Source organism: Pseudoalteromonas apostichopi, assembly GCF_030297135.1.
GTDB lineage: Bacteria > Pseudomonadota > Gammaproteobacteria > Enterobacterales > Alteromonadaceae > Pseudoalteromonas > Pseudoalteromonas apostichopi.
On record NZ_AP028065.1, the window covers coordinates 3,362,417 to 3,477,759 of the forward strand.

General features: G+C 39.3%; 106 protein-coding genes and 3 tRNA genes (2 of these 109 running past the window's edge). 68 read left to right on the forward strand and 41 right to left on the reverse strand.

Annotated features, from left to right (window positions below; all coding sequences use genetic code 11):
* A protein-coding gene (gene acnD, locus QUE86_RS15225; RefSeq protein ID WP_286258224.1) for a Fe/S-dependent 2-methylisocitrate dehydratase AcnD crosses the window boundary here: on the forward strand, positions 1-1,116 show its end. 1,476 nt of this gene lie to the left of the window's left edge; 1,116 of the gene's 2,592 nt are visible here — the last part of the coding sequence; the start codon falls outside the window, past its left edge; its stop codon occupies positions 1,114-1,116.
* A 3-nt stretch (positions 1,117-1,119) separates the two neighbouring features.
* Positions 1,120-2,289 carry a 2-methylaconitate cis-trans isomerase PrpF gene (prpF, locus tag QUE86_RS15230; RefSeq protein WP_286258226.1) on the forward strand — a complete coding sequence of 390 codons (1,170 nt, stop codon included), beginning with the start codon at positions 1,120-1,122 and terminating at the stop codon, positions 2,287-2,289.
* A gap of 29 nt (positions 2,290-2,318) precedes the next feature.
* Here prpF and QUE86_RS15235 read toward each other — a convergent pair whose 3' ends face one another.
* Positions 2,319-3,227: a substrate-binding periplasmic protein gene (locus tag QUE86_RS15235; protein WP_130051599.1), complete on the reverse strand. Its 909-nt coding sequence runs from the start codon at positions 3,225-3,227 to the stop codon at positions 2,319-2,321.
* 195 nt (positions 3,228-3,422) lie between these two features.
* On the opposite strand from QUE86_RS15235, the gene QUE86_RS15240 reads away from it, so the two are divergent.
* Positions 3,423-5,369, forward strand: a complete 1,947-nt coding sequence (locus QUE86_RS15240; RefSeq protein WP_286258227.1) for a glycoside hydrolase family 97 protein — start codon at positions 3,423-3,425, stop codon at positions 5,367-5,369.
* 490 nt (positions 5,370-5,859) lie between these two features.
* Here the strand turns inward: QUE86_RS15240 and QUE86_RS15245 are convergent.
* The 4 genes from QUE86_RS15245 to QUE86_RS15260 all read right to left on the reverse strand — a co-directional run bounded on the left by QUE86_RS15245 (position 5,860) and on the right by QUE86_RS15260 (position 8,587).
* Positions 5,860-5,936: transfer RNA gene (locus QUE86_RS15245), tRNA-Val, on the reverse strand.
* A gap of 108 nt (positions 5,937-6,044) precedes the next feature.
* Positions 6,045-6,121, reverse strand: a tRNA-Val gene (locus QUE86_RS15250).
* Between the two features lie 113 nt (positions 6,122-6,234).
* Positions 6,235-7,128: a DUF3080 family protein gene (locus QUE86_RS15255; protein WP_286258229.1), complete on the reverse strand. Its 894-nt coding sequence runs from the start codon at positions 7,126-7,128 to the stop codon at positions 6,235-6,237.
* Between the two features lie 100 nt (positions 7,129-7,228).
* On the reverse strand, positions 7,229-8,587 hold the full coding sequence (locus QUE86_RS15260; protein ID WP_167657732.1) for an MATE family efflux transporter: 1,359 nt from the start codon (positions 8,585-8,587) through the stop codon (positions 7,229-7,231).
* Positions 8,588-8,681: 94 nt separating this feature from the next.
* On the opposite strand from QUE86_RS15260, the gene QUE86_RS15265 reads away from it, so the two are divergent.
* A complete protein-coding gene (locus QUE86_RS15265) occupies positions 8,682-9,308 on the forward strand; it encodes a riboflavin synthase subunit alpha (protein WP_286258232.1) in 627 nt (208 codons plus the stop codon).
* Between the two features lie 24 nt (positions 9,309-9,332).
* Here the strand turns inward: QUE86_RS15265 and QUE86_RS15270 are convergent, their stop codons facing one another.
* Both QUE86_RS15270 and QUE86_RS15275 read right to left on the reverse strand, forming a co-directional pair.
* Positions 9,333-9,536 (reverse strand): CPXCG motif-containing cysteine-rich protein, encoded by a 204-nt coding sequence (locus QUE86_RS15270; protein ID WP_130051594.1) that lies wholly within the window; start codon positions 9,534-9,536, stop codon positions 9,333-9,335.
* A gap of 230 nt (positions 9,537-9,766) precedes the next feature.
* Positions 9,767-10,633 carry a fructosamine kinase family protein gene (locus QUE86_RS15275; protein ID WP_286258234.1) on the reverse strand — a complete coding sequence of 289 codons (867 nt, stop codon included), beginning with the start codon at positions 10,631-10,633 and terminating at the stop codon, positions 9,767-9,769.
* 112 nt (positions 10,634-10,745) lie between these two features.
* On the opposite strand from QUE86_RS15275, the gene QUE86_RS15280 reads away from it, so the two are divergent.
* Positions 10,746-11,441, forward strand: a complete 696-nt coding sequence (locus QUE86_RS15280) for a DUF445 domain-containing protein (protein WP_167657729.1) — start codon at positions 10,746-10,748, stop codon at positions 11,439-11,441.
* Between the two features lie 50 nt (positions 11,442-11,491).
* On the opposite strand, the gene QUE86_RS15285 is transcribed toward QUE86_RS15280, so the two are convergent.
* Positions 11,492-11,854: a DUF3718 domain-containing protein gene (locus QUE86_RS15285; RefSeq protein WP_286258237.1), complete on the reverse strand. Its 363-nt coding sequence runs from the start codon at positions 11,852-11,854 to the stop codon at positions 11,492-11,494.
* 358 nt (positions 11,855-12,212) lie between these two features.
* Here QUE86_RS15285 and QUE86_RS15290 point away from each other — a divergent pair, with 358 nt between their 5' ends.
* The 3 genes from QUE86_RS15290 (at position 12,213) to QUE86_RS15300 (ending at position 15,731) form a co-directional block, all read left to right on the forward strand.
* Positions 12,213-12,998 carry a hypothetical protein gene (locus QUE86_RS15290; protein WP_167657727.1) on the forward strand — a complete coding sequence of 262 codons (786 nt, stop codon included), beginning with the start codon at positions 12,213-12,215 and terminating at the stop codon, positions 12,996-12,998.
* A 112-nt stretch (positions 12,999-13,110) separates the two neighbouring features.
* Entirely contained in the window at positions 13,111-14,493 is a 1,383-nt protein-coding gene (locus QUE86_RS15295; protein WP_130051589.1) for an amidohydrolase, read from the forward strand.
* An 11-nt stretch (positions 14,494-14,504) separates the two neighbouring features.
* Positions 14,505-15,731: an amidohydrolase family protein gene (locus tag QUE86_RS15300; protein WP_239977258.1), complete on the forward strand. Its 1,227-nt coding sequence runs from the start codon at positions 14,505-14,507 to the stop codon at positions 15,729-15,731.
* A 67-nt stretch (positions 15,732-15,798) separates the two neighbouring features.
* Here QUE86_RS15300 and QUE86_RS15305 read toward each other — a convergent pair whose 3' ends face one another.
* Complete coding sequence (locus tag QUE86_RS15305) at positions 15,799-16,998, reverse strand: Nramp family divalent metal transporter (protein WP_130051587.1); 1,200 nt, start codon at positions 16,996-16,998, stop codon at positions 15,799-15,801.
* Positions 16,999-17,302: 304 nt separating this feature from the next.
* On the opposite strand from QUE86_RS15305, the gene QUE86_RS15310 reads away from it, so the two are divergent.
* Positions 17,303-17,719 carry an MAPEG family protein gene (locus tag QUE86_RS15310; protein ID WP_178926916.1) on the forward strand — a complete coding sequence of 139 codons (417 nt, stop codon included), beginning with the start codon at positions 17,303-17,305 and terminating at the stop codon, positions 17,717-17,719.
* 61 nt (positions 17,720-17,780) lie between these two features.
* Here QUE86_RS15310 and QUE86_RS15315 read toward each other — a convergent pair whose 3' ends face one another.
* From QUE86_RS15315 to QUE86_RS15325, 3 genes are all read right to left on the reverse strand, one after another.
* Complete coding sequence (locus QUE86_RS15315) at positions 17,781-19,073, reverse strand: Ig-like domain-containing protein (RefSeq protein WP_130051585.1); 1,293 nt, start codon at positions 19,071-19,073, stop codon at positions 17,781-17,783.
* Positions 19,074-19,095: 22 nt separating this feature from the next.
* The gene (locus QUE86_RS15320; protein ID WP_135924377.1) at positions 19,096-19,608 is read right to left on the reverse strand and encodes a porin family protein; all 513 of its coding nucleotides are present in this window, start codon (positions 19,606-19,608) and stop codon (positions 19,096-19,098) included.
* 171 nt (positions 19,609-19,779) lie between these two features.
* Positions 19,780-21,627 (reverse strand): ABC transporter ATP-binding protein, encoded by a 1,848-nt coding sequence (locus QUE86_RS15325; RefSeq protein ID WP_286258244.1) that lies wholly within the window; start codon positions 21,625-21,627, stop codon positions 19,780-19,782.
* A gap of 157 nt (positions 21,628-21,784) precedes the next feature.
* Here QUE86_RS15325 and QUE86_RS15330 point away from each other — a divergent pair, with 157 nt between their 5' ends.
* From QUE86_RS15330 to QUE86_RS15345, 4 genes are all read left to right on the forward strand, one after another.
* Entirely contained in the window at positions 21,785-22,615 is an 831-nt protein-coding gene (locus QUE86_RS15330; RefSeq protein ID WP_256854441.1) for an alpha/beta hydrolase, read from the forward strand.
* A gap of 3 nt (positions 22,616-22,618) precedes the next feature.
* The gene (locus QUE86_RS15335; RefSeq protein WP_256854440.1) at positions 22,619-23,014 is read left to right on the forward strand and encodes a VanZ family protein; all 396 of its coding nucleotides are present in this window, start codon (positions 22,619-22,621) and stop codon (positions 23,012-23,014) included.
* A 61-nt stretch (positions 23,015-23,075) separates the two neighbouring features.
* Positions 23,076-23,984, forward strand: coding sequence for a diguanylate cyclase domain-containing protein (locus tag QUE86_RS15340; RefSeq protein ID WP_130051580.1), 909 nt, complete (start codon positions 23,076-23,078; stop codon positions 23,982-23,984).
* A 119-nt stretch (positions 23,985-24,103) separates the two neighbouring features.
* The gene (locus QUE86_RS15345) at positions 24,104-25,489 is read left to right on the forward strand and encodes a M28 family peptidase (RefSeq protein WP_130051579.1); all 1,386 of its coding nucleotides are present in this window, start codon (positions 24,104-24,106) and stop codon (positions 25,487-25,489) included.
* Here QUE86_RS15345 and QUE86_RS15350 read toward each other — a convergent pair whose 3' ends face one another.
* Positions 25,490-27,646, reverse strand: a complete 2,157-nt coding sequence (locus tag QUE86_RS15350) for an ATP-binding protein (RefSeq protein ID WP_286258253.1) — start codon at positions 27,644-27,646, stop codon at positions 25,490-25,492.
* A gap of 222 nt (positions 27,647-27,868) precedes the next feature.
* On the opposite strand from QUE86_RS15350, the gene QUE86_RS15355 reads away from it, so the two are divergent.
* The 3 genes from QUE86_RS15355 (at position 27,869) to gdhA (ending at position 31,965) form a co-directional block, all read left to right on the forward strand.
* Complete coding sequence (locus QUE86_RS15355; protein ID WP_286258255.1) at positions 27,869-30,055, forward strand: LruC domain-containing protein; 2,187 nt, start codon at positions 27,869-27,871, stop codon at positions 30,053-30,055.
* A 2-nt stretch (positions 30,056-30,057) separates the two neighbouring features.
* Positions 30,058-30,531, forward strand: coding sequence for a hypothetical protein (locus tag QUE86_RS15360; RefSeq protein ID WP_178926924.1), 474 nt, complete (start codon positions 30,058-30,060; stop codon positions 30,529-30,531).
* 81 nt (positions 30,532-30,612) lie between these two features.
* Positions 30,613-31,965, forward strand: coding sequence for an NADP-specific glutamate dehydrogenase (gene gdhA, locus QUE86_RS15365; protein ID WP_286258259.1), 1,353 nt, complete (start codon positions 30,613-30,615; stop codon positions 31,963-31,965).
* A gap of 256 nt (positions 31,966-32,221) precedes the next feature.
* On the opposite strand, the gene QUE86_RS15370 is transcribed toward gdhA, so the two are convergent.
* The 4 genes from QUE86_RS15370 to QUE86_RS15385 all read right to left on the reverse strand — a co-directional run bounded on the left by QUE86_RS15370 (position 32,222) and on the right by QUE86_RS15385 (position 36,950).
* Positions 32,222-33,196, reverse strand: coding sequence for a transposase (locus QUE86_RS15370; protein ID WP_286258261.1), 975 nt, complete (start codon positions 33,194-33,196; stop codon positions 32,222-32,224).
* Positions 33,197-33,488: 292 nt separating this feature from the next.
* Positions 33,489-35,204, reverse strand: coding sequence for an AMP-binding protein (locus QUE86_RS15375; RefSeq protein ID WP_250661963.1), 1,716 nt, complete (start codon positions 35,202-35,204; stop codon positions 33,489-33,491).
* Positions 35,205-35,425: 221 nt separating this feature from the next.
* Complete coding sequence (locus QUE86_RS15380; protein ID WP_130052294.1) at positions 35,426-35,872, reverse strand: DUF3010 family protein; 447 nt, start codon at positions 35,870-35,872, stop codon at positions 35,426-35,428.
* 64 nt (positions 35,873-35,936) lie between these two features.
* Positions 35,937-36,950, reverse strand: coding sequence for an endonuclease/exonuclease/phosphatase family protein (locus QUE86_RS15385; protein ID WP_178926928.1), 1,014 nt, complete (start codon positions 36,948-36,950; stop codon positions 35,937-35,939).
* Positions 36,951-37,199: 249 nt separating this feature from the next.
* On the opposite strand from QUE86_RS15385, the gene thrS reads away from it, so the two are divergent.
* The 10 genes from thrS to QUE86_RS15435 all read left to right on the forward strand — a co-directional run bounded on the left by thrS (position 37,200) and on the right by QUE86_RS15435 (position 47,668).
* On the forward strand, positions 37,200-39,110 hold the full coding sequence (gene thrS, locus QUE86_RS15390) for a threonine--tRNA ligase (protein WP_130051571.1): 1,911 nt from the start codon (positions 37,200-37,202) through the stop codon (positions 39,108-39,110).
* A 57-nt stretch (positions 39,111-39,167) separates the two neighbouring features.
* Positions 39,168-39,731: a translation initiation factor IF-3 gene (gene infC, locus QUE86_RS15395; RefSeq protein ID WP_130051570.1), complete on the forward strand. Its 564-nt coding sequence runs from the start codon at positions 39,168-39,170 to the stop codon at positions 39,729-39,731.
* 206 nt (positions 39,732-39,937) lie between these two features.
* Entirely contained in the window at positions 39,938-40,138 is a 201-nt protein-coding gene (rpmI, locus tag QUE86_RS15400) for a 50S ribosomal protein L35 (RefSeq protein WP_054554888.1), read from the forward strand.
* A gap of 15 nt (positions 40,139-40,153) precedes the next feature.
* Positions 40,154-40,513, forward strand: coding sequence for a 50S ribosomal protein L20 (gene rplT / locus QUE86_RS15405; protein WP_036968189.1), 360 nt, complete (start codon positions 40,154-40,156; stop codon positions 40,511-40,513).
* Between the two features lie 359 nt (positions 40,514-40,872).
* Positions 40,873-42,669: a M14 family metallopeptidase gene (locus QUE86_RS15410; protein WP_130051569.1), complete on the forward strand. Its 1,797-nt coding sequence runs from the start codon at positions 40,873-40,875 to the stop codon at positions 42,667-42,669.
* A 1-nt stretch (position 42,670) separates the two neighbouring features.
* Positions 42,671-43,312, forward strand: coding sequence for an MBL fold metallo-hydrolase (locus QUE86_RS15415; protein ID WP_130051568.1), 642 nt, complete (start codon positions 42,671-42,673; stop codon positions 43,310-43,312).
* 146 nt (positions 43,313-43,458) lie between these two features.
* A complete protein-coding gene (locus QUE86_RS15420) occupies positions 43,459-43,917 on the forward strand; it encodes an Lrp/AsnC family transcriptional regulator (RefSeq protein WP_036968198.1) in 459 nt (152 codons plus the stop codon).
* A gap of 144 nt (positions 43,918-44,061) precedes the next feature.
* Positions 44,062-45,618 carry a SulP family inorganic anion transporter gene (locus tag QUE86_RS15425; RefSeq protein WP_286258268.1) on the forward strand — a complete coding sequence of 519 codons (1,557 nt, stop codon included), beginning with the start codon at positions 44,062-44,064 and terminating at the stop codon, positions 45,616-45,618.
* 155 nt (positions 45,619-45,773) lie between these two features.
* Positions 45,774-46,847: a sensor histidine kinase gene (locus QUE86_RS15430; protein ID WP_130051566.1), complete on the forward strand. Its 1,074-nt coding sequence runs from the start codon at positions 45,774-45,776 to the stop codon at positions 46,845-46,847.
* Complete coding sequence (locus QUE86_RS15435) at positions 46,844-47,668, forward strand: LytR/AlgR family response regulator transcription factor (RefSeq protein ID WP_130051565.1); 825 nt, start codon at positions 46,844-46,846, stop codon at positions 47,666-47,668. Before QUE86_RS15430 ends, QUE86_RS15435 begins: the two co-directional genes overlap by 4 nt.
* A 63-nt stretch (positions 47,669-47,731) precedes the next feature.
* Here QUE86_RS15435 and pyk read toward each other — a convergent pair whose 3' ends face one another.
* Positions 47,732-49,165 carry a pyruvate kinase gene (pyk, locus tag QUE86_RS15440; protein ID WP_130051564.1) on the reverse strand — a complete coding sequence of 478 codons (1,434 nt, stop codon included), beginning with the start codon at positions 49,163-49,165 and terminating at the stop codon, positions 47,732-47,734.
* A gap of 423 nt (positions 49,166-49,588) precedes the next feature.
* Between pyk and gnd the strand changes: the two genes are divergently transcribed.
* Positions 49,589-50,962, forward strand: a complete 1,374-nt coding sequence (gene gnd, locus QUE86_RS15445) for an NADP-dependent phosphogluconate dehydrogenase (RefSeq protein ID WP_130051563.1) — start codon at positions 49,589-49,591, stop codon at positions 50,960-50,962.
* Between the two features lie 60 nt (positions 50,963-51,022).
* On the opposite strand, the gene ansA is transcribed toward gnd, so the two are convergent.
* Positions 51,023-52,033, reverse strand: a complete 1,011-nt coding sequence (gene ansA, locus QUE86_RS15450; protein WP_054561413.1) for an asparaginase — start codon at positions 52,031-52,033, stop codon at positions 51,023-51,025.
* Positions 52,034-52,092: 59 nt separating this feature from the next.
* Positions 52,093-53,958: a signal peptide peptidase SppA gene (sppA, locus tag QUE86_RS15455; protein WP_286258273.1), complete on the reverse strand. Its 1,866-nt coding sequence runs from the start codon at positions 53,956-53,958 to the stop codon at positions 52,093-52,095.
* A gap of 199 nt (positions 53,959-54,157) precedes the next feature.
* On the opposite strand from sppA, the gene QUE86_RS15460 reads away from it, so the two are divergent.
* From QUE86_RS15460 to bamJ, 7 genes are all read left to right on the forward strand, one after another.
* Positions 54,158-56,119 carry an oxidoreductase gene (locus QUE86_RS15460; protein ID WP_256854433.1) on the forward strand — a complete coding sequence of 654 codons (1,962 nt, stop codon included), beginning with the start codon at positions 54,158-54,160 and terminating at the stop codon, positions 56,117-56,119.
* Between the two features lie 64 nt (positions 56,120-56,183).
* Complete coding sequence (locus QUE86_RS15465; RefSeq protein WP_372799654.1) at positions 56,184-56,891, forward strand: HvfX family Cu-binding RiPP maturation protein; 708 nt, start codon at positions 56,184-56,186, stop codon at positions 56,889-56,891.
* 63 nt (positions 56,892-56,954) lie between these two features.
* A complete protein-coding gene (locus QUE86_RS15470) occupies positions 56,955-57,503 on the forward strand; it encodes an NAD(P)H nitroreductase (protein WP_286258276.1) in 549 nt (182 codons plus the stop codon).
* A 199-nt stretch (positions 57,504-57,702) separates the two neighbouring features.
* Positions 57,703-58,080, forward strand: coding sequence for a hypothetical protein (locus tag QUE86_RS15475; protein WP_250661967.1), 378 nt, complete (start codon positions 57,703-57,705; stop codon positions 58,078-58,080).
* Positions 58,081-58,163: 83 nt separating this feature from the next.
* A tRNA-Ser gene (locus QUE86_RS15480) sits at positions 58,164-58,254 on the forward strand.
* 52 nt (positions 58,255-58,306) lie between these two features.
* The gene (locus QUE86_RS15485; RefSeq protein ID WP_130051557.1) at positions 58,307-58,708 is read left to right on the forward strand and encodes a hypothetical protein; all 402 of its coding nucleotides are present in this window, start codon (positions 58,307-58,309) and stop codon (positions 58,706-58,708) included.
* 73 nt (positions 58,709-58,781) lie between these two features.
* Entirely contained in the window at positions 58,782-59,399 is a 618-nt protein-coding gene (bamJ, locus tag QUE86_RS15490) for a BamJ family beta-barrel-assembly machinery protein (RefSeq protein ID WP_130051556.1), read from the forward strand.
* 226 nt (positions 59,400-59,625) lie between these two features.
* On the opposite strand, the gene fur is transcribed toward bamJ, so the two are convergent.
* From fur to QUE86_RS15515, 5 genes are all read right to left on the reverse strand, one after another.
* Complete coding sequence (gene fur / locus QUE86_RS15495; protein WP_130051555.1) at positions 59,626-60,069, reverse strand: ferric iron uptake transcriptional regulator; 444 nt, start codon at positions 60,067-60,069, stop codon at positions 59,626-59,628.
* Between the two features lie 190 nt (positions 60,070-60,259).
* A complete protein-coding gene (gene fldA, locus QUE86_RS15500; protein ID WP_130051554.1) occupies positions 60,260-60,787 on the reverse strand; it encodes a flavodoxin FldA in 528 nt (175 codons plus the stop codon).
* 14 nt (positions 60,788-60,801) lie between these two features.
* A complete protein-coding gene (gene ybfE, locus QUE86_RS15505) occupies positions 60,802-61,080 on the reverse strand; it encodes a LexA regulated protein (protein WP_004586673.1) in 279 nt (92 codons plus the stop codon).
* A 2-nt stretch (positions 61,081-61,082) separates the two neighbouring features.
* Positions 61,083-61,304 (reverse strand): DUF2788 domain-containing protein, encoded by a 222-nt coding sequence (locus tag QUE86_RS15510; protein ID WP_036968243.1) that lies wholly within the window; start codon positions 61,302-61,304, stop codon positions 61,083-61,085.
* A 99-nt stretch (positions 61,305-61,403) separates the two neighbouring features.
* Complete coding sequence (locus tag QUE86_RS15515) at positions 61,404-62,168, reverse strand: alpha/beta fold hydrolase (RefSeq protein ID WP_130051553.1); 765 nt, start codon at positions 62,166-62,168, stop codon at positions 61,404-61,406.
* 131 nt (positions 62,169-62,299) lie between these two features.
* Here QUE86_RS15515 and seqA point away from each other — a divergent pair, with 131 nt between their 5' ends.
* The 6 genes from seqA to QUE86_RS15545 all read left to right on the forward strand — a co-directional run bounded on the left by seqA (position 62,300) and on the right by QUE86_RS15545 (position 69,732).
* On the forward strand, positions 62,300-62,902 hold the full coding sequence (gene seqA / locus QUE86_RS15520; protein ID WP_286258280.1) for a replication initiation negative regulator SeqA: 603 nt from the start codon (positions 62,300-62,302) through the stop codon (positions 62,900-62,902).
* Between the two features lie 16 nt (positions 62,903-62,918).
* Positions 62,919-64,556 carry a phosphoglucomutase (alpha-D-glucose-1,6-bisphosphate-dependent) gene (gene pgm, locus QUE86_RS15525; protein WP_239978062.1) on the forward strand — a complete coding sequence of 546 codons (1,638 nt, stop codon included), beginning with the start codon at positions 62,919-62,921 and terminating at the stop codon, positions 64,554-64,556.
* A gap of 79 nt (positions 64,557-64,635) precedes the next feature.
* Entirely contained in the window at positions 64,636-65,691 is a 1,056-nt protein-coding gene (gene astE, locus QUE86_RS15530; protein WP_167657705.1) for a succinylglutamate desuccinylase, read from the forward strand.
* 269 nt (positions 65,692-65,960) lie between these two features.
* A complete protein-coding gene (locus QUE86_RS15535; RefSeq protein ID WP_239978104.1) occupies positions 65,961-67,175 on the forward strand; it encodes a thiamine pyrophosphate-dependent dehydrogenase E1 component subunit alpha in 1,215 nt (404 codons plus the stop codon).
* Positions 67,175-68,152, forward strand: coding sequence for an alpha-ketoacid dehydrogenase subunit beta (locus QUE86_RS15540; RefSeq protein WP_130051548.1), 978 nt, complete (start codon positions 67,175-67,177; stop codon positions 68,150-68,152). The genes QUE86_RS15535 and QUE86_RS15540 overlap by 1 nt, the downstream gene beginning before the upstream one ends.
* Before the next feature lie 8 nt (positions 68,153-68,160).
* Positions 68,161-69,732 (forward strand): dihydrolipoyllysine-residue acetyltransferase, encoded by a 1,572-nt coding sequence (locus QUE86_RS15545; RefSeq protein ID WP_256854430.1) that lies wholly within the window; start codon positions 68,161-68,163, stop codon positions 69,730-69,732.
* Between the two features lie 61 nt (positions 69,733-69,793).
* On the opposite strand, the gene QUE86_RS15550 is transcribed toward QUE86_RS15545, so the two are convergent.
* Positions 69,794-70,966 (reverse strand): putative manganese transporter, encoded by a 1,173-nt coding sequence (locus QUE86_RS15550; protein ID WP_250661969.1) that lies wholly within the window; start codon positions 70,964-70,966, stop codon positions 69,794-69,796.
* Between the two features lie 71 nt (positions 70,967-71,037).
* Entirely contained in the window at positions 71,038-72,663 is a 1,626-nt protein-coding gene (locus QUE86_RS15555; RefSeq protein ID WP_286258288.1) for a M28 family metallopeptidase, read from the reverse strand.
* A gap of 110 nt (positions 72,664-72,773) precedes the next feature.
* Between QUE86_RS15555 and QUE86_RS15560 the strand changes: the two genes are divergently transcribed.
* The 4 genes from QUE86_RS15560 (at position 72,774) to QUE86_RS15575 (ending at position 78,778) form a co-directional block, all read left to right on the forward strand.
* Complete coding sequence (locus QUE86_RS15560) at positions 72,774-73,586, forward strand: DUF3025 domain-containing protein (RefSeq protein WP_286258290.1); 813 nt, start codon at positions 72,774-72,776, stop codon at positions 73,584-73,586.
* Positions 73,583-74,371: an ABC transporter ATP-binding protein gene (locus QUE86_RS15565; protein ID WP_130051543.1), complete on the forward strand. Its 789-nt coding sequence runs from the start codon at positions 73,583-73,585 to the stop codon at positions 74,369-74,371. The genes QUE86_RS15560 and QUE86_RS15565 overlap by 4 nt, the downstream gene beginning before the upstream one ends.
* A complete protein-coding gene (locus tag QUE86_RS15570; RefSeq protein WP_130051542.1) occupies positions 74,364-75,572 on the forward strand; it encodes an ABC transporter permease subunit in 1,209 nt (402 codons plus the stop codon). Before QUE86_RS15565 ends, QUE86_RS15570 begins: the two co-directional genes overlap by 8 nt.
* Before the next feature lie 173 nt (positions 75,573-75,745).
* On the forward strand, positions 75,746-78,778 hold the full coding sequence (locus tag QUE86_RS15575) for an ATP-binding protein (protein ID WP_286258294.1): 3,033 nt from the start codon (positions 75,746-75,748) through the stop codon (positions 78,776-78,778).
* Here the strand turns inward: QUE86_RS15575 and QUE86_RS15580 are convergent.
* The 6 genes from QUE86_RS15580 to QUE86_RS15605 form a co-directional block, all read right to left on the reverse strand.
* Positions 78,775-79,608, reverse strand: a complete 834-nt coding sequence (locus QUE86_RS15580; protein WP_286258295.1) for a UDP-2,3-diacylglucosamine diphosphatase — start codon at positions 79,606-79,608, stop codon at positions 78,775-78,777. The genes QUE86_RS15575 and QUE86_RS15580 overlap by 4 nt on opposite strands.
* A 182-nt stretch (positions 79,609-79,790) precedes the next feature.
* Positions 79,791-81,515 (reverse strand): proline--tRNA ligase, encoded by a 1,725-nt coding sequence (locus QUE86_RS15585; protein WP_130051540.1) that lies wholly within the window; start codon positions 81,513-81,515, stop codon positions 79,791-79,793.
* A gap of 126 nt (positions 81,516-81,641) precedes the next feature.
* A complete protein-coding gene (gene tsaA / locus QUE86_RS15590; RefSeq protein ID WP_286258297.1) occupies positions 81,642-82,346 on the reverse strand; it encodes a tRNA (N6-threonylcarbamoyladenosine(37)-N6)-methyltransferase TrmO in 705 nt (234 codons plus the stop codon).
* Positions 82,347-82,445: 99 nt separating this feature from the next.
* Positions 82,446-83,018, reverse strand: coding sequence for an outer membrane beta-barrel protein (locus QUE86_RS15595; protein WP_286258300.1), 573 nt, complete (start codon positions 83,016-83,018; stop codon positions 82,446-82,448).
* Between the two features lie 239 nt (positions 83,019-83,257).
* A complete protein-coding gene (locus tag QUE86_RS15600; RefSeq protein ID WP_054561436.1) occupies positions 83,258-83,722 on the reverse strand; it encodes an acyl-CoA thioesterase in 465 nt (154 codons plus the stop codon).
* Between the two features lie 109 nt (positions 83,723-83,831).
* The gene (locus tag QUE86_RS15605; RefSeq protein ID WP_167657699.1) at positions 83,832-85,478 is read right to left on the reverse strand and encodes an electron transfer flavoprotein-ubiquinone oxidoreductase; all 1,647 of its coding nucleotides are present in this window, start codon (positions 85,476-85,478) and stop codon (positions 83,832-83,834) included.
* Between the two features lie 193 nt (positions 85,479-85,671).
* Between QUE86_RS15605 and QUE86_RS15610 the strand changes: the two genes are divergently transcribed.
* Both QUE86_RS15610 and QUE86_RS15615 read left to right on the forward strand, forming a co-directional pair.
* Positions 85,672-86,421, forward strand: a complete 750-nt coding sequence (locus QUE86_RS15610; RefSeq protein ID WP_286258303.1) for an electron transfer flavoprotein subunit beta/FixA family protein — start codon at positions 85,672-85,674, stop codon at positions 86,419-86,421.
* Complete coding sequence (locus tag QUE86_RS15615) at positions 86,422-87,348, forward strand: FAD-binding protein (protein ID WP_286258305.1); 927 nt, start codon at positions 86,422-86,424, stop codon at positions 87,346-87,348.
* 73 nt (positions 87,349-87,421) lie between these two features.
* On the opposite strand, the gene QUE86_RS15620 is transcribed toward QUE86_RS15615, so the two are convergent.
* Positions 87,422-88,354 carry a substrate-binding domain-containing protein gene (locus QUE86_RS15620; RefSeq protein WP_239977799.1) on the reverse strand — a complete coding sequence of 311 codons (933 nt, stop codon included), beginning with the start codon at positions 88,352-88,354 and terminating at the stop codon, positions 87,422-87,424.
* Positions 88,355-88,509: 155 nt separating this feature from the next.
* Positions 88,510-89,907, reverse strand: a complete 1,398-nt coding sequence (gene asnS / locus QUE86_RS15625) for an asparagine--tRNA ligase (RefSeq protein ID WP_130051533.1) — start codon at positions 89,905-89,907, stop codon at positions 88,510-88,512.
* 271 nt (positions 89,908-90,178) lie between these two features.
* Between asnS and QUE86_RS15630 the strand changes: the two genes are divergently transcribed.
* Positions 90,179-90,613 carry an AAA family ATPase gene (locus QUE86_RS15630; protein WP_130051532.1) on the forward strand — a complete coding sequence of 145 codons (435 nt, stop codon included), beginning with the start codon at positions 90,179-90,181 and terminating at the stop codon, positions 90,611-90,613.
* A 43-nt stretch (positions 90,614-90,656) separates the two neighbouring features.
* Here the strand turns inward: QUE86_RS15630 and bioA are convergent, their stop codons facing one another.
* Positions 90,657-91,949 carry an adenosylmethionine--8-amino-7-oxononanoate transaminase gene (bioA, locus tag QUE86_RS15635; protein WP_256854423.1) on the reverse strand — a complete coding sequence of 431 codons (1,293 nt, stop codon included), beginning with the start codon at positions 91,947-91,949 and terminating at the stop codon, positions 90,657-90,659.
* 97 nt (positions 91,950-92,046) lie between these two features.
* Between bioA and bioB the strand changes: the two genes are divergently transcribed.
* The 5 genes from bioB (at position 92,047) to htpX (ending at position 96,745) form a co-directional block, all read left to right on the forward strand.
* Positions 92,047-93,087, forward strand: coding sequence for a biotin synthase BioB (gene bioB, locus QUE86_RS15640; RefSeq protein WP_054553903.1), 1,041 nt, complete (start codon positions 92,047-92,049; stop codon positions 93,085-93,087).
* Positions 93,088-93,094: 7 nt separating this feature from the next.
* On the forward strand, positions 93,095-94,228 hold the full coding sequence (locus QUE86_RS15645) for an aminotransferase class I/II-fold pyridoxal phosphate-dependent enzyme (RefSeq protein ID WP_286258312.1): 1,134 nt from the start codon (positions 93,095-93,097) through the stop codon (positions 94,226-94,228).
* Positions 94,225-95,013, forward strand: coding sequence for a methyltransferase domain-containing protein (locus QUE86_RS15650; protein ID WP_286258314.1), 789 nt, complete (start codon positions 94,225-94,227; stop codon positions 95,011-95,013). The genes QUE86_RS15645 and QUE86_RS15650 overlap by 4 nt, the downstream gene beginning before the upstream one ends.
* Positions 95,014-95,026: 13 nt before the next feature.
* Positions 95,027-95,710, forward strand: coding sequence for a dethiobiotin synthase (gene bioD / locus QUE86_RS15655; protein ID WP_286258316.1), 684 nt, complete (start codon positions 95,027-95,029; stop codon positions 95,708-95,710).
* A gap of 174 nt (positions 95,711-95,884) precedes the next feature.
* Positions 95,885-96,745 (forward strand): protease HtpX, encoded by an 861-nt coding sequence (gene htpX, locus QUE86_RS15660; protein ID WP_167657693.1) that lies wholly within the window; start codon positions 95,885-95,887, stop codon positions 96,743-96,745.
* Positions 96,746-96,783: 38 nt separating this feature from the next.
* Here htpX and QUE86_RS15665 read toward each other — a convergent pair whose 3' ends face one another.
* Positions 96,784-96,987: a hypothetical protein gene (locus QUE86_RS15665; protein WP_054561447.1), complete on the reverse strand. Its 204-nt coding sequence runs from the start codon at positions 96,985-96,987 to the stop codon at positions 96,784-96,786.
* An 80-nt stretch (positions 96,988-97,067) separates the two neighbouring features.
* On the opposite strand from QUE86_RS15665, the gene QUE86_RS15670 reads away from it, so the two are divergent.
* The 8 genes from QUE86_RS15670 to QUE86_RS15705 all read left to right on the forward strand — a co-directional run bounded on the left by QUE86_RS15670 (position 97,068) and on the right by QUE86_RS15705 (position 101,500).
* The gene (locus QUE86_RS15670) at positions 97,068-97,547 is read left to right on the forward strand and encodes a GNAT family N-acetyltransferase (RefSeq protein WP_256854418.1); all 480 of its coding nucleotides are present in this window, start codon (positions 97,068-97,070) and stop codon (positions 97,545-97,547) included.
* Positions 97,548-97,628: 81 nt separating this feature from the next.
* Positions 97,629-98,060 (forward strand): DUF3859 domain-containing protein, encoded by a 432-nt coding sequence (locus QUE86_RS15675; protein ID WP_286258323.1) that lies wholly within the window; start codon positions 97,629-97,631, stop codon positions 98,058-98,060.
* A gap of 20 nt (positions 98,061-98,080) precedes the next feature.
* Positions 98,081-98,491 carry a GFA family protein gene (locus QUE86_RS15680; RefSeq protein WP_256854417.1) on the forward strand — a complete coding sequence of 137 codons (411 nt, stop codon included), beginning with the start codon at positions 98,081-98,083 and terminating at the stop codon, positions 98,489-98,491.
* A 5-nt stretch (positions 98,492-98,496) separates the two neighbouring features.
* A complete protein-coding gene (locus QUE86_RS15685; RefSeq protein ID WP_286258328.1) occupies positions 98,497-98,808 on the forward strand; it encodes an antibiotic biosynthesis monooxygenase family protein in 312 nt (103 codons plus the stop codon).
* Between the two features lie 283 nt (positions 98,809-99,091).
* The gene (locus QUE86_RS15690) at positions 99,092-99,451 is read left to right on the forward strand and encodes a group I truncated hemoglobin (protein ID WP_286258330.1); all 360 of its coding nucleotides are present in this window, start codon (positions 99,092-99,094) and stop codon (positions 99,449-99,451) included.
* Entirely contained in the window at positions 99,442-100,326 is an 885-nt protein-coding gene (locus tag QUE86_RS15695) for a GGDEF domain-containing protein (RefSeq protein ID WP_286258332.1), read from the forward strand. The genes QUE86_RS15690 and QUE86_RS15695 overlap by 10 nt, the downstream gene beginning before the upstream one ends.
* 66 nt (positions 100,327-100,392) lie before the next feature.
* Positions 100,393-100,821: a hypothetical protein gene (locus QUE86_RS15700; RefSeq protein ID WP_286258334.1), complete on the forward strand. Its 429-nt coding sequence runs from the start codon at positions 100,393-100,395 to the stop codon at positions 100,819-100,821.
* Positions 100,822-100,891: 70 nt separating this feature from the next.
* Positions 100,892-101,500, forward strand: coding sequence for a HEAT repeat domain-containing protein (locus QUE86_RS15705; RefSeq protein WP_167657687.1), 609 nt, complete (start codon positions 100,892-100,894; stop codon positions 101,498-101,500).
* Positions 101,501-102,038: 538 nt separating this feature from the next.
* Here the strand turns inward: QUE86_RS15705 and QUE86_RS15710 are convergent.
* On the reverse strand, positions 102,039-103,247 hold the full coding sequence (locus QUE86_RS15710) for a porin (RefSeq protein ID WP_286258337.1): 1,209 nt from the start codon (positions 103,245-103,247) through the stop codon (positions 102,039-102,041).
* Between the two features lie 171 nt (positions 103,248-103,418).
* The gene (locus QUE86_RS15715; protein WP_286258338.1) at positions 103,419-103,940 is read right to left on the reverse strand and encodes a TetR/AcrR family transcriptional regulator; all 522 of its coding nucleotides are present in this window, start codon (positions 103,938-103,940) and stop codon (positions 103,419-103,421) included.
* Between the two features lie 207 nt (positions 103,941-104,147).
* On the opposite strand from QUE86_RS15715, the gene QUE86_RS15720 reads away from it, so the two are divergent.
* From QUE86_RS15720 to QUE86_RS15750, 7 genes are all read left to right on the forward strand, one after another.
* Positions 104,148-105,734: an ABC-F family ATPase gene (locus QUE86_RS15720; RefSeq protein WP_286260411.1), complete on the forward strand. Its 1,587-nt coding sequence runs from the start codon at positions 104,148-104,150 to the stop codon at positions 105,732-105,734.
* A gap of 148 nt (positions 105,735-105,882) precedes the next feature.
* Positions 105,883-106,365: a 5-(carboxyamino)imidazole ribonucleotide mutase gene (purE, locus tag QUE86_RS15725; protein WP_054553887.1), complete on the forward strand. Its 483-nt coding sequence runs from the start codon at positions 105,883-105,885 to the stop codon at positions 106,363-106,365.
* Position 106,366: 1 nt separating this feature from the next.
* Positions 106,367-107,515 carry a 5-(carboxyamino)imidazole ribonucleotide synthase gene (locus QUE86_RS15730; RefSeq protein ID WP_286258339.1) on the forward strand — a complete coding sequence of 383 codons (1,149 nt, stop codon included), beginning with the start codon at positions 106,367-106,369 and terminating at the stop codon, positions 107,513-107,515.
* A gap of 370 nt (positions 107,516-107,885) precedes the next feature.
* A complete protein-coding gene (locus QUE86_RS15735) occupies positions 107,886-108,062 on the forward strand; it encodes a DUF2798 domain-containing protein (RefSeq protein ID WP_286258340.1) in 177 nt (58 codons plus the stop codon).
* Positions 108,059-108,991, forward strand: a complete 933-nt coding sequence (locus QUE86_RS15740) for a YeiH family protein (protein ID WP_256854414.1) — start codon at positions 108,059-108,061, stop codon at positions 108,989-108,991. The genes QUE86_RS15735 and QUE86_RS15740 overlap by 4 nt, the downstream gene beginning before the upstream one ends.
* Complete coding sequence (locus QUE86_RS15745) at positions 108,988-110,151, forward strand: endonuclease/exonuclease/phosphatase family protein (RefSeq protein ID WP_250661980.1); 1,164 nt, start codon at positions 108,988-108,990, stop codon at positions 110,149-110,151. The genes QUE86_RS15740 and QUE86_RS15745 overlap by 4 nt, the downstream gene beginning before the upstream one ends.
* Before the next feature lie 105 nt (positions 110,152-110,256).
* The gene (locus QUE86_RS15750; protein WP_286258345.1) at positions 110,257-112,749 is read left to right on the forward strand and encodes a prolyl oligopeptidase family serine peptidase; all 2,493 of its coding nucleotides are present in this window, start codon (positions 110,257-110,259) and stop codon (positions 112,747-112,749) included.
* A gap of 73 nt (positions 112,750-112,822) precedes the next feature.
* On the opposite strand, the gene QUE86_RS15755 is transcribed toward QUE86_RS15750, so the two are convergent.
* Both QUE86_RS15755 and rrtA read right to left on the reverse strand, forming a co-directional pair.
* Positions 112,823-113,416, reverse strand: a complete 594-nt coding sequence (locus QUE86_RS15755; RefSeq protein ID WP_286258348.1) for a hypothetical protein — start codon at positions 113,414-113,416, stop codon at positions 112,823-112,825.
* Between the two features lie 53 nt (positions 113,417-113,469).
* Entirely contained in the window at positions 113,470-114,054 is a 585-nt protein-coding gene (gene rrtA / locus QUE86_RS15760; protein ID WP_286258352.1) for a rhombosortase, read from the reverse strand.
* Positions 114,055-114,139: 85 nt separating this feature from the next.
* Here rrtA and ggt point away from each other — a divergent pair, with 85 nt between their 5' ends.
* Positions 114,140-115,343 carry the 5' portion of a gamma-glutamyltransferase gene (gene ggt / locus QUE86_RS15765; protein WP_286258353.1) on the forward strand. The gene runs 554 nt beyond the window's last position, so the window shows 1,204 of its 1,758 coding nt (coding positions 1-1,204); its start codon is at positions 114,140-114,142; its stop codon lies off the right edge, out of view.

The window sequence follows — 115,343 nt, forward strand, 5'->3', positions numbered from 1 at the left end:
CGTGATTTATACGCAACAGCTGTACTTTCGGGTAACCGTAATTTTGATGGTCGTATTCATCCATATGCAAAACAAGCATTCTTAGCTTCACCGCCACTGGTTGTTGCTTATGCCATTGCTGGTACTATTCGTTTTGATATCGAAAAAGATGTATTAGGGCATGATCAGGAAGGTAACGAAATTCGCCTAATGGATTTATGGCCAAGCGATGAAGAAATTGATGCAGTGATCAAACAAAGTGTTAAACCTGAGCAGTTTAAAAAGGTTTATGAGCCAATGTTCGACTTAAGTGTTGATTATGGCGAAGACAACGATCCGCTTTATCAATGGCGTCCACAAAGTACTTATATTCGTCGACCACCATATTGGGAGGGGGCGTTAGCAGGTGAGCGTTCTCTTACTGATATGCGTGCATTAGCCGTACTAGGCGACAACATCACCACTGACCACTTATCGCCTTCAAATGCGATTTTAGCGTCAAGTGCTGCTGGTGAGTACCTAGCTAAAATGGGCCTTCCTGAAGAAGATTTTAACTCGTATGCTACTCACCGAGGCGACCATTTAACAGCGCAACGCGCTACATTCGCCAACCCTAAGTTACTGAATGAAATGGTTAAAGAGAATGGTGAAGTAAAGCAAGGTTCATACGCTCGCATTGAACCAGAAGGTAAAGTGACTCGTATGTGGGAAGCAATCGAAACCTACATGCAGCGTAAACAACCGCTTATCATTGTGGCAGGTGCCGATTATGGCCAAGGCTCATCACGTGACTGGGCAGCTAAAGGTGTACGCCTTGCAGGTGTTCAAGTTATTGCAGCCGAAGGTTTTGAACGTATTCACCGCACTAACCTGATTGGTATGGGCGTATTACCGCTAGAATTTAAAGCCGGCACGACACGAACTACATTAGGTATTGATGGTAGTGAGACCTTTAGCGTGAAAGGTGAGCCAACACCTGGAGCTACGCTTACACTTGTTATTACACGTGCTAACGGTGAAACCGTAGAAGTACCTATGACTTGTCGTTTAGATACCGCTGAAGAAGTATCAATCTATTCAGCAGGGGGCGTGCTGCAACGTTTCGCGCAGGATTTCTTAGAATCTGAGGAGCACTAAACTATGACGTTTAAACCACAAATAAAGGTGCCAGCAACCTATATGCGTGGCGGTACCAGTAAAGGGGTGTTCTTTAACTTAACTGATTTACCTGAGCCTGCCCAAGTGGCAGGTGAAGCACGCGACAACTTGTTATTACGTGTGATTGGTAGCCCTGATCCTTACCAAAAACAAACTGACGGTATGGGTGGTGCAACCTCAAGTACGAGCAAAACTGTAATTTTATCGAAAAGTGATAAACCTAACCACGATGTTGATTATTTATTTGGTCAAGTTGCTATCGATAAAGCGTTCGTTGATTGGAGCGGTAACTGCGGTAATTTAACCTCAGCAGTAGGGGCTTTTGCAGTATCTAATGGTCTTGTAGATGCCAGTAAAATTCCTGAAAATGGCATTGTTGAAGTTAAAGTATGGCAAGTCAATATAAGTAAAACCATAATAGTACATGTGCCAATTACCAATGGCGAAGTGCAAGAAACCGGTGATTTTGAGCTTGATGGCGTGACATTTCCTGCTGCAGAAGTAAAACTTGAATTTATGGACCCAGCAGATGGTGAAGGCGCATTATTTCCAACAGGTAATTTAGTTGATGAACTTGAAGTTCCGGGTATTGGTATGTTGTCTGCGACGATGATCAATGCGGGTATCCCAACTGTGTTCATAAACGCCAGCGAAATTGGTTATGATGGAACTGAGCTTCAAGAGGCAATAAACGCTGATGCATCAGCACTTGATAAATTAGAAACTATTCGCGCCTACGGGGCGTTGAAAATGGGGCTAATTTCTCATCTTGATGAAGCTAAAGCTCGCCAACATACACCAAAAGTAGCATGGGTTGCACCGGCAAAAACCTATCATGCATCAAGCGGTAAAGTTGTCAGTGATACTGATATTGATTTAGTGGTACGCGCTATGTCGATGGGTAAATTGCACCATGCCATGATGGGCACGGCTGCTGTTGCAATAGGTACCGCTGCTGCCATTCCTGGTACCTTGGTGAACCTTGCTGCAGGTGGTGGTGAGCGTCAGGAGGTAAACTTTGGTCACCCTTCTGGCACATTAAAAGTGGGTGCTGCTGCAACACTTGTTGATGGTAATTGGCAAGTCACAAAAGCAAGTATGAGTCGAAGTGCTCGAGTGCTTATGGAAGGGTGGGTTAGAGTGCCGCAATAGAGCACAATACTTTCAAAATAAAGCGGCGTTTACGCCGCTTTATCGTTTGCGTAGCATTGTTGTTTCATACCTTGTATAAACTCGTCAAACTTGCCGCTGGCTTGCATCAACTCAATTTCATCATTTAAGTCTTTTAAAACCTTTTGCCAGTGTGGTGTTGATTTACTGACAGAATAATACAGTGGTTTGTATTCAAGTTTAGGTTCTAGCGCTACGAGTGATTCTAGCATTTGCTGTTTACCATTCATTGATAATTCAGACTTATATATGCTTGCTTTTAGTACCTCAAGGTCTGCCACAATCAAGCTGACTCGATTACTTAGTAAGAGGTGGATTAACTGGTATTCATTATTTGCGACGATTGTATCGATCTCTTTATTATCAATCATGGCATCTAATTCTTTGGTGTTTTTATATGAACGGACCACACCAATAGGTAGGTCTTTTACTGAGTTTAAGTCACCATTAAATGGAATTTGATTTCCTTTTAATGCAACGAATGATAAATCACCTCCAGGAATAGCATGACTCAAAGCGAGTAAATCGTTGCGGGTTTTGTTGAGAAAATTATCAGATACCACATTGTCTTCGATGAAGTATTCCGGAAAGAGAATGTCAGCTCGGCCTAATTCAGCCTCTCTAACAGCACGTGCCCAAGGGTAAAAACTAATATGTACGCCATAGCCTTTCTCTAATAGGGAGCCCACTGTGAATTGGAATAACCAACCTTTGTTACATAGGTTTTCATCAATATAGGGAGGCCAATCTAAGGTTACTAGTTTTAAAACATGATTTGCATCTAGGTTATAACCATAACCACCGTTAAAACGAACAGCTTCTTCAGTCGCTATTTCGCCATTTTTTTGAAAGCTGACAGCCGTTAGGCCTGCAAAGGCTTGAAATGAAGCAAATAATAAAAACACGGTCAGTAGTTTCATAAATTGTCTAAGTTTTTGTTATTTAAATAAAGCTTAGTCTTTTGTAGTAAATATACAACCAATTAACTGTAACATTATTTACTAGGCTAGTGCGTTTTTCGATCACTGCACACATAAATGGGCTAGAATAACAAAACAATCAATTTGTATTATGATATTATTTAGCGGGTTTTTTGCAGCTTAAGGACAACAATAATGATAAAATCAAGTATCTATATTTCACTGCTAGTAAGCTCTTTGCTTGCTCACGCACAACTACCGCTTAGTCTTACAAGTCCTGATGGACAATTAACAGTCAAGCTTGAAGAACAGCAAAACCAAATTGTTTATAGTGTAACTTATGGCAAGCAAGTATTTTTGGAACCATCTCAGCTTGGTTTAAATACTAACCTTGGCGACCTTTCACAAAGTTTAAAATATAAGAGCCATAAAACGGCTTCTATAAAAGAGAGTTATAAGCTGCATAATGCAAAGGCGAGTGAAATAAACTACACCGCGAACACCTTAAAAGTACAGTTTGAAAACAAAGATGGTAGAGTGCTTGGTGTGCAGTTTAATGTTTCTGATCACGATGTTGCATTTCGTTACCAAGTCACGGGTGTTGAAACAGATACCCGAATCAAGGTGCTATCTGAATATAGTGCTTTTAATTTACCCGACGATGCAACTACATTTATTAGCCCGCAAGCCTTACCTGAAACAGGCTGGATGCAAACAAAACCAAGTTACGAAGAGCCTTACACCTTTAATGAAGCTCTTGGCACACCGTCAGCGAATGGCGTGGGGTATACCTTTCCTGCTTTATTTAAAAATAGCGATAAAGGTTGGCTTTTAATTTCTGAAACTGGTGTAGATAGCCATTATGTAGGCTCAAAATTGAGCGAAGGCACGAAAGACGGTATTTATCGAGTTTCATTTCCTCAAGCCGGTGAGAATAATGGTATTGGAGCAACCTACGCAGCTATGTCTATGCCTGCAATGACTCCTTGGCGTACTATTACTTTAGGGACCAGTTTAAAGCCTATTGTTGAGTCAACAGTCGCATTTGATCTGGTTAAACCGCTTTATCAAGCAAATCAAGAATATACTATGGGGCGCTCAACATGGAGCTGGATCGTATGGCAAGATCCAAGTATTAACTATGACGACCAAGTAAAATTTATAGATCTCGCTGCATCTCTAAATTTTGAATATGTATTAATCGATAGTGGTTGGGATCAAAACATTGGTCGTGACAGAATGGCTAAATTAGTCGAATACGCCAATAGTAAAGGCGTTGATGTTATATTGTGGTACAACTCAAATGGCTGGTGGAATGATGCACCACAAACACCAAAGAATAGAATGAATACCGCGCCTATAAGAAGAAATGAAATGGCTTGGCTACAAAGCATTGGCGTTAAAGGCCTGAAAGTTGACTTTTTTGGTGGCGACAAACAAGAAACTATCAAACTTTATGAAAATATTTTAACGGATGCTAATCAGTACGGTTTAGTGATCACTTTTCACGGCAGTACCATTCCGCGTGGTTGGGAAAGAATGTATCCTAACTTCGTCACATCTGAAGCGGTTCTAGCATCGGAGAACCTTGTTTTTCATCAAAATTCGTTAGATTTACATGCCTATAACGCGACAATTTTACCGTTCACCCGTAATGCTATTGGCGCTATGGATTTTGCCCCAGTGTTTTTAAACAAACGCTTATCTCAAGATCAAACAGTCGGCACTATTCGTAAAACCACAGATACATTTGAACTGGCAACAGGTGTGCTTTATCAATCACCTGTGCAACATTTTGGCCTGACGCCAAATAACCTTGCAGAACAACCTCAATTTGTTATTGATACTTTAAAGGCGATGCCAACGGTATGGGATGAAACACGTTATATCGCTGGCCAGCCAGGTCAAGATGCAACTATCGCAAGGCGTCATCAGCAAACATGGTGGGTAGCAGCTATTAATGGTGAAAATAAAGCCAAAACATTAGATATCGATTTGCCTATGTTAGCGGGCAAAAAAATCACCCTGTTGTTTGATAAAAAAGATGGCAGTGCTGGTATCAAGAAAGTAAAAGTGAGTAACAGTGGTAAGTTGAGCTTAAACTTATTAGCCCAAGGTGGCGCACTGATAATTGGTCGCTAAATGTAAGTTTATAGGTGATGAAAAAAGCCAAGTATAGAAAAGCGAGCAGGTTGCTCGCTTTTTTATACCTCTATTTGCCTTGTTAAATTAGATGTGGGTCAGAGAGAGCTGGGATGCGCTAATAAACTGAGCTACAGGATATTTTAAATAAGAAAAAATAGAATTGGTACTACCGAGTAGATTTGAACTACTGACCTTTGGACCGGGTCATAGAGAGTGGTAGTGCTCTAATCAACTGAGCTACGGGATATTTTAAATAAGGAAAAATAGAATTGGTACGACCGAGTGGATTCGAACCACCGAATTTGGAGCGGGTCGTAGAGAGCGGTAGTGCGCTAACCAACTGAGCTACAGGATATTTTAAATAAGAAAAAAAAGAATTGGTACGACCGAGTAGATTTGAACTACTGACCTTTGGACCGGGTCATAGAGAGTGGTAGTGCGCTAACCAACTGAGCTACGGGATATTTTAAATAAGGAAAAATAGAATTGGTACGACCGAGTGGATTCGAACCACCGACCTCTACCATGTCAAGGTAGCGCTCTAACCAACTGAGCTACGGTCGTACTGAAATAAAAATCAAGATTGGTACAACCGAGTGTATTTGAACTACCGACCTTTGGACCGGGCCATTAAGTGTAGTAGTGCTCTTTCCTTTAGTTATACCTAAATCATGGTACAACCGAGTGGATTCGAACCACCGACCCCTACCATGTCAAGGTAGTGCTCTAACCAACTGAGCTACGGTTGTATTTTGATTTGAATAGTTGTTAGCGTGGCTAAACAACGGAGGCTAATATATAGCGACTAGTTGTGTGAATCAAGCAGCTTTAGCTATTTTTGTGCTAAGTGCTGGTTTTTTATTCATAACGGACTAATTTCGCACGCTCGATAGAAATCTTGCCACCAAGAAACATGGCTTTTAGCAGACTGTTTAAGGCGGTGTAAAATTGCGTCATTACTTTCGCTATCCACAAAATGGTCCATTTCAGTGTCACGCCATATTTGATGATAAAGCGGTTGTAGGGTTTCTAATCTACCCACCAAGAATGATTGATAAGGTTGTAATTGCTCTAAATAGAATTTTTTAAATACATTACTTAGCGTTTGTGCCTTTTGTTTATTCTTATTGGCAGGGCAGAGATCATCTTTTGAGTACTGCATAAGTTGTTGTGTTAATTGCTGATTGTAATGTGTTTGCGCGCGTGCCGCCGATATTAACAACTTGTTATATTTAAAACGGTTTAACACTTCTAATTGGCTAATGATTTGCTCTGGGTCTATATCGTTTATTCTACCGGTATTAATTTTATTGTTTAATTTAGCAATCTGCTCCATCGCGCTCACGGTTTCACTAAAACCTGCTGAGTTTTCATCGATGTATGTCGAACTTAGCTGCCAGCTTTGTTTAAATTCGCTTTCGTTTAGCAGCATAGCTTTAAAGTAGTTAGGAAGGTTTGCTTGTTTTTGTGCGGCAGTAAGTTTTATTTTTTCAAACAATTCATCTTGTTTTTCAAAGCTTTCTAAACACTCATTTGCGCTTTGTAAAAATTTAATCTGATAACTTAGAATATTAGCGGGTGTTGCCGTTTTACCAAGCTGGTTATTATGCTCAGCGATGAGTGTAGATAGCTTACACTGTCGTAACTGTGCAAGCTCGAGCATGCCAATAGTTGCTTTTTCATCGTTATCATAAGCGAAATGCTTAACGTTCAGTGTACTCGGTTTAGATAGCTTAAAACTATCAGTTTTGAGCACGTTTTCTAATCTTTGTGCGTAGGTGTGATTTACATCGCCCGAAGAGGGCGTGCAGGCAATAAGTGCCGTGCACGCTATTGCGATAATAGAATTTACAAGGCTATTGGTTTTGCAAAAAAGGTGCATGTTTAAATCGCCTATGAACAGTGAACATCAACATAATTGCAGCGGCACTTAAACCCACAATAATACCTATCCAAAAGCCATGAGGGCCCATCGCTGGAACAATTAAATCTGTACGAGCAAGTACGAAGCCAAGCGCAAAGCCGATCAACCAATACGATACAAAGGTGATATAACCAATTGGTGCCGTGTATTTTAACCCTCGTAAAATACCATTGGCAGAAACTTGCAATGCATCAGGTAATTGATAGATGCAAGCTAACACCATTATTGAAGAAGCAAGAGCCAATACTTCAGGGTTGTCAGAATACAATTGGCTAATAATATCTCGCGCAAAGAAGGTCACACTTGCCAGCATAAAAGCGATTATCGCCGCTAAAATATAACTGGTATTAACAGCATTTCTTAACTGTTGATAATGTTGTTGGCCAAATAGGTTACCTATTCGTATGCTAATTGCAATTGATAGGCTCAACGGCATCATAAACAGTAATGTAGTAACACTTGCTGCAATTTGATGACCCGCAACGGCAACTGCTCCCAGATGCGCTATAAACAGCGGAATACAAGCGAATAAGGTTACTTCAAAAAACGTGGCCAAAGAAATTGGGATACCTACTTTGGTGATGGTCCATAATGTCGCAGGTTTAGGTCCGGTAAAATTTGCTAACAATGCTTTGGCATCAACCTTTTTACTAAAGTGACAATAAACAACCTGAGTTAGCGCCATTGCTGTAAATACTAGTGCGGTGGCAATACCACAGCCAGCGCCACCATAGGCTTGAAAACCTAACTTACCATGTATAAACACGTAATTTGCTGGAATATTTACCGCTAAACCAATTAAGCTAATGTAAAAAGCAGGTTTGGTCATACCCATACCTTCAGTAATATTGCGATATACACTGAAAAGTAAAAAACCGAAAATCCCCCATTTAACAAAATGAATATATTGCTCGGCTAAATGGGTAATAGACTGTGAGGTATCAAGTTGAACAAGCACGGTATCAGCAAGGCTTGCTAGCCCTAAACCAATAATAGCGAGTATTAGGGCAAGATATAATCCTTGTTGAAAGTAGTGGCTAATACCTTGTTTATCATTTGAGCCAGCAAACTGCGCAATAATGCCAGTTAAAGCCAATAAAATGCCCTGCAGTGCGAGCATTAACGGATTCCAAATACCCGTTGCAATAGAGAGCGCCGCCAAGTCCGTTGCACTTACTTGGCCAGCCATCACGGTATCAACAACCGTCATTAAAATAAGCGTTACTTGTGCCAAAAATACTGGAATGGCTAACGAAATTAACCTTTTGGCTTCCCAACTACAAAAAGACATAATTTACACGACTAAATAAACAGGCAGCCATTGTAATCTATTCATAGATCAATAAAAATCGCAGTTATCTATTTAATGAAGAAAAGAGAAAGCGATGTTCACTGGAATTGTGCAAACGCAAGCTGTTGTGGTTAAGGCTAATAATCAAGGTGGTGTGCTAAGGCTATCATTAAAAGTAGGGCAGCAATTTGCTGAAAATCTGAATATTGGTGCAAGCATTGCCGTTAATGGCTGCTGTTTAACCGTCGTTAAGTTTGACTCTGACTCCCTTGGTAGCTGTGTTATTGATTTTGATGTGATTGATGAAACATTAAAGTTGACCAACCTAGGTATGTTAACTTTAAATGATACGGTGAATTTTGAGCGCTCAGTGACCTTTGGTACTGAACTGGGAGGCCATATCGTGTCGGGCCACATTCATTGTATGGCCGAAATACTGTCAATTAACCACCTTCAAGATAACTGTAAAATGCAATTATCATTAGCAAAAGAGTTGCAAAAATACGTGTTGTATAAGGGATTTGTGAGTGTTAACGGTGCAAGCCTCACCGTAGGTGAAGTAGATGAGCTGGGCTTTTGGCTGCACTTGATCCCAGAAACACTGGCTATTACCAATCTAGATAACTATTGCGAAGGCGATAAGTTAAATATTGAAGTCGATCAGCAAACTTATACCATTATTAATACGGTCGAAAATTATCTAGAGCAACAAGCAAAATAAGTATAGATATATAAAACGAGCAAATTAAAAAATTTGCTCGTCATCGCTATCGACATGTAACTCAAGTTTATTGTGTGCGTAATCTATATGCATATTCAAATGGATAGGGTTGCAGCATGCACTGCAATCTTCATAATAGTCTTGGTCGCCGTCGCTAGCATCAAGTGCCACATGAATGTGGTGACCACAATGAGGGCATGAAATCCGTTGTGTGTAATGGTCTTTCATCAGCTTTTACCTTAATCAGGCATGCCTGAGTTCGTTAAATTGCAATCTGAATTAAACTCTAAAACATAAAAAATGAATGTAGATTTAATCAGATTGGTATAACTCACTAACCGAATTGTTTATAAGCGTAGTGCTACAACAAACGGCTAGCATCTTTGTTTATACGCCTTATAAGATAAATATAGTCACGTTTAGTAGTTTATGACATCCATTTTACAGTGATTTCGCGGTTATTTTAGTAGCTGCTGAATATGTTGTTTTGCTTCAGTAAGATAGTGCCCGGCAAATATGTTGGCATTATTGAGCATTGGGTATAGTTGGTAAATAGCTCTACGATGCTCGTAACCTACCTGCAGTGGGTAGATATCGTTATAGGCATCATAAAAGCTATCGGGGAGTGGGGCATAAAGCTCGCTCGTTGCAATATCGCATTCCCGATCACCATAATAACAAGCAGGGTCAAACACACTAGGTACATTATTATAAAAGCCCATATTCCGGCGCCAAAAATCACCGTGTAATAATGAAGGCTCAACAACATGGCTATGCAGAGCATCTTTAACAAAGGCAATAAAGGTATCTTGATCGACAAGCTCTATGCCTTTTTCTTGTAATAGCTGTAATTGCCAACCTATTCGTTCTTCAGCAAAAAATACATCCCATTTTTTGTGCCAGCGATTAGGTTGTAGAGTTGAGCCAAGAAAGTTGTCGTTATCGAAGCCGAACATGGCTTGAGTATGTTTTTGGTGCAAATTGGCAAGATACTCACCCATTTCATGCCAATTAGTATTATTATGAGGCTGTTTATCAAGCTCTAACCATTCAAGCACCATAAATGAAAACTCTATGTTGCAACCTGTTGTTATGCAATCTGGGATCATAAATAGGCTTTCTTGAGTTAAAAGCTTAAGGTTCAAGGCTTCGCATTCTAAGCGCTCAAGATCACTCAAATGAGATACTTTCACAAAGAAGTGATGTAAATCATCACCAATTTGGAAGTATCTGTCGTTATTTGGCGATTTTAATTGGCGTTTAAAGGTATGCTTAAAATCAAAATGCATCGCTTGGCTAATCTGTTCATTCACTGAATTCCACATAATTTTGTTCGCCTTTTAACCATATAGTTAAACTATGGCAAAAAGACGATGAATTAACAAACCCATAGCGTTAATATTATTAAAGTTTATCGAAGTATTTATGAGGGGTCAGATGAATAAAAGTCTCATTACTAATTTAGTGGCGTTTGCATTAGTATTAGTCGGGTTTTTATTTGAACAAGCAATAGTACTTTCTGTTGGTTTATTTGCGTTATCGGGCGCAGTAACAAACTGGCTTGCTATACACATGCTATTCGAAAAAGTACCATTTTTATATGGCTCAGGGGTCATAACATTAAAGTTTGCCTCTTTTAAAGTCGCTATCCGCAACTTGGTGATGACAGAATTCTTCGCTGAAGAGAAAATCGATCAGGTGATGGCTTTAGCAAAACCAAACATTGATTTAGAGCCTGTGATTAGTGAAGTTAACCTCAGTCCGGCTTATGATTCTTTAATTGAGGTCATCGAAAACTCACAATTTGGCGGCATGCTTTCAATGTTCGGTGGGCGTGATGCGCTAGAGCCAATGCGTGAACCTTTCATTGATAAAATGAAAGCAGCGGTGATTGATATTTCAAAAAGCGACGAATTTAAAATGATTCTTGATGAAAAGCTATTTGCCAACTCTCATCTTGGTGGCTCTTTACATAGTACAGTTGAGCGTTTAGTTGATGAGCGTTTGAATGAGCTTACGCCAACAATGGTAAAAGATATCATTCAAACCATGATCAAAGAACATTTAGGTTGGTTAGTGATTTGGGGTGGGGTGTTTGGTGGCTTATTTGGCCTAATCGCTGCGCTAGTATAATGAAGAAGCTTGTAGCAGGCCTTTAAAGACCTGCTACAGTGAATTAATCATTATTTTGAACCAGCAACAACAATCACTGTGTCATCAGATACTTTAGCGATATCCTGGATAGTTGTTTTTGTAGCTGTTTCAAAATTTAAGTATTTTGCTGAGTTATGAAAACCATAAGTGCTTGCAAACTTATCTGTCGACATATCATTGCAAAGTAGCTTTTCTGTCATTACGCGTTTGCTCAAGCGTAGATCGCGCATTGTGCTTGATACGTTTAATGTTTTGTTAGAGGCAATGGCCATACAGGCTTGCGTGCCAACTGAGTCATCTGCGGCGACAAATTGTGCTGCACTTGCATCAGTTGCTGCTAGTGAAGAACCTAAAATTAATGCTGTACCTAGTGCTGTAGTTAACGTATTCATCTTTCTCTCCAGTTGTTGTCCGTATTACGTTTAGTATGTGCAACCTCGCTTTTATGGATACTTCACACTTCCTGTTTGCTGGGCACGTTTAAAGTATTACGCTAAACAAGAACAATTGCTGTTAATGAAAATCGACAAGATGTAAGTAAGTATGTAGATGTGAACAAGCAAAACTAACCGCTTGATAAGTGCTATTTTAAAGTGTGAATTTTGACACAAATAGGCTGAAATCTTTTTCATTTATTTTATTAAAACGTGTTTTAGCTCGTATTAAAGGCTTAATTTTTACGTGGCTGTTACATTTAAGTATTAACTCTACCTTTTCTTAAAAAGGCAAATCAGAGTATAAGGAGCATGAGTGACCACAAAATTAGCAGGCTATTATCAACAAGCCTATGCATCTGAATCAAAACACTTTAATCAATGTTTTTATTGTGGTTGTGAAGCAACTGAGCGAGATTTTTGTCCGCCACTACATATGCTGCAAAGCATTATAGATTTGGGCGAAGAGGCTGAATTTATATCAATTCCAACTTGTTATGAATGCTTTGCATTACTGCATAACGAGCGTGTATTGACCATTGATGGGCGAGTTACAAAACTAAAAAAGAAACTTTCAGCAAAATACGCTAAAGCATTAAGAATTTATCACATGTGGCATGAAAGCGAACTTCACGATATGAGTGATGAATTTGTGCACAGCATAAAAGCTGGTATGAAGTTAGGCGCTGAGGCTGCAGAGCGAATTGCATTCCAAGGTTATAGTTATGCAACCGAAGATGCCAACGTAACAATTCGCGAAAAGCGTGCTGAATTTGATGTGCAAGGCAAAGTCTTTTATGACTTTAAAGACGCGCTCAATTATTGCATTAATGATTTGAATGTAGATCGTACTGAATTTTATAAGCTAGTGGTTGAGGATTATAATGGTGATTTTAATCGTGCTTTAAGCCAATACCGGCATAGGCACGAAAAGGTTACAGCAGCTAATGACGCTGATTCTCTAATCAAAAGCTTTGCGAAGCAGCATAAACAAAACTCTGACTTCGTAACTCGGACTGTGAAACATTTTATCAACAAAGATCCTAGTTTAACTACTGAAGGTGCGTTAGAGCAGCTATATAACAACTACATAAAGAAATAGTGTCCTGTGAGGCTGGTTATTCGTCTTGAATATTGGTGACTGGCCTCGTTTAGTCGCATTAAAGTTAACAATTAGTTAAAGTAATCTAATAATAAAAAAGAGGAACGTAAGAATGCAAAAATTTGCACCATCCTTGTTGGTTATGGCGCTTGGTGTCGCTTTAGCGGGCTGCCAAGACAATGGCCCACAAGATCCAAAAGTCTCAATTAATAAAAATCCATACCCTAGCACCTATCAGCCACTTGCATCACAAAGTACTTTAATCACTAATGCAACTGTTTTAACAGGCACTGGTGAACGTTTAGATAACGCAGATGTTTTCTTTGTTGATGGCAAAGTACAGCAAGTAGGCAAAGACCTTTCTGTACAAGCTGACAAAACGATTGATGCAGAAGGCAAATGGGTAACACCTGGAATCATTGATGTGCACTCACATTTAGGTGCATACCCAACCCCATCAGTGGCATCTCACCAAGACGGCAACGAAATGACCAGCCCAGTTACTGCAGAAGTATGGGTTGAGCATTCAGTATGGCCACAAGATCCTGGTTTCAACCGTGCTCGTGAAGGTGGTATTACGTCATTACAAATTCTACCTGGCTCAGCTAACCTAATTGGTGGTCGTGGTGTAACACTTAAAAATATTCCTTCGCACACAATGCAAGGTATGAAATTCCCTGATGCACCATATGGTTTAAAAATGGCGTGTGGTGAAAACCCGAAACGTGTTTATGGTCGTAAAGGCGTTTTACCATCAACCCGTATGGGTAACATGGCGGGTTATCGCACAGCGTGGATTGAAGCAACAGAGTACAAACGCGAGTGGGATAAGTACGAAAGTGATTATGCCGCAGGTAAAAACCCTGCAGCACCTCATCGCGACATTAAGCTAGATACTTTAGCTGGTGTGTTAGAAGGTGACATTTTAATTCATAACCACTGTTATAAAGCAGAAGAAATGGCCATGATGATCGACCTTGGTAAAGAGTTCGGTTATCACTCAGGCACTTTCCATCACGGTGTTGAAGCATACAAAATTGCTGATTTACTTGCTGAAAATGGTAACTGTGCGGCACTTTGGCCAGATTGGTGGGGCTTTAAAATGGAAGCCTACGACATGGTTCAAGAGAACGTAGCAATTGTTGATGCAGTTAAAAATTCATGTGCAGTGGTTCACTCAGACTCAGATACAACAATCCAACGTTTAAACCAAGAAGCTGGTAAAGTTATGTACCGTGCGAATGATGTTGGTTATGACATCTCTGAGCAACATGCAATCAAATGGATCACCTCAAACGCGGCTAAATCGCTGGGTATTGATGATAAGACTGGTTCACTTGAGGCAGGTAAGCAAGCTGATGTGGTTATTTGGAACCAAAATCCTTTCAGTGTTTATGCTAAAGCAGAGCAAGTATTTATCGATGGTGCCAAAGTTTATGATCGTAATGATGATAAATACCAAGCACAAAGTGATTTCATGCTAGGTCAAAAATAGGAGTAACATTGATGACAAAATTAACTAAATCATTAAAGCTGTCACTTGTTGCTGCTGGCTTATTTTCTGCGACAGCAAGTGCTGCATCGGTAGCGATTGTAAATGCAACACTACACACTTCAACAGAGCAAGGTGTGTTAGAAGGCGCAAGTGTTGTTATTGAAGATGGCAAAATTGTTGCTATTAACCCGGCATCTATCAACGCTGATACAACCATTGATGCAAAAGGCCAAATCGTGACTGCTGGCTTTATCGGCACTATGAACCAATTAGGTCTAGTAGAAGTGGGTGCTGTTGCAGGTTCACGTGATGGTGGTGACGACAAAGCAGGTATCGATTTTGATCCAAGCCTTGCATTCAACCCACGTAGTAGCTTGATCCCTTATGCACGCAAAGGCGGCATTACTCAAGATGTGATTGTACCAAACGGCGGTGACAGTATCTTTGCGGGTCTTGCATCTGTAGTTGATTTATCTGGTAGCTTTGAAAGTGTAAATAAAAAACAAGTTGCACTTGTTGTTCACCTAGGCGAAAAGAGCAAAGGCTCACGTGCTATGTCGATGAAAACACTTATCGACAAGCTTGAAGGCGAAAAGTCAGCTAAAAAAGATGACAAAAAAGAGCCATCAACAGAGCAAAAAGTCCTAGCATCTGTACTTGCTGGTGATATGCCTCTGATTGCGAGTGTTCAGCGTGCATCCGACATTTATGAGCTTGTTAAATTAAAAGAAAACTATGGCATTAACTTAGTGATTCATGGTGGTGACGATGCTGTCGTGGTTGCTGATACGCTAGCAAAAGCTGATGTACCTGTGATTATTAGCTCAATGGCAAACTTACCGGGTAGCTTTGATTCATTACATGCAAACCTTGCTAACGCAGGTAAGCTTGAAAAAGCGGGTGTAAAAGTCATTATTGGTGTTGCCGGTGACTCAAGCCATAATGTTTACCAATTACGTTTTGATGCGGGTAATGCAGTGTCTTATGGTATGAGCCAACAAGGAGCACTTAGTGCAGTAACCAGCAACATTGCTGATGTTTTTGGTTTAAACTCAGGCGCAATTGCTAAAGGTAAACGTGCAAATCTAGTTATGTGGTCGGCAGATCCATTTGAGCTTAACTCACACGTAAGCAAAATGTGGATCAACGGTGAAGAGGTTTCAACAGAAGCGCGTCAAGATAAACTACGCGATCGTTATACAACTGACTCAGCGATGCCACGCGCTTACACAAAATAAGCGCTTTAGATATCAAAAAGGCCGCACATTTGCGGCCTTTTTAATGCATATGTCTTAATAGTAAAATTTAAAAAATTAGATTGCTGAGTTTATAAAGGCTAAGGCCAAATATAAGTAGTAGTACCGGGGCGACTACAAGGTTAACAAGCAAGGAGTTGGTGTGTTCTTTCATGATAGATTTTTGATTAACTAACCAAACAAGGTAACAGGTAACGATTGGGAGTAATAAACCATTAGCCGCTTGCGCAAAGATGATGACCGCAACAGGATCAAGTCCAAGTGATGCGACAAGTGAGCCAAAAACGAGGATAATAATGGCGACAAGTTTAAACCGCATATCACTCATTTGTGTTGACCAGCCAAGCATACCGCAAACAGCATAAGCACCAGCAAGTGGGGCAGTAATTGCGCTAGTTAGGCCAGCTGCACATAAACCGATAGCAAAGAAATAATGTGCCATACCACCTAGGAGAGGCTCTAGTTGCACGGCCATATTAGCCGCTGATATTTTTCCTGCATCGCTACCATAAAACGCCACTGATGCCGTTGATAGAATGGCTAAGGTTATTATACCTCCTAAAGTAATCGAGATACTGGTATCAAGATTCGTTTCTTTAATTACTTTGTTAATGTTTTTAGAACTATCGTGTTTTTCAGCAAGTACTCCTGAATGTAAAAACAGGTTATAGGGCACAATTGTTGTGCCTATCAAGGCCAGTACCGTGGTAATTGAATCATTTGGTAAGCTCGGTATAAAGCCCTTTAATATCTGATTAAGAGGTGGAGCGGCCATAACGAGCGTTGATATAAACACTAAGCTCATCAACACCACTAAAACAATTAACGCACCTTCAATTACTTTGTGTTTGCCAGTGTACAAAAGCACTGCACTTAATACTGCAATAAGTGGTGTCCATAACATTGGGCTGACAGATGGCATAATTTCTTGCAGCCCTAAACTTGCACCAGTCAGATTGCCCGCTTCATAGGCAGCACTACCAATACCAATGGCACTGATCACTAATATCGCTGCGAGTGCTTTAAAAATAGGTGTTTGAATGGTTGTCCTAAGTGCAGACGCTAAATCTTGCCCAGTAGCTACGCCGAGACGGGCAGCCATTGATTGCAACAAAATAGTTGCTATGACAGAAAACAATAACGTCCAAATAAGTGCAAATCCAAAATTGGCACCTGCAACACTTGCAGTAGTGATGGTTCCTGGGCCAATAAAAGCGGCGGTGACTAGAAGTCCGGGACCTAAACGCATGATAAAACCTTTTATTATTATTTGTTTAGTGTTTTAACAATAAGATGAAAAACAGCTAACGTTTTAGAAAAAGATCTTAAGGGTATAGAGACTCAAGGTTAGGGTAAAGTAAAAGAGATGATTATCTTTGTAGATATCATCAGAACATAAGAGCATGTTGAAATTGTAAAATTTATACAGTTTACGAAGTAATGGTGTAATACATTTGAAGTTGATAAAAATTGTATCTATAAATCAATAGGTTATTTTGGTCGGGTTTTTGCAAGATATAGGCTTACTTGTTGTTGAATAAAGGATATAAGAAATGCCTGTACTTACTTTTTCAGCCTATTTTGCTGTGTACGTTTATCTAATAATGCTGACTATTCAGTGGATAATCGCGGCTGTCAGTAAAGCAAAGCAGCCAAACGCAGTGCCCGGTAAGATAGATAATTCTTTGAGTCATGATAGCTTTGTGTTTCGCTCGCATCGAACATTTATGAATACTTTAGAAAATAGTCCGTTGTTCTTAGCGACAGTATTTCTGGGTTTTTTTCTAAACTTGAATAGTAGTGCATTTGCGCTTTGTATATGGGTGTATGTGATCGCCAGAATTATCCATATGCTTTTGTATTATATGATAGCAACCGAAAAGAACCCGAGCCCACGAAGCTACTTCTTTTTAATTGCTGCAATGGCTAACATGGTGATGTTGGGGTTAATAGGCTTACGTTTACTCTAAAAGGTCGGTGAGGTATTGAGATTAAATGCCTCACCTGATGTTGTTTAAATTGAAAAAGTAACTATTCGATATTCATTAAAACACTGCTAATTTCTGTGTCATATTGAACTGTGATCAATACTGTTCCCAATGTATTTGAGGTACTTGTAACCTTGTAGGCGGCTTGAGCTGTTCCCGCATTTACTATTTTAGTCGTTACTAGGTTACTGTTATTAATACTCCAATTAGCAAACTCAGTTACATTTAAAGATGTTGGATTTGAGCTATAGTTCGCGAACAATTTGAGTTCAATAGTGCCTAAAGGAGATATTGAATACTCGCTAGCGCCATCGTTAATTTCTAAAGAATCAAGTTCAGCGTCACCTTCAATCTGTACTGTTGTAATCTTTTGCTTATTACCACATTCAGCTAATAGTTGTGTGGTCCCGGGCTTAAGGGCAAGAAAACTAGCTGTCGAATCACTATCGTCAATACTTTTTGGTGTTAAACCAATAAAGTTACTGTTGATTGCAGACCACTTGATACTTGAGCTAATGTCTTCTGTTTGCTCTGAATTGCCATTTTGATATACCGCTTTGGCAGCAAGTTGGATTCGATCTCCAACGCTGATGTTTAACTCACTGTCTTGTTCCGAATTAAACGAAACATTAATTTCTTTTAAATTGCTAGGATCTGCAACAACAGATAATTGATCGGTAACATTGCCAATTGCAGCTGTAATTACAGTGCTTTCAACAGCTGCAGCAGATGTATATACAAAGCCTTGCTGATTGATTTTGGCAGTAGTATTTTCATCGACACTTAGGTTTATATCTCTCAAGCTATTTAATGCAGTATATCCATCAACGTAGGTTATATCGGCCGATACTCTCGCAGGCGTGCATGTATTGATAGAGTCTGTTGCAGGAATGACTTGTTTTAATTTAATTGATTCTGCCGCCACATCTGCAATAGATATTTGTTTTTCATCACTAATATCATTTATAGTCGTCGCGGATATAGTAATTAACCCTTGGCTAGATGGCGAATTTTTTAGAGCTGTTAACAAGCCATTACTATTGATTTTAGCAATACTCTCGTCACTTGTTTGCCAGGTTATTTCATTGGTTACGTCTCTAGACTCACCATTTGAATCTATACCCGTTACTTTCAATTGATGGGTGTCACCTTCTTTTAAACGAACTTGGTAGTTTTCAATACTAAGTGACTCAATGATAGTGCCTTCTTGGCGTAACTTTTCAAGTTCAACTTCTTTTGCTAACTGAGTTGAGTCAGTTTCAGATCCGCAACCCAAAATAGCGCTAACAATTAATGAGATACTGAAAAGTTTTGATACGTTCAACTGCGTGTTCATGAAAATCCTTTCGATTAGCTATTTAAAAATGGTAAGTAAGGCCAAGTGTTACACCACTGATTTCTACGTCGTCTCCTTTGAATAAAGATTGGTAGGCTAATCTCACTTGTGTATTTTTGATATAAGGTATCTGCTGGTGAACTGCCACTCCCCATGCAAAGCCATCATAATTATAATTTGTGGGGAGCTTTTCAGATGCTGAATTAACGATCATTTCGTTTTTTGCATAGCCTAATGAAATATCAAGCCCAAAGCCGTTAACCACATCAGATTGCATAACAAAAAAGAGGGCGGCGCTTTTTTCAAGTTCAAACTCTAAATTGTAAATGTTGTCGTCATCACTTGATATTAAGTACTGTGCCTCAAATGCCATATTATTGTTGCTGGCACCTGCTCTTAAGAAGGTAGCAGTTGGTTTGGCACTTTCACTACTAATTTCAATATCGCTGAGCATATAGTCAGCACCTAGATAGTACGTATCTGCCTTAGTCTGAAAACTAGCTGCAAATATAAAAAGCAAAATATACTTTTTCATAATTTAATTTCTTGTGTTTATATTAGGGTCGATACTAGCGTTTAGTATTAGTGGAATCAAGCAGCGTAATTGTTAATTTACATACAACTGGTTGAATTATATTTGAAACTGTAAATAACTAGCTTGAAGATACAAGTACCAGTTAGCTAGTTAAATACAACAAAAACTTAATTACTCAACACCAATAAAACCACCGGTTTGATGTGACCACAGGGCAGCGTAGATGCCACCTTGTGAAATTAATTGTTGGTGAGAACCTTGTTCAACCACGCCACCTTCATCAAGCACAATGAGTCTATCCATTTGTGCAATAGTTGATAAGCGATGCGCAATTGCTATAACCGTTTTACCCGTCATTAAATCGTCTAAGCTGGATTGAATTGCCGCTTCTACCTCTGAATCAAGGGCACTAGTTGCTTCATCTAATATCAAAATTGGAGCATCTTTTAACAGTACACGGGCAATAGCAATACGCTGTCGCTGACCACCTGAAAGCTTCACACCTCGCTCACCGACTTGTGCAGCAAAGCCTTTATTACCTTTGCTATCTTCTAAGTCTTCGATGAACTCGAGTGCCTTAGCTTGCTTTGCAGCAGCGAGCATTTCTTCTTCCGTTGCATCTGGCCTGCCATAAAGAATGTTGTCTTTTACAGAGCGATGTAACAGCGAGGTATCTTGCGTCACCATCGCAATATGTTTACGTAAACTTTCTTGGCTTACATCAGCGATGTTTTGACCATCAATACGGATAGTGCCCGAGTCAACATCATAAAAGCGCAGTAATAAGTTCACTAGGGTCGACTTACCAGCGCCAGAACGACCAACTAAACCAATTTTTTCACCTGGTTTTATATCAAGGTTTAAGCCATTGATAACAGGGCCGCGATGGGTTTCGTTAGCCGCTTTACCATAGTTAAATTGCACATTCTCAAAGCTTATCGACCCTTTATCAACGTTAAGGGTGCTCGCATTTGTTTTATCATCTACTTCAATCGGCGTTGATAGGGTTTTCATACCATCAGCAACAGTACCAATGTTTTCAAACAGGCTACTGATCTCCCACATGATCCATTGTGCCATACCGTTTAATCTAAGAGATAAACTCACTGCAATAGCGATAGCCCCAACACTGATGGCACTAATAGACCACAGATACAATGACAAAGCGGCAATGCTAAATACCAGCAAATAATTAAGAGTATTGATAGAAAAGTTCAAGCTGGTAACTAAACGCATCTGCTTATATACCGGCTGTAAAAACACATCCATGCTGTCTTTTGCGTATTGCTCTTCACGCTGCGTATACGAGAATAATTTGATTGTTGAAATGTTAGTATAACTATCAACCACACGTCCGGTCATTTCCGAACGCGCATCTGCCTGCGAGCTGGCTACTTTTTTGAGTTTGGGCACAAAATACATCTGAATTGCAGCATAAAGGACTAACCAAACTAACAATGGCAGCATCAAACGCCAGTCAGATTCAGCGACTAAAAATACCATGGCACCAAAGTAGACTACGATATACATTAGTACATCGAGCAGTTTCATCACTGACTCACGAACAGCTAATGAGGTCTGCATGACTTTTGTCGCAATACGACCAGCAAATTCGTTTTGATAAAAGCTAACACTTTGACGAAGCAAATAACGGTGCGCTAGCCAACGGATAGACATAGGGTAGTTACCCAGTAGCGCTTGATGTAACACTGCTGAGTGAAAAAATACAACTATGGGCAATACTACCAGCAGCACAATTGCCATTTTTGTAAGCTCAGCCTGCTGCTCAATAAATAAGGTATCTGGGGTGTATTGACCGAGCCAATCAACTAATTGCCCCATATAGCTAAAAAGCGAGACTTCTAGAATCGCGAGTGCAGCTGCGCTTAAAGACATTAATAGCAATGAGAGTTCCATGCCTCGTGTATAATGACGACAAAAGGCGAATAAGCTATTAGGTGGTTGAGAAGGTTGCTCTTTCGGAAACGGATTGGTCATCCGCTCAAATAAACGATACATAGACGACGCTTTTTAATAATCAAAGTAACCTTACTATACCATTTGAGTGTATTTTTAGCAGTTCATTTAATTTAAAAACTAATATTAAAATCTATCACTATTCAATTATTTACATCTAGTCGTATAAATGAAAATATAATAAGAAAAAGGAATTATGATGAAAAAGTTTCTCTGTACGTTATCGATCATTTTCAGCTTACCGCTTTATGCTTATCAAACCGACACCTATACGTTTAAAGGTAAAAAAACAGCCATAGAAAAACCTGTGACGGTGACGATACCGGATGGCTATCAAGAATCAAAAAAATACAATGTTATATATGTCTTACATGGCTACAGTGGCAATCATAGTGATTGGACAAAGCTTACAGATATAGAAAAACTAGCAGATCAATATGATGTTATCATTGTTAATCCTGATGGTAACTATGGCTCTTGGTATCTAGATTCAGATATCGACAAAAGTTCGCAATACGAGACTTACATCGCTGAAGATTTAGTCAATTATATAGACTCAACCTATTCGACCAATCGGTCTAAAAGTGGGCGTGCAATCACAGGCTTATCGATGGGAGGGTTTGGCGCGTTGCATATTGCTATCAATAACCAAGCACGGTTTGCTGCAGTATCAGGGATGTCTGCGGGGGTCGATGTTAGGCCGTTTAGTGCAGAGTTTGACCTTGCAAAAGTACTCGGCAGTTACGCTGAAAACAAAGAAAAATGGGATAGCATAGCCATTATTAATAACCTTCATAAAATTGCTGCAGGCAATACGGCATGGAAAAAGGGGGCTGATACCTTACCGATTATGCTTGATATTGGTGTAGGTGATTTTTTTATAGAGCAAAACAGAGCACTACATCAAGCTATGTTAGACCTGCGTATTCGCCATGATTATATTGAACGCCCAGGCATTCATGACTGGCACTATTGGAATAAAGTAATTGCCTATCAATTTTTATTTTTAACCTCTCATATGGCGCCATAAAGGATGTTTCAACGTATTCTTGTGATAATTGCCATAGGCTTTTTTGGTTTTATAGGTTGGGTTATTTACCTTGCTAATACCGGACAAAAGTCGGTATTTTTTGATCTCGTTGCAGTCATTCCTTACGGTGATAAGTTGGGGCATTTTTGCTTATTTGGTCTACTCACGTTATTTATCAACCTTGCCTTTAAATTTAAGACAATGGCTGTAGGGGGACGACCTATCTATTTAGCTGTGTTGATTGTTAGTACGTTTGTGATTTTAGAAGAGCTAAGCCAGTATTTTGTCGAATCGAGAACATTAGATTTTATCGATTTAATTGCTGACTTTGCGGGTATCGCAGTATTCAGTGCTATTTCAGCTTGGCTTTGCAAAAAGTTATATCCAACTAAGAGCTAAACTTTCAGTAACTTGCTTGGTTTCGTCTATAATCAGTGTAGACCAAGCCTAAAAGTTGCGTATGAACAGAGATACCTCAGATTATTTGTCAGATATTATTGATTTATTACTCGATGCTGTATGCGTAGTTGATGCCAAAGGTACGTTATTGTTTACTAATCCTGCCTTTGAAACAATCTTCGGATACACACCAGAAGAAGCTATAGATAGGAATATGCTGGACTTTGTTTACCCAGAGGACAGGGCCAAAACTATTAATGCCATAAACCAAATTGTGGTCAATGATCAGCATCCACGATTTGAAAATCGTTGGGTAAGGAAAGATGGCAGAGTGGTTCATGTATTGTGGTCTGTCTATTGGTCAAAAGAAAAACAAGTCAGAGTGGCTATCGCTTATGACATAACAGAGCAAAAAAATCTCGAACAAAAACTGATATATATGGCGGGACACGACCCCCTCACCGATCTTCCTAATCGTAGTTATTTAACTACCCAACTTGAAGAGTCATTATCAATTGCAAATACTATTTCAACAGTGATTGCAGTACTTTTTATCGATATAGATGGTTTTAAGCAAGTTAATGATGTTCATGGCCATGGCGCTGGCGACAAACTATTAAAAACGATTGCAATGCGCATTCGTCATGTTTTGAGAAAGGAAGACAGTGTAGGGCGCTTAGGCGGCGATGAGTTTGTGGTTATTCTCAATAGCATTAAACACAAAAGTGATGTTATTAAAATCGTTGATGAGCTAATAGCGGAGATATGTCAGCCTTTAGTTTACAATGATGCGGAGCTTACCTACTCACCCAGTATTGGTGCCGTGCTGTTTCCTGAACATTATGGTGATGCTGAATATTTAATTCAGTGTGCCGATAAAGCCATGTACAAAGCAAAGAATGAAGGGGGGAATCGTATGGTTTTTTATAATGATGGAATAAAGTTACCCGGCGCTAAAAACACAGGTTAGCGTATCATAAACTACAGTAGGTATATGGTTTCAACCTAATAATTTGTTTTCTAACTCATAACTATTGCACGAAATGAAATATTAGTTAGCCTTGAATGATTCATTGAAGGAGTGAAACTATGTTTAAGCGTAAAATAATAACAAATAGTGCTTTTTTTAGCTCATCACTGTTATTGGTAGCGGCGGCTCATGCCACAACACCTCAATATAAAGAACAACAAGCTTTGCATGAAATTGCAAGTGCCGTTTCTAAAACACGTATAGAGCAAGATATTCAAACGCTGGTTGACTTTGGCACTCGCCATACTCTCTCTGAGACGAAATCAGATACGCGTGGTATTGGTGCTGCAAGACGTTGGATCAAGTCTGAGTTTGAGGCGATTTCTAAAGCTTGTGGTAACTGCCTAGAAATCATTGAAGTAAAAGACACTATTTCCGGTGAAAAGCGTATTCCAAACCCGGTTGAAGTTGTCAATATTGTGGCTATTCAGCGCGGTCAAGTTGATGCTAATCGCATGGTTATGATGTCGGGTGATATTGATTCGAGAGCCTCTGATGTAATGGACTATACCTCAGATGCGCCAGGGGCTAACGATAATGCATCTGGTGTGGCTGGCGTGCTGGAATCGGCGCGAGTTTTATCAAAGTATAAATTTAATGGCTCAATTGTTTATGCAGCTTTATCTGGTGAAGAGCAAGGCTTGTTTGGCGGCAAAATTTTAGCTAAATACGCTCAAGATCATAATTGGCGTGTTCATGGTGTTTTAAACAACGACATGATTGGTAACTCAACGGGCATTAATGGGGTAACAGATAACACAACTGCACGTATCTTCTCTGAAGGTACTCGCGTTATAGAAACAAAAGAGCAAGCCCATAAACGCCGTTTTACGGGGGGGGAAGTTGACTCTGCAAGTCGTAACCTTGCGCGTTACATAGATACAATCGCAGACCGCTACATTGAGAACCTAGATACCATGTTGATATATCGACTCGATCGTTTTGGTCGAGGAGGGCATCATCGTCCATTTAACGATGTTGGCTTTGCGGCTGTGCGTATTATGGAAACCAACGAAAACTACAACCAACAGCATCAAGACTTACGTACTGAAAATGGTATTACCTATGGTGACACCATTGACCATGTTGATTTTGCCTATGCAGCGAAATTAACTTCACTAAATGCGGTGACTATGGCTTCAATAGCGTGGGCTCCAGCACCGCCAACGGGCGTTAGTATTTCAGGTGCTGTAAAGCCAAGTACAACCTTAGCGTGGGATGAAAGTGATGATCCAACGGTGGTTAGTTATAAAATCTATTGGCGTTATACCAGCGAACCACAATGGCAATTTAGCCGTGATGTTGGCAAAGTAACAGAAGCAACACTGAAAAATGTCGTGATAGATAACTACTATTTTGGTGTTGCTGCTGTGAACAAAGATGGTATTGAATCACCGGTTGTATTTCCTGGTGATGTTGGCGCATTCGAATGGCCAAACAAATAACTAAATAGGAATAGTTAAGTCATAGCGAACACCACCCAGTTCGCTATGAGCTGCCATAATACGCCAGTTATGGGCTTCGACAATTTGTTTTACAATCGCAAGCCCAATTCCTGAACCTGATTGTTTCACTGTTTTTAAGTCTGGCACTCTATAAAGATGGTCAAAAATCTTTGCTAAACTCTCGTCGCTGACGCCAGGGGCTGAATCTTCATAGCAGATTAATAACCGTGTTTGGTTTTGGCTAATCGTAAAATTAATTTTCCCAGGCTGCTGCGTGTACTTAATCGAATTACTGATTAAGTTTGCAAATAATTGTGAAAGCCTTGTTGCATCACATTCTAGTGTTAATTCTTCCGTTATATTTTGTGTGAACCCAACTTCAAACTTATCAAGTTGAATAATCATATCTGCGTGTAAGCTTTGGAAATACTCTGTAGCATTAATTTTTGTTAGGTTGAGCTGAAAGCTATTTTGTTCAAGTAGTGATATTTTATTTAAATCACTGACTAAAGTAGCCATGTCGGTGATTTTTTGGTTGAGCTTTTCGTAAGTGAGCTCATTAAATTGAGTTAGGCCTGCTTGAAGGGTTTCAAGGTGTAAGCGTAAACCCGTTAGTGGACCACTTAGCTCGTGAGCAACTTGTGATAATAACTTACTACGTTGACTAATTTGTTTATCTAGATAATTTCGACGCTGTTCAATGAGTTGTTTTCTCTGTCTCACTCTTAATAATGCGATGCCCATTACAGCTAAAAGCAAGCTAAATATTAAAATACTATATAGGATAGTTTGGCGCTGAGAGGCAATAGCTTGGCTTTTTTCATTATCTTGGAGCTTTAAATCTTGAATAGCCAAGTCGCGGTCGCGCATAGCAATGGAGTTTTGCAGCTCAGCTAAACGTTGATTGTAGTTGTTACGGGCAAAACCTTTTTCAAGCTCAGTAATCGTTTTTTGATATAAAAATGCCTGTTGATAATCTGTTTGTTTTTCTGCCACTGTTGTCAGATGCTCAAGGGCAATGATTTGTTTTTGTTGTTTATTCTTGGTTTTACTTAATTGGTAGGCTTGCTCTGCATAATGTTTAGCTTGATTAAGTTCAGTAGAGCCAATATATAGTTTTGCTAATGTGAGTAACACATCTATATATAAGTGATCGTCATGTTTTAGCTCAGTGATCACTTGTTCTTCAATTGCTAATGCTTGTTCTAGGTTATCCATTTTTAGCAAATTTATAGCAATATTATGGTTTGCCCAGGCAGAATTTCGAGTGCTGTTATAACTCGCAAACACTTGTTGTGCTTGTTTAGCGTAATCCAGTGCTGAAGTGTAGTTTTTTAGCCCATATTCACATTGTGATAGCTTAACAAGACTATGTCCGATATCAGAAAGAGCTCCAGTTTGCTTATCAAAATATAAGGCTGTGTTAAATTCGCCTTTTGCTTTTTCGAATTGTTCTAAATCTAAATAACTTTGCGCAATTGAATAACTTATACCAGCTTGCAGTGAAATAGACGGCGACATTTTCTGAATTACTTCTCGACGTTTTAATTTATATTCGAGAGCAAGGGTCAAACGATCTAACTGTTCAAGGTTACGAGAGTAACCTTGGTATAGCATCTCTTTTTGTTTTAATGTTAATTCGCGTTTATCGTTGTGAATGTACGTCTCTAAAAGGGTCAAGGCTGCTTGGTACTTTCCAGAATTATGATAAGCACTAACAAGGCTCGCCACGGCATCAATCTCATAATCAGTAAATTGCAAACGCTGAAAAAGGGCAACATTTTGTTGAGACAGTTGAATAGCGGTCTCTAAGTCATTTTGTCTGTATGCCAATCGCGCTTTAGCTAGATACAACTCGCTATAAATAGGGGAGTCGTTTTTGTATTGGGGCATGGATTCAAGTTCATCAAAAATAGTTTGCGCTTGTTGAAACTTTCCTAAGTGTATATAAACGTGTATCAATCTAACATTAAAGCTTATTTGATCTGCAAGGCTGGCAGTTTCGATAAGGTGCTTATCAATACTTATTAAATACTCATAACGTTTTTGATAGTCGCTGATTGTACTGGCTTCATCAATGTTGCTTTGCAGCGTTGATGCAAAAGCACTGCTGAGGTATAAGATACAAAACAGAAGGTAAGAGGTTTTAAGTTTCATAGTGCGGTTTATTATAAATTTATTCCGCATTAGTTTAGCATGCCATTCTTTTAAGTGGGGATGATTCGCTTATGTGACAAAAAGAGTTGCATTTTGCAATTATCCTTCTCGCATCTTGCAAGTAATTTGGATTGCTCGTTCATAAGATATTGTTATAAAAGTATTTATTTTTTGGAATAGTTGCTGCTTTAAATGATTACACATCCACAGGAGAGTGTCATTATGAAAAGTAACATAACCGTTTATCTACTATTCGCACTTGCAACGGGCTTCGTAAGTGCAGCACCATTTCAGCAGTGCCCAAGTAAAGCATTTTTGATTCAGGGAAAACCCGCGCAAATGTTTGGCGTTGACCTAGTATCTGCTAAATCTACAGTGCTAGCTGCAACACTCAATTTTACTTCAGAAGCTAACAACGAAAGTGTCAATGCGGTTGGCTTTAATTATAAAGACCAATATATGTATGGCTTTAGTAAACAATCCCCGAAAAGTGTTGTGCGAATTGGTGACGAATACATATTAGAGCGGTTAAATGTAAATGGACTACCAGACACCAACTTTTATGTTGGTGATATTCAGGTAAATAGTGAAACTAATCAGGCTATTTATTATCTATATCACCCAAAATTTGGCTTGTTTGGTATAGATTTAACAGAACCATCTGATGCGTATCAAGCAGAATTAGTAGCGGACTCAGCTAATTGGGGTTTAGCTATTTATGATTTTGCGTTTCATCCTCATAGCAATCTTTTATATGCGGTTGAGTCAAATGGCGACTTATATGAGATAGATTTAGATAATAAGACACCCACTTTTGTCGCAAACCTCGACATAGCCGGCGATACCGGTGCAAATGGTGCCAGTTATTTTGATGTACAAGGCCAGTTTTATTTTAGTAATAACCGCAGTGGTAAAATCCATAAAGTAGATTTAGGTAAAAGCCCTGTAGATGGTTATACACCGACCGCTTCAGTATTTACTTTGGGGCCTACTTCAAACCAAAATGATGGTGCACGCTGCGCTATCGCAGAAGTAAAAGTAACTGATAATTCAATAGACTTTGGCGATGCACCCATGCCATATAAAACAGTACTTGCTGATAGTGGTGCCCGTCATTTGTTTGACCCTAATGAAGACCAATCAAATTTGATTTATCTAGGCGCATATGTTGATGGTGAAAATATCAACATAGAAGCAGATTTACAGGCATCTCCGGTCGATAGCTCTGATGATGGCGTTAAGTTTGTAACTGATTTCGTTGCTGGCTCTACTAGTCAGGTAATAGTAACAGCCCCTAATGATAATGGTTATTTATATGCTTGGTTTGATTGGGATCAAAACTTCCAGTTTGACTCTGATGAAATTACAGTGAGTAAATATCGCTTAAATCAAGGTGATAATAGTGTACTAGTCGATGTACCTAGTGATGCTGTAATGGGGGCTACATGGGCTCGTTTTCGTGTGACCGATGGCAGTGAGTTAAGCCCAATTACAGCCAGTGGTGGGGTAACAGGTGGCGAGGTAGAAGATTATCCAGTAACAACATATGGTAGCTTAGTATACCCAAGTGAAAATGGCTGGGTAACCCTTGCTTATGAAGATCAATGGCCATTTGCCGGTGATTATGATTTTAATGATTTAGTTGTTAATTATCGTACAAAGTTAATAGAGAAAGATGGCCAAGCGCTTGGTTATAAGATTGAAGGAGAATTAGTAGGAATAGGCGCAAGTTACCATAACGGTTTTGCTGTTAGATTAGCTCAGTCCTCAGGTGGAAGTTTAAAGCGAATATTACGAAACCAAGTAAATGAGAGCGAGATTAGTTTAATTATTAATAATGAAGTGCAGACACACACCGTGTTAGAAGAAGGTGTTGATGATGCCATTCTCATTATAATGCCAGATACTTGGTCGTATGTAAGCAGTCAAAGCGGGTGCAGTTTCTTTCGTACTGAGAATGGTTGCTATACCAGTAGTAAAGTTGGTTTTACCTTGAGCGTTTCTTTAAATACCGGTGTTTCTTCAGTAAATGCACCGAAATACACTTTAGATCCTTTTATATTTGGAGCAGCTGGTTTCAGCCATGGGCAATTTTTAAGTGGAAAAGACCCAAGAAGTTGGGAAGTTCATTTAAAAAATCAAGCACCGACAGAAAAGTTTGACCAAAGCTTTTTTAATTACCCTGAAAGTGATGATGCATCAAATAACCTATTTGGATATTACTTTCAATCACCTACCGGTTTACCTTGGGCTATTGAGGTTGGAGCTGAGTGGGCACATCCAAAAGAGAAAGTTGATATAACATTAGCTTACAGCGAATTCAAAATATTTGCAGAGTCATCTGGGCGTGAAAGCACACTTTGGTTTAATAGTGCAAAGCTGGCAAATGTTATTTTACGAGGAGAATAATCATGAAATATTATACTTTAATAACTTTTAGCCTAATGTTGTCTGCATGTGGTGGTGGCGAAAGCAACTCATCAATTAAGACTGAAAGTGCTATACAGACACCCACCACAAGTACAGCTACTGAAACAACTGGAACAGATATAAGTGTAGAAACAGAGACAATGGCGGACTTAATGATTGAACCGGAATTTGATTTAAGTAGCAAAATGGAACTAAGCGTAGATGTTGATTTAAACATGGGTGATAGCAGAGCGTATGTAAATATTTGTCTAAAAGGTGATGATAACAGAGCAGATTACAGCCAGTGCTTACTGCGTGCTCCATTAAAACAAAGCAAATTGTTATCTAGTGTGATGCTTGCAAACAATGCGATACAGCTGGTGGCTGAAGTGTGGTTTTATGACTCTCAAAATGAGCCTCTACGTTTTTATTGGCAGTATGATGATAGGCAACCATCCGTGTTTAGTATTCGCTAAAATAAGTGAACGATATTATGTTTTTTTAAGTTTAATTTTAAGAGACCGATTATTTTCAACAGCTTAAAATAGGATTTTGATATGGAATATATAGAAGAGGTACTGCAAACGGTAAAAGAGTCTAACCCAAACGAACAAGAGTTTTATCAAGCTGTTGAAGAAGTGTTGACATCAATTAGTCAGGTAGTTGAAGCTAATAGTGAATATCGAGAACATGCTATATTAGAGCGATTAGTTGAGCCTGAAAGACAGGTAGTTTTTAGGGTACCTTGGCTTGATGACAATGGCCAAGTCCACGTTAACCGTGGTTTTAGAATTGAATTTAGCTCGACCCTAGGTCCATATAAAGGTGGCTTGCGTTTCCATCCGAGTGTTAATCAAAGTGTGGTTAAATTTTTAGGCTTTGAGCAAGTTTTAAAGAATTCACTGACAGATTTACCTTTAGGAGGAGCCAAAGGTGGTGCTGACTTTGATCCAAAAGGTAAAAGTGATAATGAAATTATGCGTTTTTGCCAGTCATACATGACAGAGCTTTATCGTCACATTGGTGCAAATACAGATGTTCCTGCCGGCGATATTGGTGTTGGCACTAAAGAAATAGGTTACTTATTTGGTCAATACAAACGCATCACTAATCAATTTCAAGGTGTACTTACCGGAAAATCAGAAATTATGGGTGGTTCAGCTTTAAGAACAGAAGCAACTGGCTATGGTATCGTTTATTTCTTGAGTGCAATGCTAGATGCTAAAGGTGAGTCCTTAAGGGGGAAGAGGTGTTTAATGTCTGGAGCTGGTAATGTTGCGCTATATCTGATGGAAAAACTCGATGAATATGATGCAATAATACTAAGTTGTAGCGATTCAAAAGGTACACTGTATTGCAAGGATGGGCTTGACGTGAAATTAGTTAAGCATTTAAAGAAAGAAAAAGGAGCTGAGCTTAGGGATTATTTGAACAAGCATAAAGATGCTGAATTTACGCCTGTTAATCAATACCCTAGTGAAGGTCATCAAGTATGGCAATATGAAGCCGACATTGCACTTCCGTGTGCAACACAAAATGAAATTACCGAAAAAGATGCTTTAACACTTGTAGAAAATAACTGTTTGATCGTGTGTGAGGGCGCAAACATGCCAACCACAGTCGATGCGCTTAAAGTATTTAAAAAGCACAATGTCTTTTTAGGACCAAGCAAAGCAGCAAATGCGGGCGGTGTTGCCACGAGCCAATTTGAGATGGCTCAAAATGCAAGTATGCAAAAATGGCGGCCGAAACAAGTTGATGAAAAGCTTCAGCAAGTTATGAAGTCAATTTTTGATACTATTTCATCGACAGCTAAACAGTATTCTAATGAATACGACCTTGTACTTGGTGCGAATATAGCGGGGTTTGAAAGAGTTGCAGATGCAATGTTAAAACAAGGTGTTGTGTAATGCTTCATAATTAAAAAATATTCTTTTTAGTAATATAAAATGAAATATAAAAAGACACCCACTTTTACTTATGTAAAAAGTAGGTTGTCACAGCCTTTGGTTGAGCACATTATATATACAAATGATATTTAGTTCTTTTTCACTATTTGAATTTAAGTATTAGTTATTAATTCTAGCTAAAATAAAATTCAAAACGTAGACATTTACGATTTATAAAAATAGAGAAATAAAAGAAGTGATTGTATAGTTTTAGAATTTAGCAAAACAAAGCTTGGCTATTAGCTATTGAGCTTCTTCGTTTTCTTTGCATGTGTATTGCATGAGCTGTAATTGCTTGCTCTTTACCAGCTGCATTTTTAAATGAACGTGTAAATGAGGTCGTGAGTGAAAGCCAGTTGCTAGCACTTATATTTAACCTTTCTATAATTGGGGCCGCTTCATCAGGTATTTTACCTGGTTTATTATTTCGTATAGAGCGGCCAGTCCAATCAACGAGTTGCAGGTATGTTTTTAGGTCAAATGGCAGACCTTTAGGTGTACGTTTATGTTGCTCACCAGCAAAGCGCATGAGTGCTTTCGGTTGCTTACCTGTTTCAGATGATTGAATTCGCATTTTAATACTTGTGTAGTCGGACTTTTCTGGTAAATCAGCTGCTTTGGCTCTAATCGGGTTTAAGTCAACATAAGCAAGACAAGCAGCAAGCGCAGCTTCATCTAGCAAAGCTTGTGATTTGAAACGGCCTTCCCAAAATCGCCCTTTGCAACCATCTTCTTTATTGGCCTTTCGAGCAATACCTTCATTAAGAACTCGCATAAACCAACTATTACTGCTTAGCCTTTCTCGATAAATATTAATTCGAGCATTTAGAGCTGCGAGCTCCGCCTGTGTAAGTAATTCACCACTTAAATACCGCTGACATAAAAAAGAGCTTTTAAACAACTTGTGCCATCTTATAAGAATAGCTTTATTATTTAATCGCTTAGATTTTTCTAAATTAACATGGAGTACCAAATGAGTGTGATTGCTCATAACAGCATAAGCACAAATATCAATACAAAATATATTGCCAAGCTGAAGTAATTTCGTTTCAACCCAATCGCGCCGGTGCTCATAAGAGCGACCAGTAAGTGGGTCTTTTCCACATAAATAAGCGCGGCGAACGCAACGTGAAATACAGTGGTAATAAGGTGTGTTTGAAAGGCTAATTAAGTTCTTCCGTGGTGTTGCCATGCTCTTCTCCTCCATGAGTTGAACATTTTAAGTTTAGTCATAATTTTGAGAAGTGAGAAATATTAAGTTGGGTGTCTTTTTTAAATTCGCATTAAGTTGGGTGTCTTTTTTAAATTTATCTTTTTAAATTTATTCTTTAGAAATAGAGTTGAGTTTCCTCTTTAGAATTAAAATGGGTGTCTAAATATCTTTTTCTAAATATCTTTTCATAATTTAGGAGTCATAATAAATTTAAAAAGCTCAGGCGTTGCTGAGCTTGGCTGAAATTAGGTTGTATTTTGCAAGCAAATGATTACGAAAAAGCTTTTTCGCTGAGGAGTTCTTGCATTTGTTCGCGCATTTTGAATTTTTGTAGTTTACCAGTCACTGTCATTGGGTATTCTTCAACAAAGCGAATGTATTTTGGTACTTTGAAATAGGCAAGTTTGTCTTTTAAAAATTCGCGAATGGCATTTTCATCTAGCACTGCATCATCTTTGGGTTGTATCCAAGCGCAGACTTCTTCACCATATTTTTCATCGCTAATACCAAAAATTGCTGCATCTTGAATGCCGGGGTAGGTATACAGAACCTCTTCAATTTCTCTTGGGTATATGTTTTCGCCACCGCGGATAATCATGTCTTTGATACGACCAACTATTGCAACAAATCCATCTTTATCCATTACACCTAGATCACCAGAATGTAACCAGCCTTCTTTATCGATAGTTGCGTTAGTTTTTTCTTCGTCGTTCCAATAACAACGCATAATGCCTGCGCCACGGCTACATACTTCACCGGGTATACCTACTTTTTGTACGTCGCCTAATTCGTCGATGATTTTAACTTCAGTATGTGCTAATGCACGGCCTACCGTGGTCACTTGTTTTTCTAGTGGTGAATCGGTTTCTGTAACATTATTGATAGGGCTACATTCAGTTTGACCATAGCCAATTACCACTTCTGTCATATGCATCAAAGTATGAACTTTACGCATTACTTGTTCAGGACACGTAGAACCGGCCATAACACCTGTGCGTAGGCTAGATAAATCGTAGTTTGCGAATTCTTTGAGTTCTAACTCGGCAATAAACATGGTCGGTACACCATGTAAACCAGTGCAACGTTCTTTTTCAACCACTTCAAGGGTTGTTTTAGGATCAAATGAATCACCAGGGAAAACCGCGGTGGCACCTTTACTTATACATACTAAATTACCAAGCACCATACCAAAGCAATGATAAAGGGGCACAGGTATACAAAGTTTATCCATATGAGTAAGTTTCATCGCTTGTGCCATTAAAAAACCATTATTCAAGATGTTTTTATGCGATAAAGTAGCTCCTTTTGGATTACCTGTGGTACCAGAAGTAAATTGAATATTGATATCTTGGTCACAATGCAAAGTGGCAGCAATTGCATCAAGCTCTAGCTTATGGGCATCTGTAGCGCGTTGCATAATATCGTTAAAACTAAACATCCCAGGTGCTGGCTCGTTACCAATTCGAATTATGTTTTTTAAATGTGGTAGAGCGCTTAAATTTAATTCACCAGGTTCTGAATTACTAAGCTCAGGCGCTAGTTCATTGAGCATGCTAATATAATTACTCGCTTTAAACTCACTTGCTGTGATAAGTGTTGAACATTCAACACTGTTCAGAGCGTATTTTAACTCGTTTGGTCGGTACGCAGGGTTAATACATACCATTATTGCCCCAATCTTGGCTGTGGCAAATTGGGTTAAGCACCATTCAATATTATTAGGTGACCAAATGCCTACACGGTCACCAGGTTTAACACCGATAGCTAACAACCCCATGGCAAGCTGATTAATCTGATGTTGATATTGTTTATAAGTTAAACGGATCTGTTGATGATGAACCACTATAGCGGGGTGTTCTGGGTAATTGTCGACAATATCATCAAGATACTGCCCGATTGTTTTATCTATCAAAGGACTGTCTGTGCAACCTTTATAATAACTATGAGAAAGTGGAAGCGCATTACTTTGTGTGTTCTTTGTCTGCATTGTTATCTCCGTGTCCGGTTAATTTGTTGTCGTGGACTTGATGCAAAAGAATTGAAAAACATTGTGGTGATTTTCAAAACATGCGTACCTAATTAACTAAACATAGATTGTCGACAAATAAAAGCTATATAAGACTAATGTACAGAGGGATTTTGAGATTACAGAAAAGTAAATGGAATCGTGGGTATAAAAAACGTGCCGAAGCACGTTTTATTGTTAGGTTATTGTTCGTCTTGCTTATATGTCTTACGCATTAGGTATACATAGGCACTGATAAAGGCATTTTCCTGGAACTTCTTAAGGCCTGTATCTTCGAAATCGATAGGTAAGGGGTTACGTTTTAGTTGCTCTTTAATTGTCGTTGCAGAAAAAATCTGTACATCCAATTCGTCAATCAGCTGAATAGCTGTTTCCATTTTAAAGCCTTTCGCGCTTCCGGCGAACTTACCTTTTGGCTGACGCTCTTTAATCGCAACAGAGTCAATTTGATAATCTTGCATTAGCTTTCTAAAATCAAACTGAAACTTACGCATAACCTCAGTGTCATTACCGTTTGCTAAAGTAAAGCGTGTTTGTCTGATGTCACGGATATCAAATACATCATTGTCTTTGGTTAAAATACAAAGTAGTACGTCACTACCTGTGATTTCTACACCGCATGTTCTCATGGTCATTCTCTAAATAACTTAATTTGCGCAATTATAGCAAGTAACGTTATGAAAAACAGTTGCTTTAAAAATGAATTTTTATAGCAATAATACTGTGGTCACTGACACTGATATCTTCGATTAATTGTGTCGGTGAAATATGTTTGTCATAACTTTCATAGTCGAGCGTTTTAACCTTAGAAACTTGGCACTCAGGGTTAAAATGCGCTGAGGCGAGAATGTAATCAAGCACATTACCTTTCCCTTGGTAATAATGGCTGAAGGGTTTTGATTTATTCTCATTAAAACAGCGGCTAAACTCAAAGCTGTCTGTTAAACCAACAACGGGTTCGTTATGTTCTATGCAGGGTTCACAACGAGTTGGGTGAAAACCTTGAGTCATAAATGACAATGTCGGACTGGTAAGTACATCATTAAAATCACCCATAACTAATGTTGCACACTGTTTTTCTCGCTGGGTTTTAAGGGCGTCATAATAAACAATCGATGCTTCTAGTGATCGTGAAATTTGTGATTGCATGGTGCCAACTGTCTGGTGTAGCAACTGCAAAAGTGGATCTTCAAGGTTATGTATATTAAGTATGTGCGCCATTGACTGCACTCGTTGTGATTTAAAATGAACCACATAAAAGCAAACTTCACCAAATTCAGGAAGGTCAATTAAACACTTAATAGGTGTGCGATTAAATTTGAACTCGTTTTGATTATTTAAATACTCAAGTAATTCGGGGCAAGGTGCTAGTGCCTCAACTGATTTAAATGGGTATTTACTTGCAATTGCAACCACAGGGTTGAACAATACTTGCGGGTACAACGCATCATGAGATGGGTTATCGACTGTTTTAAAGTAGTCATAGCCAGCTTCTTTACATTGAACTTCTAAGGCATGTTGACTAAACACTTCTTGAAATGCCACCACATCCGGGCTTGATTCACTCAAAAAATTAGCAACAAACAATTGTTTTTGTTGCCACTGAGTTTTGTTATACCGCTCATGCAATTGATAAAACGAGTAGGGGGGCGCGGTATAATTTAATAAGTTAAACGTTGCAAACTTGAAAGAACGCGAGTTTGACATCTTGATTACCTTAAAAGTATTAACTCATTAAGTATGAAATGAGTTAACTAATTGTCAATTTAGTCTTCTAATTACTTGTATTTGAGTACGTGAGCGGCGACAATGGTCGCTTGTATTTGCGAAGACTCAGTAAATACGAGCTTAATTAGCAATGCTTATTCGTAAAAGCGTTGCAGAGTTACTTAAAATTAATTTTAAAATATTACATGTGATGCATTGTAGGCATCACCACTGTATTAAGGATGTATAATGCCAGTTATTACCCTCCCTGACGGCAGTCAGCGTAGTTTTGAAAACCCAGTAAGCACATATGACGTAGCAAGCGATATCGGTCCCGGACTTGCCAAAGCAACCATTGCCGGTCGAGTTAATGGTAGCCGTGTTGATGCATGTGACTTAATCACCGACGATGCGCGATTAGAAATTATCACAGCAAAAGATGATGATGGTTTAGAGATCATCCGTCACTCGTGTGCGCACCTTATTGGTCATGCGGTTAAGCAGCTTTTCCCTGAAGCAAAAATGGCAATCGGTCCGACCATCGATAATGGTTTTTATTACGATATCGATATGGAACATTCTTTAAGCCAAGATGATTTAGATGCTATCGAAAAGCGTATGCTTGAGCTTGCAAAAACAAACTACGACGTTGTTAAAAAGACCGTAAGCTGGCAAGAAGCACGCGATACTTTTGAAGCGCGTGGTGAAACATATAAGATGGAAATCTTAGACGAGAACATTGCAAAAGATGACCGTCCGGGTTTATACCATCACGAAGAATACATCGACATGTGTCGTGGTCCACACGTACCAAATATGAAATTCTGCCAACACTTTAAAATTATGAAAGTGGCAGGTGCTTATTGGCGTGGTGACTCAGAAAACAAAATGCTGCAACGTATCTACGGCACAGCATGGGCAGATAAAAAGCAACTTAAAGCATATTTAAAACGCTTAGAAGAAGCTGAAAAGCGTGACCACCGTCGTATTGGTAAAGCACTTGATTTATGGCACTGGCAAGAAGAAGCTCCAGGTATGGTGTTTTGGCACAATGATGGCTGGAGTATTTACCGTGAACTAGAAGACTTCGTTCGTGAAAAGCTACGTGAGTACGATTACGAAGAAGTAAAAGGCCCGTTAATGATGGACCGTGGTTTATGGGAAAAATCAGGTCATTGGGACAAATACGCAGATGCGATGTTCACAACTGAATCTGAAAAGCGTGAGTATGCAATCAAACCTATGAACTGCCCAGGTCACGTACAAATCTTTAATCAAGGTTTAAAATCATACCGTGATTTACCATTACGTATGGCTGAGTTTGGTTGTTGTCATCGTAACGAACCATCAGGAGCACTTCACGGCTTAATGCGTGTGCGAGGGTTTACACAAGATGATGCGCATATCTTCTGTACAGAAGAGCAAATCATGGATGAAGTTTCTGCATGTATTAAAATGGTTTATGACACATACGAAACGTTTGGCTTTGAGAAGATTGTTGTAAAACTTTCTACTCGTCCAGAAAAGCGTATCGGTGAAGACGAAATGTGGGATAAAGCAGAGCTTGCGCTTGCTGAAGCACTTAAAGCAAACGACATTGAGTTTGATTACCTACCAGGTGAAGGTGCATTCTACGGTCCTAAGATTGAGTTTACACTTTATGACTGTTTAGATCGTGCTTGGCAATGTGGTACAGTGCAGCTAGACTTTGCATTACCGGGTCGTTTAGGTGCAACTTATGTTGCAGAAAACAATGAACGTCGTACACCTGTAATGATCCACCGTGCTATTTTAGGTTCAATTGAGCGTTTCATCGGTATTTTAACTGAAGAATATGCTGGATTGTTCCCAACATGGCTTGCTCCTAAGCAAGTAGTGATCATGAATATCACGGATAAACAAGCTGATTATGTGCAAGAAATTGTACAAAAATTAAATAAACTTGGAATTAGAGCCGCTGCTGACTTGAGAAATGAGAAGATTGGCTTTAAAATCCGTGAACATACGTTAAAGCGTATTCCTTACTTACTTGTTGTTGGCGATAAAGAAGTTGAACAGCAAGAGGTGGCAGTACGTACTCGCACAGGTGAAGACCTAGGCAAATTTAGTGTTGATGATTTTATCGCTAAAGTAAGCGAAGAAATTAAAAATCGACAATAAATCATGAGCGTGTAGGGCATAACAAACAGCCAACTACACGCTTTTTATTTTATATTCTTGGAGGATCGTACCATTAGAGGCGGCAAGAAAGGGCAACAAACAGCTCAAAAAAATCGTATCAACGAAGATATTACAGCTAAAGAAGTTCGTTTAATTGGCATTGACGGTGAACAAGCTGGCATCGTGTCATTAAAAGAAGCACAAGCTATGGCTGATGATGCGGGTGTAGATCTTGTAGAAATCAGTCCTAATGCTGAGCCACCTGTTTGTAAGGTTATGGACTACGGTAAGTTCATCTTTGAAAAAAGCAAAGAACTAAAAGAACAAAAGAAAAAGCAAAAGCAGATCCAGGTTAAAGAAATCAAATTCCGTCCGGGTACGGATGAAGGTGATTACCAGGTTAAGCTTCGCAACTTACGCAAGTTCTTAGAAGCGGGTGACAAAGCTAAAATTACTATCCGTTTCCGTGGTCGTGAAATGGCTCACCAAGAAATTGGTATTGAATTATTAAACCGTGTTAAAGCTGATTTGGAAGATGTTGCACAAGTAGAGTCTTTCCCAAATCGTGTTGAAGGTCGCCAGATGGTTATGATGATGGCGCCTGTTGCTAAAAAGCAATAAACGCGGTATATTACGCACCGATTTTATTTCAGGTCTGCAAGTAACAGTTTTCTGTTCACCTGAAATAACCGGTTTAAGTAAGGTTGCACTGCTTTTGTAGTGAACCTTCACCGGACTATGGCAGTAAGTTAGGCCTTTAAAGAAGAGCTATTTTATATCTCTCGCCTGCTTGCTAATGTTTTAGCAATACATTTGGAGTTATTGCAATGGCTTATAAGCTAAAAACTCACAGAGGCGCTGCTAAGCGTTTCAAGAAAACTGCTTCTGGCGGTTTCAAGCGTAAACAAGCGCATCTTCGTCACATTCTGACTAAGAAAACTTCTAAGCGTAAATTACACTTACGTCCTAAGATGATGGTTCATAAGAATGACCATGGTCTAGTTTCACGTATGTTACCATTCGCTTAATAGGAGTCTTCAGAAATGGCAAGAGTTAAACGCGGTGTTATCGCACGTGCACGTCACAAAAAAGTTTTAAAGCAAGCTAAAGGTTACTACGGAGCACGTTCACGTGTTTACCGCGTAGCTTTCCAGGCAGTTACTAAAGCGGGTCAATACGCTTACCGTGACCGTCGTGCTAAGAAACGTACTTTCCGTCAACTTTGGATTGCACGTATCAATGCAGCTGCTCGTCAAAACGGTCTTTCATACAGCCGTTTTATCAATGGTCTTAAAAAGACTTCTGTAGAAATCGATCGTAAGATTCTTGCAGATATCGCTGTTTATGACCAAGTTGCATTCGCAGCGCTTGTTGCAAAAGCAAAAGAAGGCCTAGCGGCTTAATTTCGCTTTTCATAAAGTTTAAAAAGGAGCCTAGTGCTCCTTTTTTTGATCTTATTCCAATCCGCTTAATTAAGTAGTCTATTTTGAGGCAATAAAACCTCGTTGATAACAAGGCGAAAATTTCGTTATTTAGTTGTTCTAAATGAGAAATTTTTAACGCAGTTATCGACAGGTTTAATCCCTCAAAATGATTAAGTATTATTGCGGGTTGGTATTAAATAATATTCATAAGTAACATCGATTCTGCATAGCGTATGTCGTTTGCTCCATTTTTTTGTTGAATCACCGCAGTTTACGCAATCCCTTCAGATTAGTTGTTATAATTTCCACAAAGAATAAGTACCGCACTTGAGAGTGATATGTTTGCGAGTTTAGTGTTTTTATCTGCTGCAGTAACTTTAGACAGCCACTTACCCCCATTGTTACCATGGCAAGGTGACAGTGTGTCTTTGATGCAAGAAAAAGGGCCATTGACCACAGATTTTGAATTAAGTGAAGGCACTTTATCACCAAATTATGCTGACACTATGGCATTTGTTGATCGCCTTGTTGCGGCAAATCCAACACAGTTCAAAGTCACGACTATTGCAAAGAGTAGCTCTGACCGTGCGGTCAAGATGTTAGTGGCGAATGAGCAAGGCTTATTTGATGCGAAACAACTCGTAGCAGATACAAAACCAACCATTTTGATTCAAGCAGGTATTCACAGCGGTGAAATTGATGGCAAAGATGCCATGTTTATGCTTTTACGCGATATTGCGACAGGTAAACGCCGCGATATTTTGAGCAAAGTAAATATTCTGTTTATCCCTATTTTAAACGTTGACGGTCATGAACGTAGAAGCAAATATAACCGTATAAATCAGCGTGGTCCTATAGAAATGGGTTTTCGGACAAATGCTCTAAATTTAAACTTGAATCGAGATTACACAAAGCTTGATACGCCAGAAGTACGTGGCGTGATGAAAGCTATTAATCAATTTAAACCCGATTTATATGTGGATATCCATGTAACCGACGGCGCTGATTATCAATATGATGTGACCTACGGTTACAACCCCGTTTTTTCCAGTGAGTCACCAAGCGTTTCTGAAGCGTTAGATAACCTTTTTAAACCAGTAATAGACGCAAAGCTTGAAAAAGCAGGCCATATTCCAGGTCCGCTAGTTTTCGTTATGGATAAGCGTGAGTTTAAAAAAGGCTTAGCTGGTTGGGTCGCTACTCCTCGTTTTTCAAATGGCTGGGGGGATTTACGTTCACTGCCAACCATCTTAGTTGAAAATCATTCATTAAAACCCTACAAGCAACGTGTTTTAGGTACCTATGTTTTTATTGACGGTACGATTGATGCTTTAGCAGCAAACGATAAAGCGCTTAATGAAGCTGTTAAAAAAGAGCTTGATTTTAAGCCAACGCAATTAGTCGTTGAGCGTGGTTATGCGAAAGAGCCAGATACTATCGAATTTAAAGGTATCGCTTATTCAAGAACAGAAAGTGCATTGTCAGGGCAGCCTGAAGTTAAATATTTAGGTGAAGCTAAAAACTATGACGCATTACCAATTTTTTGGCAAAAAGACGTTAAAAAGACCGTTAATGTTCCTACAGCGTTTTATATTCCGCCTGCATACAGTCAATTGGTTGCAAAGCTTAAACTTCATGGTATCGACGTAACGACACTGAATGAAGCTATTTCTGAACCATTAACGCAAGCAAGCGTTGCTGATTATTCATTTGCAAAAACGCCTTTTGAAGGACGTTTTCGCGTAGAGGCAACATTTGATTACAATACAGTTGAAAATATCGATATAACAGGCTGGTATAAAGTCTCAACGGATCAGTCCTATTCTGAACTGGCAACGCACTTGTTACATCCTGAAGCGCCTGATTCATTTTTTGCGTGGGGTGAGTTCAATACTATTTTTCAGCGTACCGAGTATGTGGAAAATTACGCTTTAATGCCGTATGCACGACAAATGTTAAAAGATAAGCCAGCACTAGCTTTAGAGTTTGACAAAAAAATTCGTGAAGATAAAAACTTTGCAAAAGATGCAGATGCTCGTTTGCATTGGCTTTATGAGCGTACACCATTTTATGATCAAGGCTATTTAAAATATCCAATTTTAATGACGTTTGAGCAGTTACAAAAAGGACAATAACATGAAAGTCATAACTGTTCCTGTCACTGGTTTTGCCCAAAACTGTCGAATTATTATTTGTAAGCAGACAAATAAAGCAGCTTTAGTTGACCCAGGTGGTGATGCAGAAAAGCTACAAGCTGAACTTGCAGCTTTAAATTGTCAATTAGAGGCAATTTATTTAACACATGGTCACTTAGACCATGTGGGTGCTGCAAAGCAACTCGCAGAGCACTTCAGTGTTGATATCATTGGCCCACATTTAGATGATAAATTTTGGTTTGATGCCTTACCCATGCAAGCACAAATGTTTGGTTTTACGGCGATTTCGCCATTTTATCCAACGAAGTGGCTAAATCATGGTGATACAATCACAGTGGGTGAACTTGAATTATCAGTACGCCATTGCCCAGGGCATACGCCTGGTCATGTTGTTTTTTATCACCAAGGTTCAGAACAAGTGATAGTGGGTGATGTGATTTTCCAAGGCTCTGTTGGTCGTACTGATTTTCCGAAAGGGGATAGTGCGCAATTAATCGAATCAATTAATTCTGAGATCTTATCATTCTCAGATGAGGTTGCTATTTTGCCAGGCCACGGTCCGAATACCACCGTAGGGCATGAGCGAAAAACAAATCCATTTATTAGTGGACGTTTTGGTTAATGCCAACTCGTAATATTTGCTAAGTACTTTATTAAATGGATTGGTATAAAATTGCAATTTTTTTGCATAAATAGTAGAAAATAGGCAGACTGATTTTTAAATCAGTTATATAATTTAACCAGTATTTTTACAGAAAAAGAAATAAAATGTCTCTGAACCAAGTAGATCGCCAAATTTTGGCATTATTACAGCAGGATGCTAGCTTATCTACGGCAGAAATTGCCGATAAAGTTGGTTTATCTCAATCTCCATGTTGGCGTCGTATTGCTAAGCTTGAGCAAGATGGCTATATCAAAGGTAAAGTTGCTTTGCTTGACGAGAAAAAGCTTGGCTTTGATATGTTGGTTTACGCCCATGTTCGTTTATCTAACCACGGTAGAACAAATCTAGCTGAATTTGAGCGTTTAATTATGAGCTATGATGAAGTAACTGAGTGCTACAGCATGGCAGGTACTATGGACTTTATGCTTCGAATTATTTCTAAAGGCATAGAGGGTTACGAGCAGTTCGTACGTGATAACTTATTAAACCTTGAATTTGTACAAGAGGTTCACTCGAACGTAACAATGACTTGTGTTAAGCGTAGTACGTCTCTACCTCTTTAGTCTTTTTCTACTACGTTTTATTTTTTCGAAAACGGTTAGTGCTTTTAGGCACTAGCCGTTTTGTTGTTAATAATTGTTAACTTTTGCAGATTTTGCTAGAATTCTGCGCCTTGCCGAAATGCATTCACTATAAAGAGGATCTTAATGTTTAACTTACTCAGCAAAGCGCCAAGCTCTGCTAAAAACGATATTCTATCAGGCCTGACAGTTGCGTTGGCGTTAGTACCAGAAGCGGTTGCGTTTGCTTTTGTTGCTAATGTAGAACCATTAGTTGGTTTATATGCCGCATTTATTGTTGGCTTAATTACGGCTATTTTTGGTGGTCGTCCAGGTATGATTTCTGGTGCTACCGGTGCACTAGCCGTTGTAATGGTAAGTTTAGTATTAGATCATGGCGTAGAGTATTTATTTGCAACCGTCTTATTGATGGGAATACTGCAAATGCTCGCGGGTATTTTTAAGCTTGGAAAGTTTATTCGAATGGTCCCGCATCCAGTAATGCTGGGCTTTGTAAACGGTCTTGCTATTGTGATTTTCTTAGCCCAACTAGGTCAATTTAAAGTACCCGATGGTATGGGTGGTCAACAGTGGATGGAAGGGCAAGCACTATATATTATGCTTGGTTTAGTAGCGTTAACTATGGCTATCATTCACTTCTTGCCTAAGTTAACCACTGCAGTTCCTTCATCGTTAGCTGCGATTGTAACCGTGACCGCGATTGTGATTGGCTTTGATTTAGAAGCACGTACAGTTCTTGATTTCTTAAAAGGGATGACTGGCAACGAGCAAGCTACTATTGCCGGAGGTTTACCTGAGTTCCATATTCCTATGGTGCCATTTAACCTTGAAACATTAAAAATTATCTTCCCTTATGCGTTAGTTTTAGCGGCAATTGGTTTAATTGAGTCATTATTAACATTAACTTTGATTGATGAAATTACTGAAACTCGTGGCCACAGTAATAAAGAGTGTATTGGTCAAGGTGCAGCAAATATTACCTGTGGTTTCTTCGGAGCGATGGGTGGCTGTGCGATGATTGGTCAATCTATGATCAATATTAATTCGGGTGGTCGCTCACGTTTATCTGGCATTAGTGCAGCATTAATACTGCTAGCATTCATCATTTTTGCAGCCAGTTTAATTGAAATGATCCCACTTGCTGCGCTTGTTGGTGTTATGTTTATGGTTGTTTTAGGTACTTTCGAGTGGGCAAGCTTCAAAATGATGAAGCGTGTTCCTAAGTCTGATGCCTTTGTGATTGTACTTGTATCAGGTGTAACCGTAGTAACAGACCTTGCAATTGCAGTATGTGTGGGTGTCATTGTATCGGCTTTAGTATTTGCCTGGCAGCATGCGAAACACATTTACACGAGTAACTACATCGATGAACAAGGCTCTAAAGTGTATGAGCTTCATGGTCCATTATTCTTTGGCTCGGTTAAGAACTTTGCTGAGTTATTTGATGTTAAAAATGACCCTGATGATGTGATCATTGAATTCAAACACAGCCGTGTAGCTGATCACAGTGCAATTGAAGCAATTGATAGTCTTGCTGATAAATACGCTAAAGCAGGCAAACAATTACACTTGCGTCACTTAAGCCCAGACTGTATTCAGTTATTACATAAAGCACGTGACTTAGTTGAAGTTAATGTAATTGAAGATCCAAACTATAAAGTTGCTTCAGATAAATTAGCTTAAAAATAAAGCGTTTAAAAAGCGAAGGCTCACAAGGTCTTCGCTTTTTTAATGTCTGAATAATGCGGTAAGGCTATAAAAAATTAAGATAGGCGGCAGTGCTTTGTTCTCGTGACTATCGGTATAATAAAAATAATTATGAAAGGTAATCTTATATTTTGAATTGGCAATCATTAGTTGATAATCGACAACGCTTTTTCTGGGTTTTGCAAATTGCAGGCTGGATAGGGTATGCGTTAGTTAATTATATCGGCTCAAAAGTCTTTGAAATGCGTGATATTTACGTATTTGTTATTGTGTTAAACGCCTATGCAGGCTGTTTAATGACAGTACCTTTGCGTTATATGTACCGTAAAGTGTGGAATGCTTCACCTTGGGTATTGATGCTCGTGGTTTTTGGTGCTTCATATGTTACTGGGACACTTTGGGCTGTAGTACAAAAATTCAATTTATGGGAAATCTACCGTCACGGTTACCGCCCAAATGAGTGGTTTTATTACTTTCAGCAAGGTTTAGATTCGGTTTATATCATTCTTTGTTGGAGTGGTTTGTATTTTGGGATTAAGTATTATCAGCTATTGCAAAGTGAGCGTCAAAAAGCTTTAAAAGCAACCACTATGGCTCATGAAGCACAGCTTAAAATGCTGCGTTATCAACTTAACCCACATTTTTTATTTAATACCTTAAATGCAATCTCCACGTTGATTTTGGTAAAAGAGAATAAAGATGCGAATTTAATGGTGTCTAAATTGAGTGATTTCTTGCGTTATACACTTAATACCGACCCCATTAAAAAGGTGCCGTTAGAACAAGAAATTCATGCATTGATGCTGTACCTTGAAATCGAAAAAGTTCGCTTCGATGAGCGCTTGCAAGTAAATGTTGATGTAAGCGAGCAAGCAAAAGAAGCCTTGGTACCAAGCTTAATCCTTCAGCCTATAATCGAAAACTCGATTAAGTATGCGATAGCGCAATTAAATGAAGGCGGTGTGATTGATATTAAAGCACAAGTTTTTGCAAATGAACTATTATTGGAAGTAGGCGATAATGGTCCTGGCACTGAGCTAAAAAATGGTCAACTAGTTAATTCACATGGCGTTGGCATAGCAAATACACAGGACCGCTTAAAAACACTTTATGAGAACAACTACTCGTTTGTTCTCTCTGACAATACGCCAAGTGGGTTAAAAGTTAATCTGCGCGTTCCGTTTGAAAAGGCTGTTAAGAAATGAGCAAAATTAGAACTTTGATCGTTGATGATGAACCGTTAGCAAGAAAAGGCCTAGCTGTTCGACTTTCTGAGTTTGACGATTTAGAAGTCATTCGTTTATGTAGCAATGGTCAAGAAGCAATTGAAGAATGCTTATCAGGCAACATTCAATTGGTTTTCTTAGATATTCAAATGCCAAATATGAACGGTTTTGAAGTTGCAAGAGCACTTAGCGAGAGCGTAAATCCATTACCAGCTATTGTGTTTGTAACAGCTTTTGACCAGTTTGCAGTAAAAGCATTCGAGATTCATGCGTTGGATTATATTCTTAAACCAGTCGATGACAACAGACTAAAACAGGCGGTAGAAAAAGTGCATACCTATTTAAAAACGCAACAAGATAACGCCCATAAGAAAAAACTAGCGAGCTTTGTTGCAGGTATTACAGGCAATAATTGCGAAGAAATTCTAAAGAAGTTAGCAACGGGCGATAGCCTTGCTGATCGTCGTTATCCAGAATCATTAGCTGTAAAAGAGCAGGGCGAAATTGTCCGTGTGCCAGTAATTACAATTCAATGGGTTGATGCAGCAGGCGATTATATGTGCTTACATTGCCAAGATGGACAAACTCACATACTGCGTAAAACAATGAAAGAGCTTGAACAAGAGCTTGATCCGCAATTATTTGTCCGTGTTCATCGCAGTGCAATAGTGAATACAAAGCAAATTAGCAAGCTTGTTACTCAAGTAAGTGGAGAATACCTTTTAGTGTTAGATAACGGTCAAGAATTAAAAGTAAGCCGCAGCTACCGCGACAAAGTTAAAGCAGCACTTGCTAGTTAACTAATTAAATACAAACAAAAAAGGCGCAATCTATTGCGCCTTTTTTAATGAACATTAAAAAGTTTAAACTGTTACAATCTTCATTGTGTTGGTAGCACCAATTGTTTCCATCGCATCACCGTGAGTTAAAATCACAGTATCACCTGCTACAAGAGCACCTTGCTCAACAAGCGTATTTAGTGCGTCACGAACCATACTGTCATCTTCACATTTTGTTGAATCGAAGAATACAGGGTAAACACCACGGTAAAGCGCTGTCTGACCAAGTGTGTTAGCATGACGTGATAGTGAATAAATTGGTAAACCAGAGCTAATACGCGACATTAGTTTAGCTGTGCTACCTGATTCAGTTAGTGTCACAATCGCTTTTACAGAATCTAGGTGGTTAGCTGCATACATAGCAGATAACGCAATTGATTCAGCATTTGATGAAAAACGGCTGTCTAAACGGTGCTTAGAAACGTGAGTTTCTTTTTGTGATTCTGCGCCTAAACAAACACGAGCCATTGTAGCTACTGTTTCTTCAGGGTAGTCACCAGCCGCTGTTTCTGCAGATAACATAACTGCATCAGTGCCATCTAAAACTGCGTTTGCAACATCCATAACCTCAGCACGTGTTGGCATTGGGTTATCGATCATTGATTCCATCATTTGAGTTGCTGTAACCACAGTACGGTTTAGTGAACGCGCACGGCTAATAATTAGCTTTTGTTTACCAACAAGGGCTGCATCACCAATTTCTACACCTAAATCACCACGAGCAACCATAACTGCGTCTGAAGCAAGTACGATATCGTCGATTGCTTCAACGGTTTCAACCGCTTCTGCACGCTCGATTTTTGCAAGTAGTTGTGCGTTTGAGCCTGCAGCTTCTGCCAAAGATCGAACATAACGCATATCATCGCCACTACGCGGAAATGAAACAGCAATATAATCAACACCAATTTCAGTCGCTGTGATTAAATCTTCTTTGTCTTTCTCGGTAAAAGCTGGGGCTGTTAAACCACCACCTAGACGGTTGATACCTTTATTGTTTGAAAGTACGCCACCTACAGTAACAGTCGTGTGAACTAGGTCACCATCAACGCTATCAACAGTTAATTGAATTAAACCGTCGTTTAATAACAATAAATCGCCTGTTTTAACATCGTTAGGTAACTCTTTATAGTCGATACCTACTGCATTAACGTCGCCTTGGCCCTTTTCCATTTTTGCATCAAGGGTAAACTTTGCGCCAACTTCTAGGTTTACTTTGCCGTCTTTAAACGTAGATACACGAATCTTAGGGCCTTGTAAGTCAGCAAGGATAGCAACGTGTTTGCCTAAACGCTTAGCAATGCTGCGTACCGCTTCTGCGCGGTCTTTATGATCTTGTGCAACGCCATGTGAGAAGTTCAAACGAACCACATTTGCACCTGCACGAATAATTTTTTCTAGGTTGTTATCGCGATCAGTTGCCGGTCCAAGGGTCGCAACAATTTTTGTGCGTCTTAGCATCAAATTCTCCTGTGCGCTCAAATATATTAAGCGAATTGATGGTTATCTATTAAAATGTCGTGCTATAAACCTTAATTATAGGCTTATACATAAGCACAATGTAGAACTCATAAGTAAAAAATGATTGTTTTTACTTATGAGAATCTGGCTCTTTGTATGAATTTTAAAGTTTACAAAGTATGAATGACGTTATTATGACACCGGTGTCAGGTAGCGTCAATACACATACCTTTTTAAAGGGTATTATAAAAATCTGGTCCGATGCCTTAGTAATTTTGATATACTGAGCGAAACGTCGCTTCATGATTTCTTAGATTTCTCTCAAGTTGGCTCTCAAGCTCGCATTTTTGGGCTGCTTGGGTATAATGCGCGCGTAATTATTTTGATTAACTAACCAATAGTTGTTACCGAGGAGGACACTAAATGCAAGTTGCATTAGTAGGGTTAGGCGTTATGGGTAAAAATCTTGCCCTCAACCTGATTGAAAAAGGGCTGACTTTAGTAGCTTATGATAAAAACCCAGATGCGGGTGCCGAGTTACTAAGCTGTGCAAAAACACTCGGTTTAGCAGACCGTTTACACATTGTGTCAGATTTAAATGATATGGTAAGACGCTTAGAGCCACCTCGTTCAATTCTACTTTTAGTTCCTGCTGGTGAATTGGTTGATAAAGTATGTACAGAGCTTGCAGAGGCAGGCGTTGACTGTGATGACATTATCGTAGATTGCGGCAACAGTAACTATAAAGATGGTATTAGCCGTAAGCTTAAATATCAAAACAAATTTGAATTTGCCACTATGGGGATTTCTGGTGGTGCTGAGGGCGCACGTCATGGTCCAGCTATGATGGCAAGTGGTTCAGAAGGCGGCTGGGAGCGTGTTGAGCCGTGGTTTGAAAAAGTAGCTGCAAGCTACAAAGGTGAGTCATGCTTTGCGCGAGTAGGCCAATCTGCAAGTGGCCACTTTGTGAAAATGGTACATAACGGTATCGAATATGCGTTAATGCAATTAATCGCTGAAATGTATCAACTACTTCGCTTAGGTACTAATCGTTCACCAAAAGAAGTTGCTGATATTTTCAATGAATGGTCAGAGGGAACTTTAAATAGCTACTTGCTGTCAATCTCTAGCCATATCTTAAGCCTTGAAACAACTGAAGGTGAACCTCTAGTTGATTTAATCGACAATAAGGTTGGCGCTAAAGGCACAGGCCTATGGACTGCACAAAATGCTTTAGAACTGGGTATTGCAGTACCATCATTAGTCGCAGCTGTGCAAGCTCGTCACTTAACAAATACTTGTGATACACATGCAGCTAAAGAAATGACTTACGCTGCTAAATCAACTGACTCAGTTGACTTAGATTTGGATGAGTTAAAAGATGCATTCACACTGGCAAGTTTACTTGCTTATCGTCAAGGCTTGGCACTTATCAAAGGTGCATCACGTGCTCATCAATGGAAAGTTGACCTTTCGAAAACGCTACAAACATGGCGTGCAGGTTGTATCATCCGTGCTGATTACTTAGATAATGTAGCTGATGGTGTAGAGTTTATTGATTCTATGCAGCGTGAATCAGCAGCATTACGAAAAGTAACAGGTGCTGCAGTTGCTTCGGGTCTTGCTTTCCCTGTGTTAACAGCAACGCAAACTTACATCGCGACGTTAACTACACCAAGTAATGGTCACCTTGTACAAGCACAACGTGACTATTTTGGCGAACATGGTATTAAAACGCATAGTGGCGAGATATGCCATTTAACAGACTTAGTTGAGATTGACGAAAAAGTTCGTTAATTATCAAAAAGCGTAAAAAAGGCACCAATTGGTGCCTTTTTTGTATTTGATGATTTTATTTTAACGGCTTAACTCACCACGTAAATTGTCTTGCATCAAGTGACGAATAGTTTCAACCTCAAGCTTTTGGCTGAATAAGTAATGTAATTTAGTCAAACAGGCTTCTAATGTCATATCGTAGCCACTGATGACACCACAATTTAATAATGCATTACCTGTTGCATAACCGCCCATATTTACTTGGCCTTTTAAACACTGTGTTAAATTAACTATTACCATACCGCGTTTACTTGCGTCATTAAGTATATCTAAAAACGCTGGATCTTGTGGGGCATTGCCCACACCAAAACTTAATAAAACAAGTGCTTTAATGTCGTCATTAACTAAACTTTTCACGACTTTTGGACTGATCCCGGGATATAGATAAAGCACACCAATTGGCTGAGGTGTGATATTTGATACCTGTAGTTCATTATCTACGTATGGGCTAAGTTGACCTTTGATCAGTTGAATATTGATTCCTGAAAGTGCTAGTGGTTCAAGATTAGGTGAAGCAAATGCATCAAAGCCATCGGCATGCGCTTTTGTAGCACGGTTACCACGAAACAATTGGTTATTGAAAAATAGGCTTACTTCTGCAATAGGATAATTAGCTGCTAAGTACATCGCATTTAGTAAGTTCACTTGGCCATCAGAACGCAGTTGAGATAGCGGTATTTGCGAGCCAGTCACAATTACAGGTTTCGTTAAGTTTTCGAACATAAAAGACAGGGCCGAAGCAGTATATGCCATGGTATCGGTACCATGTAGCACTACAAAACCATCATAGTCTTGGTATTTACTTTTGATATCGTCAGCGATTAATTGCCAGTGGGCAGGGGACATATCAGAAGAATCAATAAGCGGGCAATATTCGTGAATATCAAACAAAGGCATTTCATCACGATTAAACTCTGCATTATTGACCACTGTTTCTGTTAAAAAACCTTCTGCCGGAACATAGCCTCGGCTCGATTTTTTCATACCAATAGTACCACCTGTATAGGCGATATATATACGTTTACGTTTCATAAAAAAAGCCCAGTTAAACAACTGGGCTTAGTATACCTAAAATTGCTTTGCTAAGTAACTTATTGAATTACGTTACATACTAAACAACGAGCGTAAACGCCTTGAGGATCGTTATAATCTTTTAGGTTATCAATTTCACTACTTAACTGATTTATTAGGCTTTGTAAGTTAGCTTGCGTAGCCAATACTGATGTAGATGAATCAGATTTAGCAAAGAAACTCTGAATAGCCGCTGTGCCTAAGATATCTTGTAGCATCTGCTCTTGTGGTGTTAATGACTGTTTGATGGTTTTAACATCATAATGCTTAAGCTTAGCAAGCTCAGCTGCTGCTTTAATTGCATCTTGTTTATCACCTAACTTATCAACTAAACCAAGGTCTTTTGCTTGAGTTGCAATCCATACACGGCCTTGGGCAATTTTATCAACTTGTTCAGGGGTCATGTTACGTGCTTCAGCCACCACATTTAGAAAGCGTTTGTATGCATTTTCAACGCTCATTTGAATGATATCTGACATTTTCTCATCAAGAGGGCGAGCTATAGAAAAACCAGCAAGGTCCGTTGTTGCAACGCCGTCTGAATAAATACCCAATTCAGCCATGGTGTTTTCAAAAGTCATGAAAGTACCGAATACACCGATTGAACCTGTGATTGTGCTAGGAGCAGCCCAAATTTCATTGGCTGCTGATGCAATCCAGTACCCACCTGATGCTGCCACTGAGCTCATTGATGCAATTACTGGTTTACCTGCTGCTTTTAGAGCTAATACTTCAGCGCGGATCACTTCAGAGGCGAACATGCTACCACCACCTGAGTCAATACGAAGTACAACAGCTTTTACTTTGTCATCTAGGCGTGCTTTACGAAGTAGGGCAGCTGTCGAATCACCGCCAATTTCACCGGCTTTGCGCTCGCCATCTACAATCGTTCCTTTAGCAACAACAACGGCAACTTTTTCAGTGATTGGGTTATCGAACTCAACGGGTGGTTTTACAAGTGATAAATACTCACGAAAGCTAACCTGTTTAAAAGTTTTACCCGTTTCTTCTGCACCCACTAACTCAATAAGTTGTTGGCGAATTTGTTGTGATGTTTTTAAAGAATCAACCCATTGATTATTTAACGCATACTGACCTGAGTTACCGTCAACTGCTTGCATTTTTGTTAGATATACTTCCATATCCTCATCAAAATTGCTTTCATCGAATGGACGACTCGCTGAAACATCAGTTTTATACTCGTTCCAAAGAGCTGTTAACCAGACACGGTTAGCTTCTTTTGCTGCATCTGACATGTCATTACGAATAAACGGTTCTACAGCTGATTTATAAGTACCAACACGGAAGATATGTTGAGTTACTTTTAATTTCTCAAGGGCATCTTTGAAGTAAAGCGGGAACATGCCGTAACCTTCAATGCTAACACCGCCATATGGGTGCATTGATACTTCATTAGCATGGGCAGCAATATAATATTGTGCTTGTGTGTAGTAGTAACCTGTAGCAATAACTTGTTTTCCAGCAGCTTTAAATGCATCAATTGCTTTGGTTATCTGTTTTAGCTTATTGATGTGCGCGCTAGGCATTTTTTGCAGGTCAAGTAGCATTACAGTGATGCGATCATCTTTGGTCGCTTCGTTGATCACTTCAACAACATCATCAAGAAGGATCTCTGATGGTGCTTCTTTGCCCATTGTTGCATCGTTGATAGCTGCTTCTACAGGATCAACATAGGTTTTTTCTTCAACAATTGGGCCGTTTAAGTTTAGGCGTAGCACGGTTCCATCTGCTACCTTTACTTGGTCTTCTTCACCAGTGATGGCAACAAAGAAGAAAATTACTAGTAATAAAAATAATATGTTTAGGACCAAACGGCGGGAAAAATTAATCCCGGTCCAAATGCCTTTAAATATCTTTGCTAGCAAAATAAATCCTTAATTCAGTACAGCTTAGTAGTGAACTTATCTTAGCTTAGAATAACTTTAAAATTAACTGTTAAATAGTAACAGAGTGTTTAAAACCACAATTTGCTACAGATTAATTAATAGCGAAAAGTTGATTATTCTAAGTTATTGCCGCAGAATCTATTTATAATAGAGGTTCGACCAGTTAACGGGGCACACAATGTTAGAACAAAAATTACAATTACCGCATACCGAACTTCGTAATCGTTTGGTTATGGGCTCAATGCACACTGGCTTAGAAGAAGGCTGGCATAACCGTAAACGCTTACGTGCATTTTACGAAGCACGTGCCAAAGGTGGCACGGGTTTGATAATTACAGGGGGCTATAGCCCTAATTTACGCGGTAAGCTCTCACCATTCGCATCAACATTTAATTCATTTTATGATGTGATTAAACACAAAGCTTATACAGAAGCCGTACATCAACATGGCGGTAAAATTTGCTTACAATTATTGCATGCAGGTCGCTACGCATATCATCCATTTAATCAAGCGCCAAGTGCAATTCAAGCTCCTATTAATCCTTATAAACCTAATGAGATGTCGTTAGGGTCAATTAAAAAGACCATAAAAGACTTTGCACACTCAGCAAAACTAGCTGAAAAAGCAGGCTATGATGGTGTTGAAATCATGGGTTCTGAAGGTTATTTAATTAATGAGTTTATGGCTAACCACACCAATAAAAGAACAGACAAGTATGGTGGTAGTTTAGAAAATCGAATGCGCTTAGCTTTGGATATAGTTAAAGCGGTGCGCGCTAAAGTGAGTCAAAAATTTATTATAGTATTTCGCTTGTCAGTGATGGATTTAATTCCTAATGGATCAACGCCCGATGAAGTAAAACAACAGGCTTTAGCTCTTGAACAAGCAGGTGTCGATATTTTTAATACCGGTATAGGTTGGCATGAAGCCCGTGTACCAACCATCGCAAGTATGGTACCACCGGGGGCATTTAAAGAAGCATCAAAACGCTTAAAAGATACGGTATCAGTGCCTGTTATCGCGGTTAACCGCATTAATACACCAGAAATTGCTAATGGTATTTTAGCGGCGGGTGAGTCAGATTTAATTTCGATGGCACGTCCTTTATTAGCGGACCCTGATTTTTTCAATAAGTACGTTAATAATAAAGCTGAGCAAATCAATATTTGTATCGGTTGTAATCAGGGCTGTTTAGACCATGTGTTTAAAAACAAACGTGCAACTTGTTTGGTTAATCCACAAGCGGCTTTTGAATTAGATTACAGTTTAGAAAAAGCAAAATTTTCACGATTAGTCCTGGTTGTTGGTGCAGGCCCCGCTGGCCTTGCTGCAAGTTGTTACCTAGCAGAGAAAGGTCACAAGGTGACCTTAATTGAACGTAAAGAGCAAATGGGTGGTCAGTTTAACTTAGCAATGCAAGTGCCAGGTAAAGAAGACTTTAACCATACACTTAATTATTTCACTAATGAACTAAAGCGGTTGAATGTAGATTTACAGCTTGGTACTGACTTTACTGATGATATGCTTAATCAATACGATGATGTGGTGTTTGCAACGGGCGTACGTCCGCGTGAAGCCAAAATCGAATGTGGAGATGGGAAACGCGTATTTGCTTATGATGAAGTTATTCGTGGTGAAGTCGAACTTGGTGAGAAAATTGCTATTCTTGGTGCCGGAGGTATAGGCTTTGATATGGTTGCCTTTTTAAGTGAGCATAAAGGGCAAACCATAGAGCAGTTCAAAACTCAATGGGGCATTGAATGTGAAGCTGCACCTGATAAAGACAACCGCCAAATATACATGCTTAAGCGCAGTGCAGGGCGTTTTGGTAGTGAGCTTGGTAAAACGACAGGTTGGATCCATCGTCAAGTTGCTAAACAGCACGATGTAAAACAAATTGCTGAGTGTCAGTACATAAGCTTTGATGAAAAAGGTTTAAAAATTACTGTTAAAGGTGAAGAACAAATCTTAGATGTAGATACCGTGATTGCTTGTATTGGTCAGGTTTCAAATACTGAAACTTTTGAAAAAGAAACTGAAAACGCCAAAGTACACGTAATTGGAGGAGCCAAGCTTGCTGCAGCCATTGATGCAAAACGTGCAATTTTTGAAGCATTACAAGTTGCTCGTAAAATATAATTGAAAGTAAACTAGAAAACTCGCGGTCTGTGTGATTAATAAAATTAGTCACGAGACCGCTATGTTGAACACACACCTTCGACCTTTATACAACCGCATCTTAAACAACTTTCAGTTTTTAGATGGACTACCCAGCCTTTTAATTCGCTTAATTTTAGCTCCAGTGATGATAATTGCAGGTTTTAATAAACTTGCCTTAAGTGGTGATGTCACTCACTTCCACCAATACTTTTTAGCATCCAATGATATTGTTGCATGGTTTGGCAATAACGAATGGGGCTTAGGCCTGCCAATGCCCTCCGTACTAGCATTTTTAGCGGCATGGACAGAATTTTTAGGGGGGATATTTCTTTTATTAGGTTTATTTACCCGCTTAACCGCAATTCCTTTGATGATCACTATGGTTGTTGCAGCGACTACAGTACACGCTAGTAATGGCTGGTTTGCTGTAACCCCCACAGATGCAAGCACTAGCCCAGCAAGAGTTCTCAATTGGCTTTCAATACCAGGTAGTGAAGCCAGTTTGGTTAATTCAGATGAAGCAAGTGAGAGATTGACTAAAATGCGCGAGTTGCTAGAGACTCATGGTTATACAGAATACCTTTATGAAAAAGGGAAACCTGTGATCTTAAATAATGGGATTGAATTTTCCGCAATTTACTTTGTTATGCTGTTAAGTTTATTTTTTGTAGGTGGCGGTCGTTACGTTAGTTTAGATTATTGGTTAACTAGAAAAGTACCGAATAGCTTTATTGCTAATAAAGATAAATGATAAGCTAGAGTTATATTGCCTCTACTTGATAGGGGCCTTGTCTTAAGCTTTTACGGAACATTCATGGACGCTTTAACGCTATTACAAACTCGACAATCAGACCCTCGCCTTGTAGCACCAGGGCCTACGGCAGAACAACTTGAAATTATTAAGCGCGCAGCTATCAAAGTCCCAGATCATGGCTGTATTGCTCCTTGGCGGTTTATTGTTGTAGAGGGGGATGCTCGGAATAAATTGGGTGAAATCTATCACCAAGCTGCTGTTGCTGAAAAACAGGATCAAAGAACGATTGATCGAGCAAAAGAATTACCGCTGCGTTCACCTATGATGATAATTGCTATTGCAGATGTAGCAGAAAGCCCAAAAGTGCCTCGGATTGAGCAAGTGCAAAGTGCAGGATGTAGTGTTCTTGCAATGCAACAAGCTGCGTTTGCACAAGGTTTAGGAGGTATTTGGCGCACAGGCTATTTTGCACAGAGTCCAGCAGTGAAAGCAGCACTTGGCTGTAAAGAAGAAGATGAAATTGTTGGTTACCTATATTTGGGCACGCCAGAAGTAGATATCAAAAAGCCAATTAGACACAAGCCAGAGACGTTTTTTGAGAATTTATAAATAGTAGGAACTTTTATACAGTTAAGCAGTCAGACACTATTAAGCTTACTTATGTTAGTTTTTTCAGATTTAGCTTAGCTGTAAGAAGCGCACGGATGCAAAAAACGAAATAATTCTTCTTCAGTGTGTTTTTTAATCGGTTATTTTTTGTTAACGTATGGATGGTCTTAAAAAAATAACGATAAAGAAGACGAGAACAATGGGAAACTTATTTTTACGTGAAAAAGAAAATTGGTTCGCTTGGTCAATTTGGGGCATAATTGGTGCTGTAGTCACTTTCTTTGTTGCTATGGCGACTAATCAACCTCATTATCTAGGCTTGTCTGCAGTAGTTATATTACTCTTCCTTACATGGTGGATGCAAAGCACTAAACGTTTCGATTTTGGTCGCGCCTTTAAAATATGTTGTTATGTTTTAACGCTCACTTGTTTACCGGCATTCGTGTTAGTCATCATACCTAGTTATAACCTAAATAAAATTGATGTGATTGTCCAAGGCTCTGGATTTGCACTTGTCAGCCTAATTGTTTGCCTGGTGTGCTCTTTAATTGCAAAACGCCCGAAGCAGTATTATTGATAGTTATAGATTTTAGTTTTTTAAAGTTTTTTACAATTAAGGCTTTACAACGTACGCAGTAAACACTATTATGCGCGCCGTACGGAGAGATGGCAGAGTGGTCGAATGCACCGGTCTTGAAAACCGGCAGGGGTTTGTAGCCCCTCTAGGGTTCAAATCCCTATCTCTCCACCATTATTTAGAAAAACCGCCTACAGGGCGGTTTTTTGCTATCTGGAGATAAGTAATGTCAACAAGCGAGTCTTCTTTTACACCAATACGTTTTGTAAAACATGTTTTACTTTGGTGTATCTTTTCTTATTTTTATCACAGCGGAATCAACGTACTCGTTGCCATGGCCCATGATGCACAACCTGATTACGGATTATTATCTTCAATAGCTTATGGAATAGGCTTTAATGTATTAGTTGGTCATCTCATTGGTAAATACGACAAACACTGGCCTACTATCGCAGCCTTTGTAATTTCTTCGATAGGGCTTATTGTTGTGCCTTTAATCATGTTAGGCAAAGAGGGCTTAATGAGTGGCTTTTTTATTGCATCGATGATCGCCACTTTACCAGTTGCGACTTTCGTTATTGATAAAATAAAGCTGCGAATTAGTGCAAACACTGAGCAAACGCAGTAAAACTAGGCGATATTCGTTGTTTTTTTATGTTAGTATGACCACGTCTTTTAACTAAATAAACGTGAATTAAAACATGTCAGATAATTTTACAACAGACGCTGAAAAAGCAAGTTACGGTATTGGTTTACAAATGGGTGAGCAATTAAAGGCGAATCCATTTGAAGGTTTAAACTTAAACTCTGTATTTGAAGGTATGAAAGACGCATACACTGGTAACGATTTCCAAGTTGAAATCCCAGCAATTCAAGCAGCATTTGAGAAAATCAACGCTGAGATCCAAGCTCGTCGTGAAGAAGAAGCTAAAGTTCTTGCAGCTGAAGGTATTGCATTCTTAGAAGAAAATGCAAAACGTCCTGAAGTAACAGTAACTGAGTCAGGTCTTCAATATGAAGTACTTACTGCAGGCGACGGTGAAAAGCCAACTGCAGATTCAACTATCCGTGCACATTACCACGGTACACTAATCAATGGTACAGTATTTGATAGCTCATATGAGCGTGGTCAACCAGCTGAGTTCCCTGTGGGCGGTGTAATCAAAGGTTGGACTGAAGCGGTACAAATGATGGGTACTGGTTCTAAGTGGCGTTTATACGTACCACACGAACTTGCTTACGGTGAGCGCGGTGCTGGTGCGGCAATCGCTCCTTTCTCAACGCTAATCTTTGACGTTGAGCTATTAGATATCATCTAATTGATTTCTAATACTACTCGTAATAATACTTGGTCATTTTAAGGGTTAAATCTATCGCTAACTGCGTTAAATTTCTCATTTAGAACAACTAAATAATGATTTTTTGCCTGTTATCAACGATGTTTTTATTGCCTCAAAATAGATTACTTAATTAAACGAGTTGCTATTCAGACATAAAAAAACCTGCTTCTAAGCAGGTTTTTTTATGTCTGAATTTAATACTCAATTAGCTATTTGATTCAGCGAATTCTTTACACGCAGCAGTGTCTTCACATTCACCGTATAGGTAAAGAGAGTGGTTTGTTAGTTTGATGCCATTCTCTTTGGCGATCTCTTCTTGACGACGTTCGATAGTGTCGTCTTCAAACTCAACAACCTTACCACATTTAAGGCAAACTAAATGATCATGGTGAGTGCTACCCGATAATTCAAATACTGATTTTCCGCCTTCGAAGTGGTGGCGAGATACAATACCTGCATCATCAAATTGATTTAGAACACGGTAGACAGTTGCAAGACCAATCTCTTCGCCTTTGTCTAAAAGAATTTTATAGACATCTTCAGCGCTGATGTGTTGGTTGTCTGGAGATTGTAAAATCTCTAAAATTTTAATACGAGGCAGTGTTACTTTTAACCCTGCTTTTTTTAATTCCAAGTTGTGATCAGTCATTCAATCTGTCTCAATTTTATTTAGTTTTACTAGGCATCATTAAGATGCACACGACACATTAGCAACTGTTAGAATAACGTGCCTAGTTACTAAGTGCAAAGAACAATTCGTCTTGTTGCAGTTTTTTTGAACAAAAATGAACTGGTTGTGCATCTTTACATCAGCTAGTAAATGCGAGTAGTACTTGTTATTAATCAGCAAGTTCTGCTAAACACATTTCTTCATAAACCTGAGCACACCAGTCTTTAACACGCTTTTCTGTAAGTTCTGGTTGACGGTCTTCATCAATACCTAAGCCAACAAAATTGCTGTCATCTATAAGAGCTTTTGATGCTTCAAAGTCATAACCTTCTGTAGACCAATGACCAACAACGATTGCACCACGCTCAGTTACGATATCGTTGATCATACCCATTGCATCTAAGAAGTATTCAGCATAGTCTTCTTGGTCACCGCAGCCGAAGATAGCTACTAGTTTACCTTCAAAGTCAACTTCTTCTAATTCAGGGAAGAAGTCATCCCAGTCACATTGAGCTTCACCGTAGTACCAAGTTGGAATACCGAATAACAATAAATCGAATTCAGCAATCTCTTCTTTTGAACTTTTTGCAATGTCATGAACTGCAACTAGCTTTTTACCTAATTCCTTTTGAATCATTTTAGCTACGTGTTCAGTATTGCCTGTGTCACTTCCGAAAAAAATACCTACGCTTGACATGGATTTAAAACCTTCTATCTATCAATAGCCAATCTTTCTTGTAAAATTGTTTCAATCAACGCGCTACGGCTAATATTCTGCGCATCTGCCATATCGCTTAATGCTTGATATAACTGTGATGAAACCTTAAATTCTACACGCTTTAAACCACGTGCTTTATCTCGCTTTATTTGATTACGTTTATTTACTTTTAATTGCATGTCACGAGGTAGGGGATTCGTTTTAGGTCTACCTGGACGTTTTTCGTATTCAAATAAATCGGGTGTTGTTCTATCTGTTTCTGACTTTGCCATGTCTAGCCCACACCTGCGCCTTGCCAGAAGACTTGAATAAGCCCTTTCGCTATAAACCCAGAACAGCCTAAAAATAGCACTAACCAAACGATGTATCGGCCAAATCGTGGTACATCACCTTTTTTAAGGACATCTTGAATTGCCATTCCAATAAAAAAGAAAATACCAGCTAAGCCAAAATACAACCCTAAGGTATCAAATTCGTTAATTAACTGACTGACCATCAACGTATAAACCTTTAAATTAAACGGCGCGTACTATAGCACAAAAATTTGTAATAATTTAGTGCGCACGATCAAAAACAGCGAATTTTATCAGCGCAATTATTGTGCTAAAAAATCACTGATTGCTTTATTAACGGCAAGTGGTTTTTGCGCATGTAGCCAATGACCTGCACCATGAATAATTTTTGCTTTAGCATTAGGAAATAAAGCCATAATTGCGGGTCGATGCTCAGCTAAAATGTAATCTGAATCATTACCTTTGATGAACAAAGTATCACATAAACAAGAATCATTTTCACCAACTCGCGCTAAAATATTTTCATACTGCTGATATAAAACCGCTAAATTAAAGCGCCATTGGTATTTGCCTTCGTCATTCTTAGCAAAACTTTTCAATAAAAACTGACGGACACCCATCTCATCAATGTGTTTTGCAAGAATCTCATCAGCGGCTTTTCTATCAGCTACATTTGACTCTGCCACCTCATTGAGGCCTGAAAAAATAGCGCTATGACGGGGGGCATTGGCAACAGGAGAAATGTCTAACACCACAAGTTTATCGATGAGCGACGGATGATTAAGTGCTAATTGCATGGCAACTTTACCACCCATTGAATGCCCAATGATGTGAGCCTTACTTATATTTAAATGTTTTAGTAATTCACTAACATCATTAGCCATTGCGTGATAATTCATTGTATCACTGTGAAAAGATCTACCGTGGTTACGTAAATCAATATTGGTAACCCGGTAATTTTCAGCTAAGGCTTTTGCAATTACATTGAGGTTTTCAAGCGAGCCAAACAAACCATGGATCAATACAACGTCTGAACCTTGACCCAATTGTTGGTAGTTTAATAGCATTTTCAACTCCTAATTTTAATGGCAGTATTTTGCCTAGTGAAATTACAAAATGCAAAACATAGAGAATTGCTGCGAGCTTAGGTATAATCATTGAGAACTTTTAAAATGTGACCCGTAAAGACAGGAATAACATGAAAAAAATCGACATAGACGACGAGTTATATCAATACATTGCAAGCAACACGCAAAGTATTGGTGAAAGTGCATCAACCATTTTACGTCGTTTATTAAACCTCTCTGATGGCGCCAATGCCCCAGTTGAAACAACTACTAAAACTGAACAAGAACCTCCAGTTGTTGAAGTAAAAGAAGAAGCAAAACAAGAATCAAGTCTCGAACCAAGCGACGAAAATGTTGACGATGCTGCTGGAACTGTCACAGCATCGACACAAGTGAAAGGTAATGTGTTTAATGTATTAAACAAAGAAGAGCTAGCAATGCAAAAAGGTGTTGTTGGTCGATTCTTATTTATACTTGCTGCTTTATACAGAACGCATAAGAAAGATTTTGCTAACGTACTTGAAATTAAAGGCCGTGACCGTGTTTATTTTGCTACAAGCAAAGAAGCACTTCTTGAAAGCGGTAGCAGCATGAATCCAAAAAATATCACTGATACTGAGTATTGGGTGATGACAAATTCAAATACAACCAGAAAAAAAATGATGCTTCACGAAGTGGCACTGTGCTTAGGCTATAGCGCGGATGAAGCAGAAAAAATTCGTGATTACTTATAATCCATAAGGAAATAATATGGCGATTCATCCTGATGCAGGTAAGCCTGCACCGCAATCAAGCTTAGTGAATGTACCAAAACTGATCTCGGCTTATTACTTAAATGAACCTGATCTGGAACAAAACCCAGAGCACTGTGTTGCTTTTGGTACTTCTGGCCATCGTGGTTGTTCGTTCGATGTAAAATTTAATGAATCGCATATTTTAGCGATCACACAAGCAATTTGTGATTACCGTAAAGAAAATAACATTTTTGGCCCACTATTCCTTGGTAAAGATACCCATGCATTGAGTGAAGCCGCTTTTAACTCTGCAATTGAAGTACTTGTTGCAAACGAAGTACAAGTCATCGCACAAGAAAATGATGATTACACACCAACTCCTGTAATCAGTCATGCTGTTGTTTGTCATAATAAAGAAAACCCAAATGAATTAGCAGATGGGATTGTTGTAACCCCTTCACATAACCCGCCAGAAGACGGTGGCTTTAAATACAACCCACCAAACGGTGGCCCTGCTGACACTGATGTGACTAAATGGATTGAAGACAGAGCGAATCAATTACTTTTAGAAGATTTAGTTGAAGTAGAGCTATTCCCTTATGCTAAAGCATCACGCTCGGGCTTTATTAAGTACCAAGATTTAATTACACCATACGTAGATGATTTAGTTAACATCGTTAATTTAAAAGCAATCAGCGATGCAAAAATCAAAATTGGTGTGGATCCTTTAGGTGGTTCAGGTATCAATTTTTGGCCTGTAATTGCAGAAAAATATAATTTAGACATAACGGTCGTTAATAAGTCTGTTGATCCAACGTTCTCGTTCATGCCTTTAGATAAAGATGGCAAAATTCGTATGGATTGTTCATCTCCTTATGCAATGACTAACCTTATTGCGCTAAAAGATGACTATGATATCGGTATTGGAAATGATCCAGATTATGACCGTCACGGTATAGTGACACCTGATGGTTTAATGAATCCAAATCACTTTTTAGCAGTTGCAATTGACTATTTATTAAATAACCGTAACTGGTCAAAAGATGTTGCTATTGGCAAAACCCTAGTATCTAGCGGCATGATTGATAAAGTGGTTACTCGAAATAACCGTGAAGTAAAAGAAGTACCTGTAGGCTTTAAATGGTTTGTTGAAGGTCTAAGCAAAGGTACTCTCGCTTTTGGTGGTGAAGAAAGTGCAGGGGCGTCTTTTTTACGCTTCGATGGTACCGTGTGGAACACTGATAAAGATGGCTTTATTTTAGGCTTACTAGCTGCTGAGATTTTAGCGGTAACGGGTAAAACACCGTCACAGCTTTATAAAGAGCTTGAACAAGAGTTCGGTGCACCTATTTACAAGCGTATTGATGCCCCCGCTGATGCGCAGCAAAAATCACGTTTAAAAGCGTTATCAGCAGACGATGTAAAAGCAAACACGTTAGCAGGCGATGCAATTACACAGAAGCTAACCCATGCACCGGGTAATAATGCGGCTATTGGTGGTTTGAAGGTTGTTACCGAAAACGGTTGGTTCGCTGCTCGTCCATCGGGCACTGAAGACATTTATAAAATTTACCTTGAATCATTCAAAGGTGAAGAGCATCTAGCATTATTAGAAAAAGAAGCGAAAAAGCTGGTTGATTCAGTAATTAGCTAAATTCTTTTTTACCCTTTAAAACGGCTGAGATTCTCAGCCGTTTTTGTATTCTACTCTCACGTATTTTTAGGATAGAACTATGAGCTATTCAACTCCTTCATATCTCCAAAAATTAAAAAGTACTGGCGACTTTTTAACACTAACCCGAAACAATGAATTTTCACTAGATTCTTGTGCTTTTAACCTTGAAAACGGCACTGATGTCACAGTTCACGATACTGGCATCATAGAGTTTCAACCAAAAGAGCAAACAAACAAAGATATTGTACTTTCGAGTGCGGTGCACGGTAACGAAACAGCACCAATTGAAATCTGTGACCAATTAATCAAGGCAATCATTACACAAGAACTTGTACTTAAACAGCGTGTATTGTTTATTTTTGGTAATCCAAAATCGATAAATATCGGTAAACGCTTTGTTGATGAAAACTTAAATCGTTTATTTAATGGACATCACACTGTTGAGGGGGTTGATTCAAATCCTGAGCGAGTTCGTGCAAAGCTACTTGAAGATGTAGTTTCTGATTTCTTTGCAAGAGGCAACCAAGGTAGTGAACGCTTTCATTATGACCTACATACTGCAATTCGAGGCTCTAAAAATGAAAAGTTCGCTGTGTATCCATTCTTACATGGTAAACCGTGGAAAAAATCACAGCTGCAATTCTTACTTAGCTGTGGTGTAAACACTGTATTAATGATGAAATCAGCGGCAACAACTTTTAGCTACTACTCATCGTTTGTACATGGTGCTGATTCATTTACCGTAGAGCTTGGTCAAGTAAAGCCATTTGGCGAAAATGATATGTCACGATTTGAGAAAACCAAACAAACATTAATTGCATTAATTAGTCAGGAAACTGTTAATTACAAAGAATTTAATGCAGGGGATTTTGAGTTGTTTTCAGTTTATAGAACAATAAACCGTACTTGCGAAGATTTTAGTTTCCCATTTGCTGATGATGTCGAAAATTTCACCGGTTTTGCAAAGGGGGATTTATTAGCAACTGATGGTCAGACCAGATATGAAGCGGAAGTGGACGGCGAAGCTATTATCTTCCCAAATGCTGATGTAGCCTTAGGTCAACGTGCTTTACTTACAGTTGTACCAATGCAAGTTGATAGCAACTTTATTTAAAATCTCTGCATTATCACCCACCGATTTTTGGTTAACTATATGACAATAAAGAATTTATTTCGTTGTATAGTTAACTTTCCATGCGTTTTTAGCCATTTATCACCTATTCGTCTATGATTAGTTGAATAACAACTTACGTTAACGTAAAGTGACGGCAGTTTAATTTAATTAGATTGAATATTACGCAAACTTTATCCTTACAGCTCATGCTGATAAAAATAGAAATAAGGGCAGTGGCGTAGGTTTCTGACAACGAAAGAAGGTAGGTTATGAGTAATCCAAATAACGTATCGCTAAACATTAATCATGAACTGTCATTTATTGATGGTCACGCATTAACGATCCCTACATTAAGCATTCTTAATGAGGAAGGCGACATCCACGAAGGTGCAACCGCACCCGATATCGACAAAGCAACAGCAATCCGTTTATACGAGACAATGCGTTTTATTAGAGCGCTTGATGAGCGTATGCAAGCAGCACAGCGTCAAGGTCGAGTTAGCTTTTACATGCAATGCTTAGGTGAAGAAGCTGCTGTAACGGCATCGGCTGCAGCGCTTGACCAAAATGACATGATCATGGCCCAGTACCGTGAACAAGCCGCTTTACGCTATCGTGGTTTTAGCCTAGACCAATTCATGAACCAAATGTTTTCAAACGAAAAAGATTTGGGTAAAGGTCGCCAAATGCCAATTCACTACGGCTCACGCGAACTCAACTATATGACCATTTCATCTCCGCTTGGTACGCAAATTCCGCAAGCAACAGGTTATGCGTATGGTCAAAAAGTTCGTCACATTGATGCCCAAACAGGTGAGTTGAACAGTACGATTGATAACATCACCATTTGTTATTTTGGCGAAGGTGCGGCATCTGAAGGTGATTTTCATGCTGGTTTAAATATGGCTGCAGTTCATGAAGCACCGGTTATCTTCTTTGCACGTAATAATGGCTATGCGATATCAACACCTGCAGATGAACAATTTAAAGGTGATGGTATTGCATCACGCGGTGTTGGCTATGGCATTAAAACAATTCGTGTTGACGGTGCTGATGCGCTTGCAGTTTATGCTGCAACGAAAAAAGCCCGTGAAATTGCTACTACCAAAGGTGAACCAGTTTTAATTGAATCGATTGCCTATCGTTTAGGTGCTCACTCAACCAGTGACGATCCTAGCGGCTACCGTACAAAAGACGAAGAAGCAAAACATAAAGGCTGTCCAATTGAGCGTTTCCGTAAGTGGTTATTAAAACAAGGTTGGTTAGACGAAGCGCAAGACGCAAAAGATAAAGAAACAATTCGTGAAGAAATCTTAGCGGCTCTTAAACGCGCTGAAAAAGTTGCAAAACCAGCATTAGAAGATCTTATTTCTGATGTTTATGATAAGCCAATTCCATCACTGCAAAAACAATACGAAGAATTAAAAGAGCATATTTTGCAGCATCCTGATGCTTATCCAACAACTGCAGGGAGATTAAAGTAATGGCTAAAATGAACATGCTTCATGCAATTAACTCTGCCCTTGATATCACCATGGCAGAGCATCCAAATGCATGTATTTTTGGTGAAGACGTTGGCTATTTTGGTGGTGTATTCCGTGCAACATCTGGCTTACAAGAAAAATATGGTAAGCACCGTGTGTTTAATACACCATTAACTGAGCAAGGTATTTTAGGTTTTGCTAATGGTCTAGCTGCTTTTGGTGCGCCTGCTTTAGCTGAAATTCAATTTGCAGATTATATTTTTCCTGCATTTGACCAAATCGTAAATGAATCTGCTAAATTCCGTTACCGTAGTGGTAATGAATTTAATGTAGGCAACCTAACAATTCGTACTCCTTATGGCGGTGGTATCGCGGGTGGTTTATATCATTCACAATCACCAGAAGCTTATTTTGCTCATACACCGGGTTTGAAACTTGTTGTGCCACGTAACCCTTATCAAGCAAAAGGTTTGCTTCGTGCATCAATTAAAGATGATAACCCAGTTATTTTCTTTGAGCCAAAACGCTTATACCGTGCATCAACAGGTGAGGTACCAGAAGAGGATTACAGCATCGAGCTTGGTAAAGCAGAAGTCATTCAAGAGGGTACTGATGTTACTTTGCTTGCTTGGGGTGCACAAATGGAAATCGTTGAAGATGCCGCTAAAAAAGCAGCAGAGCAAGGAATTAGTTGTGAAGTCATCGACTTACGAACTATTTTACCGTGGGATGTTGAGACAATCGCTAAATCAGTAACCAAAACCGGTCGTTTAGTGGTTAGCCACGAAGCGCCAATCACAAATGGTTTTGGTGCAGAAATCGTTGCAACAATTCAACAAGAGTGTTTCTTACACCTTGAATCGCCAATTGCTCGAGTGTGTGGTTTAGATACGCCATACCCATTAGCACTTGAAAAAGAATATGTGCCAGATGCACTTAAAGTGCTTGCTGCGATTAAGCAATCTGTAGAGTTTTAGGAGTCAGTATGTCTAAAGATTTTATCTTGCCAGATATCGGCGAAGGCATCGTAGAATGTGAAATTGTTGAATGGTTAGTTGCAGAGGGCGATTCTGTAAAAGAAGATCAGCCAATTTGTGACGTCATGACCGACAAAGCGCTTGTGCAAATTCCAGCTGTCCATGATGGTGTGATCAGTAAGCTTTATTATGCAAAAGGTGATATTGCTAAAGTACATGCACCATTATTTGCGATGGATGTTGATGGTGAAGCACCTACGCAAAACGAAGAAGCTCAAGCTCCAGTTGAAGCAGCCGCACTACCTGAATCTGGTGAACATTTAGAAGATTTCATTTTACCTGACATCGGTGAAGGTATTGTTGAGTGTGAAATCGTTGAGTGGTTAGTCAGCGAAGGTGATGAAATCGTTGAAGACCAAGCTGTGTGTGATGTAATGACAGACAAAGCATTGGTTCAAATTCCGGCTAAATATACAGGTAAAGTTGAAAAACTTTATTATAAGAAAGGCGATATTGCCGCTGTTCACAGTCCATTATTCCAAATGAGCATTGTAGGCCAAAACTCAGAGCCTGATGTAAGCTCTGCGGTAGTTAAAGCGCAAACAAATGCAGCGACTAAACCAGCACAAAAGCCTGTGTCTGCATCAAATGAGACTAAACAACTTAATAAGAAAGCAGTTGCTTCACCAGCCGTTCGTCGTAAAGCACGTGAACTTGATGTAGATTTAACGCAAGTACCAGGCTCTGGTAAAAATGGCCGAATTTACAAGCAAGACATCGAAGATTTCTTGAACGAATCACCAAGCCAAGCAGTAACACAACAAGCTGCTCCTAAAGCGGCAGAGCCTGTAAAAACTGCAGCATCCACAGCTGGTGGTAGTCATGTTGAGCCTATTAAAGGCATTAAAGCGGCAATGGCTAAGCAAATGGTTGCGTCAGTATCGACAATTCCTCATTTTACTTTTTGTGATGAAATTGACCTGACAAAATTGATTGCTATGCGAAGCGAACTTAAAGAGCAGTATAAGCAACAGGGCGTTAAGTTAACTATGATGCCATTCTTTATCAAAGCTCTATCGCTTGCAATGAAGCAGTTCCCAGTACTTAACTCACAAGTGAATGATGATTGTAGTGAGCTGACTTATTTTGACGACCATAACATTGGTATGGCGGTTGATTCTAAGATTGGCTTATTAGTACCAAATGTTAAAGCATGTCAGTCAAAGAGTATTGTTGATGTTGCAAATGAAGTTACGCGCTTAACTGAAGCAGCACGGGATGGACGTGTATCACCAGATGATTTAAAAGGCGGTACAATTAGTATCTCTAACATTGGTGCTATTGGCGGCACAATTGCAACCCCGATCATCAATAAACCAGAAGTGGCCATTGTTGCATTAGGTAAGTTACAACATTTACCTCGTTTTGACGAACAGGGTAATGTGGTTTCAGCAGCCATTATGCAAGTAAGCTGGTCTGGCGACCATCGAGTGATTGATGGCGGAACAATTGCCCGCTTCAATAACTTGTGGAAGTCTTATTTAGAAGATCCTGCAAAAATGATGATGGCTATGAGCTAACATTATTAATAAATAAAAAACCAGCCTCGGCTGGTTTTTTTTATAGTATTTAATTTATATTTTAAAGACCGTAATAGTACAATCCATAACCGAGTAACAGCGCAGGTATTGTTGAATAGACTGTCGCCATTAAAGCTGCTTTTGGTGCTAATGCGATGGCTGGGAAGAGAGCATCGCCATCATTTGATATTGCATTTGCTGCCATCGCACTAAATGGGATAATGCCTTGAATATAAAGTGTCATTACGACAATTTGCGGCCCACAGCCTGGTAACAAACCTATTGCTACAGCTACCAAGGGAGCAAGATAAGCATATTCAGAAAACCATGCTTTTAAATCAACACCTAGCAAATTAACTAAAACTTCAAATAGCATGAAACTGGCGACAACCCATGCTGTAACAAAGTGCGTGTCCATTAACACTTTCGTGAGCTTTGAAGGTGGATTGCATGGAGCTTCTTCGCTGGTCACTTGTTTATAACTGCTGCCTTTAGATGAAAGAGCCCATACAACTACAGTAAATAGCGCCATGATTGAACCAAATAGGGTAATGCCATGATTAATACCATTACCAAATACGCTAAGGTCGGTATTGGTGGCAATAACAATAGCAACAATCAAGCTTGGCATTAAGGCAAATTTCCAAACCGGGCGGCTAAATATTAAAGCTTTTGGTTGGCATTGAGGTTGTTCGCTGAAGTCACTGGCCTGCGTAGGTTGAAACTTATCTGATTTATGAAATGTATTAACCACCTGCCCGCTAATTACGCCTACACTAACACCGATTACCATCATTAATAACCCATCAAGAGGGCGGGTTGCTAATAACAAAAATGCAGCATCACCCATGGTTGCTGTTAATACTGCGACCACAGAGCCAAAGCTAGCTTGTTTTTTGGTAAATTGGGTAACTACAATAATGGCACCTCCACAGCCAGGTAAAGCACCTAAGATTGACGCAAAACCGATTTCTAGGATGCCTGATTTAGCTCGTAAATAGCTGAGCTGTAATTGAGGTAGCCGATCAATCAAGTAGTAATAGATTAATAAAGTGGCTGCAACAAACACAGATACTTGAAAAAAAGCATCACTTAACGCTTGGAGGGTAAACTCACGGCTTGCTGGTATTGCCAAAGAAATTAGCAATAATAGGGGTAAAAATAAGCGTTTATTGTCCGTAATATAACACCTCGCTTTATGGGTGGAATACCTCGTTTGTGTTAATGAGAGCATACAGTGCAACCTAAAAATTAATCAGGTTACACTGTATTACCGATTTAAATGAAAATCAATCTCATTTGCATCTATTTGCGTTGAAACTCAGAGCTCGCATTCCAGGTCGGCCATTCTTTACGCTCTGAAATATCAAAACCTACTTGATAGAATAACTGAAGATCCTGAACGGCACCTGATAAATCCCATTCATCACGGTAACGATCGCAAGGCTGATGGTAACAACCGCGAAGAACTAAGCTCATACGCTTACGGTAATTTGCAGTTTCTTCATCAAGGGCTTCACTGCCGCCGCCAGCATACATTGCTGGTACACCCATGTTTGCAAATGCAAAGTGATCAGAACGATAGTAACCACCCGAAGACGGTTTAGGATCGCCAGATACAGTTCGGCCTTGTGCTTTAGCAGCTGTTTCTAACAAGCTATCCATTTCTGATTTGCCGATACCAACAACACTGATATCTTTCACTTTACCTAATAGATTTAAGCTATCCATGTTGATGTTTGCAACAGTTTGAGAAGCTGGGATCACTGGGTTTGCAGCGTAATATTTTGATCCAAGTAGACCTTGTTCTTCAGCGGTTACTGCTAAGAAAGTCATTGAGCGGCTAGGGTGCTCAGGAAGGCTAGCAAATGCTTCTGCAACTTCAATTAAGCCTGCAGTACCTGTCGCGTTATCGTGGGCACCATTATAAATTTGGTCACCTTTACGTGTTTTATCTGTACCAAGGTGATCCCAATGAGCTGAGTAAATGATGTGCTCGTCTGGCTTTTCGCTGCCAGGTAATGTTGCAATGAAGTTATATGAAATTGACTTTTTAATCGTGTTATTTACTTCAACGCTAGCTGTTAGGTCGCCCATATCAATATGGTAAGCACCTTTTGCAGCATTTGCTTTCATAGTATCGAAATCTAAACCTGCTTTTTTGAATAGCTCTTTGGCAACATCAGTTGTTACCCAGCCTTCAACAGCAACACGATCCATGTTGTTATTTTCTTTTTGGAAACCAAATTGCTCACCGCTCCAAGAGTTTTCAACAACTGACCATGGGTAAGAAGCTGGTGCTGTTTCGTGGATAATAATTGCACCAGCTGCACCTTGACGACTTGCTTCTTCATATTTGTATGTCCAGCGACCATAATAAGTCATGGCATCGCCAGTAAATAAATCTGGGTTTTTAGTCGCATAACCTGGATCATTAACTAGCATTACAACTGTTTTGCCTTTTACGTCTATGCCTTCGTAGTCATTCCAGTTGTACTCTGGCGCATTTACACCATAACCAACGAATACTAATTCAGAATCTTTAATGCTTTGTTTAGCACTAATACGGCTACTACCCATTACCATATCTTTTTTATACTGATAATCTTTGCCGCCAATGGTAAGTACCATGTTTGAGTCTGCTTCAAGTGAAACAAGCGGTACTTCTTGTAAGAAGCTATCACCGTTACCAGGCTCAAAACCCAATGCTTTAAATTGGTCAGTTAAATAGGCAAGCGTTAGCTCTTCACCTTTCGATGATGGTGCACGGCCGCCGAATTCATCAGAAGCTAACACTTTAATGTGCTCTGCTAGTTGCTCTGAGTTGATGCTTTGATAGGCTTTTTCTACATCACCTGATGTGATACTTGTTGAAGCACAGCCTGCAAGAATGGTACTTGCAAGTACTGTCATTGGAAAATAGCGTTTCATAATAGCTCTTTTTTTGTTTTATGGTGGCATTAGTATATGAGGTTCTATTAATGAGAACCAGTTTTTACGGTAAACTACCCACAATACATCAAGAAGTTAAAAAATAAGCAATGAAACGATTTAGCGCACCAGAGCAATGGTCAACACAATACCTTACAACCGGTGCTTTTAGTGACCTAGCAACGCTGTTTAATATTGACAAATTATCGAATTGGCCGTCTTGTGACTGGTTTAATAAATATTTAAATGCCAAAACAACACAAGGCACAGTAATAAGCTTTGTAGAGGATGAAAAATTTGCCGACGAAACTCGTTATTATGAGCAAATTATTTATGAAACAGGGCAAGTACCAACAAGACAACAAAATTGGCACGACCTTTTTGGTGGATTTATTTGGTGTTTATTTCCAAAAACAAAAGCACTGATAAATCATCAACATATCGAAGAAATTAAACTGCATGGTCTAAAAGAGCGCAGTAAACACCGTAATGCTCTCACCTTATTCGACGAATGTGGTGTAGTACTGGCAATTACCGAACAAAGTTGGCAACAACAATTACGCGATCATCAATGGCATCAAGCATTTGTTACACAACGTGAGCAGTGGGGTAAAAATATTCGCCCGTTCATGTTTGGCCATGCTAACTACGAGATGCTCACTCAGCCTTATATAGGTTTAACAGGGAAAGCATTATTTGTAATTGTACCCAATGACATATTTTGTAAAGATTTAAGCGAGCAATATGCGTATCTAGATCAACGTCTTTATGAGATGATTAAAGTAGATGATTGTTTACGTGATAATAAGAATTTATCTCCATTACCCTTGTTAGGTGTACCAGGGTGGTGGACTGAAAATGAAAATCCAGAATTTTACAGTAACACTGATTACTTTAGACCTAAACGAAGGAAACGCACATGATTGAAGTTGCAGGGCTTAAAAAGAAATTTAAGCTAACAAAAGATCATAAAAAAAATAAAACGGACAATGTAGACCCCCGCGAAGATAAAGAGTTTTTCCATTCTGTAAGAGACGTCAGCTTTAAATGTAATAAAGGTGAAGTGCTCGGCTTACTCGGCCCAAATGGTGCAGGTAAAACAACGACCCTTAGAATGATTTCAACAGCATTAAAACCAGATGAAGGCAGTATCACCATCTCTGGTCACGATATTGTTAAAAAGCCATTAGTTGGCCGCAAATCAATTGGTTTTCTATCTGGTAGCACTGGCTTATATGGGCGTTTAACGGTTAAAGAAAACGTAGAATATTTTGCCCGTTTACATGGCATGAGTAAAAAGGCGGTAGCGGCACGTTGTGATGAACTATTCAGCTTACTTGATATGCACAACTTCATTGATAAGCGTGCCGAAAACCTTTCCACAGGTATGAAGCAAAAAGCCAATATTGCTCGCGCTGTTGTTCATCATCCTGACGTGGTAATTCTCGATGAACCAACGACAGGTTTAGACATTATGACCACGCAAACTGTAATTAGCTTTATTCGTGGCCTTAAAGAGCAAGGTACTCCAGTCATTTTTTCAACTCACCATCTAGATGAAGTTGCATTACTTTGTGATCGCGTTGCAGTTATAAATCAAGGCATTAGTTGCTTTGATGGCACATTAGAACAGTTTAAACAAACTGGTCAAAGTGAGGAATTAAATCAAGCGTTTATGAATATTTTAACGGAGAGTCGTGATGTTTGAAGTATTTAAAAAGGAATTAAAAGAGCTGTTACGTGACCGTAAAACATTGATATTCGTTGTCGCACTTCCAGTTGCTATTTTCCCTCTTTTATTTGCTGTGATGGCATTTATTAGTTCACAAGCAGCACTCGAAGCTGAGCAAGAAGTGCATACTTACGCCATTATTAATGGTAATTACGCGCAAGAATTTACAGATAAGGTGTTTTATCATAAGAGCTTTGCATTATATAAAGGCGACGAAACCTTTAATACGGTAGAAGATCTCACTAAAGCGGTTAAAGCGGGTACCATCGATATGGGTATCTATTTACCTTCAGACGCTGAGCAAACACTCGATAACGCTAAACAAAGTGAGTGGCAAGTTGTGTATAACGACGCTAAGGCGATTAACTTCTTATTTGACCGCGTTAAAGAACTTGCAAAAGAGTATGGTGATAAACTGCGTACTACTAAACTGTTAAGCTTTGGCGTATCAGAGCAGCAACAAGCCGCGATTATCGAGCCAATTAAAGTTGTTAAGGTCGATACTGCAGATAAACGTGAAAATCTGGGTGAAAAAATTGGCGGGTTTATTCCTTATCTACTTATTCCTCTCGTATTGATGGGCGCAACGTACCCTGCTATTGATTTAGGGGCTGGTGAAAAAGAGCGCGGTACACTCGAAACCCTTCTACTTACACCAATCACGCGCACACAGCTAGTGTTAGGTAAGTTTGTAACCTTGCTGGCTTCTTCAATTGCGACAACCACTATTACAGTTCTTAGTATGGGTGTGTGGATATCGGTGGCCATTGCTTTTGTAGATTTAGCGGTTGTTAAAAACGCATTTAGCTCTTTAACTGTATTAGATTTAGGGCTGATTTTTGTGTTGTTATTGCCTATTGCTGCAATCTTCTCATCATTAGCATTGGCTATTTCAATTTATGCGCGAACTTTTAAAGAAGCACAAAACTATATGGCTCCGCTAAGCATAGGTGTAATTTTTCCAATTATGATTGCGTTGATGCCGAATGTTGAGCTTACGAGCAAAACAGCCTTTATTCCTGTAACAAATGTAGCTTTGGCAATCAAAGAAATCATTAAAGGCACAGTCGATTACACACTAGTGGGTTTAATTTTCCTAGCAACAGTCATTGTGGCAGGGGCACTATTAGCATTTTGTGTTAAATGGTTTAATAAAGAAGATGTCTTATTTAGATAAGAATTTATTGATTTTACCTAATAATAAAGCACCAATTTGGTGCTTTATTTGTATATAGAACAGGCTAACTCCTTACTAATCCTTATTAACTAAATTTTTTTCTGTATACTCCACTTTAGTTATCATTCTCTCCTATACTCTAAAGCAGAGTAGCAATGAAGGCTTTCGATTCAATGGATTCTGGACATTCAGCGCATTTCTTCCAACGTAATAAACTACCAATACTAGCAATTTGTATACTCTTGATATTGGGCAGTATTGTTACAGTAAAATATGAATATGATCTTCGAGAAGAGGTATTTAGCCGCGCACTTGAACAGATGCAGCGAGAACTAGATAGAAAACAAAGTGTGTTTAAAACAAGTCTAAGAGAGAATGTTTCAGCCCTTAATTTCTTAGATTCCACCCCACCAGTACTCGCTATAATGCGTTCCACTAATGATAAACAGGTAGATCCGGTTTTAGGCACGCCTATTTCTGCTTGGAAATACCGCCTCGCAAAAATCTTTAGTGGTTTTATGACTACAGATAAAGAATTAGCGCAGGCGCGATATATTTATATTGCAGACAATGGCAAAGAAGTTGTTCGTGTTGATAATGTCAACGATCAGGTTATTAGAATTAGTGAAGAGAACTTACAGCATAAAGGCCATCGTGATTATATGCGAGTTGCAGCAGAGCTAAAAGATGGTCAAGTTTATATATCACCAATTAACTACAACCGTGAAAATGGACGATTACAACAGCCTTACGTTAGCACATATAGGATTGCTAAACTTGTAAAAGACACTGAAGGTAAGCCGTTTGCTGTTTTGATCCTAAACTATAATGCCGAAGACCTTATCAATAAGTTAACAAGTAATACTGCTAAAAAGCTATCTGTGTATCTTTTAAATGCTCAGCAGCAATTTATTTATCACCCAAAGGAGTCGTATCGCTTTAGTTTTGAGTTGGACGACCCTCATTATTGGTCTGAAGAATTTAGTATCGATCAACAAATGAATGCCAATGATTTTTTTGATGTAATGAATCTTCCTGAAAAATTATATGCTCAGAAAACTATTGAGTTTGAAAATGACATTCACATGCAGCCATTGACTCTGGCTGTTTCTATAAAAACCGAGATACTCCTGCAAGAAATCAATCAAAAACGTATGAGGTTTATAAGCACTTTATGTTTAATGATTATTTCTGTATTAATACTATTTACTATCTATCAACGCGATATTAATAGAAAAATTGAGCTGAGTTTTCTAAAAGAAAAGAATAGTAAAATCATAGAAAACTCGACAGATGCTATCATTATGGTTCAGCCAAATGGAGTTATTTGCAATGCCAATGAAACAGCAAAAACGTATTTTGGTATTACCGAGCATTCAACCCACTTTGATACATTGTTTGATTATAATGAAGAAGATTTTCAAGGGGTTGGCGAAGCCATAAAAAAAGGGCAACGATCTACGTTTGAAGCTGTGCACATTAATGAACAAAACACGCATTATTTTTCGATCACAATGACACCTGTCTATGATGCAGCAAAACAACAATATCAAATAGCGGCCATACTTCGTAATATTGATTCACTTAAGTGTGCTCAACATCAACTTGAAAAGCTTAATACTACATTAGAAGAAAAAGTGAAAAGTCGCACAGCAGAGCTTGAAAAAGCCACCGAAGAAGCTCTTGCAGCAAGTAAAGCTAAAAGTGAATTTGTAGCTAATATCTCACATGAAATCCGCACCCCGATGAATGGGGTACTTGGTATGCTGGAAATGCTCGAAGAAGAGCCTTTATCTACTCAGCAAATGCAATACTTACATTATGCAAATACCAGTGCCAACTCATTGATGACACTGATCAATGACATTCTCGATTTTTCTAAAATTGAAGCTGGTAAACTTGATTTAGATAGTCATGAGTTTGATGTTGTTTCAGTGTGCAGTGATTTAATAACATCGATGGCCGTTCAAGGTCAGAAAAAAGGCATTGAAATACTGTTCGATGCTCATGCTATTACTAAGCGTACTGTAATGGGTGATAGCCACCGCTTAAAACAAATTCTCAATAATTTACTCAGTAACGCATTTAAGTTTACACATAAAGGTCATGTAAGCTTAACGGTTAAGAAACAGCTGCATTCAGACAATACTCTTTGCCTAAGCTTCGTTGTTGAAGATACAGGTATTGGTATTTCGAAAGCAAACCAAAGTAAATTGTTTGAAGTGTTTACCCAAGAGGACTCAAGTACAACACGGCATTATGGTGGCAGTGGTTTAGGGCTTTCAATAAGCCGAAAACTCGCTCAGTTGATGGGTGGTGATATTATCGTTGAAAGTGAAAAAGGAAAGGGCAGCCGCTTTTGGGCAAGTATTTGTGTATCGATAAGTGAGTCGTCAAAAGTGCCGCATCAAAGCAATGTACTGAATGATAAACAAGTAGGCTGTGCAATTCATTATGAATTACTGGCTAACAATGTTGAGCTGCAACTAGCGACACTAGGCCAGAGTCATAAAATAACGCATTTAACTGATGTTTCTGAAACTGATTTTAATGATTTAGATTTACTTATCATTGATCATAAACATCCAGAACTAAACAATGTGTTGAGTTTTGCAAATCGCTATCCCGACACCTGTGTATTAATTTTAGGTGTTATGACATCACTTAAACAAAAAGAAACATTACCGAGCAATTGTACTGTTATTGCAAAACCTGTCACTCCTGATGAATTAGCCTATAAACTCGCGGTTTTATTTAATGACAATGATTCTGTTATTGAGCGTAAAAATACAGATACTAAAGAAATTATTGAGCTTGATTTAACATCTCGTTCAGTGCTTATCGTCGACGATAACATGATTAATATAGAGGTGAGCAAAGCCATTTTAAGAGATAGCCATGTTCATATTGAATCAGCCAGCGATGGTCTTGAAGCAATTGAGGTATTGAATAACAGCGAAACTCAATTTGACCTGATCTTAATGGATTGCCAAATGCCAAACTTAAATGGTTATGACTGTACTAAAGCTATCAGACAGGGCAAAACAGGTGATAAATACCAAGATGTCGTGATCATTGCCATGACAGCAAGTGCAATGGCGGGTGATAGAGAAAAATGCCTGAGTGTTGGCATGAATGACTATATCACCAAGCCAATTAAACAAGCCACATTGCGCAAAAAGCTATCAATGTGGCTGAAGTCTTAAGCTGCATCTTGGTTTTTATTAAACGCAGCTTTTGGTGTTAGTTTACTAATATCAGCAGAGTGAATCACTTTTTGTGTTTCACTCCAGTGCAGTAATTCAATACGCCCAGAGCTGTTTTCTACTAATGCAGTGCAGTTTTCAATCCAGTCGCCATCATTGCAATACAAAATTCCATCAACCACTTTAACGGCTGGGTGATGAATGTGCCCGCAAATGATGCCATCGACGACTTGTTTTTTTGCTTCGTGGATGGCCGCTTTTTCAAATGCATCAATTGCTTCACGTGCTTTATGCACTCGTGCTTTGATCCAAGAGGCTAATGACCAATAATTACCGCCAAATAAACGGCGAATGCGATTAGTCCAGCGATTTAAAAATAGTAAAAAGTCGTATCCTGCATCGCCTGCAATGCTGATTAATTTGTTGTAGCGAGTTGCTGAGTCAAAATCGTCGCCATGTAAAAGTAAAAACCGTTTGTTGGCTTTAGTGGTATGAATATATTGTTTATGTACTTCTATACCGAATAATGAATCATTAGCATAATGGCGAAATGTTTCGTCGTGGTTACCCGGTATATAGATCACTCGTGTTCCATCTTTCGCTTTTTGTTGAATAAGCGCTAACACATCATAATGACTAGAATGCCAAAAAAACTGTCGTTTCATTGACCATAAATCGACAATATCACCGACCAAATACAACACATCGCATTCAATCGCATTTAAAAAGTCTAGTAAATACTGCGCTTGGCAGTCTTTATAACCTAAGTGAACGTCGGAAATCCAAACGGCAGGATAGTGGGTTTTACTACTGCAAGTGGTGTTATTCATGGCATTTACTCATGGTGTAATAAAGTAAATGCTAGGTAGAATCAATGACAGTTAAAAGACGCTTTAGCGAAACATCTATGACAATTAATACCAACCCGCAATAATACTTAATTAAGCGAATTGGTAAAATAAAACAAAAAAACCGCCGAAGCGGTTTTTTATATTTTGTAGAGCTGACTTAATTAGCCTTTAACAAGTGCTGCAATTTCGGAAGCGGCACTATCTAAATCAAGCATTAGCTTTTCGCCAGTATGGCGGTTTTTAAGCTCAACCTTGTTTTCATCAAGGTTACGCTCACCAATAACTAATGTGAAAGGCACACCTAGTAACTCCATGTCGTTGAACATTACACCAGGGCGCTCTTTACGGTCATCAAATAACACATCTAAACCGGCATCTTTCAAACCTTTGTAAAGGTTATCTGCAATATCAGGAATACGATGAGACTTATGCATGTTCATAGGTACGATAGCTAAATCAAATGGCGCGATAGGTTGCGGCCATTTAATACCGTATTGGTCGTTGTTTTGCTCAATAGCGGCAGCCACGATACGTGATACACCAATACCGTAACAACCCATTGTCATTACTTGGTTTTTACCTGTTTCACTCAAAACGCCTGCTTTCATTGCTTCTGAGTACTTAGTACCAAGTTGGAAAATATGACCTACTTCAATACCACGTTTGATTTGCAGTGAACCTTGACCACATGGGCTTGGGTCGCCTTCAACGATATTACGGATATCAGCCACTTCGTAGTTTTCTACATCGCGATCCCAATTGATACCACTGAAATGTTCACCATCTTTATTAGCACCTGCTACAAAGTCAGCCATTACGTTAGCTGTGCGATCAACAATAATTGGCATTGATAGACCGACAGGGCCTAAAGAGCCAGGTTTTGCACCAATCGCTGCAACGATGTCTTCTTCTTTTGCCATTTCAAGCGGTGAGTCTACAAGCGGATGTTTCTCAGCTTTTAACTCGTTTAATTCATGGTCGCCACGTAATACAAGGGCAACTAAACCACGTTGTTCGTTTTCATCTGGTGCGCCATACACGATTAATGTTTTAACGCCCCGATGAGGTTTAACACCATAGTGCTCTTTAAGCTCAGCAATTGATTTTGCATCAGGCGTTGGGAACGCTTTTAACTCTTTACTTGCAGCTGGGCGCTCTTCAGTCGGTGCTAATGCTTCTGCTTTTTCGATATTTGCAGCGTAATCACTTGCATCACTAAATGCGATTGCATCTTCGCCTGACTCTGCAAGGACATGGAACTCGTGTGATACGCTACCACCAATAGAACCTGTATCTGCAATAACAGGGCGATAATCAAGACCAAGACGCTCAAAAATGTTACAGTATGCTTTGTGCATTACTTGGTAGGTTTTCTCTAAACACTCATCACTTAAGTGGAAAGAGTAAGCATCTTTCATTGTAAATTCACGAGCACGCATTACACCAAAACGAGGGCGAACTTCGTCACGTACTTTTGTTTGTACTTGGTAAAGAGTAAGCGGTAATTGCTTATAAGAGCTGACTTCTTTACGAACAAAATCCGTGATCACTTCTTCATGAGTTGGACCTAGCGCAAATGGACGATTGTGGCGATCAGTAATGCGTAGCAATTCAGGTCCAAACTGTTCCCAACGGCCAGACTCTTCCCAAAGATCAGCAGGTTGGATAATAGGCATTAACATTTCGATAGCGCCGGCTTTATCCATTTCTTCACGTACAATGTTTTCTACTTTTTTAAGTACGCGTAGTCCAGAGGGCAACCATGTATACAAACCCGACGCAACGCGGCGGATCATGCCTGCTCGTAGCATTAATTGATGAGAAACAATTTCTGCATCAGACGGAGTTTCTTTAAGTGTTGCGAGTATATATTGACTGGTACGCATCTCTATTCCAAGTAGTGTTAAAATTATTATCGTTTACTCAAGACGTTTGAGTAATAACAAGCTGCTAAGTTTACCAGTGGAAGCACTGACACTGAAGCGCTATGTGTTAAAAAAAGTGTTAAAAAACTAGCATTTTTCAATGCTGGTCACTGTATTATGATTATCCTGAACATGCCACCTAATATTAAAATCATATAAGGTCATACCGTAGCTTTGCTCTGAGTCACGTTGCTTTTTGTATGCAGGGCGAGGATCTTGCTTTAATACATTGCCTATAAAGGCTTTTAATTCAGGTTGTTCGGTTTGTTTTTCGATAAACGCAAGAGCTTCATCACTAAACTCGACACTCATATCTGTTTCTGGTCGGGTATCGGCAAAACCAGCGGTGGCGTCGGTCATTGCATCTGAATACGGCAGGTAAGGCTTAATGTCCAAAATTGGTGTGCCATCGAGTAAATCAATACCTGATAGTAATAAGCTTAACTGACCATTTTTATACTCGATACCTTCAAGTTTTACAGCACTCATACCAATTGCATTTGGGCGGAAGGTGGCACGTGTTGCAAATACGCCTTTTCGTTCGTTACCGCCAAGGCGAGGGGGTCTAACCATTGCTGAGTAGCCTTTATCAGCGGTTTCATGAAATCTGAATAATAACCAAATATGGCTGAATTCATCGAGACCACGTACAAACTCTTCACGATTAAAATCACTACTAAATACTAGCTTTGCTTTAGCTTCAGGAACCAAGCGAGGTTGGCGAGGTATAGCAAACTTTTGTTTGTATGGAGATTGAATGTGGCCGACGGCGGTTAATTGGTATTCGCTCATTGTGCATTGTCGTTAAGAAAATCTAACGACATTTTACATGCAAACACAAAAAAAGGCAGTCGAGACTGCCTTTTAAATATTTAGACTGCATAGTCTAAATTAAAACATGTATTGGAATGATACAGACGCTACATCCATATCTGGGTCAATATCATCTTCTAACTTATAGCGCTCATATTCTAAACGTACTTGCACGTTTGTTGTAAAAGCATACTCAATACCTGCACCATAAAATACATCGCCGCCATCTGTGTCAGCACTAATGCTGCCAAGCTCGCCTAGATCTTGCTCAATTTCAGCGTCCCACTCTAGCCAACCACCTTTAGCATAAACAGAAAAGTTATCAGTAATTGGTGCTGCTAAGCGTGCCGCAAGAGAAACACCGTCAATTTCAGCTTTAGAATCAATATCACTTACTTCATCAAAATTTTGGTATGCAAGTTCAAGGCTAAGATACTTATTAAACTGAGTACCAATATAACCTTTTAGCATTTGCGAGTCGTCATCGAAGTCAGTGTCATTTTCACTATCTTCAAACTCGAAAGAATATTGGCCATAGCCGATACCGGTATAAATACGCGGAGAATCCATTTCGGTAATATCTGCATGTGCTGCATTGTTAAAACCCATTAGTGCTAAAGAAAGTGCAGAAATTGAAATTGCTTTAATCATTTAATAGCTCCTTTATAAAATAAATAAACGAATGTTTCGCGTCATTCACAAGGAGTGTTGCAATGACAATGCCAACGCAAAAATAAAGCCTAAAGTATTGTTTTTAGGCTTTATTAAGCGTTTTTTTGAACAGGTTGTTGAAACTGTAATCAGGCATTCAGTTTGGCAGTCGTAACAATTTCAGGGTGCTCTGTAGAAGTTACTAAGTGCAGATTTTAAATTCGCGTTGTTTTGTATTTTTACGCTTTTTGCAAAAGGGTTTCTGTTTCAATCGCGATCTCTTTCATTTTAATCGCATAGTTTTCGATTTTCTTCTCTTCATCTGTTACTGCTGTATATGAAGGCACTTCAATTGGGTAACCCGCTTCATCCATGGCAATAAAACTAATAACGCAATGATTGGTTTCAACCAGGTTTTGTGTTTTTGGATCGCCACAGCGTACTTGAATAAAGATTTGCATGCTGGTTTTACCAGTGTGGGCGATACTTGCTTTCACTTCGACTATTTGGCCAACCAAAATAGGGCGCTGAAACTTCACGCCTGCGACAGAGACTGTAACGCAGTAATGTCCACTCCAACCAGCAGCACAGGCATAACCAGCTTGGTCAATCCACTTCATTACCACACCACCATGAACCTTACCGCCAAAATTTACATCGGTAGGTTCAGCTAAAAAACGAAAGGTTACACTTGAAGACGGCATACTTTACTCACTTTTATAATAAATCACGACATTTTCAGCATAGCCTAAAAAAGGGGCCGAAGCCCCTGCAATTTAGGATAAATTTTAATTAAATGAGTAACGTGCGTTACTACATGTTAGGGTAGTTTGGTCCACCAGCTCCCTCAGGGGTTACCCAAGTAATGTTTTGACTAGGGTCTTTTATGTCACAGGTTTTACAGTGAACACAGTTTTGCGAATTGATAACAAACTCTTTCTCACCTTCGACTTCCTGAACTTCGTAAACACCAGCAGGGCAGTAGCGTTGTGCAGGCTCATCAAATTGTACCAAATTCACTTTGATGGGAATCGAGTTATCTTTTAGCTTTAAATGACATGGCTGCGATTCTTCATGATTGGTATTTGATAAAAACACAGATGAAAGTTTATCGAAGCTAAGTTTGCCATCTGCTTTCGGGTAGTCGATTTTTTCAGCCTGATCAGCAGTGACTAAGGTGGCATGGTCTGGCATGTTATCTTCAAAATTAAACGGTAAGCTGCCACCGAATAGGTTTTGATCAAGCGTATTGTAAGCACCGCCTAAGAACTTACCTAGTTTATGCATAACAGGGCCAAAGTTCCGCGATTGATATAGCTCTTTATAAGCCCAGCTTTGTTCAAAGGCTGTTTTATATTCAGCTAAATCAGCATTTTCTTTACCATCACCTAGGGCTTCTAAAATGACATCAGCTGCGACCATGCCAGACTTCATTGCCGTATGATTACCTTTAATTTTGGCAAAATTTAATGTGCCAGCATCACAGCCCACGAGTAAACCACCCGGAAAGTGCATTTTTGGTAATGAGCGCAGCCCACCTTTTGCAATAGCCCTAGCACCATAAGCTATACGTTCGCCCCCTTCTAAAACATCTTTAAAAATAGGGTGATGTTTCATACGTTGGAATTCATCAAACGGACTCAAATGCGGGTTCGAATAGTTCAGATCAACAATTAAACCAACAACAACTTGGTTGTTGTCGCTGTGGTACATAAACGCACCACCGCTGGTATCACCTGTTAACGGCCAACCTGTACCATGTACTACGGTGCCTTCTTTGTGTTTACTTGGATCGATTTGCCAAATTTCTTTGAAGCCTAAACCGTAATGCTGTGGTGACGCATCTTTATCAAGGGCAAAGTGTTTGATTAGCTCTTTACCTAAATGACCGCGGCAGCCTTCAGCAAATACGGTGTATTTAGCTCTAAGCTCCATACCTGGCATATAACCATCTTTTTCGTTGCCGTCTTTATCAAGACCCATATCGCCGGTAATAATGCCTTTAACTGTATCTTCTTCAATGATTAGAGAGTGCGCGCTAAACCCTGGGAAAATTTCTACACCTAAATTTTCAGCTTGCTCGGCTAAAAAGCGACACACATTACCCATAGAAACTATGTAATTACCGTCGTTATGAAAAGTTTTAGGACTAGCAAAGTGGGGGATGCTAGTGGCTTTCTCACTGTTATTGAACCAGTAAATGTCATCTTGAGTTACTTTAGTAGTAACGGGAGCGCCCAATGACTGCCAATCAGGTAGTAATTCATCGAGTGCTTTAGTCTCAAAAACGGCACCCGATAAAATGTGTGCGCCCACTTCAGAGCCTTTTTCTACCACACAGATCATTAATTCTTGTTGTTTTTCTTGTGCTTGTTGAGCCAATCTAATTGCAGTTGATAAACCTGCTGGGCCTGCGCCTACGATGACTACATCAAATTCCATGGTTTCGCGTTCGACCATATTAACCTCTTCTCGGTGACGGACCTGCTGTAAAGAACCTTATTTCATACTTGCAAATGAAACGTTACAGGCTGTGAATACTTTAAGGTTATTTTAGGTTGACGTTTACGTCAACAGGAAGTAGTCTGAATTCATAAAATAAATAAGTTGACGCGAAGGTTAACTTTGAGAACACACAATTGATGGAGTCACGATGAAAGTCCTCGTTCCAATTAAAAGAGTAATTGACTACAACGTCAAAGCACGCGTTAAAGCCGATAAAACGGATGTTGATTTAGCTAATGTGAAAATGGCGATGAACCCGTTTTGTGAAATCGCAATTGAAGAAGCTATTCGTTTAAAAGAAGCAGGAACTGCCACTGAGGTTGTTGCTGTGACTATTGGTAATAAATCATCTCAAGAGCAATTACGTACAGCGTTAGCACTTGGTGCTGATAAAGCAATTCATATTGAAACAGAAGAAAAGCTTGAGTCTTTGCATGTTGCTAAATTACTTAGCAAGATTGTAGAGCAAGAATCACCTGAGCTAGTTATTTTAGGTAAGCAATCGATTGACTCTGACAACAATCAAACTGGGCAAATGCTTGCTGCATTAACTGGTCGTGGCCAAGGTACCTTTGCGTCTAAAGTGGACGTACAAGCAGGTACGGTTAATGTAACACGTGAAGTAGACGGCGGTTTACAAACTGTTGCGCTGAAACTCCCAGCTATCGTTACCACAGACTTACGTTTAAATGAGCCCCGCTATGCTTCATTACCAAACATTATGAAGGCTAAGCGTAAACCGCTTGATGTTATTGCCGCTGATAGTCTCGGTGTAGACCTTACTCATCGCGTGCAATTGGTTGAAGTTAACGAGCCAGAAAAGCGCAGCGGCGGTATTGTTGTAGAAGATGTAGCGACATTAGTAGAAAAGTTAAAAACAGAAGCGAAGGTGATCTAAATGAAAACATTAGTGATAGCCGAACACGACAAAGGTGTTCTAAAGCCTGAAACCAATAAAACGGTTACAGCTGCTGTTAAACTAGGCTTTGATGTAGATTTATTACTTGCAGGTGAAAACTTATCTGCAATGAGTGAGCAAGCAGCGACAATTGCAGGTGTAAGCAACGTTTTAATTGCAGATGATGCAGCTTATGCACACCAACTAGCTGAAAACGTCGCGGATCTGGTTTTATCTTTAGCAGATAACTATTCACACATTGTCGCGAGCGCAACAACAACGGGTAAGAACTTTATGCCGCGTGTTGCAGCACTTCTTGATGTCGCTCAAATCTCTGAAATCATTGATGTGATTGATGCTGATACCTTCAAGCGTCCTATCTATGCTGGTAATGCAATTGCGACAGTAAAATCACTTGATAGCAAAAAGGTTATTACCGTTCGTGCAAGTAGCTTTGATGTTGCACCAGAGCAAGCACCTGTAGCTGCAACTAGTGTTACAGGTAAAGGTTCAGTTGGTCTGAGCGAGTTTGTATCAGAAGAACAAACTGAATCAGAACGTCCAGAGCTGACTGCTGCACCTGTGGTTATTTCAGGTGGTCGCGGTATGCAAAATGGTGAAAACTTTGCGTTGTTAAATGGTATTGCCGATAAATTAGGCGCAGCCATTGGTGCTTCACGTGCCGCTGTAGATGCGGGCTTTGTACCAAATGATATGCAAGTGGGTCAAACAGGTAAAATTGTTGCCCCAGATCTATATATTGCTGTGGGTATCAGTGGTGCAATTCAACACCTAGCGGGTATGAAAGACTCTAAAGTGATTGTTGCCATCAATAAAGACCCTGACGCACCAATATTCCAAGTCGCTGACTACGGTTTAGTTGCGGATTTATTTGATGTGTTACCAGAGCTAGAAAGTGCTCTGTAACCCATAACGATTCTGGTTGTTAAAAGCTGTTCACCTTTTCGGTGCGCAGCTTTTTTTCGTTTTAATTTTCAGATTACTGTTTTACCGGAAGGTAACCAAATTCAAGCAGCCTCTGTTGTATCTTGTGTGATTTAACAATTACATCGAGCCTATTACCAATCTTTTTTGAGCGTGGTGATTGTGTATTAACAATAAGCACAAGAGGCCTAACAAAGGCATAATCGCCATTTTGAATTGATTCGACTGAAGGGCTAACACCATCAATCTGTAGTAAAGCAACCTTATTAATGCGTCTGTCATTTTCTAATTTACTGATAGCACCATATGAATCATAGGCAATGGCATTTGGTATACGTTGCACTATCCCCAGTGCTTGATTGAACTGATCGTAAAGCTCAACTTTCTTATCTGAAAATAAACCTCTGTTACCCGCTATTTTTAGGCGTATAAAGTTACTGCCAGGTTCTTGGATATAATCTAAATTTAGATATTCTAAAAATACATCAAAGCTGCCATGGTTAGTGCCTTTACTAAAAAGCAGGATCTCATCATTTTTTGCACTAAGCTCAGGTGTATAAGGTGAAACCTCAGACCACGCCTTTAGTTTACCTTGGTAGATATCGCTTAGCTTTTTAGTGGTAAGTTCAGTGATGTTTAAGTTTTTATTTACAAAAAATGCGATTGCATCTTGGGCTATGATTATTTGCCGCAAAAAAGGCCAGCGTTGTTGCTCTTCTTTTGATAAATAACGGGAGCTGGTGCCGATATCGATAACATTTTCGGCAATGGCTTTAATGCCTTTATCACTGCCCATCGGTCTAATTTGTATGCTATTGCCAAACTCTTGGCTTAAGTCATCTTTTATATCGACTAATAATTCTGCCACTGTGGTTGAGCCTGCAATAAAAATTGGTTTCGAATTAATATTTTCTTCAATTGCATACGCACTATGTGCAGAGATAAGGGTTGTAGATAGCAAAAGGGCTTTCATAGAGCGAAATAGCATAGTAGACACAAACTCCTTAATAGTTAGCTTCTTATCAATATAGGCAATATGTCTGGCTTTGCTAATTCTTTAGACTGTAATTTTTTAAAATATTTAATGATTTACACACAAAAAAGCCGCTCGAAAGCGGCTTTTAAATAATCTAGCGTTACTTATTAGTAAGTCGCGCTGCCTTTTGTACGAGGGAAGGCGATAACGTCACGAACGTTGCCCATACCTGTTACATAAGCAACTAAGCGCTCAAAACCTAAACCAAAACCAGAGTGTGGAACAGTACCGTATTTACGCAGATCACGGTACCAGCTATAGTCTTCTTTATCTAAGCCCATTTCTTCTAAACGTTTGTCTAGTACATCTAGGCGCTCCTCGCGTTGAGAGCCGCCGATGATTTCACCGATACCCGGCGCAACGACATCCATCGCTGCCACTGTTTTGCCGTCTTCGTTTTGACGCATGTAGAACGCTTTTATATCACGCGGGTAATTTTTGATAACTACTGGTGCGTTAAAGTGTTCTTCAGCAAGGTAACGCTCGTGCTCAGATTGTAAATCTACACCCCATTCAACAGCGAACTCGAACTTCTTGCCGCATGCTTTTAAGATTTCGATAGCATCAGTGTAATCGACTTGAGCGAAATCTTTTGTAACGAACTCTTCTAAACGAGAGATAGCTGTTTTCTCTACACGTTGTGCAAAGAATTCCATGTCATCACGACGTTCAGTTAATACTGCATTGAAAACATATTTCAGCATATCTTCAGCAAGTTTTGCGATATCTTCTAAATCTGCGAACGCAACTTCAGGTTCAACCATCCAAAACTCTGCTAAGTGACGCGATGTGTTTGAGTTCTCAGCACGGAAAGTAGGGCCAAAGGTATAGATTTTTGACATTGCAGATGCGTATGTCTCACCATTTAACTGACCAGATACAGTTAAGAACGCTTCTTTACCGAAGAAATCTTCGCTGTAATCGATGTCACCTTTATCTGTGCGTGGCAAGTTTTGCATATCTAAAGTAGATACACGGAACATTTCACCTGCACCTTCACAGTCACTTGCAGTGATAATAGGCGTGCTGATCCAGTAGAAACCTTGTTCGTGATAAAAACGGTGAATCGCTTGTGCTAAACAGTTACGTACACGAGTTACTGCGCCCATAATGTTAGTACGAGGGCGAAGGTGCGCATGTTCACGTAAATACTCAATGCTGTGACGTTTAGCTGACATAGGGTAAGTATCTGGGTTCTCAACCCAACCTAATACTTCAACAGAGTTAGCCTGAATCTCGAAAGACTGCCCTTGGCCTGCTGAAGGAACAAGGATACCGGTTACAGAGACTGAACAACCAGCAGTTAAACGTGTGACTTCATCATAATTATTGAGTGAATTAGGTACTACCGCTTGAATAGGATCAAAACACGAACCGTCATGAACGGCTAAAAATGAAATTCCTGCTTTTGAATCGCGGCGTGTACGGATCCAGCCTTTTACTGTTACTTGGCTGTCTACCGCAACCTTGCCTTTTAATAGCTCTGAAATCGCTAAATGGCTCATCTTCACTCCAATGATATAAGTTGCCTAATATTATAATGCTGTGCATTGCACTTGAATCGACTATCTTACCTTCGTAAATCAAATAAAAAAACTATTCAAGCGTACTCTTTAGTAGTTTTTCTTCAATTGGATAAAATAGCAGCAATATTTTGCGTAAAATTTGCGTTTATTTAAATTCTCGCTGCGCTAATTGGTTATTTTGTGGCATTATTAACAATTCTCAACAGGATAACTGTCCTTTAGTCTTTAATTAATTTGTATAACAGGTGCTATGAAACAAGTTTTTATTCTTCGCGGCTTACCAGGTTCAGGTAAATCATATTATGCACAAAGCCTTGCTGATGAGTTGGTAGCAGGTAATGAAAGTGACTATGTAGTGTGCGCAACAGATGATTATTTTTACAATAGCGAAGGTGTATATCAATTTGATAAGTACAAGCTACCTGAATATCATAATCTAAACCTTGCGCGCTTTATTAATGCTTTAGCAGAAGAAATTCCGCTAGTGATTGTTGATAACACCAATATCAAAAAGTGGGAATTTATCGCTTACGCACAAGCTGCCACTGCATTGGGTTATCAAGTAAAAGAAGTCATCGTTGGTGAAATTAAAGATAAATCATTGCAGCATCTTTACGCCAAGCGCTGTGAACATAAAGTACCGCTTCGAATGATCAGTAAAATGGCATATATGTTTGAATGGTAAAGTTTAAAGGAAAAGGAAGCAGCAGCTTCCTTTTTTAATGTCTTCAATACGCTTGTTGTTCAATGGCTGCAAAAATAGCATCACATAATTTCGTTAGGCTTTGTTCATTGCTTATATATGGCGGCATTAAATAAATTAACTTGCCAAATGGGCGGATCCAAACACCTTGCTCTATAAAAAAGCGTTGAATTTTAGCTACATCAACATTTTGATTAAGCTCTACAACACCAATAGCGCCTAATGTGCGCACATCAACGACTGCATCGAGTTGCTTACATTTAGTAAGTTGGGATGTTAGCACGTCATTTATGTGTTCAATTTGTTCTTGCCAAGGTTGCTCTAGTAGTAAATCAATACTCGCGCAGGCTGTGGCACAGGCAAGCGGGTTACCCATAAACGTTGGGCCATGCATTAATACGCCGGCTTCACCTTCACTGATCCCAACAGCGACTTTACTGGTGGTTAATGTTGCTGATAGCGTCATCATGCCACCTGTTAATGCTTTGCCAATACATAAAATATCTGGCTCGATATTGGCATGTTCAACAGCAAACAAGGTACCGGTGCGGCCAAACCCTGTGGCGATTTCATCACAAATAAGTAAAACATCATACTTATCGCAAAGAATGCGCAGGTGTTTTAAGTAATCAGGATGGTAAAAATTCATGCCTCCGGCATTTTGAACAATGGGTTCAATGATAAAAGCAGCCACATCTTGATGATGAGCTGCAAAATAGCTTTCAAGCGTATCCGCTTCAGCAGGGCTAAACTCTTCATTAAATTTAGAAATAGGAGCCGGCACAAAAACATGTTCAGGTAAAAACCCTGAATACATGCTGTGCATTGAATTTATTGGATCGCAAACGCTCATGGCTGCGAAGGTGTCGCCATGATAACCCTTTAGCGGCGTCATTAACTTTTGCTTGCTGGTGTATCCTTGGCTTAACCAGTATTGCAAAGCCATTTTGATTGCGACTTCAACACTCACAGAGCCACTATCGGCTAAGAACACTTTATCAAGTGAAGCAGGTGTCATACTTACCAACTTTTTACACAGCTCAACAGCGGGCTCATGAGTTAAGCCACCAAACATGACATGGCTCATTTTGCTAACTTGCTTGGTGATTGCCTCATTTAAAACAGGGTGGCAGTAACCATGAATTGCACTCCACCAAGAGGCCATACCATCTATTAGGCTTTCACCTGTTTCTAAGAAAATACGATTTGCATTTGCATGACTTACTGGATACACGGGAAGGGGTTGAGTCATAGAAGTATAAGGGTGCCAAATATGGTCACGATCAAAATCTAAATCTACTGGTTGTTTATTAATCATATGTAAACTTTATATCACTTCAATTCGTTGACAATGTTACGTCAAGTCGTAGACTAAGCCAATCAAACCGTCCTAATAATTTAAAAAAGAGACTATTATGGAGCACGCAGTTGTCCGTCACGATTGGACTCACCAAGAAGTAAAAGCATTATTCGAAATGCCATTCAATGATTTGTTATTTAAAGCGGCCAGTGTTCACCGTGAAAACTTCAACCCAAATGAAGTACAAATTTCTACTTTGTTATCGATTAAAACCGGTGCTTGCCCAGAAGATTGCAAATATTGTCCTCAGTCAGGTCATTATAAAACAGACCTAGACCGTGAGCGCCTTATGGAAGTAGAAAAAGTGGTTGAACAAGCGCGTGTTGCTAAAGAAAAAGGGGCAACACGTTTTTGTATGGGGGCTGCTTGGTCTGACCCTAAAGAGCGAGATATGCCATATATTTCTAAAATGGTAAAAGAAGTTAAAGAACTTGGGCTTGAGACTTGTATGACACTTGGCATGCTAGATAACGAAAAAGCTCATGCATTAAAAGACGCCGGTCTTGATTACTACAACCATAACCTTGATACATCGCCAGAGTATTATCAACAGATCATTACAACACGTACTTATCAAGACCGTTTAAATACCATTGATAATGTACGTGATGCCGGAATGAAAGTGTGTTCAGGTGGTATAGTCGGTATGGGAGAACAGGCTGCTGATCGTTTTGGTTTATTAATGCAATTAGCAAACTTGCCGCAACAGCCAGAGAGTGTGCCAATTAACATGTTAGTTAAGGTGAAAGGTACACCTCTTGAAGATGTAGAAGACTTAGATCATTTTGAGTTCATTCGTACTATCGCAGTTGCACGTATTATGATGCCTAAAAGTTATGTTCGTTTATCAGCTGGCCGTACTGCGATGAATGAACAAATGCAATCTATGTGTTTCTTTGCTGGTGCTAATTCAATTTTCTACGGGGATAAGTTACTGACTACAGAAAACCCTGAAGCAGACGCTGATATGATGCTGATTAAAAAATTAGGCATGAACCCAGAAACCCGTGAAGATTATTCTGATGAAGCGGTTGCAGCATCGCTTTCTTCAAAAGTTGCCGATAAAGCAACATCAGAACTATTTTACGAAGCGTAACATTTAAATGGCTTTCGATTTTATTGCCGAGCATCTTGAAGAGCGTCAAGCAGATGCATTACTGAGACAGCGTCAACTTGTTGAGCAATCAAGCGGGCGTTTTATAAAAGTTTCTGGTAAACAATATTTAAATTTTGCCAGTAATGACTACCTTGGCTTTGCTGATGATTTTATCGAAATACAAGCGCAGCAACTAGGTAGCCACAGTTCTGCTCTAGTGAATGGCTATAATAAAGCGCAGCAACAGCTTGAACAGCGTTTATGCAAGCTATTAGGCTTTGAAAGCGCGATGTTATTTAATAGCGGATTTAGTGCTAATAGCAGCGTATTAAAAGCATTGTTTCAAGATAAAAGCGTGGCGCAATCATCGGCAATTTTTCAAGATAAGCTCAATCATGCCAGCTTAATTGATGGCGGCCTTCATTCTGCCGCTGCTATGGTGCGTTTTAATCATAACGACCTAAAGCATTTAGAATCTCGGCTACAAAAGTCAAAAGCAAAGCATAAACTCATTGTGAGTGAAGGTGTGTTTTCAATGGATGGTGATAAAGCCCCCATTGAAGAACTGTTTAAACTTGCTAAACAATACGATGCGTGGCTCATGATTGACGACGCCCATGGCTTTGGCGTATTAGGTGAGCAAGGCTTAGGAAGTTGTGAGGTAATCAAGCCAGATTTATTAATTATCACCTTTGGAAAGGCACTTGCAAGTAGTGGTGCTTGCCTGCTTGCGTCAAAACAAATGGTTGATTACATGCTGCAGTATAATCGTGAATACATCTATTCAACAGCGATGTCACCATTGATGGCAAGTTGTACGCTTGAGCGACTTGAAAAGTTAATTAAGGCTGATGAGAAACGCTCTCAGCTTATAGAGAATATTGCTTACTTTAGAGTGCTTGCTAAAGAGCATAACTTAGCATTAATGGAATCAACAACGGCTATACAACCTTTGGTTCTAGGTGATGCAGAACATACACTTGCCGTTGCGAATAAGCTCAAAGAAAAAGGCGTATGGTTAACTGCTATTCGACCACCCACGGTACCTTATAATACGGCACGACTTAGGATCACCTTAAGTAGCGCGCATCAACCTGACGATATAAAACAGCTGGTTGATTCGCTAGTGGAGTGTTTATGATTGTTCAACTGCAAGCCGCTACAAATTGTCAAAGTAATAAGCTAACAACACAAACTAAGTTTTCTAGAGCCGCTGCAAATTATGCAAGTCATGCCAATGTTCAAAAACAAGCTGCTACACACTTATTTAAAATGATGGCAAATAAGCATCAGCAGGGTACTTGCCTTGACTTAGGGGCAGGGCCTTTAGTTAACACGGCAATGCTTAAAACACATTTTGATACTGTACTGGCAATGGACTTAAGTCATTCCATGCTAAGCACAGAGCAAAGCCCGCGTTGTTTAAAAGTGTGTGCTGATATGGATAACTTACCTTTACAACAAAATACACTTGATTGTGTATTTAGTAATTTTGCAATGCAATGGTCTGCTGATTTTAAAGAACTGCTTAAAAACCTTTTTTGTTCTTTAAAAATAGGCGGAAAAGTCTATTTAAGTTGCGTTGTAGATGGATCGCTTAAAGAGATTAAACAAGCATTTAGTTGTATAGATCAGCAAAGTCATATTAATCAATTCCATTGTGCTAATAAGGTTATTGAGTATGCAAAATCTGCGGGGTTTAAACTGAATTTTGCTGCCGATAGATGTTATATAGATACCTATAATTCACCCTTAGAAGCCCTGCGTTCGATTAAAGCTATTGGCGCTACATCACTACAAACTAAGCAAAAACGCCAAGGGTTATTAACGAGGCATGCCCTCAATAGTGTTTGTAAGACATACCCTCTGGTTGATGGGCATGCTAGAGTGAGCTATCAAGTTGTCCTTTTAGAACTAGAAAAATAGAATTAATTAAATAATGAAAGAATTTTTTATCACTGGTACAGACACCGATGCTGGAAAAACCCATGTAACCAGTTTGTTGTTAAACTTACTGGCGCAACATAAACAGCGTGCCGTTGGTTTTAAACCTATTGCTGCAGGTGCAGAAGAAGCATTTGGTCAGCTAGTTAATGATGATGCTTTAACTTTAATGGAAAGCTCATCGATTGGGGTTAAATATAACATTGTTAACCCTTTTACTTATGAGCCACCTATTGCACCGCATATTGCCGCTGCTCAAGTAGGCGATAGACTCACATTTGACAAGCTCGATACTGCTTATGCGAATGTAAAAGCACTCAATACTGATTATATTCTTACAGAAGGTGCTGGTGGCTGGTGTTTGCCTATCAACGAAACTGATTTGCTCTGTGATTGGGTTAAATCACAAGACCTTCATGTTATTTTAGTGGTTGGCTTGAAGCTAGGCTGCCTTAATCATGCTTTATTAACTGCTGCTCACTTTAATGCACTTGGTGTCAATTGTGTAGGTTGGATTGCAAATCATGTAGATCCTAACATGCGTGAGCAAGACGCAAATTTAGAAACCTTAAAATCAACATTACCTTTCCCGCTTTTAGCGATTAGTCCTTATACAGAAGGCACTCCTAAGTTAAAAATTTACAAAACCTTACTTGAAATTTTATCTATCAACCCATAATAATTGAGTTGTTACTTTTGACATACTCTGTCACAATTGGTTGCAATTAGTTCCTTGCGACCAATTGCATACGTCTTAAACTAAGTTGGAAGTAAGCCCAGATAATTTTATTAACTAACGATTTTTAACCATGTCGTTAGTTAATACAATTGGTATGTTTATTCTGAGGTTTTTATGAAGCGTGTATTTTTGTTTCTACTGACTAACCTAGCGGTAATGCTAGTGTTAGGTATTGTGTTGTCTATTGTGATGAGCGTGCTGGGTATTAGCCATCGCAGTCTAGGCGGCATTTTAGTTATTTCAACCGTATTTGGTTTTGGTGGCTCGTTTATTTCGTTATTTATGTCGAAATGGATGGCAAAAAAATCAACCGGTGCACATGTTATTGAACAGCCACGTTCTGAAACAGAACAATGGTTAGTTTCGACGGTAGCGGCGCAAGCAAAAAAAGCAGGTATCGCGATGCCAGAAGTGGCTATTTACGATAGCCCTGAAATGAACGCATTTGCGACTGGCCCAAGCAAGAACAACTCACTGGTGGCTGTGAGCACCGGTTTATTACACAACATGAACCAAGATCAAGCTGAGGCTGTATTGGCTCATGAGGTATCACACATTGCAAATGGCGACATGGTAACGCTTACTCTTATTCAAGGTGTAGTGAATACCTTTGTTATCTTTATGGCGAAAGTATTAGCAGGTATTGTTGATAACTTCTTAAATAGTGATGAAGAAGAGGGCGGTAGTAGCTGGACTTACTTCTTGTTCGATATGATTTTCCAAATGCTATTTGGTGTTCTAGCAAGTGTGATTGTTGCTTACTATAGCCGTAAACGCGAGTTCTCTGCGGATGCCGGTGCAGCAAGACTTGTAGGTGCAGACAAAATGCGTAGTGCCCTTGAGCGCTTAAAACAAAACCACCCATCACAACTAGAAGGTTCAATGATGGCGTTTGGTATTGCAAGCGGTAAAGGTGTTGCCGAGTTATTCTCATCGCACCCACCACTTGATGAGCGTATTAACGCATTACGTTAATTGTAAAGACGAAAAAGCCAGCTTGATGCTGGCTTTTTTTATTGTTGGTTTTTCTCGCGCTCGAGTTGTTGTGGTAATAAAACCTCAACAATTTCACGGGCCGGTAAGGTATACCTTACACCATCGAACATCACTGAAGTGTGTTCATCAATACTAGTGATCCCTGTTAAAGTCCAGCCTTCGCCGCGTTCTTTACAGTAGACTGTGGTGGTAGGTTGAATTACTTTAAATTCTTCACTCATCGAACTTAATCTAATTGCTTGAAATTGCATTTATAGTAAGACAATAATGCCAGCTCATAAAGTAAAAAGAAGAAATTAACGTGTCAAACCACGATGACTTAGCCTTTGACTTACGTCCCATTCGTCATAAAGATTGTCAAGCGATTTGGGGTATTTTAAAAGATCCCCATGTTCAATCGTTTAATGATTACAGTAGTGACATAACGAAAGGTGACGTATATGACTTTATTCAAGGCGACATAGAACGTTTTTATAATCAACAAGGCATTCGTTTAGTTATTGTTTTAAGAAGTAGTGGGCAAGTTATTGGCAGTGTTGGCCTATTTAACATAATTAACGGGCAAGGTATGTTGGGATTTGAATTGTCATCGCAATTCTTTGGCAAGGGGATAATGCAAAAGGTATTAGAAATGCTATTTGACAAACTGACTACCTTTGTAGCGACTCCGCTTAACAGTGTGGTGGCTTTAGTTAATCCAAATAATAGTGCAAGTATTAAGCTGTTAAAAAAATGCGGCTTTCAAAATCATGAAGCTCACTGGATAAAGTATATTAACTAATTACTATAATAATACAATCTTGTTCTGCTAGTGTTGCTACTATAAAATGGCGTCTCATTTTAAAAAGGAGCGCTTGCAACGATGGCAAAAGCCAAACCAATTATCAGTATTGAAAGTTACGGCATTTACAGCCATTGGGATGCAAAAGAGAAAGACCTGCCTCAAATCACCGAGTTTACAACAGACGTTCCGGCACAGTTAGATATTGAATTTGGTTTTATTGTTAACATTAAAAAGGCCAAAGGACAAAAAATAAAGTTTTGCGTTTACCATCCAGATATCCCAGATGAAGAAGGCGAGATCATGCCACCATTTGAGGGCGAACAGTACGTTAAAACAAACGATTGGCAGTTTTACTTAGGTGATACTATATGGGCACCTGTTGATAATAAAGTTGGCATTTGGCGCATGACTATTGAGTTAAATGGTCATATAATTGCCGATAAATCCTTTAACTTATTAAAGGAAGCCGAAGGTACAGCCACTGATTTTTGGAAGCATCGCGGCTATTAATCTTTAATCTGAGAGGGACTATGTATCAAGGAAGTTGTTTGTGCAGCAAAGTAAAAGTAACAATTGCTGGTGGTATAGACTCAATTATTCATTGTCATTGCTCTTTATGTCGGAAAAATTCAGGCACAGCCTACGCAACCAATGGCTTTATTCAACGAGATGGTTTTAACCTCACAGAGGGCAAGCAGCATCTGAGTGCCTTTGAATTTAAACCCGGTAGAATTCGTTATTTTTGTAGCTGCTGTGGATCACCAGTTTATAGTGAGAATAAAGATGACCCAAGCCGTTTACGTATTCGCTTAGGTTTGTTAGATAGCGATATAAACGAGCGTCCGATCAGCCATAACTTTGTGAGTTCTAAAGCAAACTGGGATACGTTTGACACAGAAATACCATGCTATGATGGTTTTGAACCAAGTAGAGCGAAGTAATAGCCATGATAGCGAATACACCTAAACCGCCTTATTACGCCGTAATTTTTACGAATATCTTATCTGAGGATACCGCTGGGTATGAAGAAGCGGCCAATAGAATGGTTGAGCTTGCAGAGCAACAACCAGGGTATTTAGGCATGGAGTCTGTTCGTGATGGTTTGGGTATTACGGTATCGTATTGGCAAAGCTTAGATGCGATAAAAGCCTGGAAACAAAACCTGGAGCACTTAAATGCGCAGCAGCTTGGTAAAGATAAATGGTACAGCGCGTTTACAACGCGTATTGCTAAAGTCGAACGTGATTATTCATTGTGATACATAGTAGTCTTGTTAAGAACACATCATACTTTTATGAAGTTTATTTCAATCTCGGCATATCTTTGAATTTAAGATTTTTAATCAACAGATATGATGTGTAAGAGGGGGTAATAATATACACGTGCAAAAAATGAGAATAATCGCATTATTGCTTATTCAAAAAATGCAAAATCTCTTTTCCTTTCTATAATTTAAATATCAATAGCTTGCAGACTTTCTTGTCATCTTTTGTGGTGCCTTATTAGCTACTAAAATATTTATCGATAATACAGGACTCGGTGTGGAATCTTCTTTGTTTATCAAATACGGTGGTTTTTCTAGAATTTATAACGTCATAGAAAAGTTTTATGACAATATTTTGAAGTCAGAAACCCTTAATGCACATTTTAAAAATACCAATATGGAAAGGCTGATTCATCATCAAACAAGTTTTATCTCATCTTTAATGGGGGGGCCTGATTACATCAGTGATGAACAGCTAGCACAAGCCCATAAAAATTTAGGTATTAATCTTAAAGATTGGCAAGAAATGATAAATATCTTGTCGCTTACATTTTCTGAACAAGGAATATCAGAAGATGACGCGAAGCAAGTCATAGCTAAGCTTGAAACAAAACGAGACTTTATTGTATGTCATTAGAACAAAACAACTCGGATTATTCTGTTTTAAATTATTTGCAGTTACCTGTCGTTGTTTTTTCGGCTAATGAACACAAGGAAGTATTTCAAAACAACTCATTTCAACTAGTTGCACAGCATTATCTTGATGCATCGAACAATCCAACTAACAGAGGCTTAGTACAATTAATTATTTCAAAATTATTAGAAAATGATACTGATAAGCTTGAAGTAGAAATTAATGATGCTTCATATCGTCATATTTTTAGGTTTACTGCAAATGCAGTCGGTGAGCACGTCATTGTTGAAGGTGAGGATATAACCGAACTTAAGAGAAACCAGTTTTTGTTTAACCGCACAAACACTCTCTTAGAAGACTACAGTAAGCAAATGTTTGAACTTGCTCATACTGACCAATTAACAAATGTGCCAAATAGGCGAGCCTTGTTTGCAAAATTCAGTCAGTTACAATCAAAACATGAAGAATTTAGTTGTACTGTTTCACTTATCGATCTTGATCACTTTAAGCGTTTTAATGATTCATTTGGCCATGATTTTGGCGACCAAGTATTAGTCACCTTTACGAAGCATGTAAAAGATAGCATTGATGATACGTGTTATTTTGCAAGACTTGGCGGTGAAGAGTTTTGCCTTATTCAAACAAATAATAAAGACACGGTTTGTTTTGCCAATACCGAAAAACTATTGCAAACAACGAAGACCATAAAGCTAATGACGCCTGATAACTCAAATATAGGCATGTCGTTTAGCGCAGGTGTTGCTGTGTATGGTAATGACGGCATTTCACTTGATGAGCTTTTGAATAATGCCGATAAAGCACTTTATTTTGCAAAAGAGAATGGCCGTTCGCGTGTAGTAAAGTTTGAAGGTGCTTAAAGCGCTAAATTTTTATTATTTATCTACTATATTGTGTTGGTTATTTGATGCTTGAGTGCAAAGATTATGAATAAATGGAAATTCCTTCGTATTGCTTTAATATCCTTCATAGCAGTCTCATCTCTATTTACTCCGCTTGAGCCGAAGGCTAACCCGGCTATCAATTTGAGTGCATTAGGTGTTATTTTTGTATTTACCTTTTTGGCTCTTTTATTTGTTGTTGGCATGCAAGTTGTTAATCCTCTATCAGCGAAGGTATGGCACAAGCCTGATTGGAATCACAATCCATTCAGCTTGAAAGACCCAATTCAGTTCTTTCATCTTGCTGCGTATATAATGCTTGTTCAAGGCGCTGTTGTTTTATCTCGATTGCTTATCTCAAGTATTCCATTTTACTTAGAAAGCCTAGTCCCGCTCGTTATAGGCGCTGGGGTACTAATTGGAATCAAGCTTGCTATGCTTCTTTTTAGGATGAAGTATGCTGAGAACACCTAACAACAGAATTAGAACGTTCATTATAAAGCGATTATTTAGCTACCCTATATGTATTACGAAGAGCTGAATAATGAATGAAATAATGGAACAACTGAGAGACAAGAAATCCCAAAAACGTCGTTCAGCAGCGAAGAAGTTGCGGAAGCTAAAAGATATTAACGCTGGTCCGTATTTATTGGCTGCGCTTGAGAATGAACTCAATGATGAAAGGACTTGGGAAACACAGTATCAGATGATCATGGCTATAGGTGAATGTGATTATAAGCCAGCATTGCCATTTTTAAATGGACTCGTAAAGCAAGATAATAAAGCAACTATGCTTTACGTCGCTATTGGAGATGCAATAGTAAGACTTTCTACAGAGAATGAAAGAGACACTGCTACAATATTTAAGCTTATTGATATTGGCAATGAGGCACTCATTGAAGGGGCTTTTCGAGCAATGGCTATGCTAAAAATGATACCGGGTGATAGTGAGATAGAAAAAATTATCAATTACGTTGCTGCAAAAGATTTGAACCAAGGTATTCATTTTTGGGTCGTAGCAGCAGCTCCTGGGTGGTCAGGATTAATAGTAGAAGAATACTTAAATTATTGTGAAAGGTCACCGCGTGAAGAAATCACCAACGCTGTTGCTCTTGGACGTAAGGGAAAGTACAAGAAATGGAGTCCACTGTAAGATGAAAAGCAGTAAATACGCCTTAACGCGTAGCTACCTAGCATCATTTTTAATTTTATTTAGTGGCGGAGTCAATGCAGTTGTTGAGCTATAAATGCTTAAAATGAATGGCTAATAGGGTAGTTATAATCTTTATAACAAGTTTAAGCCAAACGTTTTATGACTTGGCATCATACAGTTCCAAAAAACACTCAATACTTGTTTAACTTAAATGTACTTAATGTAACTAGCATCACACCAATAGCAAAGCCCATAACTAAACCACCAGATAAATCGGAGCTAACACCTAAAACAGTATCCGATTCTCTGACATGTGTTAGCCAGTAAAAGAGCAGAAATGAAACGCTAGAGATTGCACAGAGAAGAATAAGTTTGGTCCTGTTAGACATATTAACCTCAATTATTTTCATTTTTTTAGTTTTATGACTGTTAAGTAATAGCATTTGTTGGTTGATATTGCGACAAAAAAGAAAAATGTATTGCAGTATTTTTATCGTGAGTTAAAGCCCACAAAAGTGGGCTTTAGTGTTAATCGTGATTACAAAGTGTAATTAAAACCAATGGCAATACCGTCATCTTCGGTTTGTGACATCTGTGCTTCTTGCTCAGCGTCATTACTCGAAAAGTCGCTAAAGTCTTTACGGGCTTCAATATATAAAATGGTATCTTCTGCCATGAAGTAGTGCGCACCAATTACTGCAAATTGACGCTTAAATACATCTTCAGGATCGGCATTAAAGTTTGGCTGAATAACATAGTCATCGCCGGCATCAAATACGTTATAAGCTACAAAGGTACGAATGTCATTATCAAAGCGATAGCTGAAGATAGACTCCAAACCAACGGCATCTTTAATTAAGCGACCTAAGTTGTCAGTATCGTGGTTTTCGTTTTTATTTATATTCGCTGATGCATACCAACCAGGCTTATAAAAATCACCATAGGTAATGCCCATACCATAAATTAAATCATTTACAGATTGGTTTCTCCCACCTGCATACACGATATCAAACTGACCGCGGTTAACACCCGCAGTTACTTTTAAATTAGGGCTAACCGAGTAGGTGAGTGCGGCGCCATAAGTAGAATTAAATTCTACTTTTTGTGCGGCGTTATTTCCTTGGTTCCAAAGTACCTCACACGATCTCATTGATATATCAACGATATCACAGGTATAAAAGTCATCAGATTTCAGTTGTGCTTGAAGCGCTAAATGAAAATTACCCCAGGTATTGCGATACTGCAGTACTTTATCGCCGCGACCTGTGCCATTTACAGCACCGTCATCTTTATTGTAGGTATAAACACCTGCAGCATTACCATCCCATACTAAGCTGTAGTTGGTGTTGTAAACAACATCGTACCATACACCCCATTGTTTACCTAAAGTGACTTGGCCGTAATCGTCATGTTTAAGACCAACATAGCCTAAACGGTTATATAAAAACTCATCTTGAATTGATTCAAAGCGATTGCTGTATACGATATCGCTGCTACCAACAGGGTTAACACCCCATTCAAGTAAAGCAAAAGCTTGCCAGCCGTTTTTTAATTGGCGCTTAAAATCAAAATTAATGCGTGATGCACCGTTTACTACCTCAGTTTCGCCTTGCGTATTAATAATTCTTGCATCGATAAAGCCACCAACAGTAACGCTATTGGTTTGGTCGTTATAGATTTCGATGGCATTGGCTGTCGGTATGGCAATCATGCCTGCAACAAATAAGGCAGTGTCTGTTCTTTTCATAAAGTACCTTGATTAATAATTGTCCCTAATAGGTATAATTTAGTTAAAGGTAGGAGATTATCAAAGCTAAAATAGGGTAAAAAGTGAAAAATTATCATGCAACAAAGCGTCTTTGAGGAAAAATTATTCATTTTAGGTTCACTATATTGAATTATCAATGAGTTACCAAGGCTAAAAAATAGACACTTTCTGGCTTAGCGTTCTAAGCATTAATTTAGTATTTGGTGTTTCGGCACCTAGACCATATAACAAGGTCATAAAATAGCAGTCGAGTAATATAGCTGCTTTTACTTTATTAAATTGCGGCTGGTCGGCAAAAACTAATGATTGTATTAGCTCCATGTGCTGTTGCTGGAATGGCTGTGAAAACAATCGCTGGCTAAAAAGCACTTTATAAAAGCGATGATGTAAACAATAAAACTGATAAAAATATTGCGCGTAATGATTAATCTTTAAGCGAGCAGGGCGGTGTATATCCGTTTCTTTGGCGCGTTCCAGCACATCATTAAATTTATCATCAAGGCATGCTTCTAAAATAGCCACTTTATCAGAGAAATGATTAAACAAGGTGCCCACTGCTATGTTGCTTGCTGCAGAAATTTGCCTCGTTGAAGTATCATTAAACCCTTGCTCAGTAAAAAAATGCCAAGCCGCCTCTAAAATACGTTGGTGAGTATCTGCATGTTTGCTCATTCTTAACCTACTGTTTATAAATGGTTATTTTAAAAGTGAGCGTGCTCATATGGTTAAGTGAGCGCGCTCATTAAAGGTAGTCGCTAGGTGTGAGCTTGTAAAATTAGCGGGAGTATTTAATTAAACTTTCATGGCGTGCTAAGCGGCTTTAGTTTAAAATTGCCCGCAGTTTCGTTTTTACTTTTTTACCCGCTGGAGGGTACCGCTATCATTAGTACAGCTAATATCACCATGCAATTTGGTGCTAAACCTTTATTCGAAAATATTTCAGCAAAATTTGGCGATGGTAACCGTTACGGTTTAATCGGTGCGAATGGCTGTGGTAAATCAACCTTCATGAAAATCCTAAGTGGTGAACTTGAGCCATCTTCAGGTAATGTCAGCACAGATCCAAACGAACGTATTGCAAAACTTAATCAAGACCAGTTTGCTTACGAAGAGTTTTCTGTAATCGACACAGTAATCATGGGTCATAAAGAGCTGTGGGAAGTAAAAAAAGAGCGTGACCGTATTTACAGCCTACCTGAGATGAGCGAAGAAGACGGCATGAAAGTGGCTGATCTTGAAACTGAGTTTGCCGAAATGGATGGTTACTCAGCAGAAGCTAAAGCAGGTGAGTTACTAATTGGTGTAGGTATTGGTACAGAGCAACATTACGGCCCTATGTCTGAAATAGCACCGGGTTTTAAACTGCGTGTGTTACTTGCACAAGTGCTGTTTTCTGATCCAGATATCATGCTACTCGATGAGCCTACCAATAACTTGGACATATACACCATCAAGTGGTTAGAAGACGTGTTAAACCAGCGCGACTGTACCATGATCATCATTTCGCACGACCGTCACTTCTTAAACTCTGTATGTACACACATGGCTGACATCGATTATGGCGAGCTTCGTATTTACCCTGGTAACTACGATGAGTACATGTTCGCTGCAACGCAAGCTCGTGAGCGTCTACTTAGCGAAAACGCGAAGAAGAAAAGCCAGATTGCCGAACTTCAACAGTTCGTATCGCGCTTCTCTGCGAACGCTTCAAAAGCAAAGCAAGCAACATCACGTGCGAAACAAATCGATAAAATTCAGCTTGAAGAAGTTAAAGCATCTTCTCGTCAAAGTCCGTTTATTCGCTTTGAGCAAGATAAGCAGTTATTCCGTAATGCGTTAGAGCTAACAAACTTAGCGCAAGGCTTCGAAGAGACCTTATTCAGCGGCCTTGAAGGCTTAGTTGAAGTAGGTGAGCGTATTGCGATTATCGGTGAGAACGGTGTTGGTAAAACAACATTATTAAATACTTTAGCTGGTCGTTTAGCACCAAAACAAGGTGAATTTAAATGGTCAGATAACGCTAATATTGGGTATTACGCACAAGACCATGCTGACGAGTTCGAACAAGACATGAACTTATTTGAGTGGATGGAACAATGGCAACAAGAAGGTGACGACGAGCAAGTTGTTCGTAGTTTCTTAGGTCGTATGCTGTTTTCACAAAACGACATCAAAAAGTCAGTTAAAGTGATTTCAGGTGGTGAGCAAGGCCGTATGCTGTTTGGCAAAATTATGATGCATAAACCAAACATCTTATTAATGGATGAGCCAACCAACCACATGGACATGGAATCTATCGAAGCGCTTAACTTAGCACTTGAAGCATACGAAGGGACATTATTGTTCGTATCTCACGATAGACAATTTGTATCATCGCTTGCAAACCGTATTTGGGAAATCAAAGACGGCAAAGTTATAGACTTTAAAGGTACATACACTGAGTACCTAGCAAGCAAAGAAGCTTAATTAGCTGATGAGTGATTAAAAGCCATGCATGTCATGGCTTTTTTGTGCTTCTAGAGTCGCATCTTGATGTGAGTTAGGTATATAATACCCGCCACAAAATAAGGACAAAAGTCCGCTTTTTAGAAAACAATTTAACTGAGGTGTATTTATGACTGTTGGCATTATTATGGGTTCCAAATCAGACTGGCCAACGATGGAACATGCGGCGTTAATGCTAGAAAAATTCGGCATTGAATACGAAACTAAAGTTGTTTCTGCTCACCGTACCCCTCAATTACTTGCTGACTATGCAAGCTCAGCTGCAGATCGCGGTATTAAAATTATTATTGCTGGTGCAGGTGGTGCAGCGCACTTACCTGGTATGGCTGCGGCGTTTACATCACTGCCAGTTTTAGGTGTACCAGTTAAATCTAAAACACTTAATGGTGTAGATTCTTTATTATCTATTTGCCAAATGCCTAAAGGTGTTGCGGTAGGTACTCTTGCTATTGGTGAAGCTGGCGCTGCTAATGCTGGCCTTTTAGCGGCACAAATTTTAGGTTGCCAACAGCCTGAAATCTTCGCAAAAGTTGAAGCATTCCGTAAAGAACAAACAGACACAATCTTAGCTAATCCTAATCCTGCAGAGTAATATGAATATTCTAATTTTAGGTGCAGGCCAGTTAGCTCGTATGATGAGCTTAGCGGGTGCACCGCTTGATTTAAATGTTGTTGCCTACGATGTGGGAAGTGAAAAAATCATTCACCCATTAACTGGTGAAGTTCGTAACAGCACATTACAACAAGCTATTGATAACGCAGACGCTATCACCGCAGAGTTTGAACACATTCCTGATGATGTACTAACACTGTGCTGTCAAAGCAATAAGTTTTATCCGGGTAAAGCGGCAATTAAAACAGGTGGCGACCGCGCACTTGAAAAAGCATTACTTGATAAAACAAATGTTGAGTGTGCGCCTTACCAATTAATTACAGAAAAAGCGCACCTTATCGCTGCTGTAGAGCGCTTAGGCAAGCCGCTTGTGATCAAAACCTGCCAAGCGGGTTACGATGGTAAAGGCCAATGGCGCTTAAAGTCAGATGACCAAATTGACCAAATCTGGTCAGAAATGGCAGATTTCATTGCATCTGGCACCGAGAGTGCTCCGCACTCTATTATCGCAGAGAAGATGATCCCATTTGACCGTGAAGTATCTATCATTGGTGCACGCGACAAAGCAGGTAACACAGTTATTTACCCATTAACTGAAAATCAACACACCAATGGTGTGCTTACGCTTTCAGTTGCTGGTAAAGAAAAAGCAGCGATTCAAGAACAAGCTGAGCTGGCATTTAACAAGTTAGCGCAAGAGCTTGACTATGTAGGTGTATTAGCAATCGAGTTTTTTGATGTACAAGGTACGTTATTAGTTAACGAAATTGCGCCACGCGTTCATAACTCTGGTCACTGGACACAGCAGGGCACACATTGCTCACAGTTCGAAAACCACATGCGCGCTGTTGCAGGTTTACCACTAGGTAGTACAGAGTGTCTTCGTCCTACTGCTATGATCAACGTATTAGGTCAGCCTTCAATCCCACACTCAGTACTAGCAACGCAAGACGTTACTAGTCACTGGTATGGTAAAACGGCTAAACCGGGTCGTAAGATGGGTCATATCAATGTATCGGCTGATAACCTTCACCAATTAGGTGAGCGTTTAGCAGCACTTGCCGAAATCTTGCCTGAGCAAGACTACCCAGGTGTTGCTGATACCAGCACCCAACTTATTTTAAACTAATCAGTTTAAATTCTTAAAGCCGAGATAAACTCGGCTTTTTAATCGCTATAACTTATACCAATCCGCAATAATACTTAATCATTTTGAGGGATTAAACCTGTCGCTACCTGCGTTAAAAATTTCTCATTTAGAACAACTAAATAACGAAATTTTTGCTTTGTTATCAACAAGGTTTTCTTGCCTCAAAATAGACTACTTAATTAAGCGAATTGGTATTACCCGCAAACTTCGCTAATTTTGTACCTCTTGTCTCAAAGCACTTGCGTCAGGGGTATCTTGCTATAGACTAATATTTTTATATTAATATTAGTTCGTTATGTTACATCCTCGATTAAGAACAGTCGTATTTGCGTTTTTTATGGCGCTGTTTATGTCTGGATTTATGTCTTTAGTGATCAGTATTTTTAACCTTGGTTTAATCGATAACATTGCAGCCATTTGGCTTAAAGCATGGGCTTTTGCTTTTTGTGTCGCATTTCCTACCGTTATTATAGTCGCACCTGTGGTTCATAAGTTAACCAATAAATTTATCAGAGCACCGTTGTGATAGCCGAACGCCCAAAACAATTTCTTTTTATTGCACTATTTTTAGCATCGGCCTTACCTTTTGTTGGCTCTGCTACGGCACTTGTTGTTGGCGCTTTGTTTGCTATGGTTTTAGGTAATCCATTTGCAGTTCAGTCACAAAAAATTAGTAAATGGATGCTAAAGTTAGCGGTTATTGGCTTAGGCTTTGCTGTTGATTTTAGTCAAGTAATAGAAGTAGGGCGCAGCTCAATTGTACTTACTATTGTCAGTATTACCGCGATTATTGGCCTTGGCGAAATTTTATCTCAGTTGTTTAAGTTAAATAAAAATACCGGTGTACTCATATCATTTGGTACTGCAATTTGTGGTGGTAGCGCAATTGCAGCAATGGCGCCAGTTATCAAGGCAAAAGATCACGAAGTCGCGATATCTTTAGCTGTAGTTTTTTTACTTAACGCACTTGGCTTGGTGTTATTTCCAATGATTGGTCATTATTTGGGCCTGACTGAGCATCAATTTGGGGTATGGGCGGCACTGGCTATTCACGATACTAGTAGTGTAGTTGGGGCCTCAGCTGCTTATGGCGCATCAGCTCTTGCAATTGCCACCACTATCAAGCTCACTAGAGCGATGTGGATCATACCGTATACTAGTATCGCAGGTGTTTTTTGGAAATCAGATGAAAAAGCCAGTATCCCATTGTTTATATTTGGGTTTTTAGCGGCTGCATTGATCAACTCAAGCTTCCCTGAGTACCAAACACTCTGGCATGCACTTAATGTTGGCGCTAAACAAGTTTTGGTAATGACCTTATTTTTGATTGGGAGTGGCTTATCAATTTCGGTCTTAAAACAAGCGGGCATTAAACCTTTTATCATGGCGATGATCTTATGGATCATTGTCAGCAGTATTATTTTACTACTTATTGTAGACGGATTTATTTCATGAAAAACGCTTTATTAACTTCTTCAATAGCACTGACTGTAGGCTTATTTGCTAACAATGTATCGGCTGCTGATTTACGAGTTGCGACCTTTAACGTAAGTATGGACGCAACCAACTATGCAAAAAAAGGTGAAGCGATTGATAAAGATGCTTTAAGCAAAGCTTTAGCGAGCAACCACCAGCAAATACGCAACATTGCCGAAATAATTCAGCGTGTAAGACCGGATGTTATTTTACTTAATGAGTTTGATTATATTGATGCAGACAAAGGCATCAACGTATTTCGTAAAAACTACCTGCAAGTATCACAAAATAAGCAGGTTGCTATCGATTACCCGTATTACTTTATTGCACCCGTTAACACCGGTTTAGCTACCGAGTTTGACCTAGATAACGATGGTGTAAAGGGGCATTACAAAGGTGATGCTCAAGGTTTTGGCTTCTTTGAAGGGCATTATGCAATGGCTGTATTGTCGCGCTATCCAATCGATTTAGATAAAGCGCGCACACTACAAACATTCAAATACAAAGACATGCCAAATGCACAAATGCCTATAGACCCTAAAACAGGTAAAGACTGGTACTCTACGGAGGAATGGCAAGCAATTCACCTAAGCTCTAAATCATTTTGGGATTTACCAATTGATGTAAAAGGAAAAACGCTTCATTTGCTTGCTTCGCATCCAACCCCACCGGTTTTTGATGGTGATGAGGACCGTAACGGTAAGCGTAATCATGATGAAGTACGCCTGATTGCAGACTACATCAATAATGCTAACTATATTTATGATGATAAAGGCCAAAAAGGGGGCTTAAAAGCGAAAAGCCGCTTTGTGATTGTGGGTGATTTAAATGCTGCGCCAGAAGGGGGTAAGGCACGCCCGAATACCACAGACCAAATTTTAAAAAATCCATTAGTGAATACCTCTTTTACGCCAACAAGCAAAGGCGCTAAAGAATCGTATAAAGAAGATTACGCTAAAAACTATACCGCTTATTGGCAGGCTCGTGCTGATTACGTTTTACCATCAAATTATGGTATTGAGATAAACGATGGTGGAGTTTTTTGGCCACAGAAAAACTCTGAACTGTTCCGTTTAATTAAAGATCGTAACGCATCGTCTGATCACCGTATGGTATGGCTTGATATCAGTTTAAAATAAGCTGTTATTAAACGGAAAAGTTTGGCTGTTTATCCTATAAAAATTGCTATTTCATCAGTGCTTCTGCTTAAATAGGGCGAATTATAATAACCCGTAAGAAGCACTATGAAATTCAAAACCACTGCTAATAAAACGTTAGTGGCTCTCGCAGTCGCATCTAGCTTCATGCTAGCAGGTTGTCAATCAACCGCCTCAACGCCTTCTGAAGAACAAGTTACCAATGTAGCCCCAGTTGTTGCTACTCCTGCTGATACAGGTTCAGCTGAAATCACGTTAGAGCAAGCAATGGCTCATCCTGATTGGTTAGGTCGTCAGCCTGAGCGTGCTTTCTGGAACGGTGATTCTAACAGTATCGTTTATGCACAAAAGCAACAAGGCAATGAGTTACGCGATTTATACGTTCAAGCGGTAAATAGCCAATCTGCATCACAATTAGCGTTAAATAAACTACACACTGTAGGCGCTAAAAACGCAGTTTACTCAGCAGATAAAAAGCAACAGGCTTATGCATTTGAAGGTAATATCTTCATTAAAAACTTAAGCACTGGACAAATTACGCAAATTACACACGACAGCGCAAAGCAATCAAAACCACAGTTTTTAACTGATGGTAGCCTTGCTTATCGCCAAGGTAATGCATTTTATAAAGTTGATTTAGCAACCGGTCGCCAAGTTGAATTAGTTAACTTACACCTAGATGATGCACCTAAAGGTGTACAAGAGCCAGACACTTATATTGCAAAAGAGCAACACAAACTAATTGATTACATTGCGCTTACTCATAAAAACAAAAAAGATCGTGAAGAGCGTAAAGCACAAATCAACGAACAAAACGACAGCATTGCTAACGCACAGTTTTACTTAGGTAAAGGTAAACGTTTAGCAGATGTACAGCTTTCACCAAATGGCCAAGCACTTGTTGCAGTAACCACAGAAAACCGCTCATGGCGCGATGAAGGCGATATCATGCCTAATTACATTGCCGATGATGCGCGCGTAAAAGCAGAAAAAGTACGCCGTCGTGTTGCTGATGAAAAACCAATCAGCTCAGACGTTGTTTACATTGACCTTAAATCAGGCGAGCAAACAACCCTAGCATTCGATACTTTACCTGGTTTTGATGAAGACGTTCTTGCTGCTGTTAAGAAAGAAAACTACGCTCGTGATGGCAAAACTTATAAGTCTGAAAAAGCACCACGTGCCATCAACCTAATGATGGATTGGGGTTGGGACCAGAGTGCTATTCAATGGAACACAGACGGCTCACAAGTGGCTCTTATGCTTGAAGCATGGGACAACAAAGACCGTTGGTTAGCCACTGTTGATACACAAAACAACAAGCTTGTTTCACAACACCGTCTACATGACGATGCGTGGGTAAACTATGCATACAATGATTTTGGTTGGTTGAACAACTCAGATACCCTTTACTATTTATCTGAAGAGTCTGGTTACAGCCACATTTACAAAAAGCCACTAAACGGTAAAGCAACGCAGATAACTAAAGGCCAATTTGTTGTTTCTAACTTAACGTTAACGGATGATAACTCAGCAATTTACTACAAAGCTAACGTTGAGCACCCAGGTCTTTACGAAATCTATCGTGTAAACCCTGCAAACGGTGAATCTGAGCAAGTAACCAACCTCGATGGTATGACTGACTACCAGTTAAGCCCAGATGAAAGCAAACTATTGCTAACTCACTCAAAAATTATGTCGCCACCTGAGCTTTATGTTGCTGATGCAAAAGCAAATACCCAAGCAACTCAGTTAACGCACACGGTCTCTGATGAGTTCTTAGCGAAGAAACTAATCGCACCTAAGATTGTTGCTGTGCCTTCAAGCCACACTGATCAGCCAATTTACGCAAAAGTATATTACCCAGCTGATTATAAAGAAGGCGAAACGGGTAAAAACCGTAAAGCGGTTATCTTTAACCACGGTGCTGGTTACCTACAAAACTCACACATGGGTTGGTCTGGTTACTTCCGTGAGTTTATGTTCCACTCACTACTTGCTTCAGAAGGCTACGTAGTAATGGACATGGACTATCGTGCATCGAAAGGTTACGGCCGTGATTGGCGTACAGCTATTTATCGTCAAATGGGTACACCTGAGATCCAAGATTTAGCAGATGGCGTAAGCTGGATGGCAGACAACGCAAATGTAGATACACAAGCTGTAGGTACTTATGGTGGTTCTTACGGTGGTTTCATGACGTTTATGGCGCTATTCACACAGCCTGATTTATTCAAAGCAGGTGCTGCACTTCGTCCAGTAACTGATTGGGCTCACTACAATGGTCCTTATACGTCTAACATCTTAAACCACCCAGATGTTGATCCAATTGCCTATGAAAAGAGCTCACCAATTTATTTTGCTGAAGGTCTTAAGAGCCATTTATTGATTAATGCGCCTATGGTTGATGACAATGTATTCTTCCAAGACTCAGTACGTTTAGTACAGCGCTTAATTGAGCTTGAAAAAGAAAACTTTGAAACAGCTATCTTCCCAGTTGAACCACATGGTTTTGTACAACCATCAAGCTGGTTAGATGAATACCGCCGTATTCATAAGCTATTTAAAGAAACCCTGTAATCCAATAGCGTAAATGAAAAACAGCCACTTTAAGTGGCTGTTTTTGTTTGTAATAGAATTTATCTAAAAGGGGTTATTTGCAGTAAAATTCACTCACATCGAGCACAGTTTTACCTTCCTCTGAGTCGTTTTGAAAAATTAGATCATCCCCCTCTAGGCTCATTTCATAGTCTCTCATCCATGATAGATTGGCTATTAACTCCAATTCATAGCGATTAAAGGAAGCAGGGCACTTTAAATACACATAATGGTGCGCTTTTCCAAAAGCACCTGGGTCTGCTGTATAAACATAAAAAGTACGGTTATTAAATGTTTGCTCTTGATAAATGTAATCTTTATTTGAGCTGAAAGTTGCATCCAAAAATACAACTAAGGACACTGCCATGAACATCAAACAAGCATACAAAAAGCTTATTATAATTAAGGTGTTGGCGAATATTCTATTGTTAAAAAGCGTTCTAACTTCTTGGTATTTCATGAGCAATAAAGTAAAGCCTAAAATAGATGAGCTAAGTATTATTACATTGGTTACCTGAGAAACATCACTCATATACCTAGGTGATACAAAATTTAAATTAATATATGAGCTTAAAAAGCCAAGCAGCAATGGGCCATAAAGACAAAGCAAGATGAGGCTTAGATAAAAGCGGCCTTTATTTTCTTTCATTTAAAGTTCCTTTTTCTAGCTAATAAAGAGCTGTAATAAGAAAGCGAGTAAGGTTACTCGCGATTTCTTATTATTTTTATAAAGACAGGCAAAGCGAGTAGTGTGCCACCAACTGCGCCGATAAAGTGGGCATCAATGGCAACATTAGACGCGATTAACTGACTTACCGATTCACTCGGGCCTGCAATTTGCTCCCAAATCACTTTAGCCCAGGTACCCGCAAACAATAACCAGCCTGAAAACATGCCTGCTTGTACATCTTTAACTGCACCCCAAATAATCACACCATGCAGAAGGGCACTTAATCCGGTGTAAATTTCGATATCTGGGCAAAATAGCCAGACACCTAATCCACACCATAATGCAAGAATAGTAATATTAAACGCATAGCGAGCAGGGCTTGTATACTCAGCATGCAAGGCCCAAATTAATAAAATCCCGGCACAATTCAGGCCTAAATGGGGCCAATTTGCGTGTACAAATTGGCTGGTGAAAATACGCCAAAATTCACCATTTGCAACTAAATCACGGTTAAATTCAAGATATTCATTTAAGTTGAAAGTTGCAAACAACGAACTAAGTAGTACTAAACACAAAGGAGGCAGAATATATTCTAGTTTCAGGGGCAGGTTTATCATGTTATTTTTATTGTATCTGAGATTGTCGCCTATTGTGCACGTTTAATTTTAAGATGCCAAATACACTACGGGATTAAGTTTATTTATGTTATTCAAAACCAAAGCGCTGTTAGCTCTGTCCACTTCATTAATTTATTCAACTGCTATTTTTGCTACCCCTGCAAAAGTTGAGACTCGCGAACCTGAAGCCGCAACAGGCTTTGCTCATAAACAGGTTGTTGAAGGCGATAAGTACATGGTCGCTGCCGCAAACCCTTATGCAGTTAAAGCCGGGCAAAAAATGCTTGAACTAGGTGGCTCTGCAGTTGATGCTGCAATTGCAACTCAACTTGTTTTAACACTGGTAGAACCGCAATCGTCGGGGATCGGTGGTGGTACATTTATGATGTACTTTGATAATAAAACAAAAAGCCTTACTAGTTTTGACGGTCGAGAAACTGCACCAAGTAACGCTGACGAAACACTCTTTTTAGATAAACACGGTAAAGCTGTGAAATGGATTGAAGCGGTGGTAGGCGGTCGCTCTGTAGGTGTACCTGGTATTTTAGATGCCTTTGCCACTGCTCATAAGCGTTACGGAAAGTTAGACTGGCAAACCTTGTTTGGCCCTGCTATTGAATTGGCTGATAAAGGCTTTATTGTATCACCGCGTTTACATCAGTTACTCGCTAAAGAGTTAAACCCAGGGGTTACAAAGCTACCTGTTATTCGTGATTATTTCTTCCCAGATGGTAAACCGCTTGCTGTTGGCACTGTTAAGAAGAACCCAGAACTTGCCGCACTTTATAAAGATATTGCTAAACAAGGTATTGATGCTTTTTATAAAGGTGAAAACGCAAAAGAACTTGTCAATGCAGTGCAAAACTCAGCGGTAGCACCGGGTACTTTGAGTGTTGAAGACTTAGCTAATTACAAAAGCAAAGAACGAGCACCTGTATGTGTTGATTATCGCCAGTATGAGGTTTGTTCAATGGCTCCACCAAGTAGTGGTGGTGTAGCTGTATTACAGATTCTGGCCTTACTTGAACACAAAGATATGTCTAAGCTTCAACCAAATTCAGTTCAAGCTCTGCATTACTTTACACAAGCATCGCGTTTAGCGTTTGCAGATCGTAACGTGTATATGGGCGACCCTGATTTTATGCCAATCCCTACACAAGGTTTACTTGATAAAGATTACCTTGCAGGTCGAGCAAAGCTAATCTCTGAAAAAGATGCCCACGCTGAAGCAGGCACACCACCAAACTCACTTGCTTATGCACAGGATGATGCTTACGAATTACCATCAA

Excerpts from the sequence above, each read along its gene's own strand:
- prpF (WP_286258226.1), top strand. The coding sequence starts at position 1,120 with ATGACGTTTAAACCACAAATAAAGGTGCCAGCAACCTATATGCGTGGC.
- QUE86_RS15235 (WP_130051599.1), bottom strand. The coding sequence starts at position 3,227 with ATGAAACTACTGACCGTGTTTTTATTATTTGCTTCATTTCAAGCCTTT.
- QUE86_RS15240 (WP_286258227.1), top strand. The coding sequence starts at position 3,423 with ATGATAAAATCAAGTATCTATATTTCACTGCTAGTAAGCTCTTTGCTT.
- QUE86_RS15260 (WP_167657732.1), bottom strand. The coding sequence starts at position 8,587 with ATGTCTTTTTGTAGTTGGGAAGCCAAAAGGTTAATTTCGTTAGCCATT.
- QUE86_RS15265 (WP_286258232.1), top strand. The coding sequence starts at position 8,682 with ATGTTCACTGGAATTGTGCAAACGCAAGCTGTTGTGGTTAAGGCTAAT.
- QUE86_RS15270 (WP_130051594.1), bottom strand. The coding sequence starts at position 9,536 with ATGAAAGACCATTACACACAACGGATTTCATGCCCTCATTGTGGTCAC.
- QUE86_RS15275 (WP_286258234.1), bottom strand. The coding sequence starts at position 10,633 with ATGTGGAATTCAGTGAATGAACAGATTAGCCAAGCGATGCATTTTGAT.
- QUE86_RS15280 (WP_167657729.1), top strand. The coding sequence starts at position 10,746 with ATGAATAAAAGTCTCATTACTAATTTAGTGGCGTTTGCATTAGTATTA.
- QUE86_RS15285 (WP_286258237.1), bottom strand. The coding sequence starts at position 11,854 with ATGAATACGTTAACTACAGCACTAGGTACAGCATTAATTTTAGGTTCT.
- QUE86_RS15295 (WP_130051589.1), top strand. The coding sequence starts at position 13,111 with ATGCAAAAATTTGCACCATCCTTGTTGGTTATGGCGCTTGGTGTCGCT.
- QUE86_RS15300 (WP_239977258.1), top strand. The coding sequence starts at position 14,505 with ATGACAAAATTAACTAAATCATTAAAGCTGTCACTTGTTGCTGCTGGC.
- QUE86_RS15305 (WP_130051587.1), bottom strand. The coding sequence starts at position 16,998 with ATGCGTTTAGGTCCCGGACTTCTAGTCACCGCCGCTTTTATTGGCCCA.
- QUE86_RS15310 (WP_178926916.1), top strand. The coding sequence starts at position 17,303 with ATGCCTGTACTTACTTTTTCAGCCTATTTTGCTGTGTACGTTTATCTA.
- QUE86_RS15315 (WP_130051585.1), bottom strand. The coding sequence starts at position 19,073 with ATGAACACGCAGTTGAACGTATCAAAACTTTTCAGTATCTCATTAATT.
- QUE86_RS15320 (WP_135924377.1), bottom strand. The coding sequence starts at position 19,608 with ATGAAAAAGTATATTTTGCTTTTTATATTTGCAGCTAGTTTTCAGACT.
- QUE86_RS15325 (WP_286258244.1), bottom strand. The coding sequence starts at position 21,627 with ATGTATCGTTTATTTGAGCGGATGACCAATCCGTTTCCGAAAGAGCAA.
- QUE86_RS15330 (WP_256854441.1), top strand. The coding sequence starts at position 21,785 with ATGAAAAAGTTTCTCTGTACGTTATCGATCATTTTCAGCTTACCGCTT.
- QUE86_RS15335 (WP_256854440.1), top strand. The coding sequence starts at position 22,619 with ATGTTTCAACGTATTCTTGTGATAATTGCCATAGGCTTTTTTGGTTTT.
- QUE86_RS15340 (WP_130051580.1), top strand. The coding sequence starts at position 23,076 with ATGAACAGAGATACCTCAGATTATTTGTCAGATATTATTGATTTATTA.
- QUE86_RS15345 (WP_130051579.1), top strand. The coding sequence starts at position 24,104 with ATGTTTAAGCGTAAAATAATAACAAATAGTGCTTTTTTTAGCTCATCA.
- QUE86_RS15350 (WP_286258253.1), bottom strand. The coding sequence starts at position 27,646 with ATGAAACTTAAAACCTCTTACCTTCTGTTTTGTATCTTATACCTCAGC.
- QUE86_RS15355 (WP_286258255.1), top strand. The coding sequence starts at position 27,869 with ATGAAAAGTAACATAACCGTTTATCTACTATTCGCACTTGCAACGGGC.
- QUE86_RS15360 (WP_178926924.1), top strand. The coding sequence starts at position 30,058 with ATGAAATATTATACTTTAATAACTTTTAGCCTAATGTTGTCTGCATGT.
- gdhA (WP_286258259.1), top strand. The coding sequence starts at position 30,613 with ATGGAATATATAGAAGAGGTACTGCAAACGGTAAAAGAGTCTAACCCA.
- QUE86_RS15370 (WP_286258261.1), bottom strand. The coding sequence starts at position 33,196 with ATGGCAACACCACGGAAGAACTTAATTAGCCTTTCAAACACACCTTAT.
- QUE86_RS15375 (WP_250661963.1), bottom strand. The coding sequence starts at position 35,204 with ATGCAGACAAAGAACACACAAAGTAATGCGCTTCCACTTTCTCATAGT.
- QUE86_RS15380 (WP_130052294.1), bottom strand. The coding sequence starts at position 35,872 with ATGAGAACATGCGGTGTAGAAATCACAGGTAGTGACGTACTACTTTGT.
- QUE86_RS15385 (WP_178926928.1), bottom strand. The coding sequence starts at position 36,950 with ATGTCAAACTCGCGTTCTTTCAAGTTTGCAACGTTTAACTTATTAAAT.
- thrS (WP_130051571.1), top strand. The coding sequence starts at position 37,200 with ATGCCAGTTATTACCCTCCCTGACGGCAGTCAGCGTAGTTTTGAAAAC.
- rpmI (WP_054554888.1), top strand. The coding sequence starts at position 39,938 with ATGGCTTATAAGCTAAAAACTCACAGAGGCGCTGCTAAGCGTTTCAAG.
- rplT (WP_036968189.1), top strand. The coding sequence starts at position 40,154 with ATGGCAAGAGTTAAACGCGGTGTTATCGCACGTGCACGTCACAAAAAA.
- QUE86_RS15410 (WP_130051569.1), top strand. The coding sequence starts at position 40,873 with ATGTTTGCGAGTTTAGTGTTTTTATCTGCTGCAGTAACTTTAGACAGC.
- QUE86_RS15415 (WP_130051568.1), top strand. The coding sequence starts at position 42,671 with ATGAAAGTCATAACTGTTCCTGTCACTGGTTTTGCCCAAAACTGTCGA.
- QUE86_RS15420 (WP_036968198.1), top strand. The coding sequence starts at position 43,459 with ATGTCTCTGAACCAAGTAGATCGCCAAATTTTGGCATTATTACAGCAG.
- QUE86_RS15425 (WP_286258268.1), top strand. The coding sequence starts at position 44,062 with ATGTTTAACTTACTCAGCAAAGCGCCAAGCTCTGCTAAAAACGATATT.
- QUE86_RS15435 (WP_130051565.1), top strand. The coding sequence starts at position 46,844 with ATGAGCAAAATTAGAACTTTGATCGTTGATGATGAACCGTTAGCAAGA.
- pyk (WP_130051564.1), bottom strand. The coding sequence starts at position 49,165 with ATGCTAAGACGCACAAAAATTGTTGCGACCCTTGGACCGGCAACTGAT.
- gnd (WP_130051563.1), top strand. The coding sequence starts at position 49,589 with ATGCAAGTTGCATTAGTAGGGTTAGGCGTTATGGGTAAAAATCTTGCC.
- ansA (WP_054561413.1), bottom strand. The coding sequence starts at position 52,033 with ATGAAACGTAAACGTATATATATCGCCTATACAGGTGGTACTATTGGT.
- QUE86_RS15460 (WP_256854433.1), top strand. The coding sequence starts at position 54,158 with ATGTTAGAACAAAAATTACAATTACCGCATACCGAACTTCGTAATCGT.
- QUE86_RS15470 (WP_286258276.1), top strand. The coding sequence starts at position 56,955 with ATGGACGCTTTAACGCTATTACAAACTCGACAATCAGACCCTCGCCTT.
- QUE86_RS15475 (WP_250661967.1), top strand. The coding sequence starts at position 57,703 with ATGGGAAACTTATTTTTACGTGAAAAAGAAAATTGGTTCGCTTGGTCA.
- QUE86_RS15485 (WP_130051557.1), top strand. The coding sequence starts at position 58,307 with ATGTCAACAAGCGAGTCTTCTTTTACACCAATACGTTTTGTAAAACAT.
- bamJ (WP_130051556.1), top strand. The coding sequence starts at position 58,782 with ATGTCAGATAATTTTACAACAGACGCTGAAAAAGCAAGTTACGGTATT.
- fur (WP_130051555.1), bottom strand. The coding sequence starts at position 60,069 with ATGACTGATCACAACTTGGAATTAAAAAAAGCAGGGTTAAAAGTAACA.
- fldA (WP_130051554.1), bottom strand. The coding sequence starts at position 60,787 with ATGTCAAGCGTAGGTATTTTTTTCGGAAGTGACACAGGCAATACTGAA.
- ybfE (WP_004586673.1), bottom strand. The coding sequence starts at position 61,080 with ATGGCAAAGTCAGAAACAGATAGAACAACACCCGATTTATTTGAATAC.
- QUE86_RS15510 (WP_036968243.1), bottom strand. The coding sequence starts at position 61,304 with ATGGTCAGTCAGTTAATTAACGAATTTGATACCTTAGGGTTGTATTTT.
- QUE86_RS15515 (WP_130051553.1), bottom strand. The coding sequence starts at position 62,168 with ATGCTATTAAACTACCAACAATTGGGTCAAGGTTCAGACGTTGTATTG.
- seqA (WP_286258280.1), top strand. The coding sequence starts at position 62,300 with ATGAAAAAAATCGACATAGACGACGAGTTATATCAATACATTGCAAGC.
- pgm (WP_239978062.1), top strand. The coding sequence starts at position 62,919 with ATGGCGATTCATCCTGATGCAGGTAAGCCTGCACCGCAATCAAGCTTA.
- astE (WP_167657705.1), top strand. The coding sequence starts at position 64,636 with ATGAGCTATTCAACTCCTTCATATCTCCAAAAATTAAAAAGTACTGGC.
- QUE86_RS15535 (WP_239978104.1), top strand. The coding sequence starts at position 65,961 with ATGAGTAATCCAAATAACGTATCGCTAAACATTAATCATGAACTGTCA.
- QUE86_RS15540 (WP_130051548.1), top strand. The coding sequence starts at position 67,175 with ATGGCTAAAATGAACATGCTTCATGCAATTAACTCTGCCCTTGATATC.
- QUE86_RS15545 (WP_256854430.1), top strand. The coding sequence starts at position 68,161 with ATGTCTAAAGATTTTATCTTGCCAGATATCGGCGAAGGCATCGTAGAA.
- QUE86_RS15550 (WP_250661969.1), bottom strand. The coding sequence starts at position 70,966 with ATGCTCTCATTAACACAAACGAGGTATTCCACCCATAAAGCGAGGTGT.
- QUE86_RS15555 (WP_286258288.1), bottom strand. The coding sequence starts at position 72,663 with ATGAAACGCTATTTTCCAATGACAGTACTTGCAAGTACCATTCTTGCA.
- QUE86_RS15560 (WP_286258290.1), top strand. The coding sequence starts at position 72,774 with ATGAAACGATTTAGCGCACCAGAGCAATGGTCAACACAATACCTTACA.
- QUE86_RS15565 (WP_130051543.1), top strand. The coding sequence starts at position 73,583 with ATGATTGAAGTTGCAGGGCTTAAAAAGAAATTTAAGCTAACAAAAGAT.
- QUE86_RS15570 (WP_130051542.1), top strand. The coding sequence starts at position 74,364 with ATGTTTGAAGTATTTAAAAAGGAATTAAAAGAGCTGTTACGTGACCGT.
- QUE86_RS15575 (WP_286258294.1), top strand. The coding sequence starts at position 75,746 with ATGGATTCTGGACATTCAGCGCATTTCTTCCAACGTAATAAACTACCA.
- QUE86_RS15580 (WP_286258295.1), bottom strand. The coding sequence starts at position 79,608 with ATGAATAACACCACTTGCAGTAGTAAAACCCACTATCCTGCCGTTTGG.
- QUE86_RS15585 (WP_130051540.1), bottom strand. The coding sequence starts at position 81,515 with ATGCGTACCAGTCAATATATACTCGCAACACTTAAAGAAACTCCGTCT.
- tsaA (WP_286258297.1), bottom strand. The coding sequence starts at position 82,346 with ATGAGCGAATACCAATTAACCGCCGTCGGCCACATTCAATCTCCATAC.
- QUE86_RS15595 (WP_286258300.1), bottom strand. The coding sequence starts at position 83,018 with ATGATTAAAGCAATTTCAATTTCTGCACTTTCTTTAGCACTAATGGGT.
- QUE86_RS15600 (WP_054561436.1), bottom strand. The coding sequence starts at position 83,722 with ATGCCGTCTTCAAGTGTAACCTTTCGTTTTTTAGCTGAACCTACCGAT.
- QUE86_RS15605 (WP_167657699.1), bottom strand. The coding sequence starts at position 85,478 with ATGGTCGAACGCGAAACCATGGAATTTGATGTAGTCATCGTAGGCGCA.
- QUE86_RS15610 (WP_286258303.1), top strand. The coding sequence starts at position 85,672 with ATGAAAGTCCTCGTTCCAATTAAAAGAGTAATTGACTACAACGTCAAA.
- QUE86_RS15615 (WP_286258305.1), top strand. The coding sequence starts at position 86,422 with ATGAAAACATTAGTGATAGCCGAACACGACAAAGGTGTTCTAAAGCCT.
- QUE86_RS15620 (WP_239977799.1), bottom strand. The coding sequence starts at position 88,354 with ATGCTATTTCGCTCTATGAAAGCCCTTTTGCTATCTACAACCCTTATC.
- asnS (WP_130051533.1), bottom strand. The coding sequence starts at position 89,907 with ATGAGCCATTTAGCGATTTCAGAGCTATTAAAAGGCAAGGTTGCGGTA.
- QUE86_RS15630 (WP_130051532.1), top strand. The coding sequence starts at position 90,179 with ATGAAACAAGTTTTTATTCTTCGCGGCTTACCAGGTTCAGGTAAATCA.
- bioA (WP_256854423.1), bottom strand. The coding sequence starts at position 91,949 with ATGATTAATAAACAACCAGTAGATTTAGATTTTGATCGTGACCATATT.
- bioB (WP_054553903.1), top strand. The coding sequence starts at position 92,047 with ATGGAGCACGCAGTTGTCCGTCACGATTGGACTCACCAAGAAGTAAAA.
- QUE86_RS15645 (WP_286258312.1), top strand. The coding sequence starts at position 93,095 with ATGGCTTTCGATTTTATTGCCGAGCATCTTGAAGAGCGTCAAGCAGAT.
- QUE86_RS15650 (WP_286258314.1), top strand. The coding sequence starts at position 94,225 with ATGATTGTTCAACTGCAAGCCGCTACAAATTGTCAAAGTAATAAGCTA.
- bioD (WP_286258316.1), top strand. The coding sequence starts at position 95,027 with ATGAAAGAATTTTTTATCACTGGTACAGACACCGATGCTGGAAAAACC.
- htpX (WP_167657693.1), top strand. The coding sequence starts at position 95,885 with ATGAAGCGTGTATTTTTGTTTCTACTGACTAACCTAGCGGTAATGCTA.
- QUE86_RS15665 (WP_054561447.1), bottom strand. The coding sequence starts at position 96,987 with ATGAGTGAAGAATTTAAAGTAATTCAACCTACCACCACAGTCTACTGT.
- QUE86_RS15675 (WP_286258323.1), top strand. The coding sequence starts at position 97,629 with ATGGCAAAAGCCAAACCAATTATCAGTATTGAAAGTTACGGCATTTAC.
- QUE86_RS15680 (WP_256854417.1), top strand. The coding sequence starts at position 98,081 with ATGTATCAAGGAAGTTGTTTGTGCAGCAAAGTAAAAGTAACAATTGCT.
- QUE86_RS15685 (WP_286258328.1), top strand. The coding sequence starts at position 98,497 with ATGATAGCGAATACACCTAAACCGCCTTATTACGCCGTAATTTTTACG.
- QUE86_RS15695 (WP_286258332.1), top strand. The coding sequence starts at position 99,442 with ATGTCATTAGAACAAAACAACTCGGATTATTCTGTTTTAAATTATTTG.
- QUE86_RS15700 (WP_286258334.1), top strand. The coding sequence starts at position 100,393 with ATGAATAAATGGAAATTCCTTCGTATTGCTTTAATATCCTTCATAGCA.
- QUE86_RS15705 (WP_167657687.1), top strand. The coding sequence starts at position 100,892 with ATGAATGAAATAATGGAACAACTGAGAGACAAGAAATCCCAAAAACGT.
- QUE86_RS15710 (WP_286258337.1), bottom strand. The coding sequence starts at position 103,247 with ATGAAAAGAACAGACACTGCCTTATTTGTTGCAGGCATGATTGCCATA.
- QUE86_RS15715 (WP_286258338.1), bottom strand. The coding sequence starts at position 103,940 with ATGAGCAAACATGCAGATACTCACCAACGTATTTTAGAGGCGGCTTGG.
- purE (WP_054553887.1), top strand. The coding sequence starts at position 105,883 with ATGACTGTTGGCATTATTATGGGTTCCAAATCAGACTGGCCAACGATG.
- QUE86_RS15730 (WP_286258339.1), top strand. The coding sequence starts at position 106,367 with ATGAATATTCTAATTTTAGGTGCAGGCCAGTTAGCTCGTATGATGAGC.
- QUE86_RS15735 (WP_286258340.1), top strand. The coding sequence starts at position 107,886 with ATGTCTGGATTTATGTCTTTAGTGATCAGTATTTTTAACCTTGGTTTA.
- QUE86_RS15745 (WP_250661980.1), top strand. The coding sequence starts at position 108,988 with ATGAAAAACGCTTTATTAACTTCTTCAATAGCACTGACTGTAGGCTTA.
- QUE86_RS15750 (WP_286258345.1), top strand. The coding sequence starts at position 110,257 with ATGAAATTCAAAACCACTGCTAATAAAACGTTAGTGGCTCTCGCAGTC.
- QUE86_RS15755 (WP_286258348.1), bottom strand. The coding sequence starts at position 113,416 with ATGAAAGAAAATAAAGGCCGCTTTTATCTAAGCCTCATCTTGCTTTGT.
- rrtA (WP_286258352.1), bottom strand. The coding sequence starts at position 114,054 with ATGATAAACCTGCCCCTGAAACTAGAATATATTCTGCCTCCTTTGTGT.